Genomic DNA, 110,032 nt, shown 5'->3' with positions numbered 1-110,032 from the left:
CGGGAAGCCGGGTTCGAAGCGGTGCTCCCAGTCCTTGGTGAAACCCAGGTAATCGCAATAGAAGCCGAGTGTGGCCTCGACATCGAACATTCGCAGGATCGGCACCGCCGGGCTGATCCGCACGCTGTCCCCCATAAACGTCCCCCTCGTCGTCCGCGAGCGGCCTCAAAGTGCACGCGACACACCGTGTTTGAGCGTACAGACACGCACGGTCGCGGGAAGCTCGCTGGCGGGACGGCCGGCTACTGCTGCGAGGAAATCTCGACCGAGCTGCCGAGGGCGGCAACCCAACCGGTGACCTGGCGGGCGATGTCCTGATCGGTCAGCCCGAGCGATACCAAAACCTCGCTGCGGGTGGCGTGCTCCTGGAACTCCTGCGGCACACCGACATCGCGGCACGGGACGTCGATCTCGGCGCGGCGCAGCGACGCCGACACCGTAGATCCGATGCCACCGGCGACACCGTTGTCCTCAAGTGTGACAACGAGTTTGTGTGCCCGGGCCAGGTCGGCAATGGCCGCCGGGACCGGCAGCACCCAGCGGGGATCGACAACCGTCACACCGATGCCCTGCTTGCGCAGCCGGTCGGCCACCACGAGCGCCATCCGCGCGAACGCGCCGACCGCGACGAGCAGTACGTCGTCGGAGAGGCCGTCGGCGGGCTCGGTCAGGATGTCGACACCGTGCTGGCGGCGAACCGCCGGGATGTCGTCGCCGACAGCGCCTTTCGGGAACCGGACAGCGGTCGGTCCGTCACTCACGGCCAGCGCCTCACCGAGTTCCTCACGCAGCCGGGCCGCATCGCGCGGTGCGGCGACCCGCATGCCGGGCACGATGCCGAGCATCGACATGTCCCAGACCCCGTTGTGGCTGGCACCGTCGTTGCCGGTGATGCCGGCGCGGTCGAGCACCATGGTGACGGGCAGCTTGTGCAACGCCACGTCCATCATGATCTGGTCGAACGCGCGGTTGAGGAATGTCGAGTAGATGGCGACGACCGGGTGCATACCGCCCATGGCCAGGCCTGCGGCCGACGTCATGGCGTGCTGCTCGGCGATCCCGACGTCGAAGAACCGGTCCGGGAAACGCTGCCGGAACGCCGCCAGACCCGTGGGCCCGGGCATGGCCGCGGTGATCGCGACGATGTCGCGCCGCTTGGCGGCTTGCTTGATGAGCTCCTCGGAGAACACCGACGTCCAGCCGAGCACCGACTCAGCTGTGGAGCGGCCAGTGTGCGGGTCGATGATGCCGGTCGAGTGCATCTGCTCGGCTTCGTCGTTCTCCGCATGCGAATACCCCATGCCCTTGCGGGTGACGACGTGCACGATCACCGGCGCGTTGAACCCGCGGGCGTGCCGCAGCGCGGCCTCGACGGCGTGCTCGTCGTGCCCATCGATGGGCCCGACGTACTTGAGCCCCAGATCGGTGAACAGCGCCTGCGGTGCGATTGCGTCCTTGATGCCGGCCTTGATGCTGTGCACGCACTGGTAACAGAATTCGCCGACCACGGGCACGCCACGCAGGGCGTTCTTGCCCCGCTCGAGCGCCTTTTCGTAGCCGGGCTGCAGGCGCAGGGCGGCGAAGTGATCGGCCAATCCGCCGATGGTCGGTGCGTAGCTGCGGCCGTTGTCGTTGACGACGATGACGATGGGCCGGTTGGCGGCCGCGATGTTGTTGAGCGCCTCCCAGCACATGCCGCCGGTGAGCGCGCCGTCGCCGACGACAGCGACGACGTGCCGGTTGCGGTAGCCGGAGAGTTCGAAGGCCTTGGCCAGCCCGTCGGCGTAGGACAGCGCGGTGCTGGCGTGGCTGGACTCGACCCAGTCGTGTTCGCTCTCGGCGCGCGACGGGTAGCCGGACAGGCCACCCTTCATCCGCAGCGTCTCGAAGTCGGGACACCGGCCGGTCAGCATCTTGTGCACGTAGGCCTGGTGGCCGGTGTCGAAGATGATCGGGTCGTGCGGCGAGTCGAAGACCCGGTGCAGGGCAAGTGTCAGCTCGACGACACCGAGGTTGGGACCGAGATGCCCGCCGGTGGCGGCCACCTTGTGCACCAGGAATTCCCTGATCTCGGCGGCCAGTTCGGTCAGCTGGGGCTGCGACAGGTGCGCCAGATCAGCTGGGCCGCGGACCTGTTCAAGCATTCCGACAGTCTACGCACGCGTACCGGGTAGAGCCGGTCAAGGCTGATAGATGTCCGGCACACCGTCACCGTCGTCGTCGGCGGTCTCACGGTCGTGGATGCGGCGGTACGCGGCGTTGCGGGACAGCAGCACCACCGCCGCCAGCATCCCCGCGATGACCGAACCGGTGAGCACGCCGATCTTGGCGTCGGCGCTGGCGACCGTGCCGGTACCGAACGCCAGCTCACCGATCAGCAGCGAGACCGTGAAGCCGATCCCCGCCAGCAGTGCCACCCCGGCGACGTCGAGCCAGCCCAGTCCCTCGTCGAGCTCTGCGCCGGTGAACCGCGCCAGCAGGAATGTGGTGCTGAACACGCCGATGGCTTTACCGAACACCAGCCCCAGAAGGACGCCGGCGGTCACCGGATGCGTGATCGCGTCGACCAGGCCGGGCCAGCCGCCGACACTCACACCCGCGGCGAAGAACGCGAACACCGGCACGGCCACCCCGGCCGACAGCGGCCGCAGCGCGTGCTCGAACACCTCGGCCGAGGCGTGCTTGCCCAACACCGGCACCCCGAACCCGAGCAACACCCCGGCCACCGTGGCGTGGATACCGCTCGCATGCACCAGGGCCCAGGTCGCCACGGCCAGCGGCAACAGGAGCCACCAGTGCCGGCTGCCGCGCTGCACGGCCACGACGAACAGCCCGCCGGGAACGACGGCGAGCGCCAACGCGGCCGGGTTGAGGTGGTCGGTGTAGAAGCAGGCGATGACGATGATGGCCAGCAGGTCGTCGACCACCGCAAGGGTCAACAGGAACGTCCGCAGCGCGGTCGGCAGATGTGTAGAGATGACCGCAAGCACCGCCAACGCGAAAGCGATGTCCGTCGCGATCGGCACCGCCCAGCCGTCCAGATTCTCGGGGTGCCCCAATGCCAGGTTCAGGCCGACGAAGATGCCGGCGGGCGCCAGCATGCCGCCGACGGCCGCGGCGATGGGTAGCGCGGCACGCGCCGGGTCACGCAGGTCGCCGGCCACGAATTCACGTTTGAGTTCGACGCCGACAACGAAGAAGAAGATCGCCAACAGGCCGTCGGCCGCCCACCCTGACAAGCTGAGCCTCAGATGCCACGACTCGGGGCCGAACGCGAACTCGGACAGCGCGTGATAGCTGTGCGCGGCAGGCGAATTCGCCCACACCAGCGCCGTACCGGCGGCCAGCAACAGCAAGATGCCGCCGACGGTCTCCTTGCGGAGGATCTCGGTGAAACGCTGAGCTTCCGGCCAGCTGCCACGCGTCAGCAGCCGCCGTCGCGTATTGCGATTGTTCATTGGGAATCTCCTGGGCAGCGTCGGACGGCGCCGACCAGGCTTCCCGGCACACCTGGCCGCAAACTTACCGGGTCAGCAGCGCGACGCACTCGACGTGGTGCGTCAGCGGGAACGAGTCGAAGACGCGGAGGTTGGCCACCTGGTAGCCGTGGCCGCGGTACAGACCGATGTCCCGGGCGAAAGACGCTGCCTCACAACCGATGTGGATCACCCGCGGCACGCCTGCGGCGGCCAGCTGATCGATCACCTCGTGTCCGGCGCCGGTGCGCGGCGGGTCCAGCACGGCAACGTCGGCCGCCACCCGCTGCGTGGCCAGTGCCCGGCGCACCGAATCGGTAACCACCTCGACGCAACCCAGATCCCGCAGCGCGGCCCGCGCCGCGCGCGCCGATCCGCGCGAGGTGTCGACCGTCAGCACCCGGCCCGACTCCCCCACCGAGTCAGCCAGCGCCGCGGCGAAAACGCCTGCGCCGCCGTACAAATCCCACGCCGTCTGCCCCTCGGAGAGCTCGGCCCAATCGGCGACCAGCGCGCTGTAGGTGGTGGCGGCGTCGCGATGGGACTGCCAGAACGCGGTCACCGGCACGCGCCATTCCCGGTCGCCGACCCGCTGCACGGCTTCGTACTCGCCCGAGACCACTTCGGTCATGCCGGGTTTGTTCTTCTTGCCACCCCGCGGACCGGACCGCACGACGTGCCGGTGTCCGGCGTCGTCGAGCACCACGTGCAGGTGGGAACCGGGCGGTTGCAACGGCAGATCGTCCAGCATCCCGGGCGGCACCTGAGCGCACGACAGATCGGTCACCAACTCGTCGCTGTGGTAGCGGTGGAATCCGGCGCGGCCATCCGTACCGACCTCCAGACGCACCCGGGTGCGCCACCCCGTCGCGCCGACGGTGCCGACCTCCGCAGCCTCGAGATCACCCGCCTCGTAGCCACCGAGGCGGGCCAGCTGATTGGCCACAACCTCGCCTTTGAGCCGCCGCGCCGCGGCGGGATCGACGAAAGCCAGGTCGCAGCAACCGGACCCCTCGGACCCCGCGATCGGGCACAACGACTCCACCCGGTCGGGCGACGCTTCGAGCACCTCCAGTGCATCGGCGTGCCAGTACGACCCCCGCTCGGACGTCACCTCGGCGCGCACCACCTCACCCGGCAGGGCGTGCCGGACGAAGATCACGCGGCCGTCGTGGCGCGCCACGCAGCTGCCACCGTTGGCCGGCGGGCCGACCGTCAGTGTCACCAGCGAGCGCAGCGACGGGATATGGGCGGTCACTCGATGATGCCCCGTCGGGTGTCGCCGGGGGCCGAGCCCGGGGTCATGGTCACCTTCACCCGCTCCGACGAATTCAGTTGCCACGGAACGGAAGTCACCATGACGTTCGGAATGAACAGCAACCGGCCCTTGAGTCGCAGCGCGCTCTGGTTGTGCAGGATGTGTTCCCACCAGTGGCCCACCACGTACTCCGGGATGAACACCGTCACGACAGTGCGCTTGGACTCGGCCGTGATGCGCTTGACGTAATCGAGGATGGGCCTGGTGATCTCGCGGTACGGCGAGGCGATGACCTTCAACGGGACCGAGACATCGCTGTCTTCCCATTTGTGCACCAGCTCGCGCGTCTCGCCGTCGTCGACGCTGACGGTGATCGCTTCCAGCACATCCGGGCGGGTGGCCCGCGCGTAGGCCAATGCCCGCAGCGTCGGCAGGTGCAGATTCGACACCAGCACGACGGCGTGGTTGCGGCTGGGCAGCACGACGTCGTGGTCCGGCTCTTCCCGCAGTTCCTGGGCGACGGTGTCGTAGTGCTTGTGGATCATCTTCATCAGCACGAAAAGGGTGCTCATCGCCAGGATCGCGATCCAGGCGCCGGCCAGGAACTTCGTCACGATGACCACCAGCAGCACGGTGCCGGTGCACAGGAAGCCGATGGTGTTGACGATCCGCGCGCGCTGCATACGGCGCCGCTCCGAGCCGTCGGTCTCGGTGCGCAGCAACCGGTTCCAGTGCCGCACCATGCCGATCTGGCTGAGCGTGAACGACACGAACACGCCGACGATGTACAGCTGAATCAGCGCCGTGACCTCGGCGTTGAACGCCACCACGAAGGCAACCGCGGCGAATGCGAGAAACAGGATGCCGTTGGAGAACGCCAGCCGGTCACCGCGGGTGTGCAGCTGGCGGGGCAGATAGCGGTCCTGCGCGAGGATCGAGCCCAGCACCGGGAACCCGTTGAACGCGGTGTTGGCGGCGAGCACCAGAATGAGGCCCGTCACTCCGGCGATGGCGTACAGGCCCACCGGGAAGCCTTTGAAGATGGCTTCGGCGAGCTGCGTGACGACGGTCTTCTGGTGGTAATCGCCCGGCGCACCCACCAATTGGTCCACGTTGTCGGCCATCTTCAGACCGATCTTCTCGGCCAGCACGATGATGCCCATGAACAGCGACACCGCGATGGCGCCGAGCAGCAGCAGCGTCGTTGCCGCGTTGCGCGACTTGGGCTTCTGGAAGGCCGGCACCCCGTTGCTGATCGCTTCCACACCAGTCAGGGCGGCACAACCCGACGAGAACGCCCGGGCCAGCAGGAACACCATCGCGAAACCCATCACGTCGCCATGCTCGGACTTCAGAGTGAAGCCGGCCGACTCGGCCCGCAGCGGGTGGCCCAGCACGAAAATCTGGATGAATCCCCAGGCCAACATGATGTACATGCCGATCATGAAGGCGTAGGTGGGAATCGCGAATGCGGTGCCGGACTCCCGGATGCCCCGAAGGTTGAGCGACGCCAGGATCAGGATCGCCAGCACAGAGAACAGCACTTTGTTCTGGGCGATGAACGGCACCGCCGACCCGATGTTGGACATCGCCGACGCCGTCGACACCGCTACCGTCAGCACGTAGTCGACCAACAGGGCACTGGCCACCGTCAGCCCGGCGGTGTGCCCGAGGTTCGTGGTAACCACCTCATAGTCGCCGCCACCGGACGGATAGGCGTGCACGTTCTGCCGATAACTGGCGATGACGATCAGCATGACCCCGGCCACTGCGAGCCCGATCCACGGCGCCATCGAATAGGCGGACAGACCGGCGACCGACAGCACCAGGAAGATTTCCTCCGGCGCGTAGGCCACCGACGACAGCGCATCCGACGCGAACACCGGCAGGGCGATACGTTTGGGCAGCAGCGTGTGGGCGAGCTTGTCGCTTCGGAAGGGTCGGCCGATCACCAACCGTCGCGTAGCGGTCGAAAGCTTTGACACGGAGCCAAGGGTACGGCCCAGGGTCATTGGTTGTAGCGTTCGGACGAGCAGAGGCAAGATATTCGCTTCGAGGCCGGTTCCCGGCCCAGAAAGGATCGGCTGGTGCGAGTAGTCGTGATGGGCTGCGGCCGGGTTGGCGCATCGCTGGCAGACGGATTGGCCCGCATCGGCCACGAAGTCGCCGTGATCGACCGGGACAGGACGGCCTTCCACCGACTGTCGCCCGAATTCCCCGGAGAACGCGTGCTGGGCATGGGTTTTGACCGAGACGTCCTGGAACGGGCGGGAATCGAAGAGGCCGGCGCCTTCGCCGCCGTGTCCTCCGGTGACAACTCGAACATCATCTCCGCCCGGGTGGCACGCGAGACCTTCGGCGTGCAGCGCGTCGTGGCGCGCATCTACGACGCCAAGCGCGCCGCGGTGTACGAGCGGCTGGGCATCCCCACGATCGCGACGGTCCCGTGGACCACCGATCGATTGCTGAATCTGCTGACCCGCGAGACCGAGACCACCAAGTGGCGGGATCCGTCGGGCAACGTCGGCGTCACCGAACTGTCCCTCCACGAGGACTGGGTCGGCTACCGCGTCACCGCCCTGGAAGGCGCGACCGGCGGCCGCGTCGCATTCCTCATCCGGTTCGGCAGCGGCGTGCTGCCGGACGCCAAGACCGTCATCCAGGCCGGCGATCAGGTGTACATGGCCGCGGTGTCGGGCCGCGTCGCCGAGGCCATCGCCATCGCAGCACTGCCGCCCGGCGACGACGTCGAAAGCCACTAGGGAGCGCACATGAAGGTCGCAATCGCGGGCGCCGGCGCCGTCGGCCGCTCCATCGCGCGGGAACTGGTCGATCACCACGAGGTGACGCTGCTGGAGCGCAATCCGGACCACATCGACGTCGACGCCGTGCCGGCGGCGCAGTGGCGTCTCGGCGACGCCTGCGAGCTGTCGCTGCTCGAGTCCGTCAAACTGCACGAATTCGACGTCGTCATCGCCGCCACCGGCGACGACAAAGCCAACGTGGTGGTCAGCCTGCTGGCCAAGACCGAGTTCGCGGTCCCCCGCGTCGTCGCCCGCGTCAACGACCCGCGCAACGAGTGGCTGTTCGACGACAGCTGGGGCGTCGACGTCGCGGTGTCCACGCCGCGCATGCTGGCGTCGCTGGTCGAAGAAGCCGTGTCGGTGGGCGACCTGGTGCGCCTGATGAGTTTCCGCAAGGGCCAGGCCAACCTGGTCGAGATCACGCTGCCCGACGACACGCCGTGGGGCGGCAAGGCGGTCAAGCGGCTGAAGCTGCCGCGCGATGCCACCTTGGTGACCATCCTGCGCGGCCCGCGCGTGATCGTGCCCGAATCCGACGAGCCGCTCGAGGGCGGCGACGAACTGCTGTTCGTCGCCGTTGCCGAGGTCGAGCAGGAGCTGCGCGACCAGGTGCTGAACCCCAGCTAGTCCTCGGTGACGGCCTGCTCCGGATGGTGCTCGGCGTCGCGAAGGGCGTGCTGAGCGGTGCGGATGGCCAGGTAGGACGCCAGCGCCGCCACCGCGGTGAGCGGCCAGCCCATGGCGATCCGGGCCACGCCGAGCAGGCCGGTCTGGTCCTGCCCGTACAGGTGGTTCTGGACCAGGAAGCGCGCCCCGAACACCAGCACCCAGACCGCGGTGGCGATGTCGAACGCCAGCACGGCACGGCGGACGTCACGCCAGCTGCGGTCGTGCCCGGTGACCCAGCTCCAGCCGTACCCGACCAGCGGGCGCCGGATCAGGATCGAGATCGCGAACGCCCCGGCATAGATCATCGACGACCAGATACCAAGCAGGAAATAGCCTTTCGAGGCGCCGATCAGGTAGGCGATCAGCGCGCTGATCCCGACGCCGATGAAGCCCGACACCGCCGGCTGCACCGATTCGCGGCGCGCCAGCCGCCAGACCAGGACCAGGCCGGCCACACCGAGCGCGGCATAGATCGCGGCGGTCAGCCCGAAGAAGCTGGATATGGGGACGAAGACGAGGACCGGCAGGGACGAATAGATGAGGCCGCTGAGGCCGCCCATCTGCTCGAGCAGGACGTGCGCAGTCAGCTTGGCGTCGCTGTCGTCCTGCTGGGCTTCAGCGATGGTTTCAGCGTCGGCCGCGCTGTGCGCTTCGGCCTGCTCGTTGTCCGCGGTCCCCTTGTCGGGGAATGTCACTTCTGAATCTCGTAATGCGGGTTGTAGATCGCTTTGGCCCCGCTGTCCAAGTTGCCCAGCCGGCCGTGGACCCGCAGGGTCCGGCCGGATTCGATACCCGGAATGCGCCGCTGACCCAACCAGACCAACGTGACCGTGTCGGTGCCATCGAACAGCTCGGCCCGTACGCCGCCCGAACAACCTTTGCCGTTGGTCTCGACACATCGCAATGTGCCCACCATCGTCACTTCTTGTCCGCGCGTACAGTCCGCCGCCCGCATGGCACCGGTGCCCAGGGCCTCGTCGTTCAGCTCCTGGACATCACTCTGTTCGAGGTCCTCGGTAAGCCGCCGGGTGAGTCGGCGCAAATAGCCTTCCGCCGTAGCCATGGTCTCTCCTGAGACTTGCTGCGAATCCACCGTGGACCCGCTATCTAACCAACGTCACGCTAGACCTCTTGGTTCCGATTCGCCATTTCGGCGCGGGATATATCTCCGTCATCCCGCTCAGTGGACCGCACACCCGGCCCGACCCCCTTGTGAGCGCCGTTCCGGCCGCCGGGCACCATCGAAGGATGACGGCCAACTTGCCAGGGATGACCGCGGTACTCCTGCCCGGCACGGGATCTGACGACGACTACATCCGCCGGGCCTTCGGCGGCGCCCTGGTCGAAGCCGGTGCCGTGGTGATCGCCCCACGGCCGCTGCCGGGCGACCTGATCGCCGGCTATCTCGAAGCGCTCGACGCCGCCGCACAGCACGGCCCGATCATCGTCGGTGGGGTGTCGCTGGGCGCCGCGGTGGCGACGAACTGGGCGCTCAAGCACCCGGACCAGTGCATTGCCGTGCTGGCCGCCCTGCCCGCCTGGACGGGTGATTCCGACGGCGCACCGGCCGCGCAGGCCGCCCGCTACTCCGCGCGGCAGCTGCGCGAGATCGGGCTGGACGCGGCCGTCGCCGGCATGCGGGCGGGTAGCCCGGCCTGGCTCGCGGACGAACTGACGAGGTCGTGGACAGCGCAGTGGCCGGGGCTGCCGGACGCAATGGAAGAGGCAGCGGCGTACGGCGGGCCGACTCGTGACCAGCTGGCAGAACTACAGGTGCCCATGGGCGTGGCGGGGGCGGTCGACGATGCCGTCCACCCTGTCGCGGTCGCCGCGGAATGGGCCGTGGCGGCCCCCAGGGCCGCGCTGCGGACCGTCACTCTCGATGCAATGGGGGAACAGCCGACCGTGCTGGGCGATGCCTGCGTGGCCGCGCTGCGGGAGGCCGTCAGCCTCCTGTGATGGTGCCCATCTGCTGGGTGCGCAGCTGCTGCATGGCCGAGCCCTGCTCGGTGCGGCGGGCGTCGGGGCCGGGTTCGCCTTCGCCCAATGGCTGTTGCTGCATGTGCTGCTGCAGCTGCTCGAGCGCCTGCTGAGCCTGCTCCATCTGCTGCTGCGCCATCTGGGCGGCGGCCGCGCGCAACTGCTCCAGCAGCGGCTCGGACAATTGCACCGGCAGCGGGCTACGGACCGGCAGCGGGGTGTCACCGCGGCGAACGACGGTGTCCGCCAACGAGGTTCGTGCCTCATCGGCGATGGCGTCGATGGTCTCCTCGGTGCCCACGACGACGCAACGCACCATCCACCGGTAACCGTCAGCGCCGATGAACCGCATCACGACTTGCGGCTGGCCGGGCTGCGGCACGGGCAGGCCCACGACCTCACGGCCCCACGGCCCGTCTTCGATCCGGGCCTGCGCGTTGTCATTGCGCAACGACTCGGCCAGTTCGGCGGCGATCTCACGCCACAACCCACCGGACTTCGGCGCCGCGTACGCGGCCACGGAGAAGCGCCCGTTGGGCGTCATGATCCAGACGGCGTTCGGCACGCCCTGCTCGTTGACCTCGACGTTGAGTTGTGAACCGTCGGGCACCGGGACGAGCACCCCACCTAGGTCCAGGCGGGCCGCCTCAGCGTCGGCCGGGTCGTCGAAGTCCTCGACGTCGAAGGGGCCGTCTTCTTCGGAGTTGAACTCGAATGCCATCACAAACTCGCATGTCCGCCGGAGGAACCGTGGCCGCCCGCGCCACGTGAGGTGTCTGCCAGCCCCGCCTCGTCGAACGACGTGAGCTCGACCAGCTCGGGCAGTTCGACCCGCTGCACCAGCAGCTGCGCGATCCGGTCACCGCGATGCACGGTGATGGGCTCGCTGGGGTCGAGGTTGATGAGCGCCACCTTGATCTCACCGCGGTACCCGGCATCGATGGTGCCGGGCGCGTTGACGATCGAAAGGCCGACGCGGATGGCCAATCCCGAGCGCGGGTGCACCAGGCCGACCATGCCGTGCGGTATCGCGACGGCGATCCCCGTCGGTACCAACTCGCGCTGGCCGGGGGCCAGTTCGAGGTCGATTGCGCTGAACAGATCGACGCCGGCATCGCCGTCGTGAGCCCGGGCCGGCATCGGCAGATCCCGGTCCAACCGAACTACCGCCAGAGAGGTGGACACGACCGCACAGACTACCCTTGGCCGCGTGTCAGACACGCGAGCAGCCACCCAAACCGTCCGCTACCGGGAGCGGTTGACAGTGCCTTTGTGGTGGTGGTTACCGGGTTTCGGGTTGGCGGCCCTGATCGCACTGGAAGTGGTGCAAGGCGTGTCGGGGGTGCCGACGTGGGCGCCGTTCGCCGTGCTGCTGCCGGTCGCCGCGGCGACGCTGGTGTGGATGGGGCGCGTCGAGCTGCGCGTGGTCAGCACCGGGACCGGACCCGACGCCGAAACCGAGCTGTGGGTCGGACCTGCACACATCCCGACGAGCGTCATCTCCCGGTCGGCCGAGGTGCCGCGGTCGGCGAAGTCGGCGGCCCTGGGACGGCAGCTCGACCCGGCCGCGTACGTCGTCCACCGGGCCTGGGTGGGCCCGTTGATCCTCGTGGTCCTCGACGACCCGGACGACCCCACGCCGTACTGGCTGGTGAGCACTCGCCATCCGGACCGCATCCTGGCGGCGCTGCAAGGCCGCTAGAACGCCCCTGAGACGCCGAATGGCCGGTTCCCGCACGCGGTAAGCGTGCGAGACCGGCCATTCGGCTCTGCGTGGATCCCTAGGCGGCGCAGTCGGTGCAGATCATCACGCCGTTCTTCTCGCTGGCGAGACGGCTGCGGTGCTGCACCAGAAAACAGCTCGAGCAGGTGAACTCATCGGCCTGCTTGGGCACCACTCGGACCGAGAGTTCCTCGCCCGACAGGTCAGCGCCCGGCAACTCGAAGTTTTCGGCCGAGTCGGTCTCATCGACGTCGACGACGGCGGATTGTGCCTCGTTGCGCCGTGCTTTCAGCTCCTCCAGAGAGTCCTCGGAAACCTCGTCAGTCTCAGAACGCCGCGGGGCGTCGTAATCGGTAGCCATGGTCATCCCCTCCGTTACCTTGCAGCAGAGCTTTGTACCAGCGTCGAACGCTTCTACCAAATGATTCGTGCCCAGAAAGCGCGCCGATTGTATGTGATTTGCATCACACGCGCTAGGGGTGCTTGGTAATCACGCAGGAAGCGGGGCATCTACAGTGCACATGTGGTCGCTCAAATCACCGAGGGCACGGCCTTCGACAAGCACGGTCGGCCGTTCCGGCGGCGCAACTACGTGCCCGCCGCGGTTCTGTTCGCAGTACTCGCCGTGGCGACACTGGTCGCGTGGCTCGTCGTCGCCAACCAGCCGGCCGAAATCCACCAGGCGATCACCTGCAATCCCCCGCCGGCGCCCAGCGAGCCGAACCAGCCGAAGCTCGGCGAAGAAGTGTCGCAATCGTCGATGGTCAATGTGGTACCCGCCAAGCTCGCCGACACCAAAATCCGCGTGCTCAACGCCAGCGGACAGGGCGGCCAGGCCTCTGAAGTCGCCGGCGAGCTGCGCGACCTCGGATTCAGTCAGCCCGCGGCAAGCAACGACCCGGTGTATGCGAGCACCAGGATGGAATGCCAGGGCCAGATCCGGTTCGGGCCGGCCGGCAAGTCCGCCGCGGCCGCGCTGTGGCTCGTCGCGCCGTGCACCCAGCTGTTCCAGGACCAGCGGCCCGACGACTCCGTCGACCTGGCCATCGGCACCGAATTCAACGAGCTCGCCCACAGCGACGACATCGAGGCCATGCTGGCCAGCCTGAAGCCGGACGCGACCCAGCCGGCCGACACGTCGCTGTTGCCGAAGATCCACAGCGGGACCTGCTAGCGGTAGCCCACCCGCTCCAACTGCCCGGCCAGCGCCGCGAACACGCCGGGTGCCGCGGCGACGACCAGGTCGTCGTCTTCGGCGCCCGGCGCGGGCAGTCGGACCACTGCGCCCGCTTCCTCGGCGATCAGTGCCGCAGCCGCCCAATCCCACACGTGCACACCGGATTCGAAGTACGCGTCGAGCTGTCCGGCGGCGACCATGCACAAGTCCAGGGCACACGAGCCGACCCGGCGGATGTCCCGCACCTCCGCCAAGAGCTCGGCCACCACGCCGGCCTGGCGGCGCCGACGCGCGCGCTCGTAGGCGAACCCGGTCGCCACCAACGCCATCGGGAGTTCGTCGATGGCGTTGCAGCGCAAGACCGTTGACAGCCCGTCCCGGACGACCACGGCGCCGTGACCGCGCGCGGCCGAGAAGACCGCTCCGGTCGCGACGTTGACCACCGCACCGGCGACGGACACGCCGTCGATCTGCACGCCCACGGACACCGCATAGGCACCCAGGCCGTACATGAAGTTCACCGTGCCGTCGATGGGATCGAGCACCCACACCGGCACCCCCGCCGGAGCCTGCGCCGCGCCGCCTTCCTCCTCACCCAGGATCGCGTCGTTCGGCCGCAGTGCCGCCAGGCGCTCCCGCAGCAGCCGCTCTGTTTCGGTGTCGACCACGGTCACCGGATCGGTCGGACTGCTCTTGGTGCGTACCGCGCCGTCGTCCTGCTGGGCACCGGCGAAAACCTCACTGCGCCGCCGGCGGACGAATACGGCGGCCTCGGTCGCCAACTGCTCGGCGAGCGCGCGCAGCGCAGCAGGTGCGGTGCCGCTTTCGGGTTCGCGTGCTGTCATGACACCTATCGCAGCACACGCGGTTAGGGTGTGGTTCGCGCCCTCTAGCCCACCCCCTCCAAGGAGTGCAGATGACCGAGACGCCCATCGCGACGACAGACGGCTCGCAGCATCGAGCGCTGGGCATCGACGTCGGCGGCAGCGGCGTCAAGGGCGGCATCGTCGACCTGGAGACCGGCCAGTTGATCGGCGAGCGCTTCCGGCTCCCCACCCCGCAGCCGGCCACGCCCGAAGCCGTCTCGGAAACCGTCGCCGCGGTGGTCCGCGAGTTCGGCTGGACCGGACCGCTGGGGGTCACCTACCCGGGCGTGGTGACCGACGGCATCGTGCGCACCGCGGCCAACGTCGACAGCAGCTGGATCGGCACCAATGTCCGGGACATGTTCGCCTCGCGGTTGCACGGCCAGGACGTGACCGTGCTCAACGACGCGGACGCCGCCGGACTGGCCGAGCAGAAGTTCGGCGCGGGCCGGGACGTGCACGGGCTGGTCGTGTTGCTGACGTTCGGCACCGGCATCGGTTCGGCGGTGATCTACGACGGCGTGTTGCTGCCCAACACCGAGTTCGGCCACATCGAGGTCGACGGCAAGGAAGCCGAGCACCGCGCCGCGTCGTCGGTCAAGGAGCGCAAGGACTGGTCGTACGAACGGTGGACCGTGGAGGTCACCAAGGTGCTCGTGGCGGTCGAAAACGCCATCTGGCCGGACCTTTTCATCGTCGGCGGTGGCATCAGCAAGAAGGCCGACAAGTGGGTGCCGCTGCTGAAGAACCGCACGCCGGTGGTCGCCGCGACGCTGCAGAACTCGGCCGGCATCGTAGGCGCGGCGATGGCCGCCGACGGCGCTCTGCGGCACCATTAGCGGCCCGCCAACGCACCGAACCCGCCGCTGATACGGCTTCCGGGCACTATGTCGTTACAATGGTCAACGGCGGCCGCCTGAACGGATAGCGGCGAACATCCGATCGAAGATCGACGCCAATATTCGACAGCCGACGCTTTTCGGTGGCGCACGCCCACGCCATCGATGTACGAAAGACCGAAAGGGTGGCCGTGGTAGCGACCAAAGCCAGCGAGACAGCCGACGAGCCGGTGAAGCGCACCACCAAAGCCCCAGCAAAGAAGGCCGCCGCGCCGGCCAAGCGCGCCGCCAAGGCCCCCGCGAAGAAGGCTGCGGCGAAAGCCCCTGCCAAGCGCGGCCCCCGCAAGGCAACTGACTCGACCAAGCCCGAGGACGGCATCGGCACCGACGACGCCTCCGCCGACGTCGACGATCTCGCCGTCGAGCCCGGCGACGATCTGGACGTCGACGACGCCGACCTGGAACTCGACGACGAACTCGAGGCCGACGACGTCAGCGATGACGACGAAGACGACGCCGAAGACGGTGTAGCCGACGGGGATGCCCCCGCGGAAGGCGCCAAGGCCGCCCCCAAGGCCGCCGAAGGCGACGAGTCCGATGACACCGCCGAGCCGTCCGAGAAGGACAAGGCATCCGGCGACTTCGTCTGGGACGAAGAGGAATCCGAGGCGCTGCGTCAGGCCCGCAAGGACGCCGAACTCACCGCATCCGCCGACTCCGTGCGCGCCTACCTCAAGCAGATCGGCAAGGTCGCGCTGCTCAACGCTGAGGAGGAGGTCGAACTCGCCAAGCGCATCGAAGCCGGCCTGTACGCCACTCAGCTGATGTCAGAGCTGATGGAGAAGGGCGAGAAGCTGCCCGCCGCGCAGCGTCGCGACATGCAGTGGATCTGCCGTGACGGCGACCGCGCCAAGAACCACCTGCTGGAAGCCAACCTGCGTCTGGTGGTGTCGCTGGCCAAGCGCTACACCGGTCGTGGCATGGCCTTCCTGGACCTGATCCAGGAGGGCAACCTCGGTCTGATCCGTGCGGTCGAGAAGTTCGACTACACCAAGGGCTACAAGTTCTCGACCTACGCCACCTGGTGGATTCGTCAGGCGATCACGCGTGCCATGGCCGACCAGGCTCGCACGATCCGCATCCCCGTCCACATGGTCGAGGTCATCAACAAGCTCGGCCGCATCCAGCGTGAGCTGCTGCAGGACCTGGGTCGCGAACCCACGCCCGAAGAGCTGGCCAAGGAAATGGACATCACGCCGGAGAAGGTGCTGGAGATCCAGCAGTACGCGCGTGAGCCCATCTCGCTGGACCAGACCATCGGCGACGAGGGCGACAGCCAGCTCGGCGACTTCATCGAGGACAGCGAAGCCGTGGTGGCGGTGGACGCCGTGTCGTTCACGCTGCTGCAGGACCAGCTGCAGTCGGTGCTCGAGACCCTGTCCGAGCGTGAGGCGGGCGTCGTCCGGCTCCGCTTCGGCCTCACCGACGGCCAGCCGCGCACGCTCGACGAGATCGGCCAGGTCTACGGCGTCACGCGTGAGCGCATCCGCCAGATCGAGTCGAAGACCATGAGCAAGCTGCGGCACCCGTCGCGCTCGCAGGTCCTGCGCGACTACCTGGACTAGCCCCCCGGCTCAACGAACTGCCCCGAGACTGCGGTTTCGGGGCAGTTTTCGTATTCAGCGGGTCAGCAGGGCACACACCTGTTGCCGTTCCAGATCCACCCCGCGCCGCACCCGTGGTCGCCGGTTTCGCCGCGACAGTTCATCGGTTGCGCGGCGACTGTCGGCTGTGGACTGAACGTCGTTGGATCAGTTGAGCTTTGCGCCGCCTGTGCGATGGATGTCGAGCCGACGGGCGCGACCAGCAGCGCCGCGGCGGCAAAAGCCAGGACAGTTTTGGTGTGCATGAAAGCCTCCGGCGTCGGGTCACTGGTTGGATTCGAACCGTCAAATTTTACGCTTACGTCAGATTAATGACCAGACGCTGGGCGCGCCCGCTACCCGAAAAATCTGAGGCGGGAAAAGTCCTGCGTGTGAAAAGCTTTCGCGCATGCCAACCTCGGAACACCCATTGGGCCAAGCACTGCTGGACGTTTCGGCCGAATGCTTCACCTCGATGGCCGACATCCTCACGGCCCTCGGTGACGACCTCGCCAACCGGCGGCCCGACCTCCCCGGCGCGAACAGCTGCTACGCAATCGTCAACCACTGCATCGGCGTGGTCGACTACTGGGCCGGCTCTTTCATAGCCGGACAACGAATCCCACGGGACCGCGACAGCGAGTTCACCGCCACGGGGCCGGTCGACGAGCTGCTGGAACGGCTGACGGCCCTGCAGCAGCGCCTCCCCGCCTGGGTCGAGGTGGCGGTCACCGAAGGAATCCGGGACCGCTCGGTGGCCGACGGGGTGCGTGGCGGTACCACCCGCGCCACGGTGCTGGCCACGGCCACCCCGGAGTGGGCACTGCTGCACATCCTGCACGACATCGCACAGCACGTGGGGCACTTGGAGATCACCAGGGACCTGCTGCTCTCCTCCCACCCGCAGAGCTGACACAAACCGACCCCCTGCTCCGAGGAGAAGGGGGTCGATCCGTCCGACCGGGAGCCGTCAGTCGGCGGTTCCAGCGCCGGCGTTGGCATTGGCATTGGCATTGGCAGGCTCGGCTTTGGCCCTCGCCTCGGCTTTCTTCGCCTCAGCGGCAGCCTTCTTGGCGTCAGCCTGCGCCTTGGCTTCGGCCTTCTTGGCCTCCGCCGCAGCCTTCTTCTCATCGGCCTTGGCCTTGGCCGCGGCCTTCTTCGCCTCCGCCGCAGCCTTCTTGTCGTCAGCTTTCGTCGTGGTTTCGTCAGCCCTGACCTGACCATCAGCCTTGGCAGCGTCGGCACCGGCCGTGACCTGACCCTCGACCTTGTTGTCCGAAGCCGGGGCGTCGGCAACCTTGGCCGGCGAGTCACCCGCCCGAGCCGCCGCCGCAGCCTTGAGCGCGACCGGAGCCGGAGTCGGAGCCGGAGCAGAGAACTTCGCCGGCGAGACCGCCGCACCCGAGGTCGGGGCGGTGGTTTGCGTGCCCGCGGCCGGAGCAGACGGCGCCAGCTTCTTCTGCAGGTTGTCGATGGCCGTGGTGACGCCACCGATGACCTGCGCGTTGATGGCGCGGACGAACTTGGCCGTCGAGAACAGCGCGTCGGCCGCCCCGTGGTTGATCGCGGTCAGGATCGTGCCGACGTTTCCGGTCTGGAACGCCGCGGCGACATCCTGCACCACGGCGTTGAGCTGACGGCTCAGCGTGCGGACCTGGGTCAGCACCTGCTCGATCGGCCCCTTCTGCATGCCGGCGATCTTGACGCCGTTCCATTCGACCAGGTTCCAGCCGTCTTCGGGATTGCCCTCGACGACGACGACGCCCGTGTTGCCGAGCGGATGCTGGGTGAACAGCATGATCTTCTGCTCAGCGCTCAGATTCTTGGCGTTCATCATCGTCCAGATCATGATGGTGCCGCCGTGCGAGAACACCGCCGCGTTGCGATCGCCGTTGTTGTAGACCGTCTGCAACGCGCCGTTGACCCGGTCCTCGAACTGATGGCCGTTGAGACCGGTCGTCGGATCGGCCGCGGACGGGATGAACGCGTCAAGGTTGGGGGCGATCGGGTTGAAGCTGATGTTGGGCGGCGGCGTCACCGACAGACCCGCCCAGGCCAGCGGCGCCGTCAGGTAGCCGAAGATGCCGGCGCGCTCCGGAGTGCCTTCGTACTTGCCGGCTTCGATCTCCTGCAGGCCAGGCAACACCTGGATCGGCAGACCCAGGTACTGCGACAGCGGCGTCGCCGTCTGCTGCGTCCGAACCATCGTGGACGCGTAGATGGCGTCGAAGTTACGGTCGCCGAGCTTGGCCGCGATGTCCTTGGCCTGCTGCTGGCCGTCCGGCGTCAGAACCGGGCCCGGCACCTGGGTGTCGATGTTGCCCGAGGTGTTCCCGTACGACTGACCGTGCCGAATGAACGTGATGGTCATGTTCTCGGCCGCCCATGCCGGCAGCGCCGACATGAGCAGAAGGGCACTCGCCGTCAGGGCGACCCCGAGTCCCTTCAGCCTCCGTGCGCGCCGGCGCTTGCCGGTCGCATCTTCAGGATTGGTGTGGTTGATCATGCCCTCTCACCGGTTCGGGGATGTTTACGCGCGAGATCGTGCCAATCCCCCGATCGTGATTCGGACCACGTTCCCAATGAGTGGACAGATTTCTCAAAGTGTCATCCAGTTTCCGTTAACCAGAACCACGAGTGCCGAAATTTGCCGGCAGAACCACGAAAGCGCCGTCGGCACCGGGCTGGTAGGGCACGGTGCGGGTCACCGCGGCGACGGGCAGAGCCCCATACAGATGGGGAAAGAGCATCGAGGCGGGATCCGTCGGCACCCCGGGCTCCCAGCGAACCGGTGACCCCAGTAACTGCGGGTCACACACGAGGAGGACCAGGTCGGAGTGACCGCGGTAGAGGCGGTTGGCCGGCAGGTGGACCTGTTCCGGCGCCGACAGGTGGACGAACCCGACCTCGGCGAGCGACGGCGGCCGAAGCTCGCCATCGAACTGAGCACGGGCCCAATCCGTTTCACTACACAGATGAACAAGGACTGCGGGCTCGGCGATCATGCGGTCAGCCTGCCGCGCCCGCAACTCCAGCGACAGGTGAGACACGACACACCCGTGAACACCTGGGGAACAACGCTGGAATCCAAATCGTCTGACAGAGTAGAGATGTGTAACCGGCAAAGCGCCCAGGCGGCGACGAGCAGAAGGAGGCGCCATGAACGCAACTCTGACGGGCCCGACACTGACACGGGCCGACCGCTGCGACCGGTGCGGTGCCGCCGCCCGCGTTCGCGCTACCCTGCCGTCCGGCATGGAGCTTCTGTTCTGCCAGCACCACGCCAACGAACACGAATCCAAGTTGGTCGAGTTGGCTGCCGTGCTGGAGATCAGCGCCGAGGACTGAGTGACCCGCCGGTCACCTCAAATACAGTCCTGATGGGATCTCTTCGGTAATGCTGGTCTGGTCATGAACGACCAGACGCAGCCGATCAAGCCCACACGTCATCACGTGCTTCGGGTCATCCGGCGCACGTTGGCGAAAAGCTGGGACGACTCGATCTTCTCGGAGTCCGCGCAGGCGGCGTTCTGGTCGGCGCTGTCCCTACCGCCCCTGCTATTGGGCATGTTGGGCAGCTTGGCGTACGTGGCACCGTTGTTCGGTGCCGAGACGCTGCCGATGATCCAGGAACAGCTGATCGGGACGGCGAAGAACTTCTTCTCGCCGAACGTGATCAACGAGATCATCCAGCCGACCGTCCGCGATATCGCGGTGGGCGCCCGCGGCGAGGTGGTGTCCCTAGGGTTCGTCATCTCGCTGTGGGCGGGCTCGTCGGCGATCTCGGCGTTCGTCGACGCCGTCGTCGAGGCCCATGACCAGACGCCGCTGCGCCATCCGGTGCGGCAGCGGTTCTACGCCCTCGGGCTGTATCTGGTGATGCTGCTGTTCGTGATCGCGACCGCTCCGGTGGCGGCCATCGGACCGATGAAGATCGCCCAGCACATTCCCGAAACCTGGGCCAACGCAATGAAGTACGGGTACTGGCCGGCGCTGCTGCTGGGCATCATGCTGGCCGTGACGGTGCTCTACCGGGTGTCGCTGCCCAAACCGCTGCCGACGCATCGGCTGCTGTTCGGGGCAGTACTGGCGACCGTGGTCTTCGTGGTGGCGACGGTGGGGCTGCGGTTCTACCTGACCTGGATCACCGAGACCGGCTATACCTACGGCGCACTGGCGACGCCCATCGCGTTCCTGCTGTTCGCGTTCGCGCTGGGCTTCGCGATCATGCTCGGCGCCGAACTCAATGCCGCGATCCAGGAGGAATGGCCGGCGCCGGACACGCATGCCCGGCGCCTGCGCGAATGGCTCGAGGAGAAAACCGAGACCCTCACCGGCGATCAGCCCGCGGAGCCGGCAGAGCCGCCGGCCTGACGGGCTGCGGCTACTTCTTCATCTGCTCGTAGATGCGCTTGCAGTCGGGGCACACCGGTGAGCCGGGCTTGGGCGACTTGGTCACCGGGAACACCTCGCCGCACAGCGCGACGACATGGGTGCCCATGACAGCGCTCTCGGCGATCTTGTCCTTCTTGACGTAGTGGAAGTGCTTAGGTCGGTCGTCGTCCGTACCGTCGTCGACCTGTTCATCGGAATCGGTGCGTTCGAGGGTGTCGGTCTGCATGGACTCATTGTGGCACTTCGGGCGAACCGGTCGCGGCGGCACGGAGCCGGATGTGGGACAGTAGAGAGATGAAACACGGCCCTGAGCTGAGTTTCGACGACGACGGTCGGCCGGTCCTCATCACTCGCGCAGCACCCGCCTACGAAGAGCAGCACCGAGCCCGCGTGCGCCGCTACCTGACCATCATGTCGTTCCGCATACCGGCGCTGTTGCTGGCCGCCCTGGCCTACAGCATCTGGCACAACGGCCTGATCTCCCTGGCCATCCTCATCGCATCCATCCCACTGCCCTGGATCGCGGTGCTCATCGCCAACGACCGGCCGCCGCGCACCGCAGAGGAGCCGCGCCGCTACGACGCGGGCCGACAGGCACCCATGGTCCCGGGCGCTGAGCGCCCCGCAATCGAGGACGGGCATCAGGTCATCGACGGCGACGTCGAGCCCTGACCGCCACCTGAGTTTCATTCTTTCTCCTTTCTAAGGACATTCTCAGGTCGACCGCGAAAAACCGCAGGTCAGAGGCCATGCACAGAGAAGACTTCGGGAACTTCTCCTGCTGCTTCCGCGTTGAAGCAAGTGACAGTTCGAGCTGAGCACGAGCAGGAGGCCGCAAATGGCAAAAGCCACCACAAGCCGTATCGATTCCGACCTTGACGCCCAGAGTCCCGCCGCGGACCTGGTGCGCGTCTACCTGAACGGCATCGGTAAGACCGCCCTGCTCAATGCCGAGGACGAGGTGGAACTGGCCAAGCGGATCGAGGCGGGCCTGTACGCGGCGCATCTGCTGGAGACCAAGAAGCGACTCGGCGACAACCGCAAGCGCGACCTGGCGGCCGTCGTCCGCGACGGCGAGGCCGCGCGCCGGCATTTGCTCGAAGCCAACCTGCGCCTCGTGGTCTCGCTGGCCAAGCGCTACACCGGCCGTGGCATGCCGCTGCTCGACCTCATCCAGGAAGGCAACCTCGGCCTCATCCGGGCAATGGAGAAGTTCGACTACGCCAAGGGCTTCAAGTTCTCGACGTACGCCACCTGGTGGATTCGTCAGGCGATCACCCGCGGCATGGCCGACCAGAGCCGCACCATCCGGCTGCCCGTCCACCTCGTGGAGCAGGTCAACAAGCTGGCGCGGATCAAGCGCGAAATGCACCAGAGCCTGGGCCGTGAAGCCACCGACGAAGAGCTCGCCGAAGAGTCGGGCATCCCGGTCGAGAAGATCAACGACCTCCTCGAGCACAGCCGCGACCCGGTGAGCCTGGACATGCCGGTCGGCACCGACGAGGAAGCCCCGCTCGGCGACTTCATCGAGGACTCCGAGGCGCTCTCCGCCGAGAACGCCGTGATCTCGGAGCTGCTGCACACGGACATCCGGCACGTGCTGGCCACCTTGGACGAGCGCGAACAGCAGGTGATCCGGCTGCGGTTCGGCCTCGACGACGGTCAGCCCCGCACGCTGGACCAGATCGGCAAGCTGTTCGGCCTGTCGCGTGAGCGGGTCCGGCAGATCGAGCGCGAGGTCATGTCGAAGCTCCGCAACGGCGAGCGTGCCGAACGGTTGCGGGCCTACGCGAGCTGACCGCACACCCATAACTGCACACCCCTGGTGCCCGCCGGCTGCTCCGGCGGGCACCGTTTTCGGTGCCCCATCCGGTCGTTGCCGATCGCTACCCGCACCACGCCGCCGCTGCGCCGTGGTGGATGCCTGCCTGACCCGGCCAAACCGGTAAGCTGGCACGCGGCGGAGGCCTGGAGGATTTGGCATGAACGATCTGATCGATACGACCGAGATGTACCTGCGGACGATCTACGACCTCGAAGAAGAGGGCGTGGTGCCGCTGCGTGCGCGCATTGCCGAACGACTCGAGCAGAGCGGCCCCACCGTCAGCCAGACGGTATCGCGGATGGAGCGCGACGGCCTGCTGCACGTCGCCGGTGATCGCCACCTGGAACTGACCGACAAGGGCCGCTCGCTGGCGGTATCGGTGATGCGCAAGCACCGGCTTGCCGAGCGGCTGCTGGTCGACGTGATCGGCCTGCCGTGGGAAGAAGTGCATGCCGAGGCGTGCCGTTGGGAACACGTGATGAGCGAGGACGTCGAACGCCGCCTGGTCCAGGTACTCGACAACCCGACCACGTCCCCGTTCGGCAACCCGATCCCGGGCCTCGCCGAACTCGGCGTCATGCCGACCGGCGACTCCGACGTCAGCCTCGTCCGGCTCACCGAGCTGCCCACCGGGTTCCCGGTCGCCGTCCGGGTACGCCAGCTGACCGAACACGTCCAGGGCGACGCCGATTTGATCGCGCGGCTCAAAGACGCCGGGGTTGTCCCGAACGCGCGCGTCACGGTGCAGGCCACCGAGCACGGCAGCGTCCTGATCGTCATCCCCGGACACGAACAGGTCGAACTGCCGCATCACATGGCGCATGCGGTCAGGGTCGAAAAGGTCTGACCACAAAGTTCCGCTCGCCCGCCTCGACCCGTCACGCCGACCTGCCGAAGATCTTGCGCGGAGGCATCTGCACGCCGAGGCGCTCCGCCAGCTTGTACCCGGTGAGCGCCAGTTCCCGGATCCGGTCCGGGCGCATGCCGGACTGCAACGCCATATCGAGCATGCCGGCCATCCGGTGCCCGCTGTCGACGTCCAGCGCCGCCTGCAACGCGACCCCGGCGAGCGGGCCGTCACCGCGGGCGTAGGCACTGAAGGCCAGCAACACCAGCGCCTCGACGCGCCACGGCGCGGGCAACATGCGTGTCAGCGTCGCCCACACCGACTCGGCAGACGCGGCGTTCTCCCCTACCGCCAAGGCATACAGCGTGTCCCGCACCCGCGAGTCCGCCACCGCGCAGGCCAGGCGCACCGCGTCGTCATCGGTCAGCGGTGACCCGTCGGGCGAACCGCTTGCGCAGGCCACGGCATGCTCGACGTCGGCGCGCACCTCGGAATCCGGGCGACCCGGGTTATCCACTGGCGCAGCACGTTTTTCGATGGCCGACCGCAGCGCTTCAGCACGCTCAGGATCGGTGACCGCGACGACGTCGACGAGGTCCGCGCGCCGGGCATAGAGGCGCCTGCCGTCGAGCACCGCGGCCATGGTGACAGGTGACGACTCCGGATCCTCGACCACGCCGGCGTTCCCGCAACCGTCGGCGCAGTACCATCGGCCACCGGCTGCCACCCGGTCGACCACGTGGACGGCGAACAGCTCGATGCCGTGATCGGACAACGCCTCGTCGAGTTCGTGGCTCACTTCGCGGTAGAGGTCGGCGCACATCGGGCAGTCGACGCTCGCCTCGTCCACGATTACCGCGACGGCAGCATCCGCATCCGCCGCGGCGGCCATGTCGGAGAGATGTCCGAGTGCGGCGGGCAAGGCGCTGAAGAATCCTTCGGACAGGTCCACCCTCAACACCGCGCCCATCTCGCCGCCGATGACGGTGACGAGCACCAGTGATTTCTCCGGCGCAAAGCCCAGAACAGCGGGAACCGCAGCAATCAGAGCGCCGGGCCGGTTCAGTTGGAAATCGAATGAGCTGAAAGTTGTCATGCTCAGAACGTGGCAGCGCGGTCCGTCAGGAATCCCCGGGCGATGCGGCCGGCGGAGCGCGCTGTGGATGAACTCGGATCTGTGGACAACCGGCCCGCCCGAGGTGTTTCCGCAAAGTTCGCCGATGATCGGGCTGCGTGATCGCGCGCACCGTGCCAACCTGGCTGTCATGGGTTCCATGCAGGAGTTCGACCTCGTTGTCATCGGGTCCGGGCCAGGTGGGCAGAAGGCCGCCATCGCGGCCGCCAAGCTGGGAAAATCTGTCGCGGTCATCGAACGCGGACGCATGCTCGGCGGCGTCTGCGTCAATACCGGGACCATCCCGTCGAAGACGCTGCGTGAGGCGGTCGTCTACCTCACTGGGATGACCCAGCGCGAGCTGTACGGATCCAGCTACCGCGTCAAGGAACGAATCACGCCGGCCGACCTGCTGCGCCGTACCACCCACGTCATCGGCCGGGAACAAGACGTGGTCCGCAACCAGCTGCTGCGCAACGGGGTCGAGCTGTTCGAAGGCCACGGTCGCTTCGCGGATCCGCGCACCCTGGTCATCGAAGACCCCACCCGCGACGAGAACATCAGCATCACGGCGCGCTACATCGTCATCGCGACCGGTACCACGCCGGCTCACCCGCCCGGCGTGACGTTCGACGAAGAGCGCGTCCTGGACTCCGACGGCATTCTGGACCTCAAGAGCCTGCCGCAGTCGATGGTCGTGGTGGGCGCCGGAGTGATCGGCATCGAGTACGCGTCCATGTTCGCCGCGCTCGGGACCAAGGTGACCGTCATCGAGAAACGTCCGACGATGCTGGACTTCTGCGATTCCGAGATCATCGAGTCCCTGAAGTTCCACCTGCGGGATCTCGCGGTGACCTTCCGCTTCGGCGAGGAGGTGACCGCCGTGGACGTCGGCCCCTCCGGCACCCTCACGACGCTGGCCAGTGGCAAGCAGATCCCTGCCGAGACCGTCATGTACTCGGCAGGCCGGCAGGGGCAGACCCAGGACCTCGATGTGGCCCAGGCCGGCCTCGAAATCGACAGCCGCGGGCGGATTTTCGTCGACGACAACTACCAGACGAAGGTCGACCACATCTATGCCGTGGGTGATGTCATCGGCTTCCCCGCGCTTGCCGCGACCTCGATGGACCAGGGCCGACTGGCGGCCTACCACGCCTTCGGCGAACCGTGTAAGGGCATGACCGACCTGCAACCGATCGGCATCTACTCCATTCCCGAGGTGTCGTACGTCGGCGCCACCGAGGTCGACCTCACCGACAGCTCGATCCCCTACGAGGTCGGCGTATCCCGCTATCGGGAGCTGGCCCGTGGGCAGATCGCCGGCGACTCCTACGGCATGCTGAAACTGCTGGTGTCCACCGAGGACCTCACCCTGCTCGGCGTGCACATCTTCGGTTCCAACGCCACCGAACTGGTCCACATCGGCCAGGCCGTCATGGGCTGCGGCGGGACCGTCGAGTACCTGGTCGACGCGGTCTTCAACTACCCGACCTTCTCCGAGGCCTACAAGGTCGCCGCGCTCGACGTGATGAACAAGCTGCGGGCGCTGAACCAGTTCAAGATCTAGCTGCTGCAGCCGTCGTCTGGGGCGCCGCTGGCCTGATCGGCGGGGCCGCCCTCCTGCGCCCGCTGAAACAGCACCTGGACCTGCACGTCGAACGGCGATGAGTACGACAGCTCGTTGCTGCTGCACCCGCCGCCCTGTAGGCCCCCGACCACTCCCCTCACCTCGGCCGCCGACACCCACGGCGAGCCGCTGGTCCCGTCCACCAATCCGGGACAACGCAACGCCGGGAAACCGCGGTCCGGACGTGATGTCGGACCGCTGCAGCTGATCTGGACCCCGCCGTCACCGAGCGGGTATCCCGTCACCGTGATCGGAACGTCCTGGCCCGGCGCCACGCCGAGGACGAAGCCGCCGCCCGTGCGATGCTCCAACGTGTCGGTGGTGGCGGTGCCGCCGTGGCTGACCCGGGCGATCGCGAAGTCCGCGGCAGGGTCCTGCCGTCGCACCCACCGCGGGTCGAGATACACCGCGTCGATGTGCCAGAAGTCCGCCGGGACGCCGCCGCGGTAGCCGGGTGCGAACGTCGCATCGTACGACGCATCCAGGCAGTGCGCGGCCGTGATGATCAGGTTCCCGGCCAGCGAATCGAGCACCGCGCCACTGCAGGTATGCACGGAATCGCTGCCGAGGAACACCGCTCCGACGCGCGGGTCCGGGCGCGGCCCCGGGACCGCAGCCGGACCCGGCGCGACCATCCCCACGTCGCCGGTACGGGGATCGGCCTTGATCAAGGGTGGGGTGCATGCAGTGGCCAGCAGCGCGACGAACGCGCTCACGACCAGTCGGGTGCCCACCATCTGTCCGATCTTGCCCGATACCCACTGTCAGAGCAGCACCTGGTGCACCATGGCGTACTGCGGGGTGGCACGGGGAACAAGGTAAGAATGCGGGACACTTGTAGGAGATGCATCCCACGGCGAGACGTGGGATGAGGCAGTACGGCAAGGAGTGTGAAGGTGAGCGAGCATCACGGGCAGTCGCCCGACGCGAGCGACCAGCGGCCCGGCGACCGTCAGGGCCAGCAGTACCAGCCCGAGCAGAGCGGCATGTACGAGCTGGAGTTCCCCGCGCCCCAGTTGTCGGCCGCCGACGGCCGGGGTCCGGTGATGGTCCATGCCCTCGAAGGCTTTTCCGATGCCGGCCACGCCATCCGCCTGGCCGCCGAGCACCTGAAGAACACGCTCGACACCGAATTGGTCGCCTCGTTCGCCATCGACGAACTGCTGGACTACCGGTCGCGCCGGCCGCTGATGACGTTCACCACCGATCACTTCACCAAGTACGACGATCCCGAGCTGAACCTGTACGCCCTGCACGACACCGCCGGGACGCCGTTCCTGCTGCTCGCCGGCATGGAACCGGACCTGCGCTGGGAGCGCTTCATCACGGCGGTGCGGCTGTTGTCCGAACGGCTCGGCGTCCGCCAGGTCATCGGACTCGGTGCCATCCCGATGGCGGTGCCGCACACCCGGCCCGTCACCATGACCGCGCATGCCGGCAACAAGGAGCTGATCGCGGACCACACACCGTGGGTCGGCGAGGTCCAGGTTCCGGCCAGTGTGTCGAACCTGTTGGAGTACCGGATGATCCAGCACGGCCACGAAGCGCTGGGCTTCACCGTGCACGTGCCGCACTACCTGGCGCAGACCGCCTATCCGCCGGCCGCCGAGGCCCTGCTCGGCGAGGTCTCCCGGATCGCGTCGCTGCAGATTCCGCTGCACGCGCTGTCCGAGGCGGGCGCCGAGGTGTACACGAAGATCAGTGAGCAGGTGGAGGCCAGCTCTGAAGTCGCTCAAGTGGTCACTGCACTGGAACAACAGTACGATTCGTTCGTCGCTGCTCAGGAGAATCGGTCGTTGCTGGCACGTGACGAGGAACTACCCAGCGGCGACGAACTCGGCGCACAGTTCGAACAGTTCCTCGCCGAACAGTCCGGCGACGGTTTCCCCGATTCCCGCCCCGGCGACGACGGCACCGACGGCGACTGACCACGTGGTCGGCCTCGCCGACACGATGGGAAGGAGCTCGGACGATGCCCGACGGAAAGCCCACCCTGCATTCTGTCCGTGACGTGACACCCCGCCTGGAGTACCGGACAATCCACGGTTACCGGCGGGCTTATCGGGTGGCCGGCTCCGGTCCGGCGATCCTGCTGATCCACGGTATCGGCGACAACTCCACGACCTGGGAAACCGTGCAGACACGCCTCGCCCAGCGCTTCACCGTCATTGCCCCCGACCTGCTGGGCCACGGTCAGTCCGACAAGCCGCGCGCCGACTACTCGGTGGCGGCGTACGCCAACGGCATGCGCGACCTGCTCAGCGTGCTGGACATCGAACGGGTGACGGTCGTCGGCCATTCGCTGGGCGGTGGCGTGGCCATGCAGTTCGCCTATCAGTTCCCGCAGTTGATCGAGCGCCTGGTGCTGGTCGGTGCCGGCGGCGTGACGCGCGACGTGAACATCGCATTGCGGCTCGCGGCGCTGCCATTGGGCACCGAAGCGCTGGCGCTGTTGCGAATCCCGTTGGTTTTGCCCGCGCTTCAGCTCGCCGGGCGCCTTGGCGGCGCGCTGCTCGGGTCGACCGGTCTGGGTCACGACCTGCCGAACATGCTGCGGATCCTCAACGACCTGCCCGAACCCAAGGCCTCGTCTGCCTTCGCCCGGACCCTGCGTGCGGTGGTCGACTGGCGCGGCCAGGTGGTCACAATGCTGGACCGATGTTATTTGACCGAAGCCATTCCGGTGCAATTGGTTTGGGGTACCCAGGATGCCGTGATCCCGGCCGCCCACGGAGCACTGGCACATGCGGCGATGCCGGGTTCGCGGCTGGAGTTCTTCGACAACTCGGGACATTTCCCATTTCATGACGACCCCGATCGGTTCGTGAAGCTCATCGAGGAATTCATCGACACGACCGCGCCGTCGGTCTACGACCGTGATGCCCTGCGCGGACTCCTGCAGACCGGCGTCACCGCGAAGTCGATCGACGCCCCGCGCGATACGAAGTTCGCGGTTCTCGACGCCATGGAGACCGACGAACGCAGCGCGACCTAACGGCGGTCAGCCCGGCGACGTCACGCCGCGGTGTGCTCGCAACGCCTCGATTTCGCGTTCGAAGTCCTCGGCGGACGAGAACGAGCGATACACCGAGGCGAATCGCAGATAGGCGACCTCATCGAGATCGCGCAGAGGACCGAGGATCGCCAATCCGACCTCATGGCTCGGCACTTCGGGAGATCCGGTGGCCCGCACCGCATCTTCGACCTTCTGGGCCAATTGGTTCAGGGCGTCGTCGTCGACCTGCCGACCCTGGCACGCGCGCCGTACGCCTTTGATCACCTTGTCCCGACTGAACGGTTCGGTGACGCCGCTTCGTTTGACCACCGCGACCACAGCGGTCTCCACCGTGGTGAACCGGCGGCCGCATTCCGGGCATGACCGGCGACGACGAATCGCCTGCCCTTCGTCAGCTTCGCGCGAATCGACCACGCGCGAGTTCGGATGCCGGCAGAACGGACAGTGCATCACCGCTCCTTCGCCGCACCGACAATCGACCGTTTCGAACGGTCTCGAGCCTACCCGTGCCGCTCGGGCCCGGCCGGGCGCCGTGCCGATCAAGGTGCGCACGGGCTGTCCTCAGCCGACCGGAGCGATCAGCGTCTGCCCGGCGTTCAGGGCCACCGATGGCAGCTTGTTGAGCTCCTTGATGCGGTCGACGACGGCGCTGACGGGTGCGTCGGGCGCCACGCGCCGGGCGACCTGCTGAATCGACTCCCCGGTCTGCACCCGGACCACCGCCAGCTGCGTGGGTACGGATGCGGTCGATGCGGTCGGCTGAACAGCCTCTCCGAATTGCGCAACCAGGCCCAGCCACACCGTGATACCCGCGGCGACGAGAGCCAGCAGCACCGTGGTCAAGGGCGTGACCGGGTTGCGCCGGTGCGAGGCACGGGAGCTCAGCACGCCCGTGCCCCGATGCTGGAACGCCGCACCCGAGGGACGGGAACCGGCCGGCCGCAGCCGGGCCTGGCGGTGACGATTCACGTCTGCACGCCGAGGCACGGTGCGGACGACGACGTCGGTGGGGTACTCGCGGGTGATGACGGTCATGTCGGTTCCTCTCCTGAGTTCGTACATAGGTTCGATCGCTCTTGTGTTCGACTATATCGCCCAAATGTTCGAACGGTAGAACATGTGATCGAACTGTTGCGAACGATACGACGACCCACCGACAAGTTCCGTTCCGCCGATTCGCCCTCGCTTTCGCCACGTCACGTGCGGGACGCGGCCGCGACACGCCGATCGACCCGATCTCGAACACATGTTTGATCAATCGTGTGCACTGGGCTAGATTCGTCCACATGAGCGACAGCACCGATACCCCGGACGGCACCGATCGCACCCCCGAATCCCGGTCGGGTGGCCGGGCCAGCAGCCTCACAGAACGTCAGCGGACCATCCTCGACGTCATCCGCACCTCGGTGACGACGCGCGGCTACCCACCCAGCATCCGCGAGATCGGCGATGCCGTCGGCCTGACCTCCACCTCATCGGTGGCCCACCAGCTGCGCACGCTGGAGAAGAAGGGCTATCTGCGCCGCGATCCGAACCGCCCACGAGCCGTGGACGTCCGGGGCGCGGACGACTCGACCGGCGCCGCCATCACCACCGATGTGGCGGGTTCGGACGCGCTGCCCGAGCCGACTTTCGTGCCGGTGCTCGGCCGGATCGCCGCGGGCGGCCCGATCCTCGCCGAGCAAGCCGTCGAAGACGTCTTCCCGCTCCCCCGCGAGCTCGTGGGTGAGGGCTCGTTGTTCCTGCTGAAGGTGGTCGGCGAATCCATGATCGACGCGGCGATCTGCGACGGCGACTGGGTCGTCGTGCGCCAGCAGAATGTGGCCGACAACGGGGACATCGTCGCGGCGATGATCGACGGTGAAGCCACGGTGAAGACCTTCAAGCGCGCCAAGGGCCAGGTGTGGCTCATGCCGCACAACCCGGCCTTCGACCCGATCCCGGGCAATGACGCGGTCATCCTCGGCAAGGTCGTGACCGTCATCCGCAAGATCTGACGCCTGCCAGACCAATAGGTGAGCCCCGCTGCAGTCGCTCGCAGCGGGGCTCGGCCGTCGGCGCGGTCAGCCTCGGACGAATCCGTTGGTGACCGCGAATTCCTCACTGGCGAACCAGATTTCGACGTCGGCGTCGTCGTATCCGAGCGCACCCGGCACCCAGTACAGACCCGACTTTGTGTTGGCCTTGATGACGTAGCCGGCAGGCGGCTCCGCGCCGGTCGCCACGCGGAACGACATCTGCGCGGTCTCGGGCTCCTCCGCGCCCAGGGCATGGTGCCTGCCACTGGCCGGACCGGCCGTCACGGTGTCCTCTGCCGGCGCGGCGTCCGCGCCCGGCTCGGCCGCCGGTTCGCCCGGTGGTTCGCTCGCCGGGACCTTGGCCGGCGCAGCATCGACGACCTGCTCCTCGGGCGCGTGCACGTCAGCGTCCGGGGCACCGGCATCCGCGGCGGCCGGCGCAGCCCACCCGCGGTCGCCGGAGTCTCGAGGCCGCAGGCCCGCGAACCCTGCCAGCCCGGCCGCGGTCAGGCCCGCCGCCGCGCCCCCGCGGCGCAGAGCCTCGGGAAGTTGCACCGATGCCGTCGGCTCGTCGGCGGGCTCGTGAGCGTCCGGCTCGGACTCAGCGGGCTCAGCCGGCTCGGCAGCGTCCACAGGCTGGGCCTCGGCTTCGGCCTGCGCCGTCGACTCACCCTCCGACTCACCCTCGGGCGCCTCGTCCGCAGGTTGCTCGGCCGTGAAATCGGGGTACACCGTCGGCGCGGTGTCGATGACGTCCGGGTTGCTCTGGAATTCTGGCCCGCCGTGCGGAGCGTCGAAATGCTCGGTCTCGGGCGCGAGTTCGGCGGCGTACTCGGTGTCGCCGCCGTCGTCCGCATACTGCGGGTCGCCGTACTCCCCGTCACCGAACTCGTGGTCGTCGTAGTCGTACGTATCGTGCTCGTCGAAAACATCCTGGTCGGCCCGCCGCCGGCGCCGCAGCAGCGTCGCGATCACGATGCCCGACACCACCAGCAACAGCGGGACGATGGCCAGCAGCCACCACCAGTGGAACTGGTACCACTTGCCGGACTCCTCGGGCTGCGCGTTCACGCCGCCCGGAAGGTCGACACTGGGGACCTGCAGACCGCTCAACTGCGACGCCAGGTCCGCCGGCTCAGTACTGAACTCGTGGCTCGACTTGTTCCACGAGATCGACCCACCCGTGAACTTCTGGCTGGTGACGTCGCCGTTGGCCGTCTGGTCCGCGGTCGGCGCGCCGAGCTTGCCGGTGGCGCCGCCGAGCTTGGCCCATGCGGCGTTCATCGCGCCACGGACGATGAACGCGCCGTGGTCGGGGGTCCAGAAGATGGTCGGATTGTCCGCCGCGGCGAAGGTAGCGACCCGGCTGGTCGGCGAGATGCCGCCGTCGGTCTCGTTGCTTGCCGGGAATCCGAGGTCACCTTGCGGCCCACCGGCCGCGCGGTACTTGGCCAGCACGTCGCCCGTGACGGCATGGGCACCGCTGGCGGCCGAGTAGAAGATGGTGCCGCCGGCAAAGTTCTGCGCGACGCCGTCGCCAACCTTGTACTGGGCACCCTGCTCGTCGCCGAGGGGACCCTGCGGCCCACCGGCCGCCCGGCGTGCCGCGGCGATGGCCGTCGTCGCGTCGCCCGGCACGTCGAGCCCGGTCAGCTGGCCTGCCAGGTCAGCGGGTGTTGTGCTGAACGCCTTGGTCTTGGAGTTCCAGCTCACCTCACCGCCGGTGAAGGGCTGAGAGACGACGTCGCCCTTCCAGGACTCGTCGGCGGTCGGTACGCCGAGAGTGCCCGCCGACCCCCCGAGCTTGTCCCAGGCAGCGTTGATGGCACCGCGCACGACCCACGCGCCGTTGTCCGGCGTCCAGAAGATGACCGGCTTGTCGGCCGCACTGAACGTGCTGTTCCGGCTCTCGGCCGCCTTGCCGGCGCCTTCGTCGATGGTCGGGAAGCCGAGGTCGCTGTCGGCGGCACCGCCGAGAGCCTGATACTTGTCGAGAATCGGGCCGTAGATCAGGTGTGCGCCGGTGTTCTCGGTGAAATAAATCTTTCCGCTCGCGAAGTTCTGCGCATAGCCCGCGCCGACCTGGTAAACGTCACCGTCTTTCGCACCCAACTCACCCGTGTCACCGCCGGCGGCATCCCAGGTGTGGGAGATCGCCGCGGCGGCGGCATCGCTTTCCGGTGTCGCGATCGCCGTCGGAGCCATGAGCAATGCCACCGCGACCGAAAGGGCACCGATACCAGCCCGTCCGCCACGGGTTCGCAGCCCGGTCATCGAATTCCTCCCGCGGTTGGCAAAACTCCGGATACAAATTCCGTCAGACAAACTCTCTTGATTGAGAGGATTCTGTCAACTTTGCTTCAGTTCATGCCCATCGTGCGGGATATCCGGCAGTAACGCTCCAGTGTGTCGCGGTTGGATATGCGAATAAATTCGCGTGGGCAATTAGTTAAACGCCCAATCCGCGGCCGATGATCTCCTTCATGATCTCGGTGGTGCCGCCGTAGATGGTCTGGATCCGCGAGTCCAGGAATGCCCGCGCAATGGGATATTCGCGCATATAGCCGTAGCCGCCGTGCAGCTGCAGGCACCGGTCGACCAGGCGAACCTGCGCCTCTGTCGAATACCATTTGGCCATCGCGGCCTGGTCGATTGTCAGCTTTCGATCGAGATGCAGACGAATGAACTCGTCGACCATGATTCGCACCGCGGTGGCCTCTGTTGCCAGTTCGGCCAACACGAATCGACTGTTCTGGAAGCTGCCGATCGGCTTGCCGAACGCTTTACGCTCCTTCGCGTATTGCAACGTCGATTCCAGAACGGCCTCCATAGCTGCGGCGGCCATCACGGCGATGGAAATGCGCTCTTGGGGCAGGTTCTGCATCAGATAGACGAATCCCATGCCCTCGACCCCGAGCAGGTTCTCGGCCGGGACTCTGACATCGGTGAACGACAATTCCGCGGTGTCCTGCGCGTCGAGACCGATCTTGTCGAGATGACGGCCGCGTTCGAAACCCTCCATGCCGCGCTCGACCACCAGCAGGCTGAAGCCCTGCGCGCCCTTGTCCGGATCGGTCTGCGCGACGACGATCACGAGGTCCGCGTGAATACCGTTGGTGATGAACGTCTTCGAGCCATTGAGGACGTAGTGGTCGCCATCCTTTACCGCGCGGGTCTTGATGCCCTGCAGGTCACTACCGGTGCCCGGCTCGGTCATGGCGATGGCACAGATCAGTTCACCACTGCAGAACCCGGGTAGCCAGCGGCGCTTCTGCTCCTCGTTGGTGAGTTCGAGCAGATACGGCGCGATGACGTCGTTCTGCAGCGTGAAGCCCAGACCACTGTGCCGTCCGGCCGCGGTCTCCTCGCTGACGATGACGTTGTAGCGGAAGTCCGGGTTACCGCCGCCGCCGTACTCCTCCGGCACCGCCATACCCAGAAAGCCCTGCTTACCGGCCTCGCGCCAGACCTCGCGGTCGACGATCTTGGCCTTCTCCCATTCCTCGCGGTAGGGCTCGGCATGCCGGTCCAGGAACGCCCGGTACGACTCCCGGAACAGCTCGTGCTCGGGTTCGAACAACGTGCGGTCGTACTTGATGACACCCATGCGGGACCTCCGGTACTGGATAAGTTTGCAACAACTTATCCCAACCGGGCGGTTGGTTGTGAGGGGGCCCACAGCCGGCGCGTCGCCGGATTGCGATTACCGGGACTGGGCGCGCCCCGACTGAGAACGACCCGACTGCGCACGCCCGGGGGCCTGCTGACCACCCGCACGCCGGCGGCGGCGCTGTGCCTGACCCGCGGTCGCCGTCTTGGCCGGGCGGTTGCCGCCGCGCGGCGCGGGAGCTTCCTTGGGTGCGGGCGCCCGGTACGGCGCGATCTCGCCGACCAGTGCCTGTACCGGCGCCGAGTCGGCGACGACTTCCTGCGGCCGGGCCGTGATGCCCGCCTTGCGCAGCAATTGCTGGGCATCCTTGCGCTGCTCCGGCAGCACCACGGTGACGACGTCGCCGGCGCTGCCGGCGCGGGCGGTGCGTCCCGAACGGTGCAGGTACGCCTTGTGTTCGGCCGGCGGGTCCACGTGGACCACCAGCTCGACCTCATCGACGTGCACACCACGCGCCGCGATGTCGGTGGCGACGAGCACGCGTGCCTCGCCGGCGCTGAACGCCGCGAGGTTGCGGTCGCGGGCCGGCTGCGACAGGTTTCCGTGCAGGTCGACCGACGGCACGCCGGCCTCGGTGAGCTGGCGGGCCAGCTTGCGGGCCTGGTGCTTGGTGCGCATGAACAGGATGCGGCGGCCGGTGCCGGACGCCAACCGGTGCACCAGGGCGTTCTTCTCCGCAGCGCCGGAGACGTGGAACACGTGGTGGGTCATGGCCGGCGGCGGTGCGTCGATCTCATCGACCGAGTGCGTGATCGGGTTGGACAGGAAGCGGCGGACCAGCTTGTCGACGCCGTTGTCCAGGGTCGCGGAGAACAACATGCGCTGCCCGCCGGAGGGGGTCGCCGCCAGGATGCGGGTGACGCCCGGCAGGAAGCCGAGGTCGGCCATGTGGTCGGCCTCGTCGAGCACGGTGACCTGGACGGCGTCCAGGCTGACGAGCTTCTGCTTCATCAGATCCTCGAGGCGGCCCGGGCAGGCGATGACGATGTCGACGCCCCCACGCAGCGCGTCGACCTGGCGGTTCTGCGACACCCCACCGAAGATCGTGGTGACCTTCAGACCGACGGCGGTGGCCAGGGGTCCGACGGTGGCGGCGATCTGGGTGGCCAGCTCACGAGTCGGTGCCAGCACCAGACCCGTGGGGCGCGACGGGCGTCGCGACGAGCCGGCCAGCCGGGCCACCAGAGGAATGGAGAAGGCCAAGGTCTTGCCGCTGCCCGTGCGGCCGCGGCCGAGCACGTCCCGGCCCGCCAGGGTGTCGGGCAGGGTGCTGACCTGGATCGGGAACGGCGCGGCGATACCGCGGCCGGCGAGCGAGGTGACGAGCGCCTCGGGGACGCCGAGCTCAGCGAACGAAGACGATAGTTCTGTAGACATGAAGGGACACAGCCTTTCCGGCACGGTGGGTCGACAATGCCGGCGGCAGTATCGGTCGCCGCGAGAAATGCTGGTGCAGAGGGAACTGACGGCTCTCAGCCGTTCCACGACGTGATCGGCAGACACGTCCTGGCAGGAGTGCACAACCGATGTTGGTTCGAAGCTTAGTGCCCAACCGTGCCCGTCGCTGACCATCACCGCCGATCCGGCCGCCGGATCCACGAAAGACCTTGCCCCGCAAGCAGTATCACGGCGGTGTGATTTCACCCACCGTCACCCGGCGCGGGCAGACCGAAAAATCGACACGCCCGACAAATTTTCGGCAAACACCGGGTACCGGCCGGGTCTCAATGCGACGATGCGAAACCGGTGCCGATTATCGGGGTCGGCGAAGTCGAAAGGGGGGGGAGGCGATGCGCGCGTTCGGACGCACCATTCCCGCAGCCGTGGCCGTGATGCTGACGGTGCTGAGCACCGTTCTGCTCGGTGTGGTGTCGATGGTCACGGCCGCGTTCACGCTGGCCGCGACCGCGCTGATCGTCCCGGGCACCGGCACGCCGAACGCCAACATCGTGGCCGGCTACAAGGAGAACGCGGACAACTACTACATCGCCCCGTTCAACCCGCTGTGCACGCAGGCCAACAACTGCACGCTGACCGGCATCAATTACCCCGCGCAGTTCTGGCCGTTCCCGTTCGCCGGCTGGGGCGGCCTGTCCGGCGCCAAGTGGAACGTCTCGACCGGTGAGGGCATCGCCAACCTCGATACCGCACTGATGGCCGCGCTCCCGACGGCGACGACCGCCAACCCCGTCATCGTCTTCGGTTACTCGCAGGGCGGCAACATCGTGAGCCGGGAGAAATCCACCCTGTCCGGCCTGACCGACGCCCAGAAGGCGGCGTTGTCCTTCGTGATGATCGGCAACACCAACCGGCCCAACGGCGGCCTGTTCGAACGCCTCGCATTCCTGGGCACGGTGCCGATCCTGGACGCCACGTTCGGCCTGCCGGCGCCCACCAACACCGGTATCAAGACCACCGACATCGCGTTCCAGTACGACGGCGTCTCCGACTTCCCGCTGTACCCCATCAACCTGCTCGCCGACCTCAACGCCATCGCCGGTTTCGTGTACACCCACGGCACCTACCTGGCACCGAACGCCAACAGCGATGTCGGCGAGATTCCCGACCTCCAATACACCCCGGCAGAGCTGAACGCAGCCCTCACGGACCCGAAGAACCAGACCGTGTACGGCGACACCACCTACATCACCATCCCGACCAAGACGCTGCCACTGGTCCGGCCGTTCCTGGAGTTCGGCGGCTTCACCCACACCAGCTTCATCGTCCAACCGTTGGTCGACCTGGTCTCCCCCGTACTGCGCGTCCTCATCGACACCGGCTACGACCGCAGCCTGAGTCCGGGCGTCCCGGCGCCGTTCCGGTTGATCCCGCTGATCAACCCGATCACGCTGACGGTCGACCTGATCAACGCCGCAGGCGAGGGCGTCAAGGCCGCGATCAGCGACATCACCGGCGGCAAGGTGCAGCTTCCGATCGCCGCGACCACCCCCGCCCCGGCACCGACGACGGTCGCGGCCCTCACCGGGTCGAGCGCGCCGAAAGCGGTGTCCTCCACCCTGACCGGGGACAGCAAGCTCGCGCCCGTCACGACATCGAAGCTGTCGACGACGCCCGATCCCAAGGGCACCGTCCCGAAGGACAGCCGCACCAAGACCCCGGACGCCACGGCCACTGACACGAAGACGACTGACACCACAACGCCGGACACCAAGACCACCGACACCACAACGCCAGACACCAAGACCACCGGCACCAAGACCACAACCGACCCCAAGCAGGACCCCAAGCCTGGCACCGATCCGACCACCAAGCAGGGCCCGGCGAAGGACGGTCAGACCGGCGGTACCGACAACGCCAAGAAGCCGAAGAAGGACAAGACGCCCAAGACCCCCAAGCCCGTGAAGCCGGCCGCCGAGAAAGCGGACCAGCCGGCCAAGGCTGCCACCTGACTCAGGCGGTGACGAACTCGCCGAGACTGGCGGCCAGCGCCATCGGTACCCAGCCCTTGATCCGGGTGCCGTCGGCGGTGTGTTCGGCCACCTCGACGCGACCCTCGGCGTGCACGCGGGCCACAAGGTCGCCCCTGTCGTAGGGAATGGTCACGTCGACGGCGGCGTCGGTCGGCTCGATCAGTTCACACATACGCATCCGCAACCGGTCCAGCCCCTCACCGGTATGGGCCGAGACGAACACCGCGTCGGGCAGCGCGCGCCGTAGGTGCGCCAGCGCCAGATCACCGGCGGCATCGATCTTGTTGACCACCAACAACTCTCGTGGTGCGGCGACGTCGTACTCGGCCACGACCTCGCCGACGACCTTGCGCACCGCGTTGATCTGCGCCAGCGGGTCGGCATCTGAGCCGTCGACCACATGCACCAGCAGGTCGGCGTCGACGACCTCTTCCAGCGTCGACCGGAACGCCTCGACCAACTGGGTCGGCAGGTGTCGCACGAACCCGACGGTGTCGGTCAGGGTGAACGGCCGGCCGTCGTCCAATTGGCCCCGGCGGGTGGTGGGCTCGAGGGTGGCGAACAGGGCGTTCTGCACCAGTACCCCGGCGCCGGTGAGGGCGTTGAGCAGGCTGGACTTGCCGGCATTGGTGTAGCCGACGATGGCCACCGACGGGGTGTCGCTGGCCCGGCGGCTGTGCCGCTGGGTATCGCGAATCTTCTTCATGTCCTTGATCTCGCGGCGCAACTTCGCCATACGCTCGCGGATCCGTCGCCGGTCGGTCTCGATCTTGGTTTCACCGGGGCCACGGGTACCCACGCCGCCGCCGGCGCCACCGGCGCGACCACCGGCCTGCCGGGACATCGACTCACCCCAGCCACGCAGCCGCGGCAGCATGTACTCCATCTGGGCCAGCGACACCTGGGCCTTGCCCTCACGACTGGTGGCGTGCTGGGCGAAGATGTCGAGAATCAGCGCGGTGCGGTCGATGACCTTGACCTTCACCACTTTTTCCAGCGAGTTCAGCTGCGCGGGGCTCAGTTCACCGTCGCAGATCACGGTGTCGGCGCCGGTCGCGAGCACGATCTCGCGGAGCTCCTGGGCCTTGCCGGAGCCGATGTAGGTCGAGGCGTCGGGCTTGTCGCGGCGCTGGATCAGGCCTTCGAGCACCTCCGAGCCCGCGGTCTCGGCCAGGGCGGCCAACTCGGCCAGGCTGTTGTCGGCGTCGGCCGAGGTGCCGTCGGTCCACACGCCGACCAGCACCACGCGTTCGAGGCGCAGTTGGCGGTATTCGACTTCGGAGATGTCGGCGAGTTCGGTCGACAGACCGGCAACGCGGCGCAGTGCCGCACGATCTTCGAGCGCGAGTTCACCGACGCTGGGTGTTTCGGGATAGCTCATAGGTAGTTATCGATGGTGCCCGCAAAGTCAGCGGGCCGCATCTGAATTTCCTTCGTTCTCATGCCACCACTCGGCGGCCAGTTCACCGTGCGCCAACAGCACCGACGGCCCGCGCAGGAAGCTGGTGTTCTCAGTGATGGTCACATTGACCTCGCCACCTGGAATCACCACCCGCAGGCTGCCGGTGTCCGCGCCGGTGTGGTTCAGTGCTGCCAACGTGGCAGCGACGGTTCCGGTTCCGCAGGAGCGGGTTTCACCCACCCCGCGCTCGTGCACCCGCATCGCCACGACGCCGTTGGCGGGCGCGGTGAGCACCTCGACGTTGACGCCCTCGGGGAACTGGTCGGCGTCGAAAGACACCGGCGCCGCGACATCCAGCGCGGTCAATCCGGCCATGTTCAGCGTCGCGTCGACGCAGGCCAGGTGCGGGTTGCCGACGTCAACCGCCAACCCCTCGAAGGTGCGGCCGGCGATGACGGCCTTACCCGGTCCGAACGACCGCGCCTTGCCCATCTCGACGGTGACCTCGGCGTTGACCGCATCGGCGCCGTGCAGCACCACCGGCCGCGGCCCGGCGAGCGAGCCGACCACGAACTCGTCTCGGGACTCCAACCCGGACGCACGCAGGTAGTGCGCGAAGACGCGGACGCCGTTGCCACACATCTGCGCGACGGAGCCGTCGGCATTGCGGTAGTCCATGTACCAGTCGTCGGCGGCGACCCCGTCGGGAAGTCGGTCGAAGACGCCGGCGTTCTGGGCGGCTCCGGCCTTGGTCACCCGCAGGACACCGTCGGCCCCCAGCCCGCGGCGCCGGTCGCACAGCGCAGCGATGACCGAGGGGGTCAGATTCAGTTCGGCGTCGACATCTGGCAGCACCACGAAGTCGTTCTGGGTGCCGTGCCCTTTCGAAAACCGCACGTCTTCAGGATACGTGGCGCCACCGACGAGCCACGTCACCAGCGTTGCCCTCCGCGTCGCCCGCCAGCCAGGTGATCCGGTGATCGCGCCGGAACCAGGAGCGCTGCCGCCGGACGTAGCGGCGCGTCCCGATGAAAGTCCGCTCCTTCGCCTCGGCCATCGCGGCCTCGTCACCACCGGCCTCCAGCGCGGTGAGCACCTGCGCATAACCGAGGGCCCGGGCCGCCGTCACCCCGTCCCGCAGACCGCGCGCCTGCAGCGTCCGCACCTCGTCGACCAGCCCGGTGGCGAACATCAGATCGGTGCGACGCTGTAGCCGATCGTCGAGAATCTCTGTGTCCCAATCCAATCCGACGATGAGCGTGTCCCAGCGGGGGGCGCCGATCTGTGGCGCCGATGCCGCGAACGGCTGGCCGGTGAGTTCGACGACTTCCAACGCCCGGACGATGCGCCGACCGTCGGTGTTGAGGATCGACGCGGCGGCCTCCGGATCGACCCGCGCCAGCTCGCCGTGCAGGGCCGTCACGCCGACCTCGGCCAGCCGGTCCTCCCAGCGGGCCCGCACCTGAGCGTCGGTCGCCGGGAACGACCACTCGTCGAGCAGCGACTGGATGTACATCATCGAGCCGCCGACGATCACCGGCACGGCTCCGCGCGCGGCGATGGCCTCGATGTCGGCCGCCGCGGCGGCCTGATAGTTCGCGACGGTCGCGATGTCGGTGACCTCGAGGACGTCGAGCTGGTGGTGCACGATGCCGCGCCGCTCGGGCACCGTCAGCTTGGCGGTGCCGATGTCCATGCCGCGGTAGAGCTGCATGGCGTCGGCGTTCACGATCTCGCCGCCCAACTGCTCGGCGAGGTCCAGCGCCAGCGCCGACTTTCCGGTCCCGGTGGGGCCGACGACCGCGATGGGCCTCACTGCGGGATCCAGGTACCGACGAAGTAGCCGACACCGTACGGCGCGCCGCGGTACAGCTCGGTCGCCTTCGGATCCGGCCCGGCCAGCCCCGCCAGTACCTGATAACCGACCCGGCCCAGGACCCCGGACAGCCCGGCGAGAGTGGCGACGTCGCCGGTGGCCAGGGCGTCGTCCCACTGTGCTTGGCGCGCCACCGAATCGGGGTCGAAGCCGCCGGGCGCCGCGGTGGTCAGGGTGTTCGCCCCGTCGGCGACCACCAGCACGCCCACCGGATCGGGCGCGGCGTCCAACTCCTCACGCAGCGTGCGGCCGCGTTCCACCGCCACCTCCGGGGCCAGATCGTCGGCATAGACCCGCACCTCGACCGCGGCTTCGGGGTTGGCCGTGCCTCGCAGCCAACCGGCGATCAACGCGCACAACGGCATTTCCCGGACGGGGCCCGGACCTGCACTCCTGTCGGGCGCGAACATCACGCGGACGTCGGCGCCGTACCCCGCGAAGGTGCCGACCGCCTCAGAAGGCACGTGAGCGTCCTGCGGACCCACACCTACCGCCACCCAGCGCGAGGGCAGGACCTGCGCCGCAGACTGCACTGCGGCCGTCAGATCGGCCAGCTCCGCGGCGGCGCCGGAGGCCAGTTCGGGCACCAGAACAGGGGCCGACGGGACGATGGAGATGGCGCTGAGCACGCGTCTACGCTAACGAGTCCGGCAAACGCCTGCGCACACGGCGCGTCGACCTGTTTGAATAGCGTGCGAGTACCAGATGACGGCGCCGCGTCGCGCGGCAGAAGCGTGGGTCACCCCACGCGCGGGCATGAGGAGCACGAGATGACCACCACCGGACCCGGCAACACCCCGAAACCGACTCCTCGGCCCGGTCCGCCGCGCCCCGGCCCCCGTCCCAGCCCCACCCCGCACCATCCCCCGGCGCCTGTACCCGTGCCGGTTTCCTGCGATCCGCACCGGTTCGGCCGTGTCGACGCCGACGGCACGGTGTGGCTGATCACCGCCGCCGGCGAACGCAAGATCGCATCGTGGCAGGCCGGGGACGCCGAGGCCGCGTATGCCCACTTCGGCCGGCGGTACGACGATCTGAGCACCGAGGTCGCGCTGCTGGAGCACCGGCTCGGCAGCGGTAGCGGCGACGCCCGCAAGATCAAGTCCGCCGCTGCGACGCTGCTGGAATCGCTGCCGGACGCATCGGTGCTCGGCGACGTCGACGCCTTGACCGCCCGGCTGACGACCATCGTCGAGCAGGCCGGCGCCAGCGCGCAGGAGGAGCGGGCCAAGCGCGACGAGCAGCGGGCCGCACAGACCGCCCGCAAGGAGGCCCTGGCCGCCGAGGCCGAGGAGATCGGCGCCAACTCCACGCAGTGGAAGGCCAGCGGCGACCGCTTGCGGGCGATTCTCGACGAGTGGCGCACCATCACCGGCCTGGACCGCAAGGTCGACGACGCGTTGTGGAAGCGCTACTCGGCGGCCCGTGAGGCGTTCAACCGGCGTCGCGGCTCGCACTTCGCCGAGCTGGATCGCGAGCGGGTCGGCGTGCGGCAGGCCAAGGAGGCGCTGTGTGAACGCGCCGAGGCGCTGTCGGGCTCGACCGACTGGGGCGCCACCGCCTCGACGTTCCGCGATCTACTGGCGGAGTGGAAGGCTGCGGGTCGCGCCGCCAAGGACGTCGACGACGCGCTGTGGAAGCGGTTCAAGGCCGCCCAGGACACGTTCTTCAGCGCCCGCAACGCGGTCAACGCCGAGAAGGACGCCGAGTTCAACGCCAATGCCGACGCGAAGGCGGAGCTGCTGGTCGAGGCGGAGAAGATCGACATCAGCGACGTCGACGCGGCACGGGCCGCGTTCCGGGCCATCGGCGACAAGTGGGACGCCATCGGCAAGGCCTCGCGCGACCGCACCGCCGAGCTCGAACGCCGGCTGCGGGCCGTCGAGAAGAAGATCCGCGACGCCGCGCAGAGCGGCTGGACCGACCCGGAGGCGCAGGCCCGGGCCGACCAGTTCCGTGAGCGGGCCGAGCAGTTCGAGCGTCAGGCGGAGAAAGCCGAGGCTGCGGGCAAGGCCAAGGACGCCGAAAAGGCCCGGGCCAGTGCGGCGCAGTGGCGTGAGTGGGCGGACGCCGCATCGGCGGCAATCAAGAAGTAGCGGCGGACGCCGCGATCAAGAAGTAGGCGCGCCGGGCTCGTCGGGGCCGTCGAGCAGCCCACGCTTCTGCTGCTCGGCGATCGACTCGCGGCGCTGTGCCTCGGCGGCCAGCTGCACTGCGGTGCGCGACCACACCACGCGGGCCCAGTGGAACGTCAGCACGATGACGGCCAGCCACGCCAGGTACAGCCCGAAGCTCGGCCCCGGATACGGGTGCACGACGGTGTTGCGCGACCAGATCGCGAGCATGCCGAGGAAGCAGGCCACGGCTGAGCCGGCCAGCGCGATCCAGGCCAGGCTCCACAGGCGGGTCAGCAGCGCCAGCATCGAGAAACCGACACTGAACACCAGGATCAGCCAGACGAACACCCGCGATGGCAGCAGAATCTTCGCGTCGAGGGCGATCTGATCGCCGAGCAACACGTCGAACCCCTTGACGCTGCCGGTGTGCGGCAGCACGAACGACAGCAGGATCAGGAAGACGCAGATCGCAACGACCATGGCGCGGCCGCCGGGATCGATTTCACGGGCGATGCGCTGCTCGGCGGCGTCGATGTCGCCCTTGAACTGCTCGAAGTCGCCGTTCGGCTGTCCGGGCTTGGTGTCGTTCATCGTGAACATCCCTGCTCTACGGGCGTGACGGGAGGCGCGCCGATCTGCGGCATGCCCAGCCCGACGCCGGTGGTGGGTTTGCGGCCCGCGGCATGTGCGTCACCAGCGCGGGTGCGACGGTGCGACGTGATGGGGGCGTCGGCGATCAAGTGGTGCGGGGCGGCGCCCGTGACGGTCGTGGTGACGATGTCGCCCGGCCGGATGTCGGCAGCCCGGTTGTCGCCGAAGCCCGGGGTGAAGTGCACCAGCCGGCCGTCGCGGGCGCGGCCCGACATTCTCTCGGTGGCCGAATCTTTGCGGCCCTCGCCAGTGGCCACCAGCAGCTCGACCTCACGGCCGACCTGGGCCAGGTTCTCCTCCCAGGAGATGCGCTCCTGCAGCTCGATGAGCCGCATATAGCGCTCGGAGACCACCTCTTTGGGGAGCTGGTCGGGCAGCTCGGCGGCCGGGGTGCCGGGCCGCTTGGAGTACTGGAAGGTGAAGGCACTCGAGAAGCGGGCGCGTTCGACGACGTCGAGGGTGGCCTGGAAGTCCTCTTCGGTCTCCCCCGGGAACCCGACGATGATGTCGGTGGTGATGGCCGCGTGCGGGATCGCCGCGCGTACCCGCTCGATGATGCCGAGGTACTTCTCGGCGCGGTACGAGCGGCGCATCGCCTTGAGGATGCGATCGGATCCCGACTGCAGCGGCATGTGCAGCGTCGGGCAGACGTTCGGGGTGGCCGCCATGGCCTCGATGACGTCGTCGGTGAACTCGGCGGGGTGCGGCGAGGTGAAGCGGACCCGCTCCAGACCCTCGATCTCGCCGCAAGCGCGCAGCAGTTTGGCGAACGCGCCGCGGTCGCGCTCGATGTCGGGGCCGTCGGGGCCCTCACGCAGCAGCTCAGCCCAGGCCGCCGGGTCCTCGCGCAAGCGCTCGTCCGCCGCGAAGGAGACGCCGTAGGCGTTGACGTTCTGGCCCAGCAGCGTGATCTCGAGGACGCCCTGGTCCACGAGCGACTTGACTTCGGCCAGGATGTCGCCGGGTCGCCGGTCGACCTCCTTGCCGCGCAGCGACGGCACGATGCAGAACGTGCAGGTGTTGTTGCAGCCTACCGAGATCGAAACCCAAGCGGCATAGGAGGATTCGCGCGTCGCCGGCAGCGCCGACGGGAACTCCTGTAGTGCCTCGACGATCTCGACCTGCGCTTCGCGGTTGTGCCGGGCCCGCTCCAGCAGTACCGGCAGCGAGCCGATGTTGTGCGTACCGAACACGACGTCGACCCACGGCGCCTTGCTCAGCACCGTGTCGCGGTCCTTCTGCGCGAGGCAGCCGCCGACCGCGATCTGCATGTTCGGATCGGCTTCCTTGCGCGGCGCCAGGTGGCTGATGTTGCCGTAGAGCTTGTTGTCGGCGTTCTCCCGGACCGCGCAGGTGTTGAACACCACCACGTCGGCGTCGGCGCCCTCGTCGGCCCGCTGGTATCCGGCGTCTTCCAGGAGGCCGGCCAGCCGTTCGGAGTCGTGGACGTTCATCTGGCACCCGTAGGTGCGGACCTGATAGGTGCGCCCCGTCCCGGAACCCGTAGCAGACTCCGTGACGTCAGCTTCCACGTCCGGAGTCGCTGTCGAAATCACGTGCCAATCGTACGGGCGGCGCGTTTCATACCAAATTTGCCGAAGGCATTCCGGGTTTCTGTGAGAGATCCACGCACCCTGGCTTACCTGGGTAGTGTCTGTGCGCATGGTCACCGGCGAGCCGTCACCTGCCACCCCGATGATCTCGGTCAAGGGGGTCAACAAGCACTTCGGTGCACTGCATGTACTGAAAGACATCAATCTCGAAGTCCCCCGCGGTCAGGTGGTCGTGCTGCTGGGACCGTCAGGTTCGGGCAAGTCGACGCTGTGCCGCACCATCAATCGGCTGGAGACCATCGACTCCGGGTCGATCCACATCGACGGTGAGCTGCTGCCCGAAGAGGGCCGCAAGCTCGCCACGCTGCGGTCCGAGGTGGGCATGGTGTTCCAGTCGTTCAACCTGTTCGCGCACAAGACAATTCTCGAGAACGTCACCCTCGCGCCGATGAAGGTGCGCGGTAAGGGCAGAGAAGAAGCACGGTCAAGGGCGATTGAACTGCTGGAGCGGGTCGGGGTCGCCAACCAGGCCGACAAGTACCCGGCGCAACTGTCGGGCGGTCAGCAGCAGCGCGTCGCGATCGCCCGATCCCTCGCCATGGGTCCGAAGGTCATGCTGTTCGACGAGCCCACCAGCGCGCTGGACCCCGAGATGGTCAACGAGGTGCTGTCGGTGATGACGTCGCTGGCGACCGAGGGCATGACCATGATCGTGGTGACGCACGAGATGGGCTTCGCCCGCCGGGCGTCGAACCGGGTGGTGTTCATGGCCGACGGCACCATCGTCGAGGACGCCGAGCCCGACGAGTTCTTCACCGCGCCGAAGTCCAACCGGGCCCGGGACTTCCTGGGCAAGATCCTGGACCACTGATCGTGAAACGATCGATCGGGCAGAGGTTCGTGAAACCGGCAATCCGGCAGAGGTTCGTGAAACCGGCAATCCGGCAGAGGTTCGTGAAACCGGCAATCGGGCCGCGGTCGGCGGCACGAATTATTCACCGCCTGGCAGTGGTCACCGTGCTGATCGTGGCCCTGCTATCCCTGAGCGCCTGCGGTGCCAGCAGCAAGAAGATCACCATCGGCACCAAGTTCGACCAACCCGGCCTGGCCGCGAAGAAGCCCGACGGCACGCTCGCCGGCTTCGACATCGACGTCGCCACCTACGTCGCCGGACAGCTCGGCTACAAGCCCGACGACATCGAATGGAAAGAAGCTCCGTCGGGTCAGCGCGAGAACCTGATTCAGAATCACCAGGTCGACTTCATCGTCGCCACCTACTCGATCACCGACGCCCGCAAGCAGAAGGTGTCGTTCGGCGGTCCCTATCTCGTCACCGGCCAGAGTCTGCTGGTGCGTGCCGACAACAACGAGATCACCAGTGTCGAGTCGCTGCAGAACCACAAGAAGCTGTGCTCGGTGTCAGGTTCCACACCGGCACAACGCATCAAGGACAAGTACCCGGGCGTGCAGCTGCAGCAGTATGACACCTACTCGGCCTGTCTCGAGGCCGTTAAGACCGGCGCCATCGATGCGCTCAGCACTGACGAGGTGATCCTGGCCGGCTACGCCGCCCAGACCCCCGGCGCGTTCAAACTGGTCGGCAAGCCGTTCTCGGTGGAGAAGTACGGCATCGGATTGCTCAAGGGCGACAAGGAACTTCGCCAGAAGGTCAACGACGCCATCGAGAAAATGCAGAAGAGCGGTGAATGGCAGGCCGCGTTCGACCGCAACCTGGGGCCCGCCGGACTCTCCGCGCCGCCGCCTCCCCCGCTGGACACCGATATCAACGGCAGTGGCGGATCGAAGCGCGTCGATCTGTGGGGCACCTACGGCGGCAAGATACTGGCGGCCTTCTGGACGACGATCCAGTTGACGCTGCTCGCCGCGGCCGGGGCGCTGATCCTGGGCACCGTGCTGGCCTCGATGCGGCTCTCGCCGGTGCCGGTGCTGCGATGGCTGGGCACGGCATACGTCAACGTGGTCCGCAACACCCCGCTGACGCTGATCATCCTGTTCTGCTCCTTCGGCATCGGGAACACCCTGCGGATCACCCTGGTCGATCCACATTCGCCGACAGCCGTGGTGGACAGCAACTTTCGGCTCGCGGCTCTCGGGTTGACGGTCTATACCGCGTCGTTCGTGTGCGAGACGTTGCGCTCGGGCATCAACACCGTGCCGCTGGGCCAGGCCGAAGCCGCGCGCTCGCTGGGACTGAGCTTCGGGCAGAACCTGCGGATGATCTTGCTGCCGCAGGCTTTTCGCGCGGTGATCAATCCGCTGGGTTCCGTGTTGATCGCATTGGTGAAGAACACCACCATCGCCTCGGCCATCGGCGTCGCGGAGGCGGCCCTGCTGATGAAGGAGATGATCGAGAACACCGCGGCACTGCTGGCGGTCGGTTCGATCTTCGCCGCTGGTTTCGTGGTCCTGACATTGCCGTTGGGGCTGTTGTTCGGTTGGTTGGGTAGGCGATACGCGGTGGTGCGGTGATGAGCGCTCGCGCGAAGAGCAGAAGACCCGTGAGCGCTCGCGCGAAGAACGGAGGGCACCGATGAGCGAAGCTTCCGTCCTGTACGACGCCCCGGGACCGCGGGCGCAGCGTCGCAACATGGTTTTCGCCGCCGTCATCGTCGCGGTGATCATCGCGATGGCCGGCTGGGTGCTGTGGCAGTTCGAGTCCAAAGGCCAACTGACCGAAGCGAAGTGGCACCCGTTCCTGACCGCGAACCTGTGGACGACGTACGTGCTGCCGGGTGCGGTCGGCACGTTGACGGCGGCGGCGGTATCGATCGTGCTCGCACTGGTGCTGGGTCTGCTGCTGGGCATGGGCCGGCTGTCCGAAGCGCGCGCGGTGCGTTGGACGTCCTCGGTGTTCGTCGAGTTCTTCCGCGCCGTCCCTGTGCTGATCATGATGTTGTTCGCGTACTTCCTGTTCGCGTTGTACGACGTCTTCCCGTCACGGCAGCTGGCACTCGCCGGCGTCATCACCGGGCTGACGCTGTACAACGGCGCCGTGATCGCGGAGATCGTGCGCGCCGGCGTGTACGCGCTGCCCCGCGGCCAGCGTGAGGCTGCTGTGGCACTGGGCCTGCGGCCCGGTCAGACGCTGCGGCTGATCCTGCTCCCCCAGGCCGTGACGTCGATGCTGCCCGTGCTGGTGTCCCAGATGGTGGTGGTACTCAAGGACACCGCCATCGGCTACCAGATCACCTTCGTCGAGATGGTCCGCCAGGGCACCAACATCGGTTCGGCGTACAGCAATTACATCCCCGCACTGTTGGTGATCGCGGCGCTGATGATCAGCCTCAACTTCGCGCTGTCGGCGCTGGCGACCCGACTCGAGCGCCGGCTGCGGCAGTCGCGACGCGCCCCGGAACCACTGCCGGTGAATACCGGTGTTCAGGACGACACACCAGGCACACCGGCAGTCTGAGGCGCCCCCGGCCAGGCCCGGAGAGCCTGGTCGGCCACCGCGTGCAGTTCGTCACGGTCGGCACCGCTGTTGGCTTGGACCGCCAGGCCCTGACTGATCGCACCGATCCAGCGCGCCAACAATTCCGGGTCCGCCCCGGCTAGTTCGCCCACCCGCTGGGCGGCGCTGAACCGTTCGGCCAGCTCGGCGATTCCGTCTTCGCGAAGCTGGGCCAGCTCGGCATGCAAGTCTGTCGCCTCATCGCCGGCGGCCAGCGCGCCCTGTACGAGCAGGCATCCGCGCGGACCGGCTGTCCCGGACGACGCGTCGACAGCGCCGTGCACCATGGCGTACGCCGTCTCCCATGCGGTGGGCAGGGCGAGCGCACGCTCGGCATATCCGCCGGGCCCAGCTTGGTAGCGCCGCACGGCAGCGCGGAACAGGTCGGCCTTGGACCCGTATTCGGCGTACAGGCTGCGGCGGTTGATGCCGGTCGCAGCCGTGAGGTCACTGATGGACACCCCGTCATAGCCGTGCGCCCAGAACAGTCGCATCGCGACGTCGAGAACACCCTCGGGGTCGAACATGCGGGGTCTGCCGATCGCCATCCACCCTCCTATGTGATGTGGGCCATAGTTTGGAATGAAAGCCCGACCCCGGCGCCTTGTCCTGAGCGTACTTAGTAACCGATCGGTTCGAAAGAATCATTCCACGGCTTGGAGAGCTCATGAGCACCACTTCGGAAGCCCCGCTCGCGGGGCGGCGCGCACTGGTCACCGGCGGTTCCCGCGGCATCGGCGCCGCGACCGTACGCCGACTCGCGGCAGACGGCGCAGCGGTCGCGTTCACCTACCAGTCCTCACCCGACGCCGCGCAGGACCTGGTCGACGAACTGGAGACAACTGGCGCGAAGGTGGCCGCCATCAAGGCCGACAGCGCCGACGCACTGGACGTCGCCGCCGCAGTGGACGAAGCGGTCGAGCGGCTCGGCGGACTGGACATCCTGGTCAACAACGCCGGCGTCGCGCAGGGCGCACCAATCGAGTCGTTCCCGCTGGAGGACTTCGACCGGATGCTGGCCATCAATGTGAAGGCGGTCTTCGCCGCCATTCAGCGCGCCGTGCCGCACCTGGGCGCCGGTGGCCGCATCATCACCATCGGCAGTGTCAACGCCGACCGGGCGCCGATGGCGGGGTTCTCGGTGTACTCGCTGACCAAGGCAGCGGTCGCCGGGCTGACACGAGGTCTGGTGCGCGAGTTGGGTCCGCGCGGCATCACCATCAACACCATTCAGCCGGGCCCGGTCGCCACCGACATGAATCCCGATGACGGTGACCTCTCCAAGGTGGTCGGGCCGCTGATCGCGGTCGGCCACTACGGGCAACCGCGCGACATCGCCAGCGCCGTCGCGTACCTCGCCCATCCCGAGTCCGGGTTCATCACAGGCGTCACCTGGAACATCGACGGCGGATTCGTCATCTGACGCCGTGGGTTGACCAACGCGCCCGCGGGGTACACCCCCGAAGTGAACCCCGCGGGCATGTATCCCGTGTGTCCTAGAGAGGTCCACTCGATCACGGGAGGCGTCATGAGCGTCGAGGTTCGTGCATTGACGGCAATTCCAGCTCCGACCCAAACCGTGGCCGCGCTGTGCACCGCGTGTCTGGTACTCGCCGCAGCACCGGCACCATCAGCTCAGGCCCCCATGCACCGGGTCCCTGTCCTGGCGCCATCCAGCATCTCGCTGACCGCCCAACCGCTGCCCCTGCCGCTGGACCTGCTCAATCAGCAGGTGGTGTTCAACGTCGGGCTGTTCGCCGATTGGATCACCACCGGTGCCGCTCTGTTCCAGCGCCAGACGCAGGTGCCCGGAGCGTTCGTTGCCGACCTGAGCGCCGGCGTACCGCCGCAAACCGCGGTGGCTCGGGCTTTGAGCGCCTTCGCCGACATCGAGTTCGAAGCGGGACGTGATCTGATCGGGTTCGCCCAAGATTTCGCGAACTTCCAGCTGCAGTTCCGCGCCACCACCCTGTCGGCGTTCCCGCCGTTCAACGCAGGACCCGGTCAACAGTTCGTCGTCGCCACCACCGACTTCGGCCTCAATCTGGTGCAGGGCATAGCCAACTTCGCCTCGGCGATGGTCACCGGGGCACAGCAGTTCACCCATGGCTTGCTGGGCACTCCGGTGCCGGTGGCGCCACTGAAGACCGGTGCCGTCGCCGCCACCAGCATCCCCGTCATCACGCCGAAAACACCGCTGGGACACAAACAACCGACCGTCAACACCCTCAGTCCGACGACGACCAATGGCAGCAAGCCCACCGGGCAACACCCGCTGACCGCCGTGATCAACACCGTCACCGGCGCACCGAAAGACCTTGGCATCCAGACACATTCATTCCAGAATCACCAGCCCGACGGCAACACTCCGCAAGGCAAGACCCATCAATCCCCAAGCAAGGGACCGCACCACCGCTAGACCGCGCGGCGCTGACGCTCCTGCGTGAGCTGAGTGTTGACGACGTCGAAGGCCATGCCCTGGCTGTAGCCGCGACGCGCCAACATCGCGACCAGGCGCCGGGTCACCTTCGTCTCGTCGTCGAGGTTTTCCCGCCGCAGCTTGGCGGCGACGAGCTCCTCGGCTCGCACCCGCCACTCGCCCGCGTCGACGCTGTCGAGCGTCTCGGCGATCACGTCGGCGTCGATGCCCTTGGTACGCAGTTCAGAAGCCAAGGCGCGCTTGCCTTTTCCTGCATTGGTACGACGTTCGCGCACCCACTGCTCGGCGAACGCCACGTCGTCGACGAGACCGACCTCGGTGAGCCGGTCCAGCACCCGGGCGCTGATGTCCTCGGGGAAGCCTCGTTTGGTCAGCTGGGCTTCGAGTTCAGCCCGGCTACGCGCCCGGGTGGTGAGCAGACGCAAGCACACGTCCCGCGCCTGCTCTTCCCGCCGCGGCGGCTCTGCCGGCTCCGCCTCAGAAGTCGACCGGGGCGGGAAGGACGTCATCGACCGCACCATCGGTCACCACCGCGCCGATACCGAGCTTCTCTTTGATCTTCTTCTCGATCTCATTGGCGGCGTCGGCGTTCTGCAGCAGGTAGTTACGGGCGTTCTCCTTGCCCTGTCCCAGCTGCTCGCCGTCGTAGGTGAACCACGAACCCGACTTCCGGATGAAGCCGTGCTCGACACCCATGTCGATGAGCGAGCCCTCACGCGAGATGCCGCGGCCGTAGAGGATGTCGAACTCGGCCTGCTTGAACGGCGGCGCCACCTTGTTCTTGACGATCTTGACGCGGGTGCGGTTACCGACCGCGTCGGTGCCGTCCTTGAGCGTCTCGATGCGGCGCACGTCCATACGCACCGAGGCGTAGAACTTCAAAGCCTTACCACCCGTGGTGGTTTCGGGCGAACCGAACATGACGCCGATCTTCTCGCGCAGCTGGTTGATGAAGATGGCGGTGGTGCCGGAGTTGTTCAGCGCACCGGTCATCTTGCGCAGCGCCTGGCTCATCAGACGGGCCTGCAGACCGACGTGGCTGTCACCCATCTCGCCCTCGATCTCGGCGCGCGGCACCAGGGCGGCAACCGAGTCGATGACCAGGATGTCGATGGCGCCGGAGCGCACCAGCATGTCGGCGATCTCCAGGGCCTGCTCACCGGTATCAGGCTGCGAGACCAGCAGTGCGTCGGTGTCCACACCGAGCTTCTTGGCGTACTCGGGGTCCAGCGCGTGCTCGGCGTCGATGAACGCCGCGATCCCGCCGGCGGCTTGCGCGTTGGCCACCGCATGCAGGGCGACCGTGGTCTTACCCGAGGATTCCGGGCCGTAGATCTCGATGACGCGGCCGCGCGGCAGACCGCCGATACCGAGCGCGACATCCAGCGCGATGGACCCGGTCGGGATGACCGAAATCGGTTGGCGGGTCTCTTCTCCCAGCCGCATGACCGAGCCCTTGCCGAAACTCTTGTCGATCTGTGCCAGCGCGAGCTCGAGTGCCTTCTCGCGATCTGGGGCCTGTGCTGCCATGGGTGGTCTCCGTCCTTGTGGGTGTCCGTTGATCGGGTTTCCGATCGGTTGGCCGTGACGCTAGCGGCGGGGTCCGACAAAAACGCGTCGGTCGCGTTTCCAGCCGTTCGAACTGGCACCACAGTAGGACGAACAGATGTTCGATTTCAAGCAGACACGCCGATCAGGACCCAGACGTCGAACGCAGACCCGGGTACGCGAGGCCGGCCTTCACATCGTCGATGCGCCTTCACGGCCAGGGTTACCCCGGGAGGTCACAGCGAACGCTGGCGCCGCAGGCCCAACGTCCTCATCAGGGAAAGCGCGCGCAGGCCGACGGCCGGCGCCATGTCGGTACCCCGGGCTATCACGCCCCGCCAGCGCGGTACGACGCGGAAAATCTGGTGGGAGTCCATCAGCTCGATCGCGGCCCGGGCGACGTCGTCGGCGTTCAACGGCTTGGGGCCCGAGAACAGCAGCGCCGCGCCGGGATCGTGAGTCGTGGCAGTGACCATCTCGGTGTTCACCACGTCCGGGCACAGTGCGCAGGCCCGGATCGGCAGGCCGGCGCTGCGCAGTTCGCCCTGCAGCGAGGTGGTGTAGGACAGCACCGCGGCCTTGCTCGCGGCATACACGGCCAGCCCGGGCACCGGCGTCAGCGCCGAGATCGAGGCGATATTGAGGATGACACCGCCGCGGGCGCCCATGGCATTGACGGCCGCCATGCAGCCCGCCATCATGCCGCGGACATTGACGTCAAGGGTCTGTATGACGTGCTCGGCGGGCTGCTCCCAGCTGTTCCCCGCGTGCAGCACCCCGGCGTTGTTGACCCACACCGCAATTCGCCCCTGCTCGGCGGCAAGCGCGGCAATGCTCTGGTGACCCGTGACGTCGCGCACGTCCTGAGCGAGGCCCCACGCGCCATGCCCGACGGTCTCGGCAGCGCGCTGCGCGGCAGCCCCGTCGACGTCGGTGATCAGCACGCGGTGCCCCTGTGCGGTGAGGGCTTTCGCGATGGCCAGGCCGATTCCGCGCCCAGCTCCGGTGACTACGGCAATGGTGGCGCTCATAGGCCATCCTCCTCGGTGTCGAATTGGCTCAGAGCTTCGCTCAGCCATACGAAGGACGCTATGAGTTCGGCGTGGCGAACACCATGTCGCCGTCCGACAAACAGTGCGGGGTGAGTAGTCGCGAGAGACTAGAGCGCGTTGTTCACCATTGATCGCGCGGGACGTCGAAGTCCGCGCACAGGGCCCGCCAGACGTCGCGGGGTTCGACGCCGGCTTCGATCGCCTGAGCCGGTGTACGGCCACCGAGAACCGCCAGCACGTGGTCCTTCACCAAGGCAGCACCGCGCGCCGCACCGAACTGGTCTTCGATCAGCAGGGTGAATTCGGTCAGTCGCACCGCACCAACCTACTCAGCATCGACGCGCAGCGCCGCCCGGCACACGGCCACCGGGTCGGCGACGCCGGCTCCACTGTTGCCGGCCCGTCGTGCGGCGTCCCGGTAGGGAGGCGCCGACAGGACTCGGCCGACAGTCGCCGTCAACGAGTCCGCGGTCAACGGCCGGATCAGCTCACCACTGCCTTGCCGCACAACCCGATTGGCGATCTCCCACTGGTCGCCACCACCGGGCACCACCACCAGAGGCACCCCGGCCAGCAGCGTCTTGGACACGATGCCGTGGCCGCCTCCGCAGACCATCACGTCGGCCCGCTTCAGCAGCTCGTCCTGGCGGCCGAGTCCGACCGCGGCCCACGGCGGCACCGGCGCCTCGGGGCCCCGCAGCCGGGATACGACGACACGCGCGCCGTCGGGCAGTGTCTGTCCCGGGATCAGCGCCTCCAGGGCCAGATCATCAAGGCCCTGCATCCCGGTCGTGGCCGTCGACGGCGCCACCACGACGACCGGACCCGAACCGGCGGGAATGTCGAGCACCGCGGTGGTCGGCTCGAAGTGCAGCGGCCCGACGACGACGGCCTCGGCCGGCCAGTCCGGGCGTGGCACCTCCAGCTCGGGCAAGGTCGCGATCAACCGCCGCGCGGGCCCGGGATCGGTTGCGGGCAAGCCGATTCCGATGCGCGCCGCCGACCGCTGCCGGTCCCCTTGACGTACCGAACGCGCCGTGAAGAATCGCAGCATCGTGTCCCGCAGCCGGCCCCGCACCCCGACGCCCGGAGCCAGCCCGCTGCCCAACGGCGGCAACCCTTTCGACGGCAGGTACAGCGGGTGCGGCGTGAGCTCGACCCAGGGCAGACCCATCATCTCGGCGGCCATGCCGCCGCAGGCCGTGATGACGTCCGATACCACCAGGTCGGGCGCCAGCTCCCGCAGCGCCGGCGCGTTGAGCACCGCCATCCGCGCGGCCCGCTCGTGAATCTTGGCGCCCGAGTCGAGGTCGTCGTCGCCATCCTCGGGGTCCAGCCCCAGCAGCTCCCGCGCGTCGACACCTGCCTCCGCCGCGGTGTCGAGCCATTGCCGACCGGTCAGCAGCACCGGATGATCGCCGGCCGCCCGGAACCGAAGGCACAGCGCGATAGCCGGAAAGGCATGGCCGGGGTCCGGCCCGGCAACCACGGCGACGCGCATCGGGTCACCTTGTCATACCGGCCCCTGTGCGCCGGCGGGCAGGCGCATTACCGTGACCGTATGACACAGAGCACACCGGCAGTGACTCAGACCAACGCCGAGATCGTCGAAACCTTCCTCTACGCCCTGCAGGCCGAGGACATGGAGACCGCCGACCGCCTGCTCGACGACAACCTCGTCTACGAGAACGTGGGACTGCCAACCATCCGCGGTCGGGCCCGCGCGATGAAGCTGTTCCGGCCCATGAAGAACAGCCCCGTCAGTTTCGAGGTCAAGTTCCACCGCATCGTCGGCGAGGGCACCACGGTGCTCACCGAGCGCACCGACGCACTGGTCATCGGGCCGGTGCGGCTGCAATTCTGGGTCTGCGGGGTGTTCGAGGTGCGCGACGGCAAGATCACGCTGTGGCGGGACTACTTCGACATGTTCGACATGGTCAAGGCCACCGTGCGTGGTCTCATCGGTGCCGCCGTCCCGGCCCTGCGGCCGACCATGTAGCGAGCGGTAAAATTGGCCACCATGGCCAATGAGAATCGCCCGAAGCCCAACGCCTGGCAGTACATCAAGTACAGCTACGGCGGCCGGCTGCCCGACTCGATGCGGGCGTGGGTGACCGAGGACCTCATCGGCAAAGGCGCGACGCTGCGGATTGTCATCCGCATGTTCGTCCCCGCGTTCCTGATCTTGATCCCGATCTGGTTCCTGCCGGAGCTGCTCGGCATCGCCGGGGGCTCGGACCTCGTCATCCGCCTGAGCGCGACGGTGCCCATCCTGATCCCGGTGGTCTACTTCTCCCATGCGCTGAACAAGATCTGGCGGCGGCACATGCTGGTCAAGAACGGCATCGACCCGAAGCTGCTCGACCAATCGCTGCGCCAGAAGAACGCCCACATTCACGCGGCTTATGAAGAGCGGTACGGTCGCCGGTCCGACGACGGCACCGGCTCCACCACCATCTAGCGGGCCGTCAGGCCTGGCGCAGGCGCCCCAGTTCGTCGAAGGCCTGCGCCCAGGCACTCAGCCGGTCGGTCGCGGCAACCAGTTCACCGCGGTACCGCTGCTCGGACATCGCCCGGGCCGAACCCGCACCGCTGTTCGCCGCCGACACCAATTGCGCTGCGGCCGTGACGATGTCGGCGTACTGCCGGACACCGGCGTCGAGCTGCGCGGTGTAGGCCTTGATGGTCGGCGCCAGATGACCACGAGACTGTGGCACCGAGCCGGCCGCACGCTCCATCGCGGCCACTTCCCCGGCGGTACCGGCCAGCGCCGCAGCCGACGCATTCGCCGCGGCGGTCACCTCGGCGACCTCGGCGGCGGGCAGCAATTGACCGCGCTGGATGACGCTCAATAGGGAGTACAGCCCACGTTCGGCCGAGGCCAGCGTCTCCATCGGGCGCCGTGCCGCCGAGCCTCTGGGTGGCAGCAGCCGTGAGGTCCGCACTGGTGGCAGTGGTTCCCCACGCAGCCATCGGTAGCGCAGGAAGCACAGCGTGGCCAGGAACGCGGCGCCGCCGGCGATGGGGCCGGTGATGATCAGCACCCAGAACGGGGTGCTCCAGGCCGCCAGCAGCGCCGTCAACCCGATCCAGAACGCGCTGGCGCCGGCGAACAACCAGCTCAGCCGCAGCGCCCAGCGGCGCTTGCGCAGCAGCCGGGCCCGCGGATCGGCGGCCGCGCCGAGGCGCTGGGCCGCCAGGTCGGACAATTCGGCAGCGGTGTCGATGCCGCGTTGCAGGACTGCCTGCCAGCCCCGGGTCTCCCCGGGACGGCCGGCCGACTGGGCTTTCACCGCTGCCCCCTCACATCTCGAAAGTTACTGCGACAGCGGGTTTTCCGGCGCCGGGTTGGCCGCCGGAGCCGCGGGCGTGGCCGGTGCGGCGGCGCCGCCGGACGGCAGGGAGTTGCCGTGCATCGAAGCGCGGATCTGCTCGAGGCGCGAGTGGCCGGCCATCTGCACGCTGGCCTGCTGGACCTCCATCATGCGGCCCTGCACCGAGTTCTGAGCCAGCTCGGCCGAACCCATGGCGTTGGCGTAGCGGCGCTCGATCTTGTCGCGCACCTCGTCGAGGCTCGGGGTGTTGCCCGGCGCGGCGATCTCGGTCATGGACCGCAGCGAGGCGCTGACCTGCTCCTGCATCTTGGCCTGCTCGAGCTGCGACAGCAGCTTGGTGCGCTCGGCGATCTTCTGCTGCAGCACCATGGCGTTCTGCTCGACGGCCTTCTTGGCCTGGGTCGCGGCCTGCAGCGACTGGTCGTGCAGACCCTTGAGGTCCTCGACGCTCTGCTCGGCGGTCACCAGCTGGGCGGCGAAGGCCTCGGCGGCGTTGTTGTATTCGGTGGCCTTGGCAACGTCACCGGCCGCCGTGGCCTGGTCGGCCAGGGTCAGGGCCTGACGGACGTTGGCCTGCAGCTTCTCGATGTCGGCAAGCTGACGGTTCAGCCGCATCTCCAGCTGACGCTGGTTGCCGATGACCGACGCCGCCTGCTGAGTCAGGGCCTGATGCTGGCGCTGGGCCTCCTCGATCGCCTGCTGAATCTGCACCTTCGGGTCGGCATATTCGTCGACCTTGGAGCTGAACAGCGCCATGAGGTACTTCCAGGCTTTGACAAAGGGATTGGCCATGAGATCGGTCCGCCTTCGTGTCGTTCGTGATTCGGGATCGGTTATCTGCTTGCCGGCCGCATCTGTGCCAGCGCGTCTACAGCCAACCTAGTAGGTGCGGACAGCCGGACGCAGCCCACATGCACTATTGCGGCGCGGCGGGATGCCACGCTCGTCTTGCTGCGGTTCGGGCTGCGCTAACTCAAGCAACGGCCATGGCGAGATGCTGAGGGATGACCACCTTGGTCGCGACGTCGATGTTGGCCACCGTGCGGTCGGCCTCGGCGCGCTCGGTGTGCAGCATCTGCTCGGCAGCGTCGGCCAGTACCTGCGACAGCGGCACGTCCAGGGCACCGCAGATGGCGCCGAGCAGTTCACTCGACGGCTCCTTGCGGCCCCGTTCGACCTCGGACAGGTAGCCCAGGCTCACCCGAGCACCGTCGGACACCTCGCGCAGTGTGCGTCCCTGCCCGGTACGGGCCTGGCGCAGCACGTCGCCGATGACCTCACGCAGCAACATCGCTTCCCGGCGCTTCGCTTGCCCAGATGTCGTCATCGCTTTTCCCCTTCGCCTTCAAGTAACAACAGCCGCGCAGCCCGGCCGGATCACCCGTTCTACACGGTCTTGTAGGCACCAACGCGGCGACGCACCGCTTTGGTTCCCGAGGGCACGAATCAGGGCCGACGGAACGCCGAGACGGCGTACTCGATGCCCGTGAGCACCGTCAGCGCCACCGCAGCCCACATGAAGACCCAGGCTGTGGTCAGCCACGGGGCGGGCCAGGCGTGCAGGGGCAGCACGAACAGACCGATCGCCACCGCCTGCACCAGCGTCTTGAGCTTGCCGCCACGGCTCGCGGGAATGACGCCGCGCCGGATCACCGCGAAGCGCAACAGCGTCACCGCGAGCTCGCGGGCCAGGATCACGACGGTGACCCACCACGGCAGGTCCCCGAGTATCGACAGCCCGATCAGCGCGGCCCCGATCAGGGCCTTGTCCGCGATCGGGTCGGCCAGCTTGCCGAATTCGGTGACCATGTCGAAGCTGCGGGCGATCTCGCCGTCAAAGCGGTCGGTGATGACGGCCGCTGCGAATACGACGAAAGCGGCGATCCGCCAACGGAATTCGTGACCGTCACCAGCGAAGAGCGCCGCCAGGAACACGGGCACCAGCGCGATGCGCAGTCCGGTCAGCAGATTGGCGATGTTCGCCACGCCGGCGCCCGAGGCGCGCGGATCGGTATCTGACTGGCCTGTCACCGACACAGGATATCCGGTCACCTACCGGGCCATACGCAGCCGATACCCTCCACATGTGAGCGACGCACCGAAACCCGGCACCACAGGGCTGGTGGTTCGCCGCGCCCGGACATCCGACGTCCCGGGAATCAAGGCCCTCGTGGACATCTACGCGGGAAAGATCCTGCTGGAGAAAAACCTGGTCACCCTGTATGAGGCGGTCCAGGAGTTCTGGGTGGCCGACCTGGGCGGCGAGATCGTCGGCTGCGGCGCGTTGCACGTGCTGTGGGCCGACCTCGGCGAGGTGCGTACCGTCGCGGCCCATCCGAAGGTGCGCGGCATGGGCGTCGGGCACGCGGTGGTGGCGCAACTGCTCGACGTGGCGCGGGAGCTGGAGCTGCAGCGCGTCTTCGTGCTCACTTTCGAGACCGAGTTCTTCAGCCGGCACGGCTTCAAGGAGATCGAGGGCACGCCCGTCACCGCCGAGGTGTACGAGGAGATGTGCCGCTCGTACGACACCGGCGTGGCCGAGTTCCTGGACCTCTCCTACGTGAAGCCGAACACCCTGGGCAACACCCGGATGATCGTCACGCTGTAGCTAGTCGGCGGTGTCGGTCGAGGCGGCCCGGCGCGCCACGATCCGGTCCCGCATGTCCATGATCGCGGCCCGCCGGCGGGACCGCCCACCACGGCCGAACGACGGTAGCGTCGGGATCACCTCGATCTTGTCCGATACCCCGATCATCAGCTCAGCGATCTCCAGCACCAGCTCGTTCAGCTCGTCGACCTGCTGACCCATCGCCATGAACGCGCTCAGCGACTCCAGGACCACCCGCGCCACCAGCACGATCGCCACGCAGGTGACCGGGCCCGCGAGCAACACCCAGAACACGCCGAGCAGCGGGGCCAGCTCGAACGCCACCACGGCGCCCGCCAGATACAAAACCACCGCACCGGCGATGACAAGCCCGTACAACAGCGGCACCACGTGCTGCGCCGCCGACTTCCGGAATCCGAGGTCGGTGAACGCCGTCAGCGCGGGCCAGCTGCGACCACCGGATTCGGCGTCTGCATCGAGCTCCCCGGTGCGCGAAATGTCAACCACGGCAAAGCCTCCTTAGGAGTCCAGCCTCCCACAGTCGGCGCCGCTCGCCAGCACTCGACGTTGTTATCCGCGCCGTCGGTCAGCACCGATGTGACGGCGGTAACGCCCGTCAGAACCCGGGGTCGTCGCCCGCCGAGCCGACCGCATCCGAGCCGCCCTGGATCAGCATCAGGGTGCCGGCCAGTTCGTCGGGCTTCACCAGGACCTCGCGGGCCTTGGAGCCCTCGGACGGTCCGACGATGCCGCGCGTCTCCATCAGGTCCATCAGACGGCCGGCCTTGGCGAACCCGACCCGCAGCTTGCGCTGCAGCATCGAGGTCGACCCGAACTGGCTCGACACGACCAACTCGACGGCCTGCAAGAAGACGTCCATGTCGTCACCGATGTCGCTGTCGATCTCGCGCTTCTCGACGGTCTTGACCGTGACGCCGTCGATGAACTCCGGCTGGGCCTGCTGCTTGGTGTAGGCGACGACGGCCTGGATCTCTTCGTCGCTGACGAACGCGCCCTGCACACGGATGGGCTTGGGCGCCTCCGACGGCTGGAACAGGCCGTCACCCTTACCGGTGAGCTTCTCGGCGCCGATCTGGTCGAGGATGACGCGCGAGTTGGTCGCGTTGGTCACGCCGAATGCCATGCGGGACGGCACGTTGGCCTTGATCAGACCGGTCACCACCGACACCACCGGCTGCTGGGTGGCCAGCACCAGGTGGATGCCCGCGGCGCGGGCCTTCTGGGTGATGCGGACGATGGCGTCCTCGACGTCGCGCGGCGCCTGCATCATCAGGTCGGCCAGCTCGTCGACGACGCACAGGATGTACGGGTAGGTCTTGTAGACCCGCTCGCTGCCGAGCGGGGCGGTGATTTCGCCCGAACGCACCTTCTTGTTGAAGTCGTCGATGTGCCGGACACCGCTGGCGCTCATGTCCTGGTACCGCTGCTCCATCTCCTCGACCAGCCAGGCCAGCGCGGCGGCAGCCTTCTTCGGGTCGATGATCACGGGCGTGATGAGGTGCGGAATGCCTTGGTATGGCGGGAATTCCACCATCTTCGGGTCAACCAGGATCATCCGGACCTCGTCCGGGGTGGCGCGCTGCAGCAGCGACACCAGCATCGAGTTGATGAAGCTCGATTTACCCGAGCCGGTGGAGCCGGCCACCAGCAGGTGGGGCATCTTGGCCAGGTTGTAGCTGATGAAGTGGCCTTCGACGTCCTTGCCGATGCCGAACACCATGGGGTGGTGATCCTTGCGGGTGCTCGGCGCGTTCAGCACGTCCTTGAGCCGCACCATCTCGCGGTCGCTGTTCGGGACCTCGACACCGACCAGGGACTTGCCGGGGATCGGTGCGAGCAGGCGGATGTGCTCGTTGGCCACCGCGTAGGCGAGGTTGCGCTGCAGCTGGGTGAACCGCTCGACGCGGACGCCGGGCCCGAGCTCGATCTCGTAGCGCGTGACGGTCGGGCCGCGCTGGAAGCCGACGACCGTGGCGTCGACCTTGAACTGCTCCATGACCTCGGAGATCGCGTTCATGATGCGGTCGTTGTCGCGGCCGACCCGCTTCGGCGGGTCGCCATCGGCCAGCAGGTCCAGCGGCGGCAGCGTGTAATCGCCCTCGATGACGCGATCGAGCGTCAGGCTGTCGTCCTTGGCCGGCGCTGTGTCCGCAGCGTTGTCCAGCGCCTTGTCCAGGGCCTTGGCCTTGGTGGGCACGGGGTCCGCGACGTTCTGCGCCTTCCGGCGGCGCGGCTTGGCCGCCGGCTCCGGTGCCGTCGGCGCCTCGTCCGCGGCGGGCTCGACCGGATAGTTGTCCATCGGCGTGCGGCCCAGCGGCCGCGTCATGGCCGCGGTGGTCTGATCGGAACCGGGCCAGGCTTCGGGCTCGTCCCGCGAATAGGTCGGGTCGTCGTAGTAGCCATCGGAAAAATCATCAGAGAAGTCGTCGTCGGCGTAGCCCGCCCGTGCGTCGTACTCGTCGTCGTGCGCGGCGTGCAGGCGACCCGACACCATGTAGCGCAACGTGTCCGGCAGTTCGCGGATGGTCGTGCCGGTGACCAGCAGCAGGCCGAACAGCACGCCCATGATGAGCAGCGGCGTGGCGATCCAGACGGTCAGCCCGTCCGAGAGCGGTCCGCCGATGACGAAGCCCACGAACCCGGCGGCGCCGCGGCGCTCCCCCGGCGCGGCGGGCCCACCGGCCCAGACGTGCCACAGCCCGAGCACCGGCAGTGCGATCATGGCGGCGCCGAGGATCAGCCGCGGCCGCGCGTCGGGGTTCGGGTGGGTGCGCATCAGCGTGATGGCCAACGCCAACAGCACGACCGGCAGCACCACGACCGCGGATCCGATGACCGTGCGCACGCCGTAGTCGATCCACGCACCGACGGGTCGGGCCGCGTCGAACCACGAGCTGGCCGCGATCAGGAAGGCGACGCCGAGCAGTGCCAGCGCGATGCCGTCACGACGGTGCCCGGGCTCGAGTTCCCGCGCGCGGCCGACGCTGCGGGCGGTGGTTCCGGCACCCTTGGCGAGCATCAGCCAGCCGGCGCGGGCACCACGACCCACCGCGGCACCGGCGGTAGCCACCGGAGATGGGTGGGGCGCTGGTTTGCGGGCCGGCTTGCGAGCAGGTGATTTCGGGGTCGGCGGACGTGTCGCCCGCCCCGAGTTTCCACTGCCTGACTTCGATGAACGCGCCCCCGAACCGGCTGCGCCACGATTCGCCGACCCGGCCTTGGCCCGGTTAGCTGAGCTCGTTGCGGTTTTACTCGCCATGGCTGCCAGCCTAGTCGCAGTCACCCCATCTGCACCATCTGCCACACACGTAACGCTTAGGTCACGACCTGAACCGCATATCCGCCGTTCACCGAGCAGTGGGAGCCACGTCACACCCGGTCCAAGCTTCGGGTTAACGTGGACACCTGTCTAGCCCAGCTATCTATCGAGGAGTCCGCTCATGCCGGTCGTTGTCGTCGCCACCATGAAAGCCAAGCCCGAGTCCGTCGATCTGGTGCGCACCGCGTGCATCGAGGCCGTCGACGCCGTCCACGGCGAGCCGGGCTGCGAGCTCTACTCACTGCACGAGGGCGACGGCGGCACTTTCGTCTTCGTCGAGCAGTGGGCCGACGCGGAGGCCATCAAGACCCACAGCACCGCGCCCGCCATCGGGAAGCTGTTCGGCGCCATCGGCGAGCACCTCGACGGCGCGCCCGATATCAAGATGCTCGCCCCCGTGGTCGCCGGCGATCCGGCCAAGGGCCAACTGCGGGGTCAGTGATGAGCGCTCGCGCGAAGAGCCGAGAGGACGTGCGATGGCTGAGCTGACCGGCAAGGTCGCCTTCATCACCGGCGCGGCCCGCGGCCAGGGTCGCGCCCACGCGGTGAAGCTGTCGTCCATGGGTGCCGACATCATCGCGGTCGACCTGTGCGACCAGATCACGTCGGTCCCCTACCCCATGGCCACACCCGACGATCTGGCTGCGACCGTCAAGCTGGTCGAGGAGAACGGGGCCCGGATCGTGGCCGCCCAGGCCGACGTCCGCGACCGCGAGGCCTTGAAGGCCGCGCTGAAGGCCGGTGTCGAGGAATTCGGCGGGCGGCTGGACATCGTCATCGCCAACGCGGGCATCGCACCCATGGCCGGAGAGGACGCCTGGCAGGACGTCATCGACGTCAACCTGACCGGCGTGTACAACACTGTCGAAGTGGCAATGCGGCCCATGGTCAAGGCCGGCAACGGCGGGTCGATCGTGCTGATCAGCTCGGTCGCCGGACTGGTCGGGCTGGCCTCACCGATGGCCGGTTCGGTGGGCTATGCCGCTGCCAAGCACGGCATGGTCGGCCTCATGCGGGTGTACGCGAATCTGCTTGCCTCACAGAACATCCGGGTCAACTCGATCCACCCGGCCGGGGTGGACACCCCGATGATCGACAACGACTTCACCCGCAAGTGGTTGAGCCAGTTGACCGCTGACCCGGAAGCGGCCAAATCCGCGCCGAACATGACCAACGCGTTGCCCGTGCAGGTCCTCGACGCCGAGGACATCGCCAACACGGTGGCGTGGCTGGTGTCGGACGCCGGGCGGTACATCGCCGGGGTGACGCTGCCGGTGGACGCCGGTTTCGTCAACAAACGCTGACGAGGGCTTGCGCGAGGAACAGAATATCGACATGGCTGGTAACCCAGCGGCGCTGACGGCCTTCGGGCCGATGGTCCTCGCCGCGATCGAACAGCATGAGCCGCCAGGGCGTCGTCTCGCCGACGACGACCTGGCGGCTTCTTTTCTGCCACAAGGCCTTCGCGCGCTGGTGGCGGCCACCCGCTGGTCGCCGGTGCGGCGCCGCATGGTCGCCGCGTCAGACCGGTCGGCGCCTGGCATGTGGGCCAACATGGCGTGCCGCAAGCGCTATGCCGACGACAACCTGATGGCGGCGCTGGGCGAGATCGAGGCCGTCGTGGTGCTGGGCGCCGGGCTGGACACCCGGGGCTGCCGGCTGTCGCGCCGCAGCACCGCGCCGGTTTTCGAAGTGGACCAGACTGTGAACATCGAGCGCAAACGCGCCGTCCTGAGTCGGGTTTTCGGCACTCCCCCACCGTCGGTCCACCTGGTCGCCGTCGACTTCGAGCGCGACGACCTGATGACTGCCCTGGCCGGCCAGGGCTACCGTCGCGACGCCCGCACCTTCTTCATCTGGGAAGGCGTCACCCAGTACCTGAGCGCCGAGGCCATCGACAGCACCTTCGAGCAGTTACGATCCGCGCCCGCCGGCAGCCGGCTCGACTTCACGTATGTGCAGCGCGATTTCATCGACGGAGTGGACATCTCCGCCGCGCCGTCGCTGTATCGCCGATTCCGTGAGCGCAGTCAGGTGTGGAAGTTCGGGTTACCTCCCGACGAGGCTGCGCACTTCCTCGACGGGTACGGCTGGCAGCTTCTCGACCAACTGGGCCCGGACCAGGTGCGGGACCGATATGTGGGGCCGACCGGTCGCGGGCTGCCCACATCCGACCTGGAATGGTCGGCCCTGGCGCAGAAGCGTTAGACCTCGAGGACCGTCGGCACGATCATCGGCTGGCGCCGATAGGTCTCGCCGACCCACTTGCCGACGGCACGCCGCACCGCCTGGGCGATGCGCGCGGGATCGGCAACCTGCTCGGAGACCAGGGCTTCCAGAGCCGTCTGCGCCTTCTCGGCACCCGGCTCGAGCGCCTTCGGATCCTCGGAGAACCCACGTGAGTGCAGATGCACGGGCACCACCGGCTTGCCGGTCTCGCGGCTGATCACCACGGTGATAGCAATGAAACCCGAAGTGAGCGTGAGCCTTTCACCCAGTGTCGCGTCGCCGACGTCGCCCAGCACCAGGCCGTCGACGAACACCTTGCCGACCGGTACCGCGCCGGCAATCCGGGCCTGGCCGCCCACCAGGTCGACGCTCACGCCGTTCTCGGCGAGCACGACGTTCTCCTCCGGCACGCCGGTGCTGACGGCGAGTTTGGCATTGGCACGCAGGTGCCGCCAGGTGCCGTGCACCGGCATCACGTTGCGCGGCCGCACCCCGCGGTACAGGAACAGCAGCTCGCCGGCGTAGGCGTGACCGGAAACATGCACGCGTGCTTGCTGATTGGTCACGACGCGGGCGCCGATCTTGGCCAGCGAGTCGATCACGCCGTAGACGGCTTCCTCGTTACCGGGAATCAGCGAGCTGGACAGGATGATCAGGTCGCCGGCGGTCAGGGTGATGCTGCGGTGCTCGCCGCGGGACATCCGCGACAGCGCCGCCATGGGCTCGCCCTGGGTGCCGGTGGTGATCAGCACGACCCGGTCGGCCGGCAGCAGTTCCGCGGCGCCGATGTCGATGACGTCGTCGTCGGCGACGTTGAGGAAGCCGAGTTCCTTGGCGATGCCCATGTTGCGGACCATCGAGCGGCCGACGAAGGACACCTTGCGCCCCAGCGCCACCGCGGCGTCGATGATCTGCTGCACGCGGTCGACGTTCGAGGCGAAGCACGCCACGATGACGCGGCCGTCCGCACCGCGGATCAGGCGGTGCAGGGTGGGGCCGACCTCGCTCTCCGACGGGCCGACTCCTGGAATCTCGGAGTTGGTCGAGTCGCACAGGAGCAGGTCGACACCTTGCTCACCGAGGCGGGACATACCGGGCAGGTCGGTGGGCCGGCCGTCGGGCGGCAACTGGTCGAGCTTGATGTCACCGGTGTGCAGCACCGTGCCCGCACCGGTGTGCACGGCGATGGCCAGGGCGTCGGGAATCGAGTGGTTGACCGCGAAGTACTCGCACTCGAATACACCATGAGTGCTGCGCTGTCCCTCGGCGACGATCTGCATGTTCGGCTTGAGCCGGTGCTCACGGCATTTGGCCGCCAGGAGCGCCAACGTGAAGCGCGAGCCCACCACGGGGATGTCCGGCCGCATCTTCAGCAGATACGGAATGGCGCCGATGTGGTCCTCGTGCGCGTGGGTGATCACCAGCGCCTCGATGTCGGCCAGCCGGTCTTCGATGTGCCGGATGTCCGGCAGGATCAGGTCGACCGCCGGCTCGTCATGCGTCGGGAACAACACGCCGCAGTCGATGACGAGCAGTCGGCCCAGGTGCTCGAAAACGGTCATGTTGCGGCCGATTTCGCCGATACCGCCGAGCGCCGTCACACGAAGACCGCCCGGCTCCAAAGGACCGGGCGGGGCGAAGTCGGGTCTGGTCACGCAAGCACCGACGCTGCGCGCAGGTCCGCGGCGAGTGCCGTCAGCTGATCCGGCGTGGCGGGCACCTGCGGCAAGCGGGGGTTGCCGGCCTCGATGCCCAACAAGCGCAGGCCTTCCTTGCTCATGGTGACGCCGCCCAGTCGGTTCTGCGCCTCGCCGAGCGAGTGCAAGCCCACGTGAATCTTGCGCGCAGTCGCGATGTCGCCGGAATTGAACGCCGACAACAGCGCACGCAACTCTGCGGCCGCGACGTGGCCCCAGACGCTGATGAATCCCGTGGCGCCCATGGCGAGCCACGGCAAGTTGAGGGTGTCGTCGCCCGAGTAGTAGGCCAATCCGGTCTCGGCCATCATCTGCGCACCACCGTTGAGATCGCCCTTGGCGTCCTTGACCGCGACGATGTTCGGGTGCGCGGACAGCGTCCGGATGGTGTCCCATTCGATCGGGACCGCCGAGCGCGGCGGGATGTCGTACAGGATTACCGGCAAGTCGGTGGCATCGGCGACGGCAGTGAAGTGCGCGACGAGGCCGGCCTGCGGCGGCTTCGAGTAGTACGGCGTCACCACGAGCAGACCGTGCGCGCCGGCGGCGGCGCAGGCCTTCGCCAGGTGGATGCTGTGCGCGGTGTCGTAGCTGCCGGCGCCGGCGATGATCCGGGCGCGGTCGCCGACCTCTTCGAGAACCGCCTCGAGCAGGGCGATCTTCTCGTCGTCGGTCGTGGTCGGTGATTCGCCGGTGGTGCCGGAAACGACGAGGCCGTCGCACCCTTTGTCGACCAGATACTTGGCTACCTTCTTCGCACCGGCCAGATCAATCGAGCCGTCCGGGCCGAACGGCGTCACCATGGCAGTCAGCACGGTGCCCACACGTGCGCTGACATCAATTCCGCTGGTGCTCACGGGCAACAAGATTACCCGCTGGTTCTACTCAGATTTGCACCGCCGCCCACTCGCGCCCGCGGGTGGCGGCGGGCGGCGGGATCAGTCGATGAGCATCCCGGCACGCCGCATGGCCGTCGAGATGTTCTCGAAGTCGATGGCCACGTGGGCCCGCGCCAGCGCCTCGGCGTCATCCCCGTGGCCTTCGGCGATGGCGTCGACGAGCGTCGTATGCTCGCCCAGCGCCCGTTGTTCCATTGCCCGCATCGTCACCGGCTCGCCCCAGACGTGAGCGGGCGCGCCGATGCTGACCGACGCTTCCAGTTCGAGCAGCACCTGCTTGAGGACCGCGTTGTGAGCGGCGTCCATGATCGCCAGGTGCAGAGCGCTGTCCGCCTGCTGGGCGGCCAGTCCGCTCTCGGCTTGGCGGTAGTCCTCCAGGCGCTGCCGCAGCACGCCGACATCACCGTCGGTGCGAGATTCGGCGGCGGCGCGGCTCACCGCACCGTGGACCCGGCAGATCGCGTCGCATCGGTCCCGGATCTCGTCGACCCGCATTCTCAGGGTGCGGGCCACCGCTTCCGTGGACGAGTCGGGCCATTGCTGCAGCACGTACGACCCGCCACCACGGCCTCGCCGCGTCTCCACCAGCCCTTGGTCCACCAGCCGCGCGAGCGCTGCGCGCACCGTCATCCGGCCGACACGCAATGACGCGGCCAACTCGCGCTCGGCGGGCAGCCGGGCATGGGGCAGGTATTCGCCGATGGCGATGGCGGTCACCAGCCGGTCGGTGATCTCATCGACCCGAGAGGACGATTCGAGCTCACGGTCCAGTAGGCCGGGGGCGTCCACACCATGGAGATGCGTCATCGCCGGCTCCCTTCCTTTCGCCACACAGAGTATCGGCACGAATTGTTAAATCTCGATTAATGGTCTTGTGACGAGACCATTAATGGAACATGCTGGCTGTCATGCCGACTACCAGCCACCGGGTGCCGTTCCGCGAACACGAGACCTGGGTCCAGATCACCACCCCAGAATCACCGAATCCGGTGGCGCTTCCCCTGTTCGTGCTGCACGGCGGGCCGGGCATGGCGCACAACTACGTGCGCAACATCGCCGAGCTGGCCGACGAGACCGGCCGCACGGTCATCCACTACGACCAGCTCGGCTGCGGCAACAGCACCCACCTGCCCGACGCCCCTGCCGGGTTCTGGACGCCCGAGCTGTTCGTCGAGGAGTTTCACACCGTTCGCGCCGCGCTGGGCATCGACGAGTACCACCTGCTGGGCCAGTCGTGGGGCGGCATGCTGGGCGCGGAGATCGCCGTGCGCCGCCCCTCGGGACTGACATCGCTCGTCATCTGCAACTCCCCCGCATCGATGGAACTCTGGATGGCCGGCTGCGCGGAGCTGCGCACGCAGTTGCCACCGGACGTCAGCGCCGCGCTGACCCGGCACGAGGAAGCGGGCACGGTCACCGATCCGGAGTACGTGGCCGCGACGAACGAGTTCTACGCGCGGCACCTGTGCCGCGTCGTACCCACGCCGCAGGACTTGACCGACACCATCGCACAGATGGAAGCGGAGCCCACCGTCTACCACACCATGAACGGGCCCAACGAATTTCACGTCGTAGGCACGTTGAACGGGTGGACCGTCATCGACCGGCTCGCCGAGATCACCGCGCCGACACTGGTGATCGCCGGCGAGTTCGACGAGGCCACCCCCGACGCCTGGCGGCCATACGTCGAGAACATCCCCGATGCGGTCAGCCAGGTATTCGCCGGCACCAGCCACTGCTCGCACCTGGAGAAGCCCGCAGAATTCCGCGCCGTCGTCGCCGCATTCCTCGCCAACCACGATCTGGCCGCCGACGCCCTGGTCTGAACCCATTCGCTCGACCCGACAGGACATCCATGACACCCACCCGAGTCGCAACCGGTGAAGGCCAGCGCACCGTCGAATCATTCGGCTACAAACAGGAACTCAATCGTTCCGTCTCCACCGTCGACCTCATCGTCTACGGCCTCGTGTTCATGGTGCCGATTGCGCCGTGGACCATCTTCGGCGTCGTGTACAACAGTGCCGGCGGCATGGTGCCACTGGTATATCTCATCGGCTTGGTCGCCATGGTGTTCACGGCGACGGCGTACGCGCAGATGGCCAAGTCTTTCCCACTTGCGGGGTCGGTGTTCTCGTATGTCGGCCGCGGAATCCACCCCGGCGCAGGCTTTTTCGCCGGCTGGGCGATTCTGCTGGACTACCTGCTGATACCGACTCTGCTGTATGTGCTGGCGGCCGAGTCGATGATCGGCTTGTTCCCCGGCACGCCACGGTGGCTGTGGGCACTGGTGTTCGTCCTCGTCAATACCGTGATCAATCTGCTCGGCGTCGACTCGCTGAAGATGGCCAACCGGTTGTTCCTGGTTCTCGAACTCGTGTTTCTCGCGATCTTCGTAGTCATCGCGGTGCGGGCCATCAACGGCGATTCGCTGCCCAATGTGCACTGGAGTACCACGCCGCTCTGGAATCCGGACACCGTCAGCGCACCGCTGATCGCTGCTGCCCTGTCGATCGCCGTGCTGAGTTTCCTTGGCTTCGACGGTATTTCAACGTTGGCGGAGGAATCCACCGGTACGCGGAATCCGGCAGGCAAAGCCATGATCGGCGCGTTGTTCATCGTGGCATTCCTGTTCATCGGCCAGACCTGGTTGGCCAGCCTGCTGGCAGGCGGCCGGGCATCGTTCAGCGACAGCGAAGCGGGCAACGCGTTCTTCACACTGGTCGAAGCGGCGTCCAGCACCGGCTGGATGAACGCGTTCTTCGTCGTCAACGTGCTCGCCGTGGGCTTCGCCAACGCGATGGCCGCGCAGGCGGCAACCAGCCGGCTGCTGTTCTCGATGAGCCGCGACCGCCAACTGCCCGCGTTCCTATCCCGGGTCAGCGCGCGCAAGGTGCCGTTCGCCGCAATTCTGTTGGTCAGTGCGATCAGCGTGGTGCTCGTGCTGTTCTTCGTCGGCCAGATCGCACTCATCTCGTCACTGGTGAACTTCGGCGCGCTGTTCGCCTTCTGCCTGCTGCACGTTTCGGTGGTTTGGTACTACCTGGGCCGAAAGAAGTCGAAGAACTATCTGCTGCACCTGGTGGTGCCGGCACTCGGCTTCGTCATCATCGGCTATGTGCTGTTCAACGCCGATTCCCTGGCCAAGATCGGCGGGATCGTCTGGCTGGGCATCGGCACGGTCGTGTTCGTCGTCAACAAGCTGCGCGGTCGCGCTGTGCCTGAACTCGGCGAACCGTCGCACGAAGGGACCGGTTAACACCCCCGGTTAGAGTCGGAACGTGCTCGGTCATCTCGGCGTCAATGTGCCCGATCTCGCACGCGCGAAGAATTACTACGACGAATTCATGCCACTGGTAGGTTTTGAATCGTTCATCGCTTCCGCCGACGAGTTCGCCTTTCGCCCCGCCGGTGGCAAACCCGGCACCTTCCTGTTTTTCTATCCGACCGCCGACCCGGGCGACTACTCCCGGCACCGCACCGGCCTGCAGCACCTGGCCTTTATGGTCAGGACGCGATCCGCGGTTGAGCGTGTCCACCAGTTCGTGCAGCGGACCGGCGGCGAGGTGCTCCATTCGCCGCAGTCGTTCCCCCAATATCCGCCGCCCTACTTCGCCACGTTCTGGCTGGACCCGTTCGGCATCATGCTGGAAGCGGTGTGCCACCACGACGCGGACTGATTACGTCCGTCTGTGGACACGCACCGAATCAGCTTGGGGCCGTGGCAATTACCACCGATTGAGAATTCCGATATTCAGCCGGATTGCCGCGCGAATAGAACTGAACCGGCGCCGGACTACCGGCAATCGAGACACCGAGGTGCAGTCCTTATTTTCAGTCGATACACTTCCGGCCGAACACCCCCGATAAAGGAGATCATTCGTGGCCGAACGCATTGTCGTCCAGCTTGTTGACGATATCAACGGCACTGAACTCACCGACGACACCGGTGAACGTATTAACTTCTCGGTACGTGGGGTTGATTACCAGATCGATCTTTCCGCTGCGAACGTGGCGAAATTCGAAAAGGCCTTGGCGCCGTACCTGGACGCCGCCACCAGGGTCGGTGGCCGTCGCGCGCGGACCCAGAAGCCCGCAGAACCCAGCAGCCGCGCCGCCAAGAACGGCACGTCCCGCGGTCGCGCGAAGAAGGCCGCCAAGAGCGCGTCATCGAAGGAACAACTCGCCGCAATTCGCGAGTGGGCCCAGGAGAACGGTTACGACGTCGCGGCCCGTGGACGCATCAAGGCCGACATCGTCGAGGCGTACCACGCCGCGAACTAGGTGCTAGCACTGCCGAGCCAGCTCGGCGACTAGATCGCCGCGGTCCCCGACCGTCACGTCGCCGACCCCGAGCCACGTCGCCATCGACGTCAGCTCGGGGACCAGGGCCGCGGCCACCCGGGCGCGGTCTTGGCCGTCCTCGGCGAACGCTCCCACGACGTGCAGTGCGTCGCCCGTACGTTTCAGGTCGACGCGCCCCGCCAGCCGGCCGTCGAGCAGGAAAGGCCAGACGTAGTAGCCGAATTGCCGCTTGGGCGCCGGTGTGTAGATCTCGATCCGGTAGTGGAACCCGAACAGCCGCTCGACTCTCGGCCGGAAGAAGATCAGCGGGTCGAACGGGCACAGCAATGCCGTCCCGCGATCGCGCCGCGGCACCGGCTGCCCGGCGCGCAAGTATGCCGGGGTGCCGTCCACGGTGACGGGCTCCAATTCGCCTGCGGCGACCAGTGCCGCCAGTGCCGGTTTCACCTGACGGGCGCCCAGCCGGAAATAGTCCCGGATGTCGGCCTCGGTACCCACGCCCAGCGCGCCGGCCGCCTTGAGAACCAACTGCCGGACCGCTTCGTCGTCGGAGACGTCCCGGGCCAGCACTTCCGGTGGCAGCACCCGTTCGACCAGGTCATAGTGCCGGGCGAAACCGACGCGGGTGGCCGTGGTGAGCACGCCCGACGACCACAGCGCTTCCGCCACCCACTTGGTGTCACTGCGTCCCCACCACGGACCCTTGGCGCCACGGGGTTCGGCTTCCAGGTGAGCCTCGATCTGGCCCGCGGTCGACGGCCCGAGTTCGGCGACGGCGGCGACGATCTTCTCGGCCAGCTCACCGTTTCGCTTGACGATTTCGGTGCCCCAGCGGCCGTGGGTGTATTCACGCATGCGCCAGCGCAGCAGCGGCCAGTCCTCGACCGGCAACAATGCCGCCTCGTGCGCCCAATATTCGATGAATTGCCGCGGCGACCGCGCACTGTGGCTCCAGGCCAGCGCGTCGAGCGCGTCCCGGTCGTACGGCCCGAGCCGGCTGAACACCGGCGCATAGTGCGCCCGCACCGAGACCGATACCGAATCCAATTGCAGCACTTGTATTCTGGACATCAAACGTTTCAGGTGCGCCCGGGTTACCGGACCGGCCGGCTTGGGTTCGTGAAAGCCCTGGGCGGCGACGGCGATGCGACGGGCCTGGACCGTGGTGAGTACTGCCACCGTCACATCGTGGCGCAGCCCACCGACAAACTCGCGCATGGATCTGCAAGGTTGTCGGCGGAACCGCCTACCATTCCTGCGGCACACCCTGTATTGGGGCTTCGGTCGTCCCCGACCGGCCCTGACGGAAAGGACCAGCAGTGAGCTACAACGCTGCGGACATCACCGAGCTCGACGACGTCCAGCACACCCGCCTGCGACCGGCGGTCAACCTGGGCCTTGACGTGCTCAACACCGCCCTGCGCGAGCTGGTTGACAACGCGGTCGAAGAAGTCGCCGACCCCAGCCACGGCGGCTCCACCGTCACCATCACCCTGCATGCCGACGGCTCGGTCAGCGTCGCCGACGACGGACGCGGTCTGCCCATCGACTCCGACCCGCTGACCGGCAAGAACGGCATCGTCAAGACCCTCGGCACGGCGCGGGCCGGCGGCAAGTTCTCGGCCCACACCGACGCCACCAGCACCGGCGCCGGTCTCAACGGCATCGGCGCCGCGGCCGCGGTGTTCATCTCCGCGCGCACCGACGTCACCGTGCGCCGCGCCGGCAAGACCTACCTGCAGAGCTTCGGCCACGGCTACCCCGGCACGTTCGAGGGTAAGGATTTCGATCCCAACGCCGAGTTCACCCGCGCCGACAACCAGAAACTGCGCGGCACGGGCAACCGCAAGCCCGACGCCCACGGCACCACAGTGCGCATCCTGTTCGACCCGGCCGTCGTGCCGGACGCCAGCGTGGACATCGCCGAGGTGCTGCTGCGCGCCCACGCCGCCGCCCGGATGTGCCCCGGCGTGCACCTGACCGTCGTCGACGAGGGCTGGCCCGGCGAGGACGTCCCGGCCGCCCTGCTGAAGCCGTTCAACGGCCCGTGGGGCACCGAAGCGCTGCTCAACCTCATGTGCACTTCTGCCGGCACTCCCCTGCCCCCGGTGCGCGCCGTGGTGGAGGGCCGCGGCGAATACACCACCGGGCGCGGCCCCACCCCGTTCCGCTGGTCGCTGACCGCCGGCCCGGCCGAGCCGGCCACGGTGGCCGCGTTCTGCAACACCGTGCGCACGCCCGGTGGCGGATCGCACCTGACCGCCGCGATCAAGGGCCTGTCGGAAGCGCTGGCCGATCGCGCGTCCCGGATCCGGGACCTGGGCCTGGCCAAGGGTGAGGACGGCCCCGAACCCCAGGACTTCGCCGCGGTCACCGCACTGGCGGTCGATACCCGAGCCCCGGACGTCGGCTGGGACTCCCAGGCCAAGACCGCGGTCTCGTCGCGCTCGCTGAATGTCGCGATGGCACCCGATGTGGCACGCAGCGTCAACGTCTGGGCCGCGAGCCCGGCCAACGCCGATACGGTGTCGCTGTGGACCAAGCTGGCGCTGGAGTCGGCGCGGGCGCGTCGCAGCGCCGAGGGCGCCAAGGCGCGGTCGCGGGCCGCGTCGAAAGCCAAGGGGCTGGGCACCAACCTGTCGCTGCCGCCGAAGCTGCTGCCCAGCCGGGAAACAGGCCGCGGGTCGGGCGCCGAACTGTTCCTGTGTGAGGGCGACTCCGCACTGGGCACCATCAAGGCGGCACGGGACGCCACCTTCCAGGCGGCTTTCCCGCTGAAAGGTAAGCCGCCCAACGTCTACGGGTTCACCGTGAACAAGGCCCGGGTCAAGGACGAGTTCGATTCCATCGAGCGCATCCTGGGTTGCGGCGTGCGCGACAACTGCGACCCGGAGCAGTGCCGCTACGACCGGATCCTGTTCGCGTCCGACGCCGACCCCGACGGCGGCAACATCAACTCGAGTCTCATCTCGATGTTCCTGGACTTCTACCGGCCGCTCGTCGCGGCCGGCATGGTCTACGTGACGCTGCCCCCGCTGTTCGTGGTCAAGGACGGCCAGGAGCGGATCTACTGCCAGGACGAATTCGAGCGTGATACCGCGGTCGCCGAATTGAAGGCCCGGTCCAAACGCCGAGTGGAGGTCCAGCGCAACAAGGGCCTCGGTGAGATGGACGCCGACGACTTCTGGAACACCGTCCTGGATCCGCAGCGGCGCACCGTGATTCGCGTACACCTCGATGACGGCGAGAAGAAGTTGCACCACACCCTGTTCGGCGGGCCGCCCGAGGGCCGACGCACGTGGATGGCCGAGGTGGCCGCCGTCGTCGACACACTTGCGCTGGACCTGGACTAGAAAGAGTCAACCGTGACCTCGACCCTGGACGTTCCTGAACAGAATCCGGATCTGGTCCTCGACCAGAGCGCCGACGACTACTGGAACCACTACCAGCTGACGTTTGCGCTCTACAGCGTCAGCGACCGTGCCATCCCGTCGGCGTTCGACGGTCTCAAGCCCGGCCAGCGCCGGCTGCTGTACCAGATGCACGACTCGAAACTGCTGCCCGGCAACAAGCCGCAGAAGTCCTCGAAGGTCTGCTCGGCCGTCACCGGCAACCTGCACCCGCACGGCGGCGCGTCGATGTACGGCGCCGCGGCGCTGCTGGCCGCCGAGTTCCAGCGCGTGAAAGTCATTGACGGACAAGGTGCTTTCCCGCGCATCCAGGGCGACATCCCCGCCGCCGACCGGTACACCGAGATGCGGCTGTCCGCGGCCGGGGCGGCACTGACCGCCGAACTCGACGACCACGCCGTCCCGATGGTGCCCACCTTCGACGGGGAATGGATCGAGCCCACGATGCTGCCGGCCCAGTGGCCGGTACTGCTCTGCAACGGCGCCGTCGGCATCGCCGAAGGCTGGGCCACCAAGGTGCCCGCGCACAACCCGCGCGAGGTCATGGCGGCCTGCCGCGCGCTGCTGAAGACCCCAAACATGACCGACGACCGGCTCGCCAAGCTGATTCCCGGCCCCGACTGGGGCTGCGGTTCGACGGTGGTCGGCACGGCGGGATTGCGCGAGTACCTCACCACCGGCCGGGGCGCGCTCACGGTGCGCGGCACGCTGTCGGTCGACGGCAAGAACGTCGTGATCACCGAACTACCGCCCGGTGTCGCGAGCAACACGGTGCAGGACCGGATCCGGGCCCTGGTCGAGTCGGGCGAGCTGGCCGGTGTCGCCGACATGTCGGACCTGACGGACCGCCGCAACGGGCTGCGGATCGTCGTCACCGCCAAACGCGGCCACGCCGCCGAGACCATTCGCGACCAGCTGCTCGCGTTGACCCCGCTGGAGTCCACGTTCGCCGCCAGCCTCGTCGCATTGGACGAGGACCGCGTCCCGCGCTGGTGGACGGTGCGGGAGCTCATCGGAGCATTCCTGCACCTGCGCGATTCGGTGGTGCTGCACCGCAGCCAGTACCGGCTGGAGAAGGTCACCGCCCGTAGGCATCTGGTGGCCGGGTTGATGAAGATCCACCTGGACATCGATGCGGCCGTCGCGGTCATCCGCGGCTCGGACACCGTGGACGACGCCCGGCGGGGGCTGCAGGAGCGGTTCGACATCGACGAAGAGCAGGCCAACTATGTTCTGGCACTGCAGCTTCGGCGGCTGACGAAACTCGACGTCATCGAGCTGCAGGCCGAGGCGGACAAGCTGGATGCCGAATTCGCCGAGCTGACCGAGCTCGTGTCGAACCCGGACGCGCGGCGGGTGGTGATCGACAACGAACTCAAGGAGACGGCGAAGCTGTTCGCCGGGCCCGAATTCGACCGTCGCACAGTGCTCGACTCCGAGGGCACCCCGACGGCATCGAGCTCCGACGAGGACGGCCCCCGCGAACGAAAAGTCAACGCCAACTGGCGCCTTGACGATCGCGGCGTGTTCTCCGACACCCACGGCGACCTGCTCACCTCGGGGCTGGGCTGGGCGGTGTGGACCGATGGGCGCGTCAAGTTCACCAATGGCAACGGCCTGCCCTTCAAGACGCGTGACATCCCGGTGGCGCCGGACATCACCGGGCTGCTGCGCTCCGGCGTGCTGACCCCCGGCTATCACCTGGCGCTGGTGACGCGGCGCGGCAAGATTCTGCGCATCGACCCGGCCGCGGTGAATCCGCAGGGCGCGGCCGGCAACGGCGTCGCGGGCGTGAAGCTGGTGGCGGGTGACCCAGAAGACGCTGTGATCGCGGCCTTACCGATTTCGTGCGAGAACGGCGAAGCGATCCTGTCCACCTCCGAAAAGGGCTGGAAGGTAACCGAAGTCGCCGACATCCCGGTCAAGGGCCGCGGCGGCGCCGGGGTCGCGTTCCACCCGTTCGTGGGCGGCGAGGGCATCCTGCTGTCGGCGTCGGTGTCCCCCACCGGATTCGTCCGCAACGGACGGGCGGTGCGCGCCGAGAAGCGCGCGAAGTCGTCGGTGAAGGGCACGGGGTTGGACGTGTCGCCGGCCGGCCAGTAACCCGCGGGGTGCGACTGGCCGGGGCCCGCGGCCCGACCGCAGTGGACCTCGTGGCGCCTCACCGAACTCGGGTCAGCTGATCGATACCAGTTCGTGGGTCGAGTCGATGGGCAGATCGCCATCAGTGGCGGCCGTGACCGCGACGCGGTTCAGGTTGATGGCGCCGTTGTGATTGTCCAGGAAGGCGATATCGGCGGCATCGCGGCCTGTCGCGATGCGGACCAGGGATTGTCTGGGAGCCAGTCCTGTCGCGTCTACGACGCGCCACTGTCCGTCGACCAGCGCCTCTGCGACGGTGTGGAAGTCCATCGGCACACAACCTGGCGCGTATACGGCGACCAGGCGGGCCGGGACCTTCACGGCGCGCAGCAGCGCGACAACCAGATGAGCGTAGTCCCGACACACTCCTCTTCCGGCGAGCATGGTGTCGACGGCGCCGTCGATGGGATCGCTGGAGCCGGGAACGTAGTTCAGCCGATATCCAACCCAGTAGCAGATTTTGTCCAACAGAGTTGCGGCGTCTGAGTGCTGGCCGAATTCGGCGGCGGCGAAGCCGTAGAGCCTGTCCGCTTCGGCGTATCGGCTGGGCCGCAGGTACAGCGTCCTGTCGTATTCAGTCACCGAAGCCGGGTCACAGTGCCCGTCAATCGTCGCCGAGTACTGGACGTGCAGATTGCCCGGGGCCGACTCGAAGGTGTGAATGCGGGTTCCGTGTGCTCCACAGACCTCTCGAGGCTCTATTGAGTTGCCGTTCAACACAAATGACAGCGCCTCCGTGACTGTGGCGCCGGGGTTTTGAGCGACCGCGATCTGAAACTCCAACGTGGTCGGTTCCAGCACATCGACGTTGAGCTCAGAGCTCACCAGTCGCTTCATGTCACAGATGATGCCAGCGCGTCAGACTTCTCGCCCGACGACGTCCCTATTGCCGCGACGCCGGGTAGCGGGCGCTGGACGTCTCGTGCCGGCCGGCTACAGCTGACGCCGGTAGCTGCAGAACCGGTACTTCAACCCGGTCTTGCTGGTCTGCCACTGCCCTGACGTCACCGTCCACGAGTCGTCGAGCGCCGGCGCGAACGCGTCGCCGTCCGGCACGTCGACGTCGATCTCGGTGACCTCGCACCGCGTCGCCGACGGCATTGCCAGCGCGTACAGCTGTGCGCCGCCGATGACCCAGCCGTCGACTTCGGTGGGCAACGACGTCACGACCTCGGCGCCCTCGGCCGCATAGTCGGCGTCGCGGCTGACCACGACGTTGCGGCGCCCGGGCAGCGGCCGGAACCGAGCGGGTAGCGATTCCCAGGTGAGCCGGCCCATCACGACCGCGGAGCCGAGGGTCAGCTCTTTGAAGTGCGCCATGTCCTCGGGCAGCTGCCAGGGGATGTCATTGCCACGGCCGATGACGCCGCCGTTGCCCTGGGCCCAGATCAGCTTCACGGCATCAGCCGAACGTGAAGTTGTTCGCGAAATTCAGCCGAAAACACGCCATCTTCTTCACGTTCGGGGTCAGACGGCAACGGGAGCCTTGATGGCCGGGTGCGGATCGTAGTTGACGATCGCGATGTCCTCGTACCGGTAGTCGAATATCGAATCCCGCGGCGCTAGAACAAGTTCCGGGTACGGCCGGGCCTCGCGCGAGAGCTGCAGCTGCACCTGCTCGACGTGGTTGTCGTAGATGTGGCAGTCGCCGCCGGTCCAGACGAACTCGCCGACCTCGAGGCCCGCCTGCGCGGCCATCATGTGCGTGAGCAGCGCGTACGAGGCGATGTTGAACGGCACACCGAGGAACAGGTCGGCGCTGCGCTGGTACAGCTGGCAACTCAGCTTGCCGTCAGCGACGTAGAACTGGAACAGCGCGTGGCACGGCGGCAGGGCCATCTGGGCGATCTCGCCGACGTTCCACGCCGAGACGATGTTGCGCCGGCTGTCCGGGTTGGTCTTCAGCATCTCGAGCGCCGCGCTGATCTGGTCGATGTGCTCGCCGGACGGTGTCGGCCAGGACCGCCACTGGACGCCGTACACAGGTCCCAGTTCGCCTGTCTCCGAGGCCCATTCGTCCCAGATCGTGACGCCGTGTTCCTGCAGCCACCGCACGTTCGAGTCGCCGCGCAGGAACCACAGCAGCTCGTAGATCACCGACTTGGTGTGCACCTTCTTGGTGGTCAGCAGCGGGAACCCGGCGGCCAGGTCATAACGCAACTGGTGACCGAACAGGCTGCGGGTGCCGGTACCGGTGCGATCAGATTTCGGCGTGCCCTGCTCGAGCACGAGGCGCAGCAGGTCTTCATAGGGAGTCGGCACAGCCACGCCCTCAGCTTACGTTCCGGGGCAAGGAGTAGAACGGAAGCCATGCCCGTGACCAAGGACACCATCACCACCGCCGACGGCAGTTGCGCCGTCACCGTCGCAACGCCGGAGGGCACCGGGCCGTGGCCCGCGGTGGTCATGTATCCCGACGCGGGCGGCCCGCGGCAGACCTTCGATGACATGGCAGCGCGCCTGGCCGGTCTGGGCTACGTAGTGCTGGTGCCGGACATCTACTACCGCGAAGCCGGGTGGGCGCCGTTCGACATGGCCACCGCGTTCGCCGACGAGAGCGAACGCGGGCGGCTATTCGGCATGATGCGCAAGGTCACCCAAGACATCATGGCGGCCGACGCGGCGGCCTTCTTCGACTATCTGGCGGCGCGGCCCGACGTCACGGGAGACAAGTTCGGGACCACCGGCTACTGCATGGGCGGCCGCACCTCGTTCGTCATCGCCGGCAAGCTGCCCGACCGGGTTGCCGCGGTCCTGTCCTTCCACGGCGGCGGGCTGGTCAGCGACACCGACGACAGCCCACACCTGCGCGCCGACCGGATCAGCGCCGTCGTCTACGTCGCCGCCGCCGAGAACGACGGGTCCTTCACCGCCGAGCAGGGCGAGATTCTGGACCGCGCGCTGACCGACGCCGGCGTCGAGCACACTGTCGAGTTCTATCCCGCCGCGCACGGCTTCGCGGTGCCCGACAACGTCGGCGCGTACGACGTGGCCGCGGCGCAGCGACACTGGGAAGCGATGGAACGCGTGTTCGGCACGGCGCTGAAGTAACCCCGGGGCTGGCCCGACTCCCGCTGTGCGGGACGATTGACATGTGTATGACCAGCCCAGCACTTACGAACCCGACGCCAACGAGCACGGATCCCGACTGGACCCGGTACTCGCGCGCAGCTGGCTATTGGTCAACGGAGTGCAGTTCGACCGCTTCTCGCCGGCCACCCGGTCCAACGCCGACATCGTCATCATCGACATCGAGGACGCCGTAGCGCCCAAGGACAAGGACTCGGCGCGGGACAACGCGGCCCGCTGGCTCGGCGACGGCAACACCGACTGGGTGCGCGTCAACGGCTTCGGCACACCGTGGTGGGCCGACGACCTGGAGATGCTGTCGAAGACCTCGGTGGGCGGCATCATGCTGGCGATGGTCGAGTCCGTCGACCACGTCACCGAGACCGCCAAGCGGCTGCCCAACGTGCCGATCGTCGCGTTGGTCGAGACGGCCCGCGGACTCGAGCGCATCACCGAGATCGCGTCGGCCAAGGGCACGTTCCGGCTGGCGTTCGGTATCGGCGACTTCCGGCGTGACACCGGCTTCGGCGACAACCCGGCGACGCTGGCCTACGCCCGCTCGCGGTTCACCATCGCCGCCAAGGCCGCACACCTGCCCGGCGCCATCGACGGCCCCACCATCGGGTCCAGCTCGCGCAAACTCAGCGAGGCCACCGCGGTGTCCATCGAGTTCGGCATGACCGGCAAGATCTGCCTGACCCCCGAGCAGTGTGGGACAGTCAACGAGGGGCTGTCCCCGTCACTGGACGAAATCGCTTGGGCCCAAGAGTTTTTCGCGGAGTTTCAGCGCGACGGTGGCGAAATCCGCAACGGCTCGGACCTGCCACGCATCGCCCGCGCCAACAAGATCCTGGATCTGGCGAAGGCGTACGGCATCCACCCGTCGATGTTCGGCGACGATCCCGACCACGTATCGGCGCCGTCGGACACCTACCACTACTGAGCGGCGTCGCCGGCCTTCTTGTTGCGGCGCATGGCCGGCGCCAGCGCCCGGATGATGCCGCGCAGCGCGTACCAGCCCGACAATGCGGCGAAGACGATCAGCGCGATGAACATCGGCAGCCAGCCGGTGCGGGAATGCCTGACGTTCCACCAGATGATGGCGAAGAGCACGGCCAGAATGAAGACGAGGATGTCGCGCAGGCGGCCTTCCCGATTGAAGGCGTAGTCGGTCGCCATCGATTTGAGTTGGCGGCTGCGATCGATGCCTGCGACGAGTTCATCGATCCGCATGTCGATCACGCGCTGCAACTCGGCCCGCCGTTCGGTCTGCTCGGCGGGGATGCGGTCCAGCAGGTCCATGTCGGCCTTGATCGCAGCCCGCACGTCTGGCGGTTTGATCTGGCCTGCTGCGACGCCGAGCAGCGCACCTCCGGCCAGTGGCGCGGCTCCCAGCGCCAGGTCCGCGATTCCCATGGTCGGCTCCTCAGCTGTCGACGCAAACGTCAATCACCCTAGCCGACGGTTCGCACTCCGTTTCTTTGTACGAGGGCGAGCTGCTGTACCGATCGACCTCGGTGCGTCGGTTCTCCTGCGGCACTTGAGATCTGGAGCTATCAACAAACATGACCAGCCCACCGAACGCATCACTGAGCATTTCCGGCCCGCGATAGCGGCAAATTTCTGTCAATTTACTGCTAATTAACTGCTAAGTTAGTAGTGTCCCGGTCTGTGATTCTTTCTCGCACCGCTTGCTTGCTCGTCGCCGCTTCATTCGCCACGGTCACGCTGGCCGGTTGCGGAGGACCGAACTCTTCGGCGCCGTCAACTGTCACCGCTTCCCCAAGCACAGTGACCGTCGCTCCCAGCACCGTGACGGTTGCTGGACCCACCCCGGCAGCTTCGGTTGCGCCTGCCGCTACGGTCCCCGCGGCGAGCGGGATCACCATTCCCGACATCGCTGTTGGCACAAACGCCGCGATCGCGAAGAGCAAACTCGAAGCTCTTGGACTAACGAACGTCGAGCTCAGCTCTGCCAACCCCAATTACTCGAATGTGTTCCTGCCGAAAAACTGGACTGTAGTTTCCATCGAGCCCACCCCGGGCTCGCAGGTACAGGCATCCGACCCAGTCATCGTGAAGGTGACAAAGCCATGAGTCGTGCACCCGAGTGGCGGCTCCCCGCCGCTCCCTCGAGCACAGTGAAAATCGTTGTGGGGGTTGATCCTGCGACCACCTACACGCGGCTGGTAACCGAGGGTGACGCCGTGGCCCGGTCCACCGGCCTGCTGGCGGCACTCGAAACGGGCCGAGCCAGGCTGACCGGCGTACCTGCCTGACTTCGAGGCCCAAGCGGTCACCTGGGGGGCCGGGCAACACCAGCCCGACCGAGTAGCGGCGGCGGTGGTGGCCTACGACGTGCTGGCGCATTCCATCGGCCAGCGCATGACCGTTGTGAGTCCGTTCGACGCGGCCCGCCGACGCCGCGAGGGCACTGCTCGGCCCGTCCCGGCATGGACGACGCGATGAGTCGGCGGTGGCTCCCTGTGACGGCCCCGACGCTGTGCCGCCCCGCGCGGTGGTCGACTGGCACTACAGGGCCGGGCGATGCTGCGCGCTGAGATGACCATGGCGGGCGAGACCACCGGCTGCGACTGCGGGAGCTGCGGCTGCCCGCCGCCACTGAACGACCCGGAGGCCCCGGCCGCACTGCGGCACGTGAGCAATGCCGACGCAGTGGCCTTCGTCCGGGTCCTGGTGACCCTGGTCAGCTACTACGGCTGTGACGAGTGCGGGGCCTGGTTGCCGACGTTCACCGAATCGACCGCGTAGATCGTCAGCGTAGACACCCGCTCAACGAACGTCTGATGTTAGTAGTCTCGGCACATGAGCCATCGCTCCCGTAGGGAGGGGTCACCGTCCGTTCCCCGTGATTCCGCGCAACTGCGTGAGGCACTCGCCCGGCGCTATCGCCTACTCTCTAAGGCTGCGGCAGCCTACGACGACGGCGACGACGACCAAATCATTGTTCTTGCAGCGCTTTTGCGCGGTCTCCTGACTGACCGGCAAATCGACCATGTCGCATCTCTGGACTCGCTGATGTTCACCGATTCCGCTGATCGACTGCCTGATGATGCCGACCACGGCTACGGCTACGGCCTAACACGAATCAAGATTTACAAGGGCTTGACGACCGGCGGTCGGATCATTGCTCCACTGGGAGGTGCGTATCGCAATCGACCGCCCTCCACTACGCCCTTCAAAAAATGGTGGTCAGAGGACCACGTCCTGTTCCCAACGAACCGCGAATTTCGAACACGCGAATACGTGGTCTACGAGATGGCGAATACAGACGCTATCCACGTCGACCCGGAACTTGACGAAGACTACGACGCGCTTACTCGCGACAACCATGGCTTCCAGATCAACGATATTGAGGTGACTGGCAATCTCGCCAGCGCCGCAGTGCGCCAGATCGTATGGGAGACGCAACATACGCTGAACCGCGCAGTTCCAGACTTGTGCCCATCAGGTTTTCCAGACGTTCCCGAGGAACTCGATGGGCACACGCTCATCCGCGTTTCGGCGACCCGGAAAACCGACCACGACGCTTGACCGAAAGCGCGCGTAGGGCCACCCGCAGCAGTTCGTCCATGGCTTACGGGCGTGACGGCTGCGGGGGCCTGTGCACCGAATTTCAGCGAAGCGTAGGCGGAGCAGTTCTGTCTACGGCTGCCCACTAACCATCGGCTCGATGATGTCATTCAGGAGGAAGTCCTCGCACAGCCACATCCGCTTGCTTAGATCCATATTCTTCATGGGCGCTGAGGCATTGGACACCCACTCAGTGACATCGAGCGCGTTCTCGGTCGCGTCGGTGATGATCATGTGCTGACGGACGGCCAGCTCGTTGAAATCGGCCGGAGCCTCTATCTCAAGGAGCGGCATTGGGGCGGATTCGTCAATCGGCACCCGCCCCGTCATTGGCTCGGGAAAGTAGTGCTTGACCAACGTGAGCGGAGGTTTCAGCCCGATGCGCGCCTTCACGATGTGCGGAGCCAGGGTGTGCCCGTAGCGGTGTCGGTCGATACGCGCCAACTCTTCGATCCACCACAGCACGTTCGACTTGTGGTCGGGCTGCGCGTTGAACGGCTGGACGGTGCGCAGGTCGGCAAAGGTCGAGTCGGACATGGCGATCAACCCTTGCCGGTGCCCTTGGCTGTCGTACTTGGCGGGATCGGTCTTGATCGGAAAGTAGATGCTGCGTTCGTTAGGCGGCGGGTTCTGGCCACTATCGCGGACCGCGACGTAGTAAGCCGTTCCGTCGAGCGCTGCACGTAGGAGATACAGCCATTCGCCGAACAGGGCGCTGATCCGAACCGGCATCGGCTCGATGGTGTTGATAACGAAGGTCCAGCGGGTGTCGGACTCGGCGTCGGCCACTAAAGCGAATCGGCGTGGTTGCCGTTCCATGTATTCGTGCCACAGCTCCCCGATGGACTGGCGTACTTCCGTGGCGCGGTGCACACGGTCGCGGAGGACTTCAATGTCGGGAGCGTTGGGGGCCATGCTGTGAATGCTAGAAGCCCTCTCCCGCAACGGGTGACGACCGGATGGGCATGTCGGGTGAACGGTCAGGGGCGTTGGCGCGGCTCACAGATGGCCTGGTATCGACAGATGGGTCAAGGTCGGTGCGGGAAGTGGCGACGGCAGCGCACCACCGTCGTCTGGGTGGTGATAGACGTACTCGCTGGCCGAGTGCACCGTTGTGTCGTTGATCAGCCTCGCCATTTTGGTCGACCCCGGTTCGATCGCGTCCGCTTCGCCACCGCGAAGACGCTGGATCGATATGTTTGCCTCGGCAAACGGCATCGCGTCGCCCATAATCAGGCCGAGCTTGCGGGTCAGCGGGAACGTGATCAGCTGCGCCGTCAGGAATCCCACGCCTTCCCAGGGCTCAGTCCCTTGGTGGCGTATGAGCCCCACCGGGGAATCCGACGTAACCAGGGCGCGGCGGTCGAAGTGGACGAGTGTCCACGGTCTGCCCACGATATAGGGGAGCAACTTGTCAGCTGAGTCGACGATCGCTGCGATGTGCTGGATCGGTGCCAGCATGATTGGCGGCCCCTCGGGCCGAGTGACTTGCTGCCACAGTTCTTCGGCTTCGTCTTCATCCAATCCGACGCCGTACCTACGCTCGGCCCACTGTTGGATATTCTCACGCCCGCTGAACGTGACCTCCAACCGCGTCATCTGCGCAGCCATGTATTCCAGCGTTCGGCGGTGATCTGGGCCGCGAACATACTGCACCGCGAGAAAGGTGCTCAGCGTCAGTCGCTGCTCGTTGGATAGCGGCCAGTCGCCCTCGACAATGGCGCGCAGAACGCCCGCCGCGCCACCCTCCAATTTCGACAGTGCCCGCTCGAAGGCATCCGCTCCGTCGGGGTGGCCATCGATGGAATAAAAGCGGTTCGTGGCGGCGGTCTTGCCGATCTTCTGAGTGTAGCTCCTATCCCCCGGCAACTTCACCGTGGTGATGCGCTCAGCGTCGTCCGCAAAGCCCCGCAGGTAAAACCTCGGCACCGTGTGATGCAGCTTCGCCTCTGCCATACAGGTCAAGCCCCCATCAACGTCGCGGCGACCGTTGCGCCCAGGTTCCAGCACGCCTCCAGGTCGGCCTTGCTCGGCTTGCCCGACACCACAACGTAATTCGTGGCCTTGGTCCACCCAAGCCCGGTCGTGATGCCGTCCACGGCCCGCTCCGCGCCCTCGGTGCCCTCATTGCCGTGGACCCATAGGCCGAACGGCCTGCCCCGCGTTGCATCCAGGCATGGGTAATACAGCTGATCGAAGGCGTGTTTCACCGCGCCACTGAGATAGCCGAGATTCGCCGGGCTGCCGATCAGGTAACCGTCAGCCTCCAGCGCATCAGTCGGCGAGCACGTCAACGCTGGACGCCGCACCACCTCGACGCCTTCGATCTCCGGATCGGTCGCCCCCGACAACACCGCCTCAAACATCGCCTGGCAGAACGGCGACGGCGTGTGGTGAATGATCAGCAGGCGGCGCGACACGGGTCGGTCCTATTAGCCGGGTAATTGACAAAATATTGCTTGAGCGCGCCCGACATGTAGCCCAGATTCGCCGGGGAACCCAGCACGTAACCGTCGGCCTCCAGCACGTCGGCGGCCGAGAGCGTCAGCGCCGGGCGCCGCACGACGTCCACGCCCTCGATCTCGGGATCGGTGGCCCCGGCGAGCACCGCCTCGAACATCTCCTGACAGTGCGGAGATGGAGTGTGGTGCACGACAAGCAGTTTCACCGTGACGCTTGCTCCAGTTGGACGGCTTTACGGATGGTCTCCCGGGCCCTGCTGCGGTCACCCGCATAGTCGTATGCCCGGGCCAGGCGGTACCAAACCCGCCAATCGTCGGGCGTGGCCTCAACCTCGCGGCGTACCGAGTCGAACAGTGCGTCGGCGGCATCGCGTTCGATGCGGCCGGACGGGCGCTTGGGGAGGTCACTGACGTCGAGTTCGACGCCCTCGTCGTGGGCCAGCCGAGCGAGCCGCTGGTGTGCGAAACCGGCCCGCAGGGTGGCGACCATGGCCCACAGGCCGATCAACGGCAGCACGAAGATGCCGATGCCGAGTCCGATCGCTGCGGGCTCCCCGGACCGCATGAGGATGACGCCGGAGCGCCCGAGCATCACGAAGTAGACCACCAGCGCCACGCACAGGAATGCGACGACCAGCTGGATGCGGAACACCTGCGAGCTCGGTTTGGTCCCCACCGGCCCGTCACAGCCCCATCAGGTTCTCGATGCCGATGGTCAGTCCGGGGTACTTGGCAACCTCACGGACGCCGAGCAGCACGCCCGGCACGAACGACGTGCGGTCGATGCTGTCGTGCCGGATGGTGAGCGTCTCACCCTGGGTGCCGAACAGCACCTCCTGGTGCGCCACCAGACCGCGCAGTCGCACGGAGTGGACGGGGATGCCGTCGACATCCGCGCCGCGCGCACCCTCCAAGCCGGTGGTGGTGGCATCAGGGTTGGGCGGCAAGCCTTTTCGCGCCTCGGCGATCAGCTGCGCGGTGCGGGTCGCGGTGCCCGACGGGGCGTCGGCCTTCTGCGGGTGGTGCAGTTCGACGACCTCGGCCGACTCGAAGAACGGCGCGGCCAGCTTGGCGAAGTGCATGGACAGCACCGCGCCGATGGCGAAGTTCGGCGCGATCAGCACGGCGACGCCGGGCTTGGCGGCCACCCAGTCACGGACCTGCGCGAGGCGCTCCTCGGTGAAGCCCGTGGTCCCGACGACGGCGTGAATGCCGTTGTCGATGAGGAACTTCAGGTTGCCCATCACGACGTCGGGATGGGTGAAGTCGACGACCACCTGGGTGTCGCTGTCGGTGAACAGACTCAACTCGTCACCTGCGTCGACGCCGACCGTGAACGTCAGGTCGTCGGCGGCCTCCACACCGTCGACGATGGTCGCACCGACTTTGCCCTTGGCACCCAGAACTCCGACTCGCATGAGGTCAACCCTAACTGTCCGGGGGCGAGCGCAGCGACGGGGAACAGCCCGTCCTACCATCAGCCCTATGCGCGGCGCCAAGATCCTCATCACCGGAGTCACCGGACAAGTGGCCACCCCGATCGCCACAGCCCTGGCCGTCGACAACGAGGTGTGGGGCGTCGCCCGGTTCAACAACGCGCAGGGCCGCCAGCAGCTCGAGCACGCCGGTGTCCGCTGCGAGACGGTCAACCTGGCCGATGGCAACTTCAGCGCGCTGCCAACGGATTTCGACTACGTGGTCAACATGGCGGTGGCCAAGAGCGGCCAGTGGGACGCCGACCTCGCCGCCAATGCGGAGTCGGTGGGCCTACTCATGGCGCACTGCCGTGCGGCGAAGGGCTTCCTGCATACGTCGTCGGCCGCGGTGTACGACCCGCCGGATGACGAGCCACGCGCCGAATCGACGGTGCTGGGCGACAACCACAAGCACCTCTTCCCCACCTACTCGATCTCCAAGATCGCAGGCGAGACGGTGGTGCGCACCATGTCGCGTGCGCTGGATCTGCCGGCCACCATCGCCAGGTTCAACGTGCCCTACGGCGACAACGGCGGCTGGCAGTTCTATCACATGGAGATGATCCTGGCGGGTATCCCGATCCCGGTACCGCCGGGTGGTCCGGCGCGGTACAACCCGATCCACGAAGACGACATCCTGTCGACCCTGCCCAAGCTGCTGGGCGTGGCGTCGGTGCCCGCCACCACCGTGAACTGGTGCGGCGATCAGACCGTCAGCCTGCAGGAATGGTGCATATACATCGGCGAGCTGGTCGGCCGCGAGCCGGTGTTCACCGAGGACCCGAATGCCCTGAGCGGGGGCCCGTCGGACACCACGCGCATGCACGAACTGATCGGTGGCACGTCGGTCGACTGGCGCGACGGCATGCGCCGACTGGTGGCCAAGTTCCACCCGGAGCTGGTCGCCAGCTAGCTTGTCGCCGCCGCCAGCGCGGACGCCAGCGCGACGAGGTGCTCCATTCCCGAGTCGAATTCGGTGTCGAACGGTGGCATCAGCACCACGTGGTCCGCACCCGCCACGAGATGCTCGCGGACCTTGGCGGCAATCTGCTCCGCCCCGCCGAAGCCGACGACGGCGTCGACCAACCGGTCGCTGAGCTCATCCCCCAGCCCGAGCCCGGCCAAGCTGGCGGTGTACGAGGTTCGACCCAGGTTCGTCTCGACCACCGCCCGTGCCGCCTTCCGCGCCTGGTCGCTGTCGTCGCCGAGAACAACCGACAGTCCTACGACCAGCATTTTGTCCGCGCCCAGCACCTGCCGGGCGCGGGCCGTGAACTGCGGAGGGAGCCCGGCGCACATCGCGCCGTCTGCGACCTGCCCGGCCAGGGCGAGCATCTTCGGGCCGATCGCGCCGACAATCCGGGGATAGCCCGCGTGCGCAGCGGGCGGCCACGTCTGGTCGTCCATGTGGTCGAGATAGTCACGCATCGTCTGCAATGGAGGCCCGAAGTCGCGGCCCACGGTCGCGGCCTGTTGGGGATACCCGACGCCCACGCCCAGCATCAACCGGTCCGGGTAAGCCTGGGCCAGCATGGCCGCGCCGGCGTGCAGCGTCTGCGGGGCCCGGGCCCAGATGTTGGCGATGCCGGCGCCGACAGCCGCTCGCGGTGCCGCTGCCAGCATCAGGGCAAGGTGCACCAACACATCCCGCCCACCGATCACCTCGTTACTCCACACCGCTTGAAACCCGGCGTCATCCAACCTCGCCACGGCCTCTCGTTGGACCGCGACCGGCACCGCGTCAGTGAAGCCGAGCGGTGGATAGGTACCGACGCTGCCGAACGCGCGGCGCACCGCGTCAAGGTCGAAGGGGGTCATTCCGTCCGCCCGGTCAGCTCGCGCGAGGCGCGAAGTAGTGGCCGGCCTTGAGGTCCTCGAGCAGGGTCGGCTGCACGGGATCCCAGCCGAGCATGGCCCGTGTCCGTTCACTGGATGTCGGGTTGTCGAGCGCGACGAAGCCTGCGAGGAAGCCGAACTGCGCCGCAGCGTGGTCGGACGAAATCTCCTGCACCGGCACACCCAACCCATCGCCGATGGCCTGTGCGATATCGCGGAAGGCGATCCCCTGTTCAGCCGCCCCGTGCAACACCGAGCCTGCCGGTGCCGATTCCACCGCCAGCCGATAGAGCCGCGCGGCGTCGACGGTGTGTACCGCCGGCCATCGATTCGAGCCGTCGCCCAGATACCCGGATCGTCCTGCCGCGCGGGCGAATTCGATGAGACTGGGGATGAAGCCGTGGTGATCGGTGTCCCCGTGCACCGTCGGAGCGAGCCTGATCACCGATGACCGCACGCCTCGTTCGGCCAGCGCGAGCGTGGCCAGTTCGGATGCGCCCCGCGGCGCCGACCTGTCCACGTCAGCGTCCTCGGTACCGAGCCGGCCCGGCTCGCCGAAGGCGAGCATGAGGGTGCCCGAGGTGTTCACGAACGGCTTGCCAGTGCCCGTCAGGGCCTCCCCCATGGCTTCGACCGCGCGCAGGTCGGCCTGGAGCGAGTCGGCGTAGTTGGAGAAGTCGTGCTTGAAAGCCAGGTGGATGACGCCGTCAGAGGCGGCGGCCGCGGCAGCGAGCCCGGCGGGGTCGTCGAGAGTGCCGTGGTGCACCTGCGCGCCGGCCGCGGTGAGGGCACTCGCCGAGGCGTCCGATCTGGCCAGTCCGGTGACCTGATGGCCTGCTTGTAGCAGCTCGCGGACGACGACGGACCCGATGTGCCCGCTGGCGCCGGTGACGAATATGCGCATGGTTTCAGCTCCTCAAGTGATGTCAGTCCATGACATCACCGAACGTACACCCAATGTCAGTCACTGTCATCAGTCGTGGTGACAGTGACTGACATCGCCTACAATCCGCCCGTGGGCCGTTGGGAACCGAACGCGCAGGGCCGCCTTGAGCAGGCGGCCCTGGAGCTGTACCTGCAGCAGGGCTTCGACGAGACGACGGTGGCCGAGATCGCCGCCCGAGCAGGCCTGACAGAGCGCACCTTCTTCCGGCACTTCACGGATAAACGGGAAGTGCTGTTTCGGGGACGCGAACTCGCCGAGGCGCTGGAGGCTGCCATCGACGATGCTCCCGCGGCCGCCGCACCCCTCGATGCCGTCGCAGCGGCGCTGGAATCAGTGTCCGGCTTCTTCGCCGAACGTCGCCCGCATGCACGCCAGCGCCAGGCCGTGATCAGCGCCAACGCCAGCCTGCAAGAACGCGAACTCATCAAGCTCGCATCACTGGCAACGACCATTCGGGACGCGCTGCGCCGCCGCGGCGTCGCCGACCCCGCGGCCAGCCTGGTCGCCGAGGCCGGCATCGCGGTGTTCAAGGTGGCGTTCGAACACTGGCTCACCGATCCGGCCGACCGTAGCCTCGCCGAGCACATCCGCGAGGCACTCGCCGAACTCAAGGCCGCGACCCAATCCTGAGCCGCGGCAACCGGTTACAGCGGCGAGGCGCCGCGCAGGTGCTCGAAGATCAACGACGTCTGGGTGCCGGCCACATCGGCGTCGGCGTTGAGATGCTCCACCACGAACGCGCGCAGGTGCGCGGTGTCGCGCGCAGCGACGTGCAGGATGAAGTCGTCGGCGCCGGCCAGGAAATACACGTCCATCACCTGCGGCAGTCGCCGCATATGGGCGATGAAGTCGCGGATGCGCGCGCGGGCGCCCGATTGCAGGCTCACCGAGATCATCGCCTGCAGCCCCAACCCGATGGCCGCCGGATCGATGTCGGCGTGGAATCCGCGGATCACCCCGAGTTCCTGCAACCGCCGCACGCGGCCGTGACAGGTCGACGCGGCGATCCCGACGAGCTCCGCCAGCGCACTGTTGGGCATGCGTGCGTCGGCGTGCAGAGCGGTGACGATGCGGCGATCGACGTCGTCGAGTTCGACCGGCTGAACATCCTTCGGCTGGGAAGTTTCTTGAGCCCTCGCCTTCGAAGATTGTTCAGATACTAGCGCCATATTGAGAATTATAATCACAGATATTGCAGGTAGGTCGACGTTTATTCACACTTAGGGCATCACCTGATCCACCCAGAGGAGAACCCCAGATGCACGTCGGTATCCCGACCGAAATCAAGAACAACGAGTACCGGGTGGCCATCACCCCGGCCGGCGTCGCCGAACTGGTCAAGCACGGCCACGAGGTGCTGATCCAGGCGGGCGCCGGCGAGGGTTCTGCGATCGCAGACAACGACTTCAAGGCCGCCGGCGCACAAATTCTCACCACCGCGGACCAGGTGTGGGCCGAGTCCGATCTGCTGCTCAAGGTCAAAGAGCCCATTGCGGCCGAGTACCACCGCATGCGCAAGGGTCAGACCCTGTTCACCTACCTGCACCTAGCCGCCTCACGCGAATGCACCGACGCACTGCTCGCGTCGGGCACCACCGCGATCGCGTACGAGACCGTCCAGACCGCCGACGGCCGCCTGCCCTTGCTCGCCCCGATGAGCGAGGTCGCAGGCCGGCTGTCGGCCCAGGTCGGCGCCTACCACCTGATGCGCAGCCACGGCGGCCGCGGCGTCCTGATGGGTGGCGTGCCGGGTGTCGCACCCGCCAACGTCGTCGTCATCGGCGGTGGCACGGCGGGCTTGCACGCCGCACAGATCGCCAGCGGCATGGGCGCGCAGGTCACCGTCTTCGACGTCAACCTGGACACCCTGCGCCGGATCGACGCCGAATGGGGCGGCCGGATCCACACCCGGTACTCCTCGAGCCTGGACCTGGAAGACGCCGTCAAGCAGGCCGATCTGGTGATCGGTGCGGTGCTGGTCCCCGGCGCCAAGGCGCCCAAGCTCGTCACCAATTCGACCGTGGCGCAGATGAAGTCAGGATCAGTGTTGGTCGACATCGCGATCGACCAGGGCGGCTGCTTCGAGGACTCGAAACCCACCACACACGACGACCCGACCTTCGCCGTGCACGACTCGGTCTTCTACTGCGTGGCCAACATGCCGGGAGCGGTGCCGCGCACGTCGACCTACGCACTGACCAACGCGACCCTGCCGTACGTACTCAAGCTCGCCGACCAGGGCTGGCAGGCGGCCTGCCGGGGCGACGCCGCACTGGCCAAGGGCCTGTCGACGCACGACGGCGAGTTGCTGTGCGGCCAGGTCGCCGCGGACCTCGACCTGCCGCTGGGCCACATTGAATTCTGAGCGTTCTGACTCGTCATTCTTGGCACCCATCGCCCGGTCAGCGCAGTGCCGCGCTGGCCGGGCGATGACCTTTCCCGCGATGTGTGCACGCAAGGGTGCGCTGGGCATCCCTTTCCGTGCACAAATCGCTCTTTTGACACCTGTCAAGTATTGTCATCGCCATGCTCTTGCAGGAATTGCTGCCCACGCCGCCGACCACGACCGCCGCAGCCCTCGAGATCTTCGACGCCGCACCCGCCGTTGAACCCGACTTCATGATCGGCACCTGGCATGGCGCCGAAGTACCCACCGGCCACCCCATGGACGGCCTGCTAGAAGCCAGCGGATGGTGGGGCAAGCAATTCGTTGACAGCGAGACGGTGCACCCACTGCTGTTCCCCGACGTTTCTGGTCAGTCGCTGTGGCCGCTCAACCCGGTACTGGCATTCTCCGGTGTCGGCCTCGCCGCCAAAATCCCGCTGCTGCACCGGCTTCGCGTGGCCAAGCCGATTGCCGCCCTGCGTCCGCTGCTGCAGGCCCGGTCCGCCAAGGCCCGGCTGCGCACCACCCGCTACCGCGGTGTCGACACCGCCACAATGGTTTACGACCAACTGCCGATCATGGACGTCTTCCGCAAGCTCAGCGACGATGCCGTCCTGGGCGCCATGGACCTCCGCGGCCAGACTCAGCCGTACTTCTTCGTGCTGCGCCGCGACAACTCGCTGCGGCTCAGCCGCTGAGATTTGTGCACGCAAATCCGCGCCGAACGCGGATTTGCGTGCACAACTCGCTAGCCGATGGAGCGCAGCTGCTTCGGCAGTGAGCGCTTTGACCGGTGCGGGCCCAGCACCGCTGCACCGAAGGGCCGCGTCAGCAGTTCGCGCGCAACGGCATTGACCTCTTCGAGGGTCACCGCGTCGATCGACGCGAGGGTTTCCGAAATCGACTTGTGGTTGCCGTAGTTCAACTCGGCGCGCCCGATGCGGTGCATCCGGGAACCGGAATCCTCCAGCCCCAGCACCAGCCCGCCGCGCATCGAACCCTTCGCAATACGCAGCTCGTCGGCGGTGATGCCTTCGCGCGCAACGTCTTCCAGCACCTCGGTGGTCACCCGCGCCACCTCGTCGAAGCGATCCGGCAAGCACGCCGAGTACACCGACAGCGCACCGGCGTCGGAGAAGGTGTCGATCGTGGAGTACACCGAATAGGCCAGTCCGCGGTTCTCCCGAATCTGTTGGAACAACCGGGAACTCAGCCCGCCGCCAAGCGCCGTGTTGAGCACCGACAGCGCCCACCGGTGCTCCCAGTTGCGCCCAGGGGTGCGTACACCCAGGTACATGTGAGCTTGCTCGGAGTCACGCTTGACGAACTGCAGCGTCGGGGTCCCCGGCACCCGGCCGGCCCCCTTACGCGGCGGCACGGGCTTGCGGCCACGCACCAGATGCGGACGAAAGTGCTTGCGCACCAACGACACAACCTCGTCGTGGTCGATGTTCCCGGCGACCGCGACCACCATCCGGTCGGGGGTGTACCGGCGGACGTGGAACGAGTGCAGTTGGTTCCGGGTCATCGACATGATCGATTCGACGCTGCCGATCACCGGACGGCCCACGGGGTGCGCGCCGAACATGGAGCCGAGGAAGACGTCGGCGAGGGTGTCCTCGGGATCGTCGTCACGCATCGCGATCTCTTCGAGCACCACGTCACGTTCCAGCTCGACATCTGCTGCGGCACAACGACCGTTGAGCACGACGTCCGAAACCAAGTCGATGGCCAGCCCGAGATCGCTGTCGAGCACGTGGGCGTAGTAGCAGGTGTGCTCGCGCGCGGTGAAGGCGTTCAGCTCACCGCCTACGGCGTCCATCGACTGGGCGATCTCGACAGCGGTGCGCGTCGGGGTCGACTTGAACAGCAGGTGTTCCAGGAAGTGTGCCGCACCGGCCACACTGGGGCCTTCGTCGCGTGAACCGACGTTGACCCATACACCGACCGACGCCGAATGCACGTGCGGCAGGTGTTCGGTGACGACCCGGAGCCCGCCGGGGAGAGTCGTCTTGCGCACAGCGGCCGGGGCCATGAGCGCTGTCTCGGGAGAGACAGCAGAGCCCCGGCCGTCGCGCAGATTCTGACTAGGAGGTTGCAGGCGCGGCATCTGCCGGTGCGGTCTCCGTTTCGGCAACAGCGGATTCACCGGACGGCGCCGCTGCGTTCTCGTCGTCCACCAGGACCAGGGAAATCTTCTGCCCCTTGCCACGGTTGTCCGCGGAAATGTCCGCGATCTCCACGCGCAGCTTGTCGCCGACGTTCACGACGTCCTCGACCTTCGCGACGCGCTTGCCCTTGCCGAGCTTGGAGATGTGCACCAGACCGTCACGGCCCGGCAGCAGCGAGACGAACGCACCAAAGTCCGTCGTCTTCACCACGGTGCCGAGGAACCGCTCACCGATCTTCGGCAGCTGCGGGTTGGCGATGGCGTTGATCTTGTCGATCGCCGCCTGCGCCGCCTCGCCGTTCGAGGCGCCGACGAACACGGTGCCGTCATCCTCGATGGAGATGCTCGCACCGGTCTCCTCGGTGATCTGGTTGATCACCTTGCCCTTGGGCCCGATCACCTCACCGATCTTGTCGATCGGCACCTTGATGGTGGTGATGCGCGGCGCGTACGGGCTCATCTCATCGGGCTCGTCGATGGCCTCGGCCATGACGTCGAGGATGGTCAGACGCGCGTCCTTGGCCTGGGCCAGGGCACCGGCCAGCACCTTGGACGGGATGCCGTCCAGCTTGGTGTCCAGCTGCAGCGCGGTGACGAACTCCTTGGTACCGGCGACCTTGAAGTCCATGTCGCCGAAGGCGTCTTCAGCGCCCAGGATGTCGGTCAGCGCGACGTAACGGGTCTCGCCGTCGACCTCGTCGGACACCAGACCCATTGCGATACCGGCGACCGGGGCCTTCAGCGGCACACCGGCGTTCAGCAACGACAGGGTGGAGGCACAGACCGAACCCATCGAGGTGGAACCGTTGGAGCCCAACGCTTCCGAGACCTGACGGATGGCATACGGGAACTCCTCGACGCTCGGCAGCACCGGCATCAGGGCCCGCTCCGCCAGCGCACCGTGGCCGATTTCGCGGCGCTTCGGCGAACCCACGCGGCCCGTTTCACCGGTCGAGTACGGCGGGAAGTTGTAGTGGTGCATGTAGCGCTTGCTGGTCTCCGGACCGAGCGAGTCGATCTGCTGAGCCATCTTGACCATGTCCAGCGTGGTGACACCCATGATCTGGGTCTCGCCGCGCTCGAACAGCGCACTGCCGTGCGCCCGCGGGATCACGGCGACCTCGGCCGACAGGGCGCGAATGTCGGTGATGCCACGGCCGTCGATGCGGAAGTGGTCGGTCAGGATGCGCTGGCGCACCAGCTTCTTGGTCAGCGAGCGGAACGCCGCGCCGATTTCCTTCTCGCGGCCGGCGTAGGTTTCGGCCAACCGGCTGAGCACCTCGACCTTGATCTCGTCGGTGCGCTCTTCGCGCTCCTGCTTGCCGGCGATGGTCAGCGCCTGCGACAGCGCGTCGGTGGCCACCGCGGCGACGGCCTGGAAGGCGTCGTCGGCGTAGTCCGGGAACACCGGGTAGTCGGCGGTCTCCTTACCAGCGGCGTCGTAAAGCTCCTGCTGTGCCTTGCACAGTGTGGCGATGAACGGCTTCGCGGCCTCCAGGCCCTCGGCCACCACGGCCTCGGTGGGAGCACCCGCGCCACCGGCGACCAGGTCGATGACATTGTCGGTGGCCTCGGCCTCGACCATCATGATGGCGACGTCGCTGTCGACCACACGGCCGGCGACGACCATGTCGAACACAGCGTTTTCCAGCTGCTCGACGGTCGGGAAGGCGACCCACTGGCCGTCGATCAGGGCGACGCGGACACCACCCACCGGGCCGGAGAACGGCAGACCCGAGATCTGGGTCGACGCCGATGCGGCGTTGATCGCCAGCACGTCGTACAGATCCTTGGGATCGAGGCTCAGGATGGTGACGACGACCTGGATCTCGTTGCGCAGGCCGGAGACGAACGACGGGCGCAGCGGCCGGTCGATCAGACGGCAGGTCAGGATCGCGTCCGTGGAGGGGCGGCCCTCGCGGCGGAAGAACGAGCCGGGGATGCGGCCCGCGGCGTACATGCGCTCTTCGACGTCGATGGTCAACGGGAAGAAGTCGAAGTGTTCCTTCGGGCTCTTGCTGGCCGTGGTGGCCGACAGGAGCATGGTCTCGTCGTCCAGGTAGGCGACGACGGAGCCGGCGGCCTGGCGTGCGAGGCGGCCGGTCTCGAAGCGGATGGTCCGGGTGCCGTAGCTCCCGTTGTCGATGACGGCGGTTGCTTCGAACACGCCCTCTTCAATTTCAACTGCAGACATGGATGTCGCAATTACCTCTCTCGGCCCGCCCTATGCGGGTTCCGTATTTTCTGGTTCCTCTTTGTTACAGCTGTCGCATCGTCACACGCGAGCATCCAGAAAACCCGAAAACCATCCCGCTAGTTGCTGACGGCCGTCGATCGAAGCGGCCGGGGTCGTACCCCGGCAGCCACTACCGAAGACCGCCCCACGAGGTTCAGGCGGATGCTGCAGTGTCGTTCCGACGTCTTGAGCGTCAGGCCCAAAACAGTTTCATATTACTACCCGCACCAATGCCCATCGCCAGGCCTGCCGGAGCAGACCTGGCGGTGGTTGTGGATCAGTGGTGCGTCAGCGACGCAGACCCAGACGCTCGATCAGCGAGCGGTACCGCGCGACGTCGACCTGAGCGACGTACTTGAGCAGCCGGCGACGACGGCCGACGAGCAGCAGCAGGCCACGACGGCTGTGGTGGTCGTGCTTGTGCTGCTTGAGGTGCTCGGTCAGGTCCGAGATGCGCTTGGTCAGCAGGGCGACCTGAGCCTCCGGCGAACCGGTGTCGGTCTCATGCAGGCCGTACTGACCCAGGATCTCTTTTTTCTGCTCGACAGTGAGTGCCACGAAACAACTCCATCAATTCGGTCCGCGAAGAACAACGAGGGCGCGGCCGCCGCGAACTGCAGCACGCGCGTCGGGCAGTTTATCAGGAAGCTACTACGGAACCAGAATCGTGCGAGCCCGCTGCGTATCGCGATCCATGGCCACGATGAGGTCATCGATCGAGTTGAATCTCTCCTGGCCGCGGATGCGCGAGACGAAATCGACTGCGACGTGCTGCCCGTAGAGGTCTGCCTCGGTGTCGAGCACGAAAGCCTCGACGGTGCGGGTGCGACCGGAGAACGTCGGATTGGTGCCGACGGATACCGCGGCCTGGTAGCGCTCCCCCGGCGTCACGGTACCGACGGAAGGGCCATGCCCCAGCACGGTGAACCAGGCGGCGTAGACGCCGTCGGCCGGGATGGCCGAGTGCATCGGCGGGGCGACGTTCGCGGTCGGGAAGCCCAGCCCGCGGCCACGGCCGTCGCCGCGGACGACGACACCCTCCACGCGGTGCGGCCGGCCCAGGGCCTCGGTCGCGGCGACCATGTCACCGGCGTCCACGCAGGACCGGATGTAGGTGGAGGAGAACGTGACGGTCTCGGCCTGATGATGTTCGGCCACCAGCGAGATGCCCTCGACGGCGAACCCGAAGCGCTCCCCGGCCTTGCGCAGCAGCGGCACGTTGCCGCCGGCCTTCTTGCCGAACGTGAAGTTCTCACCGACCACGACCTCGAGGACGTGCAGGCGCTCGACGAGCAGCTCGTGCACGTAGCGATCAGGGGTCAGCTTCATGAAGTCGGTGGTGAACGGCATCACCAGGAAGACGTCTACGCCCAGTTCCTCGACCAGTTCGGCCCGGCGCGTCAGCGTCGTCAGCTGGGCCGGATGACTGCCCGGGAGTACCACTTCCATCGGATGCGGATCGAATGTCATCAACACGGTGGGTACCCCGCGGGACCGACCCGCCTTCACCGCGTGGCTGATCAACTCAGCATGTCCACGGTGTACGCCATCGAATACCCCGATGGTGAGCACACATCGGCCCCAGTCCGTGGGGATCTCGTCCTGCCCACGCCAGCGTTGCACGACCGCAAGCCTACGGCGCGGCCGCGCGGCAGGCACCGTGAGATCCCCGGATCAGGTGACCATTGCCTAAACTTTGTGCTGTGAGTCCTGCAGACGACGCTGGCAACCCGCCGGATCTATCCCCGGTCGCCCAGGACTACCTCAAAGTCATCTGGACCGCCCAGGAGTGGTCACGCGAGAAAGTCAGCACGAAAATGCTGGCCGAACGCATCGGTGTATCGGCCTCGACGGCCTCCGAATCGATCCGCAAGCTTGCCGATCAGGGTCTGGTGCACCACGAGAAGTACGGCGCGGTGACGCTGACCGACACCGGGCGCAGCGCGGCGCTGGCCATGGTCCGCCGCCACCGGTTGATGGAGACGTTCCTGGTGCGCGAGCTCGGCTACGGCTGGGACGAGGTGCACGACGAAGCCGAAATCCTGGAGCACGCGGTCTCGGATCGCATGCTGGACCGCATCGACGCCAAGCTTGGCTTCCCGACCCGGGACCCGCACGGCGACCCGATTCCCGCGGCCGACGGTCAGGTGCCGACTCCCCCCGCCCGGCAACTGTCCGCCTGCTCGGACGGTGACGCCGGCACGGTGGCCCGCATCTCCGATCACGACCCCGAGATGCTGCGGTACTTCGACAGCGTCGGGATCACGCTCGATTCACATCTGCGGGTGGTGGCCCGGCGCGACTTCGCCGGAATGATCTCGGTGGCCGTCACGGCTGCCGACGCCGTGAACGACGACACGACAACCGTCGACCTGGGCAACCCTGCGGCCCAAGCCATCTGGGTCGTCGCTTAGCCGATCAGCGAGTGGTCACCAGTCCGGCCAGCAGCAAGTCGAACATCCGCCCGCACTGTTCAGCCGACGCACTGGCGAGGATGATGCCGAGAAGTCCGGTGACGACATCGTCGGCCGGCACATCCGCGCGCAGGCTGCCGTCGGCGGCGCCGGCGGTGAGCAGTGCGCCTACCGCGCCGACGACCCCGGCGCGGGTGTCTCCCGCCGTCACCGCACCCGAATCGAAGATCGCTTTCAGCGATTCGGCCATGCCCCGCTTGGCGGCCACGAACATCGCATAACGGTCCATCCACAGCCGCAGCGCCTCGACCGGCGGATGGGTACGCAACAGCTCCTGGGCCGTCGCGGCCACCTCCGCCAATTCGGCGCGGTACACCGCCTCGACCAGCACTTCACGGCTCGGGAAATGCCGGTACAACGTCCCGATACCGACGCCGGCATCACGCGCTATCCGCTCGAGTGACACCGGACCGCCGGCTGTGCCGAATGCCAGGGCCGCCACTTCCAGAATCCGTTCCCGGTTGCGGCGGGCATCAGCGCGCACAGCGTCAGCCATAGCGGAGGGTCCTCCGTTTCTGCTAGGTTGAACCAACCGGAGGTGCCTCCGATTCACTTGAGTATCCCAGACCATCAGATCTCAGGAGCGACGATGACCGATACGACACATCCCGGCGGCCTCGGTGCTATCGGTGGCCTACCGGTAGCGCGGATCGGATACGGGGCCATGCAACTGCAGGACGCCGACTCGCCTGACGACGCGGTTGCGGTCCTGCGCCACGCGGTCGACCTCGGCATCAATCACCTCGACACCGCGTCGTTCTACGGCGGCGGAACGGTGAATGCCTTGATCCGACGAGCGCTCCGGCCGTACCGCGACGACCTGGTCATCGTGAGCAAGGTCGGTGCCGTGCACGTCCCGGATGGACCGTTGCCACTGGCGGCCGCCCAGAAGCCCGCGGAATTGCGCGCAGCAGTCGAGACGGACCTGAATCAGCTTGGCCTGGAACAGATTCCGGTGGTCAACTTGCGACGATTGGATCTGGGCCCCGGACTGCGCGCCGAGCGTGATCAGATCGTCGACATCGACGACCAGCTGGCCGAGATGATCGCGCTGCGCGACGAGGGCAAAATCGGCGCAATCGGCCTGAGCGGGGTGCCGGTCGAGACGGTTCGTCACGCACTGCCAGCAGGTATCACCTGCGTTCAGAACGCCTACAGCGTGCTGGACCGATCGCAAGAGGACACCCTGAGGCTGTGTGCCGAAGAGAGCGTCGCCTGGGTTCCGTTCTTCCCACTGGGATCGGCGTTCCCGGGCTTCCCCAGTGTCGCCGATGATCCCTCGGTGCGAACGGTGGCAGAGCGAATCGGCGCCACGCCGGCCCAGGTCGGCCTGGCCTGGTTGCTGGCGCACGCCCCGAACACCCTGCTGATCGCTGGTACCCGATCGATCGCCCATCTGGAGGACAACGCCGCCGCCGGGTCGATTCAGCTCGACACCGAGGCCCTCAGCCTGCTGGACGCGGCGGGTGCCACGACGGCCCGGCCACACGGCGCAGAACCGTTTCTGGCCGCCGGCGACTGACCTTCAGAGCGTCGCGGGCCGGAGCACCACAACCGATCGGGTGCGTTTGGGTCCGTCCTCCAGCAGGGCGATCACCTGCCCGTCGGCAGCCGTCGCCGCGTAGGTCCCATCGATGCCGGCCGGCTCGAGGGCCCGCCCGTGCCGGGTGTCCTCGGTCTCGGCGTCGGTCAGGTCGCGTCGCGGGAAGCCCAGCAGGCAGGCCGCGTCCAGCGAGTAGCTCAGCTCCGCGGCGTCCGTCAGCTGCTCCAGGGTGCGGGCCTCGTCCAAGCCGTAGCGACCGACCTTGGTGCGCCGCAATGCCGTCAGGTGCCCGCCCACGCCGAGAGCCGAACCGACGTCACGCGCCAGCGCTCTGATGTATGTACCCGACGAGCAGTCCACGGTGACGTCGACATCGACGAAGTCGTCAACGTGCCGCACCGCGTCAACGGAGAACCGCTCGATCCGCACCCGCCGGGCCGCCAGTTCCGGCGCCTTGCCTTCGCGCACCAATTTGTAGGCCCGCTCGCCGTCGACCTTGATGGCGCTGACCGCGGACGGCACTTGGTCGATCTCGCCACGCAACGTCGCCACCGCGGCCTCGATCTCTTCGGCGGTGACATGAGCCGCCGAAACAGTCTGCAGCACTTCACCTTCAGCGTCCTCGGTGGACGTGGTCTGCCCGAGCCGGATCGTCGCGCGGTACGTCTTGTCGGTGGCCGTCAGCAGACCCAGGATCTTGGTGGCCCGCTCGATCCCGACCACGAGCACGCCGGTGGCCATGGGGTCCAATGTGCCGGCATGCCCGACCTTGCGGGTACCGAACAGTCGACGACACCGGCCGACGACGTCGTGGCTCGTCATCCCGGCGGGCTTGTCGACGATCACCAAGCCAGGCGGCGGCGCCGGCCGCGAAGCCGTCTTCACAGCGAGATCGCCGTCAGGACCAGGCCGTTGGATACCGTGAACCGCCCCGGCAGTTCGGTCAGCGGCGGCCCGAACTCGGCTGCCGGGTCGATGAGAATCCGCGACAGGAATGTGCCCGAGCTGCCCGTCGAATCCAGCTCGAAAGTGATGTGTGCATCCTCGAATCCGAGCCAGCGGTGCGTCAGCGGGAACCAGGCCTTGTACGTCGCCTCCTTGGCGCAGAACAGGATTCGGTCCCAGTGCAGGTCGCCTTCCAACATCCCGATGGCGCTCTGCTCGGCGGGTAACGCGATGGCGCCGAGCACCCCTTTGGGCAGGACCCCGTGGGGTTCGGCGTCGATACCGACCGAGCGCACCTGCGTGGCCCGGGCCACCACCGCGCCGCGGAAACCCTCGCAGTGCGTCAGGCTGCCGACGATGCCGTCGGGCCAGCACGGTTCGCCCTTGTCGCCCTTGAGGATCGGAACCGGGCCGACGTCGAGCTTGCCCAATGCCTCACGGGCACAATGCCGGACCGTGATGAACTCGTTGCGGCGCTTGGCCACCGACCGGGCGATCAGCGGCTCTTCCTCCGGCAGCGGCACGAGATGGCCCGGGTCGGAATACGTCTCTGCAGTGGCCACCACGTCGGGCAGCACCTGCGTCAAAAGAGAATCGCTCACTGGGCCACTCGGTTCTTCGCGCAAGCGCTCATCACAATCGCCTCGAATTGATCCGGTCCTGCATCTTCTGCGCGTGCTCCCGCATCTCCTGGGTGATCTCGAAGTGACCACCGAAGTCGTTGAGGTAGCCCGGCGGGTACTGGGGGTCCGGCAGGATTTGGCGCATCCACCGATAAGGCTTGCGGCGCCGCCACTCTCGCGGGTAACCGACGGAGACTTCCTCGAACCGCACCCCGTCGTACCAAGTGGTGCGCGGGATGTGCAGGTGGCCGTACACCGAGCAGATGGCGTTGTAGCGGGTGTGCCAGTCCTTGGTCGCCGTGGTGCCGCACCATAGCGAGAACTCCGGGTAGAACATGGCATCGCAGGGTTCACGCACCAATGGGAAGTGGTTGACCAGGACCGTCGACTCCATCCAGTCCAGGTCGTCGAGCTTCTTGCGGGTGATGTTCAGCCGGTCGCGGCACCACGCGTCGCGCGTCGCGTATGGCTCGCTCGACAGCAGGAACTCGTCGGTGCCGACCACATTGCGCTCCTTGGCCAACGCCAGCCCCTCGGCCTTGGTCGCGGTACCCGCAGGCAGGAAGGTGTAGTCGTACAGCAGGAACATCGGCACGATCGTCGCCGCGCCGCCCGGACCGGTCCAGACCGGGAACGGATGCTCGGGCGTGACGATGCCCATCTGGTCGCACATGTCGACCAGGTAGTCGTAGCGGGCCTTCCCGAAGATCTGCACCGGGTCCTTGTTGGTGGTCCACAGTTCGTGGTTACCCGGCACCCAGATGACCTTGGCGAAGCGCTTACGCAGCAGGTCCAGGGACCACCGGATGTCGTCGGTGCGCTCGGCGACGTCGCCGGCGACGATCAGCCAGTCGTCCGGCGAGGCAGGGTGCAGCGACTCGGTGACCGGCTTGTTTCCGGTGTGCCCGATGTGCAGGTCACTGATGGCCCAAAGGGTCGGCTGGGTCGACACAAAAATTCAGCGTACTTGGGCGGCAGCAACCACCGCTGTCCTGCCAACCGTCCCGCGCACCGGGAGAAACTAGAACAGGTTCTCCCTTCCCGTCCGGTGTGACGCAGGCGACTTGTAGACTCCCCGCAGTATTGCTCGGATCTAAGGGGTGTCATGGCAGCGATGGCCGGGAAACTGCGTCTGTTGTCGGCGGTGTGTGCGCTCGTGACAGCAGGCGTGGTGGTCACACAGACCAACCCAGTGACACCAACCGGCGGCAACGTCGAGTTGCGTTCCACTTCTGCCCCCATGGCCCCGATCAGCAGCACCATCAAGTCGCCGATCATCTCCACCACGAATCCCAGCCCGTTCGATCCGTGCGACCAGATCCCGCTCGACGCCATCAATGGCATGGGCCTGGGCTTCACCCCGCCCGACCATGAAGACGGCCTGCGCTGCCACTACGACGCCGGCAATTACCAGATGGCTATCGAGCCCATCGTCTGGCGCACCTACGAGCAGACGTTGCCGGCCGACGCCGTCGAGCTGACCATCGCCGGACACCGCGCCGCCCAGTACTGGATCATGAAGCCGACCGACTGGAATGACCGGTGGTGGGTGACCTGCATGATCACTTTCAAAACCAGCTACGGCCTGATCAACCAGTCGCTCTTCTACTCGCCGATCGAGTCGCCCGAGCGCCCGGACTGCCTGCAGACCAACCTGCAGCGCGCCAATCAGCTGGTGCCGTTCTACAAGTTCTGATTGCGGGTCGCCCACGAGCTCGCGGTCGGCGCTCGGCGGTACGGATCGGTACCCTCCGAATGGTGAGCTCCCGAATCGCCCATCTCGGCTCCCGGTTGCTGAGCCGCGTCCTCGACGTCCCGCCTCCGACGACCGACTACACCGTCAGCCGCGTCACCACCCCGATGCGTGACGGAGTCGAACTCGTCGGTAGTCACTACGCCCCCACCGGAACCGCCAAGGGCACCCTGCTGGTGCGGTGCCCCTACGGTCGCGGCTTCCCGTTCGGCCCGGTGTTCGGCGCGGCCTACGCCCGGCGCGGCTATCACGTGCTGGTGCAGAGCGTGCGCGGCACGTTCGGCTCCGGTGGCGAATTCGAACCGATGGTCAACGAGGTCGCCGATGCCGTGGACACCGCGGCCTGGCTGCGGGATCAGCCGTGGTTCACCGGGTCGTTCGCCACGATGGGGTTGTCGTACCTCGGCTTCACCCAGTGGGCGCTGCTCAGCGATCCCCCGCCCGAACTGAAGGCCGCGATCATCAGCGTCGGCCCCCACGACTTCGCCGAATCAACTTGGGGCACAGGCGCATTCACGCTCGATAACTTCCTGAGCTGGAGTGACATGATGGCGCACCAGGAAGAAGCCCCGCTCGCCGTCATTTTTCGGCGGTTCCGGGCACCGCGCCTGGTCGCCCGCACCCATATGCAGGCACCGGCCGGGGCCGCCGCACGCCGGCTGCTGGGTTCCGGCGCGACCTGGTACGAATCGTGGCTGAGCCACCCCGATGGCGCCGACCCGTTCTGGGAGAAGATGGTGTTCACCGACACGCTGGACAAGGTCGACGTGCCGGTGCTGCTGATCGGCGGCTGGCAGGACCTCTTCCTGGAGCAGACGCTGACGCAGTTTCAGCGTCTGAAGTCACGCGGCGTGCCCACCGCGGTCACCATCGGGTCGTGGACCCACACCCAGGTGATGGCCCGCGGCGGGGCCACGGTGCTGCGCGAATCGCTGGCCTGGCTCGACAGGCATCTGGCCGAGCGCGCGGAGGCTCCCGAGCGAGCTGCCGTCCGGGTCGAGGTCACCGGGCAGGGCTGGCTGACCATGCCCGACTGGCCACCGGTTGCCACCGACCTCGAGCTGTACCTGCAACCTGCGCACCGGCTCGGGACCACCGCGCCCGCCGATACCGCACCACCGTCGCGGTTCACCTTCGATCCGGCGGCGCCGACGCCCACGCTCGGCGGCCGGCTGCTGTCGTCAGCGGCGGGCTACCAAGAAGACTCCGCACTGAGCCGGCGGCCCGACGTCGTCGACTTCACCGGTGAACCTCTCGCCGCGGACCTGTACCTCATCGGCACCCCGGTGATCGACCTCGCGCTGTCCTGCGACAACCCCAACCGGGACATCTTCGTCCGGCTCAGCGAGGTCGATGCAAAGGGCAGGTCCCGCAACGTCAGCGACGGATTCCGCAGGCTCACAACGCCTTCGGACCAACCCGAAACCCTGCGGCTCGAGCTCGACGCCGTTGCGCACCGGATCCCGGCGGGGTCGCGGCTGCGGGTGATCGTCGCGGGCGGCTGCCATCCCCGCTATGACCGCAATCTCGGCACCGGCGAGCCCGTCGTCTCCGGCGAGCGCATGGCGCCGGCCACGCACACGATCCATCACGGTGCGGGCGGGGTGTCCCGGCTGCTGCTGCCGACCGTGGCGCTGTCAGCCGACTGAGTCGCGCACCCGCTGAGCAATGGCGGCGAGCGACGCGTCGTCGTACACCGGCGGTCCCCACTCAGGCGTGACGGGCAGATTCACCCAGCTGCGGCAGCCTGCGTAGTCCGGGGTACGCGGCAGCCGCACCGGGGCGGCAAGCGGTTTCGCCTGTACCACCAGCACCGTCAGCCGGTGCCGGGGCCGAAAGTCCAACCGGTCGTTCTGCACCGACGCGCCGGTCCAGATGTGCAGATCAGCGATGGCCTCCAGCTGGTCCGGACGCTCGACCGCCACGGCGGCAGCGATTTTCGCGCCGCCACGCAGTACCACCTCGGTTTCGGTGCTGTCCCCCGCGGCCCGCTCCAGCAGATCGCTGAACTCGGGCCGGACGCGCTCGGCATGGCTGTGTTCGACCGTCGGGAAGAAGACGAACTCCGGCGCCGATATCGCAAACCGCTTCTCACCGATGCCGCCCTTGCGCAGCAGTACCGTCTGCCGCCCGTCGAGCAGCGCCTGCACCGCCGCGCCCCACTCCTTGAGCGCGGGCGAATTCACTTGGCGGCCAACCTCGCCTGCACCTCGGGCCGCCGCAACGGCGGCACGGTCTTGGGTGGCTGCCGCCGGGCCGGCAGCTGGTTCAGCAGACTCTCGGTGACGGCCGTGACCTCGGCCACGGCCGCCTCGAAGGCGTCGACGTTGGCGGCGGTGGGACGGGTGATCCCGCTGACCTTGCGGATGTACTGACGTGCGGCGGCCTCGATCTCCTCGGCCGTGGCAGCCGGCTCCAGGCCACGCAGTTCGGTGATGTTGCGGCACATGGCCTCCACGATAGGCCCGCCCGGGCCGCAAGTTACGGTGTCGGTGGGTGACCGCAAAGCAAGGAGCCAACGTGACCGACGTTCTACTGATCGACACCACCGACCGGGTACGCACCCTGACGCTGAACCGGCCGAAGTCCCGGAACGCGCTGTCCTACGAACTTCGCGATGCCTTCTACGGTGCGCTGCGCCAGGCCGAGGCCGACCCAGATGTCGACGTGGTGATCCTGACCGGTGCCGATCCGGTGTTCTGTGCCGGCCTGGACCTCAAGGAGCTCGGGGAAGGCGCTGTTCTGCCGGACATCTCACCGAAGTGGCCGAACATGACCAAGCCGGTGATCGGTGCGATCAACGGCGCTGCCGTCACCGGTGGTCTGGAGCTGGCGCTGTACTGCGACATCCTGATCGCCTCGGAGAACGCCAAGTTCGCCGACACCCACGCACGGGTCGGACTGCTGCCGACCTGGGGTCTGAGTGTGCGACTGCCGCAGAAGGCCGGTGTCGGACTGGCCCGCCGGATGAGCATGACCGGCGACTACCTCTCGGCGGCCGAAGCGCTGCGGGCCGGGCTGGTCACCGAGGTCGTGCCGCATGACGAGCTGCTACCGACCGCGCGGCGCGTCGCGGCCTCGATCGTCGGCAACAACCAGAACGCCGTTCGCGCGCTGCTGGATTCGTATCACAAGATCGACGGTTCGCAGACCGACGCCGGCCTGTGGATCGAAGCCTCGTCGGCGCGGGACTGGAACAGCGCCGTCGGCAACGACATCGCCGCCAACCGCAACGCCGTCATGCAGCGCGGCCGCAGCCAGGTCTGATCACCACCGTCGCCTGCCATCTCCCGTCGCCCGCCATCTCCCGCGAGCGTGCGTGTCTGTCCCCGACACGCCGCTGCCGAGGTGTCAGAGCGTCCCGCTCGCCAGCCGTGAGCGGGACGTTCCGGCACGGAACCCGCGGCGTGTCGTGTGTAAAACACGCACGCTCGCGCGAAGTGGGCAGAGCGGTCAGAGCGGTCAGAGCCAGCGGCCGGACAGTGCTCGCCAGCCGACAAATATCAGCCGCAGCACCAGGAACGTGCTCAACCCGGACCAGATGCCGGCGAGGCCCCAGCCGAACGCCAGCGACAGCCAGATGAGCGGCAGGAAGCCGACCAGCCCGCTGATCAGTGTGGCATTGCGCATGAACTTCGCGTCGCCGGCGCCCAGCAGCACCCCGTCGAGCGCGAAAACGATTCCGGCGATGGGTAATTGGGCCACCATGAACCACCACGGGATGCCGATTTGAGCCCGCACCGCGTGGTCGTCGGTGAACACCGCCGGCAGCACGCCGGCGCCCAGGGCGAACACGGCGGCCAGCACCGTTGCCGCGGCAGCCGAGTACACCGTGACCCGTCGCGCCACAGCCTTAGCGTGCCCCGGCTCCCCTGCCCCGAGGGCAGCACCGACCAGTGACTGCGCTGCGATGGCCAATGAATCCAGCACCAGCGCAAGGAAATTCCACAGCTGTAGGACCACCTGATGGGCGGCGACGGCGGCCGCGCCGAACCGCGCTGCAACCGCACCGGCAGACAGGAAGCACACCTGGAACGCCAGGGACCGCAGCACCAGATCGCGGCCC

Annotated in this window: 117 protein-coding genes and 2 pseudogenes (2 of these 119 running past the window's edge); 52 read left to right on the top strand and 67 right to left on the bottom strand. The window is 67.3% G+C overall.

Going from position 1 to position 110,032, the window contains the following annotated elements:
• From AC3WTE_RS02510 to AC3WTE_RS02490, 5 genes are all read right to left on the bottom strand, one after another.
• Positions 1–135, bottom strand: partial view of a glyoxalase superfamily protein gene (locus AC3WTE_RS02510; RefSeq protein ID WP_492435349.1) — the 5' end (the start) only. The gene continues 240 nt to the left of window position 1, outside the view; only the first 135 of its 375 coding nucleotides appear in the window; it begins with the start codon at positions 133–135; its stop codon lies off the left edge, out of view.
• A 107-nt stretch (positions 136–242) separates the two neighbouring features.
• A complete protein-coding gene (dxs, locus tag AC3WTE_RS02505) occupies positions 243–2,144 on the bottom strand; it encodes a 1-deoxy-D-xylulose-5-phosphate synthase (protein ID WP_492435348.1) in 1,902 nt (633 codons plus the stop codon).
• A 36-nt stretch (positions 2,145–2,180) separates the two neighbouring features.
• Positions 2,181–3,458, bottom strand: a complete 1,278-nt coding sequence (gene nhaA, locus AC3WTE_RS02500; protein ID WP_492435347.1) for a Na+/H+ antiporter NhaA — start codon at positions 3,456–3,458, stop codon at positions 2,181–2,183.
• Positions 3,459–3,522: 64 nt separating this feature from the next.
• Positions 3,523–4,734: a class I SAM-dependent RNA methyltransferase gene (locus AC3WTE_RS02495; protein ID WP_492435345.1), complete on the bottom strand. Its 1,212-nt coding sequence runs from the start codon at positions 4,732–4,734 to the stop codon at positions 3,523–3,525.
• Positions 4,731–6,719: an APC family permease gene (locus AC3WTE_RS02490; protein ID WP_492435343.1), complete on the bottom strand. Its 1,989-nt coding sequence runs from the start codon at positions 6,717–6,719 to the stop codon at positions 4,731–4,733. The genes AC3WTE_RS02495 and AC3WTE_RS02490 overlap by 4 nt, the downstream gene beginning before the upstream one ends.
• Before the next feature lie 102 nt (positions 6,720–6,821).
• Between AC3WTE_RS02490 and AC3WTE_RS02485 the strand changes: the two genes are divergently transcribed.
• Positions 6,822–7,496 carry a potassium channel family protein gene (locus tag AC3WTE_RS02485; protein WP_459369775.1) on the top strand — a complete coding sequence of 225 codons (675 nt, stop codon included), beginning with the start codon at positions 6,822–6,824 and terminating at the stop codon, positions 7,494–7,496.
• A 9-nt stretch (positions 7,497–7,505) separates the two neighbouring features.
• Entirely contained in the window at positions 7,506–8,165 is a 660-nt protein-coding gene (locus AC3WTE_RS02480) for a potassium channel family protein (protein WP_492435341.1), read from the top strand.
• On the opposite strand, the gene AC3WTE_RS02475 is transcribed toward AC3WTE_RS02480, so the two are convergent.
• Both AC3WTE_RS02475 and AC3WTE_RS02470 read right to left on the bottom strand, forming a co-directional pair.
• A complete protein-coding gene (locus AC3WTE_RS02475) occupies positions 8,162–8,767 on the bottom strand; it encodes a DUF3159 domain-containing protein (RefSeq protein ID WP_492435498.1) in 606 nt (201 codons plus the stop codon). The two genes, AC3WTE_RS02480 and AC3WTE_RS02475, sit on opposite strands and share 4 nt — an antisense overlap.
• Before the next feature lie 131 nt (positions 8,768–8,898).
• Complete coding sequence (locus tag AC3WTE_RS02470) at positions 8,899–9,270, bottom strand: OB-fold nucleic acid binding domain-containing protein (RefSeq protein ID WP_492435339.1); 372 nt, start codon at positions 9,268–9,270, stop codon at positions 8,899–8,901.
• Positions 9,271–9,455: 185 nt separating this feature from the next.
• On the opposite strand from AC3WTE_RS02470, the gene AC3WTE_RS02465 reads away from it, so the two are divergent.
• Positions 9,456–10,166: an alpha/beta hydrolase gene (locus AC3WTE_RS02465; protein ID WP_492435338.1), complete on the top strand. Its 711-nt coding sequence runs from the start codon at positions 9,456–9,458 to the stop codon at positions 10,164–10,166.
• Here the strand turns inward: AC3WTE_RS02465 and AC3WTE_RS02460 are convergent.
• The gene (locus AC3WTE_RS02460; RefSeq protein WP_492435336.1) at positions 10,153–10,908 is read right to left on the bottom strand and encodes a DUF3710 domain-containing protein; all 756 of its coding nucleotides are present in this window, start codon (positions 10,906–10,908) and stop codon (positions 10,153–10,155) included. The genes AC3WTE_RS02465 and AC3WTE_RS02460 overlap by 14 nt on opposite strands.
• Positions 10,908–11,372, bottom strand: a complete 465-nt coding sequence (gene dut / locus AC3WTE_RS02455) for a dUTP diphosphatase (protein WP_459369772.1) — start codon at positions 11,370–11,372, stop codon at positions 10,908–10,910. The genes AC3WTE_RS02460 and dut overlap by 1 nt, the downstream gene beginning before the upstream one ends.
• 25 nt (positions 11,373–11,397) lie before the next feature.
• Here dut and AC3WTE_RS02450 point away from each other — a divergent pair, with 25 nt between their 5' ends.
• Positions 11,398–11,889, top strand: a complete 492-nt coding sequence (locus AC3WTE_RS02450) for a DUF3093 domain-containing protein (RefSeq protein ID WP_492435335.1) — start codon at positions 11,398–11,400, stop codon at positions 11,887–11,889.
• A gap of 79 nt (positions 11,890–11,968) precedes the next feature.
• Here the strand turns inward: AC3WTE_RS02450 and AC3WTE_RS02445 are convergent, their stop codons facing one another.
• On the bottom strand, positions 11,969–12,271 hold the full coding sequence (locus tag AC3WTE_RS02445) for a DUF4193 domain-containing protein (RefSeq protein ID WP_029105318.1): 303 nt from the start codon (positions 12,269–12,271) through the stop codon (positions 11,969–11,971).
• A 162-nt stretch (positions 12,272–12,433) separates the two neighbouring features.
• Here AC3WTE_RS02445 and cei point away from each other — a divergent pair, with 162 nt between their 5' ends.
• Positions 12,434–13,084, top strand: coding sequence for an envelope integrity protein Cei (gene cei, locus AC3WTE_RS02440; protein WP_459369770.1), 651 nt, complete (start codon positions 12,434–12,436; stop codon positions 13,082–13,084).
• Here the strand turns inward: cei and AC3WTE_RS02435 are convergent.
• Entirely contained in the window at positions 13,081–13,932 is an 852-nt protein-coding gene (locus AC3WTE_RS02435) for an inositol monophosphatase family protein (protein WP_492435333.1), read from the bottom strand. The two genes, cei and AC3WTE_RS02435, sit on opposite strands and share 4 nt — an antisense overlap.
• 71 nt (positions 13,933–14,003) lie before the next feature.
• On the opposite strand from AC3WTE_RS02435, the gene ppgK reads away from it, so the two are divergent.
• From ppgK to AC3WTE_RS02420, 3 genes are all read left to right on the top strand, one after another.
• Positions 14,004–14,792 (top strand): polyphosphate--glucose phosphotransferase, encoded by a 789-nt coding sequence (gene ppgK / locus AC3WTE_RS02430; protein WP_492435332.1) that lies wholly within the window; start codon positions 14,004–14,006, stop codon positions 14,790–14,792.
• A gap of 185 nt (positions 14,793–14,977) precedes the next feature.
• A complete protein-coding gene (locus AC3WTE_RS02425; protein WP_492435331.1) occupies positions 14,978–16,417 on the top strand; it encodes an RNA polymerase sigma factor in 1,440 nt (479 codons plus the stop codon).
• A 427-nt stretch (positions 16,418–16,844) separates the two neighbouring features.
• Positions 16,845–17,348 (top strand): DinB family protein, encoded by a 504-nt coding sequence (locus AC3WTE_RS02420; protein ID WP_492435329.1) that lies wholly within the window; start codon positions 16,845–16,847, stop codon positions 17,346–17,348.
• Positions 17,349–17,405: 57 nt separating this feature from the next.
• Here the strand turns inward: AC3WTE_RS02420 and AC3WTE_RS02415 are convergent, their stop codons facing one another.
• Both AC3WTE_RS02415 and AC3WTE_RS02410 read right to left on the bottom strand, forming a co-directional pair.
• The gene (locus tag AC3WTE_RS02415) at positions 17,406–18,941 is read right to left on the bottom strand and encodes a histidine phosphatase family protein (RefSeq protein WP_492435327.1); all 1,536 of its coding nucleotides are present in this window, start codon (positions 18,939–18,941) and stop codon (positions 17,406–17,408) included.
• Between the two features lie 115 nt (positions 18,942–19,056).
• Positions 19,057–19,440, bottom strand: coding sequence for a DUF952 domain-containing protein (locus AC3WTE_RS02410; protein WP_492435496.1), 384 nt, complete (start codon positions 19,438–19,440; stop codon positions 19,057–19,059).
• Positions 19,441–19,594: 154 nt separating this feature from the next.
• On the opposite strand from AC3WTE_RS02410, the gene AC3WTE_RS02405 reads away from it, so the two are divergent.
• Both AC3WTE_RS02405 and AC3WTE_RS02400 read left to right on the top strand, forming a co-directional pair.
• Positions 19,595–19,783: a DUF7455 domain-containing protein gene (locus AC3WTE_RS02405; RefSeq protein ID WP_459369765.1), complete on the top strand. Its 189-nt coding sequence runs from the start codon at positions 19,595–19,597 to the stop codon at positions 19,781–19,783.
• Positions 19,784–19,846: 63 nt separating this feature from the next.
• Positions 19,847–20,809 carry a YihY/virulence factor BrkB family protein gene (locus tag AC3WTE_RS02400; protein WP_492435325.1) on the top strand — a complete coding sequence of 321 codons (963 nt, stop codon included), beginning with the start codon at positions 19,847–19,849 and terminating at the stop codon, positions 20,807–20,809.
• Between the two features lie 10 nt (positions 20,810–20,819).
• Here the strand turns inward: AC3WTE_RS02400 and AC3WTE_RS02395 are convergent, their stop codons facing one another.
• Positions 20,820–21,056 (bottom strand): DUF3039 domain-containing protein, encoded by a 237-nt coding sequence (locus tag AC3WTE_RS02395; protein WP_029105322.1) that lies wholly within the window; start codon positions 21,054–21,056, stop codon positions 20,820–20,822.
• A 68-nt stretch (positions 21,057–21,124) separates the two neighbouring features.
• On the opposite strand from AC3WTE_RS02395, the gene AC3WTE_RS02390 reads away from it, so the two are divergent.
• The 3 genes from AC3WTE_RS02390 (at position 21,125) to AC3WTE_RS02380 (ending at position 23,502) form a co-directional block, all read left to right on the top strand.
• On the top strand, positions 21,125–21,502 hold the full coding sequence (locus AC3WTE_RS02390; RefSeq protein ID WP_492435323.1) for a DUF3099 domain-containing protein: 378 nt from the start codon (positions 21,125–21,127) through the stop codon (positions 21,500–21,502).
• A 166-nt stretch (positions 21,503–21,668) separates the two neighbouring features.
• Positions 21,669–22,628: a sigma-70 family RNA polymerase sigma factor gene (locus AC3WTE_RS02385; protein ID WP_459369762.1), complete on the top strand. Its 960-nt coding sequence runs from the start codon at positions 21,669–21,671 to the stop codon at positions 22,626–22,628.
• Between the two features lie 184 nt (positions 22,629–22,812).
• On the top strand, positions 22,813–23,502 hold the full coding sequence (locus tag AC3WTE_RS02380) for an iron-dependent transcriptional repressor DtxR (RefSeq protein WP_459369761.1): 690 nt from the start codon (positions 22,813–22,815) through the stop codon (positions 23,500–23,502).
• 31 nt (positions 23,503–23,533) lie between these two features.
• On the opposite strand, the gene AC3WTE_RS02375 is transcribed toward AC3WTE_RS02380, so the two are convergent.
• Entirely contained in the window at positions 23,534–24,598 is a 1,065-nt protein-coding gene (locus AC3WTE_RS02375) for a DUF4192 domain-containing protein (RefSeq protein ID WP_492435320.1), read from the bottom strand.
• Between the two features lie 178 nt (positions 24,599–24,776).
• On the opposite strand from AC3WTE_RS02375, the gene sthA reads away from it, so the two are divergent.
• Complete coding sequence (sthA, locus tag AC3WTE_RS02370; protein ID WP_492435494.1) at positions 24,777–26,183, top strand: Si-specific NAD(P)(+) transhydrogenase; 1,407 nt, start codon at positions 24,777–24,779, stop codon at positions 26,181–26,183.
• On the opposite strand, the gene AC3WTE_RS02365 is transcribed toward sthA, so the two are convergent.
• On the bottom strand, positions 26,180–26,980 hold the full coding sequence (locus AC3WTE_RS02365; protein WP_492435318.1) for a trypsin-like serine peptidase: 801 nt from the start codon (positions 26,978–26,980) through the stop codon (positions 26,180–26,182). The two genes, sthA and AC3WTE_RS02365, sit on opposite strands and share 4 nt — an antisense overlap.
• Before the next feature lie 249 nt (positions 26,981–27,229).
• Here AC3WTE_RS02365 and AC3WTE_RS02360 point away from each other — a divergent pair, with 249 nt between their 5' ends.
• Positions 27,230–28,171 (top strand): proteasome assembly chaperone family protein, encoded by a 942-nt coding sequence (locus tag AC3WTE_RS02360; protein WP_492435492.1) that lies wholly within the window; start codon positions 27,230–27,232, stop codon positions 28,169–28,171.
• A 44-nt stretch (positions 28,172–28,215) separates the two neighbouring features.
• On the top strand, positions 28,216–29,238 hold the full coding sequence (locus tag AC3WTE_RS02355) for an alpha/beta fold hydrolase (RefSeq protein WP_492435316.1): 1,023 nt from the start codon (positions 28,216–28,218) through the stop codon (positions 29,236–29,238).
• Between the two features lie 6 nt (positions 29,239–29,244).
• Here the strand turns inward: AC3WTE_RS02355 and nrdR are convergent, their stop codons facing one another.
• Entirely contained in the window at positions 29,245–29,709 is a 465-nt protein-coding gene (nrdR, locus tag AC3WTE_RS02350) for a transcriptional regulator NrdR (RefSeq protein WP_043393836.1), read from the bottom strand.
• A 111-nt stretch (positions 29,710–29,820) separates the two neighbouring features.
• Positions 29,821–30,294 (bottom strand): LysM peptidoglycan-binding domain-containing protein, encoded by a 474-nt coding sequence (locus AC3WTE_RS02345; protein ID WP_492435314.1) that lies wholly within the window; start codon positions 30,292–30,294, stop codon positions 29,821–29,823.
• A gap of 251 nt (positions 30,295–30,545) precedes the next feature.
• Here AC3WTE_RS02345 and lexA point away from each other — a divergent pair, with 251 nt between their 5' ends.
• Positions 30,546–31,256 carry a transcriptional repressor LexA gene (gene lexA, locus AC3WTE_RS02340; RefSeq protein ID WP_492435312.1) on the top strand — a complete coding sequence of 237 codons (711 nt, stop codon included), beginning with the start codon at positions 30,546–30,548 and terminating at the stop codon, positions 31,254–31,256.
• 66 nt (positions 31,257–31,322) lie between these two features.
• Here the strand turns inward: lexA and AC3WTE_RS02335 are convergent, their stop codons facing one another.
• The 3 genes from AC3WTE_RS02335 to AC3WTE_RS02325 form a co-directional block, all read right to left on the bottom strand.
• Positions 31,323–33,551, bottom strand: a complete 2,229-nt coding sequence (locus AC3WTE_RS02335) for an LGFP repeat-containing protein (RefSeq protein WP_492435310.1) — start codon at positions 33,549–33,551, stop codon at positions 31,323–31,325.
• Between the two features lie 175 nt (positions 33,552–33,726).
• Positions 33,727–34,884 (bottom strand): acyl-CoA dehydrogenase family protein, encoded by a 1,158-nt coding sequence (locus AC3WTE_RS02330; RefSeq protein ID WP_492435308.1) that lies wholly within the window; start codon positions 34,882–34,884, stop codon positions 33,727–33,729.
• A gap of 96 nt (positions 34,885–34,980) precedes the next feature.
• Entirely contained in the window at positions 34,981–36,324 is a 1,344-nt protein-coding gene (locus AC3WTE_RS02325) for a DEAD/DEAH box helicase (RefSeq protein ID WP_492435307.1), read from the bottom strand.
• Positions 36,325–36,737: 413 nt separating this feature from the next.
• Between AC3WTE_RS02325 and AC3WTE_RS02320 the strand changes: the two genes are divergently transcribed.
• Positions 36,738–38,357, top strand: coding sequence for a PE-PPE domain-containing protein (locus tag AC3WTE_RS02320; protein ID WP_492435305.1), 1,620 nt, complete (start codon positions 36,738–36,740; stop codon positions 38,355–38,357).
• A 1-nt stretch (position 38,358) separates the two neighbouring features.
• On the opposite strand, the gene hflX is transcribed toward AC3WTE_RS02320, so the two are convergent.
• Genes hflX through AC3WTE_RS02300 form a run of 4 tightly spaced genes read right to left on the bottom strand, consistent with a single transcriptional unit; the run spans position 38,359 to position 42,285 of the window.
• Positions 38,359–39,759 (bottom strand): GTPase HflX, encoded by a 1,401-nt coding sequence (gene hflX, locus AC3WTE_RS02315; protein ID WP_492435303.1) that lies wholly within the window; start codon positions 39,757–39,759, stop codon positions 38,359–38,361.
• A 27-nt stretch (positions 39,760–39,786) separates the two neighbouring features.
• Entirely contained in the window at positions 39,787–40,677 is an 891-nt protein-coding gene (dapF, locus tag AC3WTE_RS02310) for a diaminopimelate epimerase (RefSeq protein WP_492435302.1), read from the bottom strand.
• 4 nt (positions 40,678–40,681) lie between these two features.
• Entirely contained in the window at positions 40,682–41,596 is a 915-nt protein-coding gene (gene miaA, locus AC3WTE_RS02305) for a tRNA (adenosine(37)-N6)-dimethylallyltransferase MiaA (protein WP_492435300.1), read from the bottom strand.
• Positions 41,593–42,285 carry a class III extradiol ring-cleavage dioxygenase family protein gene (locus AC3WTE_RS02300; protein ID WP_492435298.1) on the bottom strand — a complete coding sequence of 231 codons (693 nt, stop codon included), beginning with the start codon at positions 42,283–42,285 and terminating at the stop codon, positions 41,593–41,595. The genes miaA and AC3WTE_RS02300 overlap by 4 nt, the downstream gene beginning before the upstream one ends.
• Positions 42,286–42,426: 141 nt before the next feature.
• Here AC3WTE_RS02300 and AC3WTE_RS02295 point away from each other — a divergent pair, with 141 nt between their 5' ends.
• Positions 42,427–43,752 (top strand): DUF349 domain-containing protein, encoded by a 1,326-nt coding sequence (locus AC3WTE_RS02295; protein WP_492435296.1) that lies wholly within the window; start codon positions 42,427–42,429, stop codon positions 43,750–43,752.
• Between the two features lie 15 nt (positions 43,753–43,767).
• On the opposite strand, the gene AC3WTE_RS02290 is transcribed toward AC3WTE_RS02295, so the two are convergent.
• Together AC3WTE_RS02290 and AC3WTE_RS02285 are read right to left on the bottom strand one after the other, a co-directional pair.
• Positions 43,768–44,373 carry an Rv2732c family membrane protein gene (locus tag AC3WTE_RS02290; RefSeq protein WP_492435294.1) on the bottom strand — a complete coding sequence of 202 codons (606 nt, stop codon included), beginning with the start codon at positions 44,371–44,373 and terminating at the stop codon, positions 43,768–43,770.
• Positions 44,361–45,956 (bottom strand): MiaB/RimO family radical SAM methylthiotransferase, encoded by a 1,596-nt coding sequence (locus tag AC3WTE_RS02285; RefSeq protein WP_492435490.1) that lies wholly within the window; start codon positions 45,954–45,956, stop codon positions 44,361–44,363. The genes AC3WTE_RS02290 and AC3WTE_RS02285 overlap by 13 nt, the downstream gene beginning before the upstream one ends.
• 163 nt (positions 45,957–46,119) lie before the next feature.
• Between AC3WTE_RS02285 and AC3WTE_RS02280 the strand changes: the two genes are divergently transcribed.
• From AC3WTE_RS02280 to AC3WTE_RS02265, 4 genes and pseudogenes are all read left to right on the top strand, one after another.
• On the top strand, positions 46,120–46,848 hold the full coding sequence (locus tag AC3WTE_RS02280) for an amino acid ABC transporter ATP-binding protein (protein ID WP_492435488.1): 729 nt from the start codon (positions 46,120–46,122) through the stop codon (positions 46,846–46,848).
• Positions 46,849–46,994: 146 nt separating this feature from the next.
• A pseudogene (locus AC3WTE_RS02275) lies at positions 46,995–47,753 on the top strand (glutamate ABC transporter substrate-binding protein); the annotation flags it as partial.
• A 39-nt stretch (positions 47,754–47,792) separates the two neighbouring features.
• Positions 47,793–48,467: an amino acid ABC transporter permease gene (locus AC3WTE_RS02270; RefSeq protein ID WP_492435486.1), complete on the top strand. Its 675-nt coding sequence runs from the start codon at positions 47,793–47,795 to the stop codon at positions 48,465–48,467.
• Between the two features lie 61 nt (positions 48,468–48,528).
• Positions 48,529–49,410 (top strand): amino acid ABC transporter permease, encoded by an 882-nt coding sequence (locus tag AC3WTE_RS02265; RefSeq protein WP_492435292.1) that lies wholly within the window; start codon positions 48,529–48,531, stop codon positions 49,408–49,410.
• Here AC3WTE_RS02265 and AC3WTE_RS02260 read toward each other — a convergent pair.
• Entirely contained in the window at positions 49,377–49,997 is a 621-nt protein-coding gene (locus AC3WTE_RS02260) for a TetR/AcrR family transcriptional regulator (RefSeq protein WP_492435291.1), read from the bottom strand. The two genes, AC3WTE_RS02265 and AC3WTE_RS02260, sit on opposite strands and share 34 nt — an antisense overlap.
• Positions 49,998–50,116: 119 nt before the next feature.
• Between AC3WTE_RS02260 and AC3WTE_RS02255 the strand changes: the two genes are divergently transcribed.
• Together AC3WTE_RS02255 and AC3WTE_RS02250 are read left to right on the top strand one after the other, a co-directional pair.
• Positions 50,117–50,872, top strand: coding sequence for a 3-oxoacyl-ACP reductase family protein (locus AC3WTE_RS02255; protein WP_492435290.1), 756 nt, complete (start codon positions 50,117–50,119; stop codon positions 50,870–50,872).
• Positions 50,873–50,977: 105 nt separating this feature from the next.
• Complete coding sequence (locus AC3WTE_RS02250; protein WP_492435289.1) at positions 50,978–51,868, top strand: hypothetical protein; 891 nt, start codon at positions 50,978–50,980, stop codon at positions 51,866–51,868.
• Here AC3WTE_RS02250 and recX read toward each other — a convergent pair.
• The 5 genes from recX to AC3WTE_RS02225 all read right to left on the bottom strand — a co-directional run bounded on the left by recX (position 51,865) and on the right by AC3WTE_RS02225 (position 55,990).
• On the bottom strand, positions 51,865–52,398 hold the full coding sequence (gene recX, locus AC3WTE_RS02245; RefSeq protein WP_492435288.1) for a recombination regulator RecX: 534 nt from the start codon (positions 52,396–52,398) through the stop codon (positions 51,865–51,867). The two genes, AC3WTE_RS02250 and recX, sit on opposite strands and share 4 nt — an antisense overlap.
• Positions 52,367–53,419: a recombinase RecA gene (gene recA, locus AC3WTE_RS02240; protein ID WP_492435286.1), complete on the bottom strand. Its 1,053-nt coding sequence runs from the start codon at positions 53,417–53,419 to the stop codon at positions 52,367–52,369. Before recA ends, recX begins: the two co-directional genes overlap by 32 nt.
• Before the next feature lie 254 nt (positions 53,420–53,673).
• Positions 53,674–54,468 (bottom strand): SDR family NAD(P)-dependent oxidoreductase, encoded by a 795-nt coding sequence (locus tag AC3WTE_RS02235; RefSeq protein WP_492435284.1) that lies wholly within the window; start codon positions 54,466–54,468, stop codon positions 53,674–53,676.
• 142 nt (positions 54,469–54,610) lie between these two features.
• Entirely contained in the window at positions 54,611–54,805 is a 195-nt protein-coding gene (locus tag AC3WTE_RS02230) for a DUF3046 domain-containing protein (protein WP_459369739.1), read from the bottom strand.
• Positions 54,806–54,814: 9 nt separating this feature from the next.
• Positions 54,815–55,990, bottom strand: coding sequence for a glycosyltransferase (locus AC3WTE_RS02225; protein ID WP_492435281.1), 1,176 nt, complete (start codon positions 55,988–55,990; stop codon positions 54,815–54,817).
• 60 nt (positions 55,991–56,050) lie between these two features.
• Between AC3WTE_RS02225 and AC3WTE_RS02220 the strand changes: the two genes are divergently transcribed.
• Both AC3WTE_RS02220 and AC3WTE_RS02215 read left to right on the top strand, forming a co-directional pair.
• Positions 56,051–56,488 (top strand): limonene-1,2-epoxide hydrolase family protein, encoded by a 438-nt coding sequence (locus AC3WTE_RS02220; protein ID WP_492435279.1) that lies wholly within the window; start codon positions 56,051–56,053, stop codon positions 56,486–56,488.
• A 21-nt stretch (positions 56,489–56,509) separates the two neighbouring features.
• On the top strand, positions 56,510–56,950 hold the full coding sequence (locus AC3WTE_RS02215; RefSeq protein WP_492435277.1) for a DUF5313 domain-containing protein: 441 nt from the start codon (positions 56,510–56,512) through the stop codon (positions 56,948–56,950).
• A gap of 7 nt (positions 56,951–56,957) precedes the next feature.
• Here the strand turns inward: AC3WTE_RS02215 and pspM are convergent, their stop codons facing one another.
• From pspM to pgsA, 4 genes are all read right to left on the bottom strand, one after another.
• Positions 56,958–57,782, bottom strand: a complete 825-nt coding sequence (gene pspM / locus AC3WTE_RS02210; RefSeq protein WP_492435275.1) for a phage shock envelope stress response protein PspM — start codon at positions 57,780–57,782, stop codon at positions 56,958–56,960.
• Between the two features lie 24 nt (positions 57,783–57,806).
• Positions 57,807–58,616 (bottom strand): phage shock protein PspA, encoded by an 810-nt coding sequence (pspA, locus tag AC3WTE_RS02205; RefSeq protein WP_492435273.1) that lies wholly within the window; start codon positions 58,614–58,616, stop codon positions 57,807–57,809.
• A 181-nt stretch (positions 58,617–58,797) separates the two neighbouring features.
• Positions 58,798–59,151, bottom strand: coding sequence for a transcriptional regulator ClgR (gene clgR, locus AC3WTE_RS02200; RefSeq protein ID WP_459369734.1), 354 nt, complete (start codon positions 59,149–59,151; stop codon positions 58,798–58,800).
• 119 nt (positions 59,152–59,270) lie between these two features.
• Complete coding sequence (gene pgsA, locus AC3WTE_RS02195; protein ID WP_492435270.1) at positions 59,271–59,855, bottom strand: CDP-diacylglycerol--glycerol-3-phosphate 3-phosphatidyltransferase; 585 nt, start codon at positions 59,853–59,855, stop codon at positions 59,271–59,273.
• A 55-nt stretch (positions 59,856–59,910) separates the two neighbouring features.
• Here pgsA and AC3WTE_RS02190 point away from each other — a divergent pair, with 55 nt between their 5' ends.
• Positions 59,911–60,432 carry an amino-acid N-acetyltransferase gene (locus tag AC3WTE_RS02190; protein WP_492435268.1) on the top strand — a complete coding sequence of 174 codons (522 nt, stop codon included), beginning with the start codon at positions 59,911–59,913 and terminating at the stop codon, positions 60,430–60,432.
• Here the strand turns inward: AC3WTE_RS02190 and AC3WTE_RS02185 are convergent, their stop codons facing one another.
• Both AC3WTE_RS02185 and AC3WTE_RS02180 read right to left on the bottom strand, forming a co-directional pair.
• The gene (locus tag AC3WTE_RS02185) at positions 60,433–60,939 is read right to left on the bottom strand and encodes a DUF4282 domain-containing protein (RefSeq protein ID WP_492435266.1); all 507 of its coding nucleotides are present in this window, start codon (positions 60,937–60,939) and stop codon (positions 60,433–60,435) included. It lies immediately after the preceding gene.
• Positions 60,940–61,048: 109 nt separating this feature from the next.
• Entirely contained in the window at positions 61,049–63,712 is a 2,664-nt protein-coding gene (locus AC3WTE_RS02180; protein ID WP_492435264.1) for an FtsK/SpoIIIE family DNA translocase, read from the bottom strand.
• Between the two features lie 181 nt (positions 63,713–63,893).
• Between AC3WTE_RS02180 and AC3WTE_RS02175 the strand changes: the two genes are divergently transcribed.
• Genes AC3WTE_RS02175 through AC3WTE_RS02165 form a run of 3 tightly spaced genes read left to right on the top strand, consistent with a single transcriptional unit; the run spans position 63,894 to position 65,980 of the window.
• Positions 63,894–64,214, top strand: coding sequence for a putative quinol monooxygenase (locus AC3WTE_RS02175; RefSeq protein ID WP_492435262.1), 321 nt, complete (start codon positions 63,894–63,896; stop codon positions 64,212–64,214).
• Positions 64,215–64,248: 34 nt separating this feature from the next.
• Positions 64,249–65,076, top strand: a complete 828-nt coding sequence (locus AC3WTE_RS02170; RefSeq protein WP_492435260.1) for a mycofactocin-coupled SDR family oxidoreductase — start codon at positions 64,249–64,251, stop codon at positions 65,074–65,076.
• 31 nt (positions 65,077–65,107) lie between these two features.
• On the top strand, positions 65,108–65,980 hold the full coding sequence (locus AC3WTE_RS02165) for an SAM-dependent methyltransferase (protein WP_492435258.1): 873 nt from the start codon (positions 65,108–65,110) through the stop codon (positions 65,978–65,980).
• On the opposite strand, the gene AC3WTE_RS02160 is transcribed toward AC3WTE_RS02165, so the two are convergent.
• The 3 genes from AC3WTE_RS02160 to AC3WTE_RS02150 all read right to left on the bottom strand — a co-directional run bounded on the left by AC3WTE_RS02160 (position 65,977) and on the right by AC3WTE_RS02150 (position 69,404).
• The gene (locus AC3WTE_RS02160; protein WP_492435256.1) at positions 65,977–67,656 is read right to left on the bottom strand and encodes a ribonuclease J; all 1,680 of its coding nucleotides are present in this window, start codon (positions 67,654–67,656) and stop codon (positions 65,977–65,979) included. The two genes, AC3WTE_RS02165 and AC3WTE_RS02160, sit on opposite strands and share 4 nt — an antisense overlap.
• Complete coding sequence (gene dapA, locus AC3WTE_RS02155) at positions 67,653–68,555, bottom strand: 4-hydroxy-tetrahydrodipicolinate synthase (protein ID WP_492435254.1); 903 nt, start codon at positions 68,553–68,555, stop codon at positions 67,653–67,655. The genes AC3WTE_RS02160 and dapA overlap by 4 nt, the downstream gene beginning before the upstream one ends.
• An 81-nt stretch (positions 68,556–68,636) precedes the next feature.
• Positions 68,637–69,404 (bottom strand): FadR/GntR family transcriptional regulator, encoded by a 768-nt coding sequence (locus tag AC3WTE_RS02150; RefSeq protein ID WP_492435252.1) that lies wholly within the window; start codon positions 69,402–69,404, stop codon positions 68,637–68,639.
• Positions 69,405–69,505: 101 nt separating this feature from the next.
• Between AC3WTE_RS02150 and AC3WTE_RS02145 the strand changes: the two genes are divergently transcribed.
• The 4 genes from AC3WTE_RS02145 (at position 69,506) to AC3WTE_RS02130 (ending at position 72,881) form a co-directional block, all read left to right on the top strand.
• Positions 69,506–70,423 (top strand): proline iminopeptidase-family hydrolase, encoded by a 918-nt coding sequence (locus AC3WTE_RS02145; protein WP_492435250.1) that lies wholly within the window; start codon positions 69,506–69,508, stop codon positions 70,421–70,423.
• A 29-nt stretch (positions 70,424–70,452) separates the two neighbouring features.
• The gene (locus AC3WTE_RS02140; RefSeq protein WP_492435248.1) at positions 70,453–71,856 is read left to right on the top strand and encodes an APC family permease; all 1,404 of its coding nucleotides are present in this window, start codon (positions 70,453–70,455) and stop codon (positions 71,854–71,856) included.
• Positions 71,857–71,878: 22 nt separating this feature from the next.
• A complete protein-coding gene (locus AC3WTE_RS02135) occupies positions 71,879–72,277 on the top strand; it encodes a VOC family protein (protein WP_492435246.1) in 399 nt (132 codons plus the stop codon).
• A gap of 202 nt (positions 72,278–72,479) precedes the next feature.
• Complete coding sequence (locus AC3WTE_RS02130; protein ID WP_492435244.1) at positions 72,480–72,881, top strand: histone-like nucleoid-structuring protein Lsr2; 402 nt, start codon at positions 72,480–72,482, stop codon at positions 72,879–72,881.
• Positions 72,882–72,884: 3 nt separating this feature from the next.
• Here AC3WTE_RS02130 and AC3WTE_RS02125 read toward each other — a convergent pair whose 3' ends face one another.
• On the bottom strand, positions 72,885–74,120 hold the full coding sequence (locus tag AC3WTE_RS02125) for a winged helix-turn-helix domain-containing protein (RefSeq protein ID WP_492435243.1): 1,236 nt from the start codon (positions 74,118–74,120) through the stop codon (positions 72,885–72,887).
• A gap of 101 nt (positions 74,121–74,221) precedes the next feature.
• On the opposite strand from AC3WTE_RS02125, the gene AC3WTE_RS02120 reads away from it, so the two are divergent.
• Positions 74,222–76,255 carry a toprim domain-containing protein gene (locus tag AC3WTE_RS02120; RefSeq protein ID WP_492435241.1) on the top strand — a complete coding sequence of 678 codons (2,034 nt, stop codon included), beginning with the start codon at positions 74,222–74,224 and terminating at the stop codon, positions 76,253–76,255.
• A gap of 12 nt (positions 76,256–76,267) precedes the next feature.
• On the top strand, positions 76,268–78,415 hold the full coding sequence (locus tag AC3WTE_RS02115; RefSeq protein WP_492435239.1) for a DNA gyrase subunit A: 2,148 nt from the start codon (positions 76,268–76,270) through the stop codon (positions 78,413–78,415).
• A 72-nt stretch (positions 78,416–78,487) separates the two neighbouring features.
• Here AC3WTE_RS02115 and AC3WTE_RS02110 read toward each other — a convergent pair whose 3' ends face one another.
• From AC3WTE_RS02110 to AC3WTE_RS02100, 3 genes are all read right to left on the bottom strand, one after another.
• Positions 78,488–79,291, bottom strand: a complete 804-nt coding sequence (locus AC3WTE_RS02110) for a transglutaminase-like domain-containing protein (RefSeq protein ID WP_492435237.1) — start codon at positions 79,289–79,291, stop codon at positions 78,488–78,490.
• A gap of 96 nt (positions 79,292–79,387) precedes the next feature.
• Positions 79,388–79,852, bottom strand: coding sequence for a dihydrofolate reductase (locus AC3WTE_RS02105; RefSeq protein ID WP_492435235.1), 465 nt, complete (start codon positions 79,850–79,852; stop codon positions 79,388–79,390).
• A gap of 69 nt (positions 79,853–79,921) precedes the next feature.
• Positions 79,922–80,722, bottom strand: coding sequence for a thymidylate synthase (locus AC3WTE_RS02100; RefSeq protein WP_492435233.1), 801 nt, complete (start codon positions 80,720–80,722; stop codon positions 79,922–79,924).
• A 42-nt stretch (positions 80,723–80,764) separates the two neighbouring features.
• Between AC3WTE_RS02100 and AC3WTE_RS02095 the strand changes: the two genes are divergently transcribed.
• Together AC3WTE_RS02095 and AC3WTE_RS02090 are read left to right on the top strand one after the other, a co-directional pair.
• Entirely contained in the window at positions 80,765–81,505 is a 741-nt protein-coding gene (locus AC3WTE_RS02095; RefSeq protein WP_492435231.1) for a dienelactone hydrolase family protein, read from the top strand.
• Between the two features lie 43 nt (positions 81,506–81,548).
• The gene (locus AC3WTE_RS02090) at positions 81,549–82,466 is read left to right on the top strand and encodes an HpcH/HpaI aldolase/citrate lyase family protein (protein WP_459369713.1); all 918 of its coding nucleotides are present in this window, start codon (positions 81,549–81,551) and stop codon (positions 82,464–82,466) included.
• On the opposite strand, the gene AC3WTE_RS02085 is transcribed toward AC3WTE_RS02090, so the two are convergent.
• Positions 82,460–82,939 carry a hypothetical protein gene (locus AC3WTE_RS02085; protein ID WP_492435229.1) on the bottom strand — a complete coding sequence of 160 codons (480 nt, stop codon included), beginning with the start codon at positions 82,937–82,939 and terminating at the stop codon, positions 82,460–82,462. The genes AC3WTE_RS02090 and AC3WTE_RS02085 overlap by 7 nt on opposite strands.
• A gap of 255 nt (positions 82,940–83,194) precedes the next feature.
• Here AC3WTE_RS02085 and AC3WTE_RS02080 point away from each other — a divergent pair, with 255 nt between their 5' ends.
• From AC3WTE_RS02080 to AC3WTE_RS02065, 4 genes are all read left to right on the top strand, one after another.
• Positions 83,195–83,620: a PASTA domain-containing protein gene (locus AC3WTE_RS02080; RefSeq protein ID WP_492435227.1), complete on the top strand. Its 426-nt coding sequence runs from the start codon at positions 83,195–83,197 to the stop codon at positions 83,618–83,620.
• Positions 83,617–83,802, top strand: coding sequence for a hypothetical protein (locus AC3WTE_RS02075; RefSeq protein WP_492435225.1), 186 nt, complete (start codon positions 83,617–83,619; stop codon positions 83,800–83,802). Before AC3WTE_RS02080 ends, AC3WTE_RS02075 begins: the two co-directional genes overlap by 4 nt.
• 268 nt (positions 83,803–84,070) lie before the next feature.
• A complete protein-coding gene (locus AC3WTE_RS02070; protein ID WP_492435223.1) occupies positions 84,071–84,295 on the top strand; it encodes a hypothetical protein in 225 nt (74 codons plus the stop codon).
• A gap of 54 nt (positions 84,296–84,349) precedes the next feature.
• Entirely contained in the window at positions 84,350–85,078 is a 729-nt protein-coding gene (locus AC3WTE_RS02065; protein ID WP_492435221.1) for a hypothetical protein, read from the top strand.
• A 111-nt stretch (positions 85,079–85,189) separates the two neighbouring features.
• Here AC3WTE_RS02065 and AC3WTE_RS02060 read toward each other — a convergent pair whose 3' ends face one another.
• From AC3WTE_RS02060 to dapB, 6 genes and pseudogenes are all read right to left on the bottom strand, one after another.
• Positions 85,190–85,906, bottom strand: a complete 717-nt coding sequence (locus AC3WTE_RS02060; protein WP_492435219.1) for a hypothetical protein — start codon at positions 85,904–85,906, stop codon at positions 85,190–85,192.
• A gap of 210 nt (positions 85,907–86,116) precedes the next feature.
• The gene (locus AC3WTE_RS02055) at positions 86,117–87,073 is read right to left on the bottom strand and encodes a DUF4238 domain-containing protein (RefSeq protein WP_492435217.1); all 957 of its coding nucleotides are present in this window, start codon (positions 87,071–87,073) and stop codon (positions 86,117–86,119) included.
• Between the two features lie 5 nt (positions 87,074–87,078).
• A complete protein-coding gene (locus tag AC3WTE_RS02050) occupies positions 87,079–87,483 on the bottom strand; it encodes a flavodoxin family protein (protein ID WP_492435484.1) in 405 nt (134 codons plus the stop codon).
• Positions 87,484–87,566: 83 nt separating this feature from the next.
• Positions 87,567–87,737 (bottom strand): annotated as a pseudogene (locus AC3WTE_RS02045) (flavodoxin family protein); the annotation flags it as partial.
• A 44-nt stretch (positions 87,738–87,781) separates the two neighbouring features.
• On the bottom strand, positions 87,782–88,255 hold the full coding sequence (locus AC3WTE_RS02040; RefSeq protein WP_492435215.1) for a tetratricopeptide repeat protein: 474 nt from the start codon (positions 88,253–88,255) through the stop codon (positions 87,782–87,784).
• 7 nt (positions 88,256–88,262) lie between these two features.
• Positions 88,263–88,997 (bottom strand): 4-hydroxy-tetrahydrodipicolinate reductase, encoded by a 735-nt coding sequence (gene dapB, locus AC3WTE_RS02035; protein ID WP_492435213.1) that lies wholly within the window; start codon positions 88,995–88,997, stop codon positions 88,263–88,265.
• Between the two features lie 67 nt (positions 88,998–89,064).
• Between dapB and AC3WTE_RS02030 the strand changes: the two genes are divergently transcribed.
• On the top strand, positions 89,065–89,967 hold the full coding sequence (locus AC3WTE_RS02030; protein WP_492435211.1) for an NAD-dependent epimerase/dehydratase family protein: 903 nt from the start codon (positions 89,065–89,067) through the stop codon (positions 89,965–89,967).
• Here the strand turns inward: AC3WTE_RS02030 and AC3WTE_RS02025 are convergent.
• Both AC3WTE_RS02025 and AC3WTE_RS02020 read right to left on the bottom strand, forming a co-directional pair.
• Complete coding sequence (locus AC3WTE_RS02025) at positions 89,964–90,872, bottom strand: LLM class flavin-dependent oxidoreductase (RefSeq protein WP_492435209.1); 909 nt, start codon at positions 90,870–90,872, stop codon at positions 89,964–89,966. The two genes, AC3WTE_RS02030 and AC3WTE_RS02025, sit on opposite strands and share 4 nt — an antisense overlap.
• A 13-nt stretch (positions 90,873–90,885) precedes the next feature.
• Positions 90,886–91,794, bottom strand: coding sequence for an SDR family oxidoreductase (locus AC3WTE_RS02020; RefSeq protein ID WP_492435207.1), 909 nt, complete (start codon positions 91,792–91,794; stop codon positions 90,886–90,888).
• Between the two features lie 111 nt (positions 91,795–91,905).
• On the opposite strand from AC3WTE_RS02020, the gene AC3WTE_RS02015 reads away from it, so the two are divergent.
• Positions 91,906–92,466 (top strand): TetR family transcriptional regulator, encoded by a 561-nt coding sequence (locus AC3WTE_RS02015; protein WP_492435205.1) that lies wholly within the window; start codon positions 91,906–91,908, stop codon positions 92,464–92,466.
• 14 nt (positions 92,467–92,480) lie between these two features.
• Here AC3WTE_RS02015 and aldR read toward each other — a convergent pair whose 3' ends face one another.
• Positions 92,481–93,005 (bottom strand): HTH-type transcriptional regulator AldR, encoded by a 525-nt coding sequence (aldR, locus tag AC3WTE_RS02010; protein ID WP_492435203.1) that lies wholly within the window; start codon positions 93,003–93,005, stop codon positions 92,481–92,483.
• Between the two features lie 89 nt (positions 93,006–93,094).
• On the opposite strand from aldR, the gene ald reads away from it, so the two are divergent.
• Both ald and AC3WTE_RS02000 read left to right on the top strand, forming a co-directional pair.
• Positions 93,095–94,201: an alanine dehydrogenase gene (ald, locus tag AC3WTE_RS02005; RefSeq protein WP_492435201.1), complete on the top strand. Its 1,107-nt coding sequence runs from the start codon at positions 93,095–93,097 to the stop codon at positions 94,199–94,201.
• Positions 94,202–94,362: 161 nt separating this feature from the next.
• Positions 94,363–94,920 (top strand): DUF4334 domain-containing protein, encoded by a 558-nt coding sequence (locus tag AC3WTE_RS02000; RefSeq protein WP_492435199.1) that lies wholly within the window; start codon positions 94,363–94,365, stop codon positions 94,918–94,920.
• A 50-nt stretch (positions 94,921–94,970) separates the two neighbouring features.
• On the opposite strand, the gene AC3WTE_RS01995 is transcribed toward AC3WTE_RS02000, so the two are convergent.
• From AC3WTE_RS01995 to AC3WTE_RS01980, 4 genes are all read right to left on the bottom strand, one after another.
• Complete coding sequence (locus tag AC3WTE_RS01995; RefSeq protein WP_492435197.1) at positions 94,971–96,257, bottom strand: M16 family metallopeptidase; 1,287 nt, start codon at positions 96,255–96,257, stop codon at positions 94,971–94,973.
• A gap of 52 nt (positions 96,258–96,309) precedes the next feature.
• Positions 96,310–98,586 carry a polyribonucleotide nucleotidyltransferase gene (locus tag AC3WTE_RS01990; protein WP_492435195.1) on the bottom strand — a complete coding sequence of 759 codons (2,277 nt, stop codon included), beginning with the start codon at positions 98,584–98,586 and terminating at the stop codon, positions 96,310–96,312.
• Positions 98,587–98,916: 330 nt separating this feature from the next.
• Positions 98,917–99,186: a 30S ribosomal protein S15 gene (gene rpsO / locus AC3WTE_RS01985; RefSeq protein WP_459369701.1), complete on the bottom strand. Its 270-nt coding sequence runs from the start codon at positions 99,184–99,186 to the stop codon at positions 98,917–98,919.
• A gap of 93 nt (positions 99,187–99,279) precedes the next feature.
• A complete protein-coding gene (locus tag AC3WTE_RS01980; RefSeq protein WP_492435193.1) occupies positions 99,280–100,251 on the bottom strand; it encodes a bifunctional riboflavin kinase/FAD synthetase in 972 nt (323 codons plus the stop codon).
• 80 nt (positions 100,252–100,331) lie between these two features.
• On the opposite strand from AC3WTE_RS01980, the gene mntR reads away from it, so the two are divergent.
• Entirely contained in the window at positions 100,332–101,042 is a 711-nt protein-coding gene (gene mntR, locus AC3WTE_RS01975; RefSeq protein ID WP_492435191.1) for a manganese-binding transcriptional regulator MntR, read from the top strand.
• Between the two features lie 4 nt (positions 101,043–101,046).
• Here the strand turns inward: mntR and AC3WTE_RS01970 are convergent, their stop codons facing one another.
• Positions 101,047–101,598 carry a TetR/AcrR family transcriptional regulator gene (locus tag AC3WTE_RS01970; protein WP_492435189.1) on the bottom strand — a complete coding sequence of 184 codons (552 nt, stop codon included), beginning with the start codon at positions 101,596–101,598 and terminating at the stop codon, positions 101,047–101,049.
• A 93-nt stretch (positions 101,599–101,691) separates the two neighbouring features.
• On the opposite strand from AC3WTE_RS01970, the gene AC3WTE_RS01965 reads away from it, so the two are divergent.
• Positions 101,692–102,624: an aldo/keto reductase gene (locus AC3WTE_RS01965; RefSeq protein ID WP_492435187.1), complete on the top strand. Its 933-nt coding sequence runs from the start codon at positions 101,692–101,694 to the stop codon at positions 102,622–102,624.
• A gap of 3 nt (positions 102,625–102,627) precedes the next feature.
• On the opposite strand, the gene truB is transcribed toward AC3WTE_RS01965, so the two are convergent.
• The 3 genes from truB to pptH are packed head-to-tail and all read right to left on the bottom strand — an operon-like array spanning position 102,628 to position 105,171.
• A complete protein-coding gene (gene truB, locus AC3WTE_RS01960) occupies positions 102,628–103,530 on the bottom strand; it encodes a tRNA pseudouridine(55) synthase TruB (protein WP_492435185.1) in 903 nt (300 codons plus the stop codon).
• Positions 103,527–104,192 carry a 4'-phosphopantetheinyl transferase PptT gene (gene pptT, locus AC3WTE_RS01955; protein ID WP_492435183.1) on the bottom strand — a complete coding sequence of 222 codons (666 nt, stop codon included), beginning with the start codon at positions 104,190–104,192 and terminating at the stop codon, positions 103,527–103,529. Before pptT ends, truB begins: the two co-directional genes overlap by 4 nt.
• Before the next feature lie 31 nt (positions 104,193–104,223).
• Positions 104,224–105,171, bottom strand: coding sequence for an ACP phosphodiesterase PptH (gene pptH, locus AC3WTE_RS01950; protein ID WP_492435482.1), 948 nt, complete (start codon positions 105,169–105,171; stop codon positions 104,224–104,226).
• A 156-nt stretch (positions 105,172–105,327) separates the two neighbouring features.
• On the opposite strand from pptH, the gene AC3WTE_RS01945 reads away from it, so the two are divergent.
• Together AC3WTE_RS01945 and AC3WTE_RS01940 are read left to right on the top strand one after the other, a co-directional pair.
• A complete protein-coding gene (locus AC3WTE_RS01945; protein WP_492435480.1) occupies positions 105,328–105,909 on the top strand; it encodes a DUF3558 domain-containing protein in 582 nt (193 codons plus the stop codon).
• Positions 105,910–105,968: 59 nt separating this feature from the next.
• Positions 105,969–107,615: a CocE/NonD family hydrolase gene (locus AC3WTE_RS01940; RefSeq protein ID WP_492435181.1), complete on the top strand. Its 1,647-nt coding sequence runs from the start codon at positions 105,969–105,971 to the stop codon at positions 107,613–107,615.
• Here the strand turns inward: AC3WTE_RS01940 and AC3WTE_RS01935 are convergent.
• Together AC3WTE_RS01935 and AC3WTE_RS01930 are read right to left on the bottom strand one after the other, a co-directional pair.
• The gene (locus AC3WTE_RS01935) at positions 107,604–108,152 is read right to left on the bottom strand and encodes a DUF1802 family protein (protein ID WP_492435179.1); all 549 of its coding nucleotides are present in this window, start codon (positions 108,150–108,152) and stop codon (positions 107,604–107,606) included. The genes AC3WTE_RS01940 and AC3WTE_RS01935 overlap by 12 nt on opposite strands.
• Positions 108,149–108,415 (bottom strand): DUF2277 domain-containing protein, encoded by a 267-nt coding sequence (locus tag AC3WTE_RS01930; RefSeq protein ID WP_492435177.1) that lies wholly within the window; start codon positions 108,413–108,415, stop codon positions 108,149–108,151. The genes AC3WTE_RS01935 and AC3WTE_RS01930 overlap by 4 nt, the downstream gene beginning before the upstream one ends.
• A 71-nt stretch (positions 108,416–108,486) precedes the next feature.
• On the opposite strand from AC3WTE_RS01930, the gene AC3WTE_RS01925 reads away from it, so the two are divergent.
• On the top strand, positions 108,487–109,233 hold the full coding sequence (locus tag AC3WTE_RS01925) for an enoyl-CoA hydratase (protein WP_492435175.1): 747 nt from the start codon (positions 108,487–108,489) through the stop codon (positions 109,231–109,233).
• Between the two features lie 195 nt (positions 109,234–109,428).
• On the opposite strand, the gene AC3WTE_RS01920 is transcribed toward AC3WTE_RS01925, so the two are convergent.
• On the bottom strand, positions 109,429–110,032 hold the 3' portion of the coding sequence (locus tag AC3WTE_RS01920; protein ID WP_492435173.1) for an MATE family efflux transporter. 695 nt of this gene lie beyond the right edge of the window; 604 of the gene's 1,299 nt are visible here — the last part of the coding sequence; the start codon falls outside the window, past its right edge; its stop codon occupies positions 109,429–109,431.

The organism is Mycobacterium sp. FW102-FHT13B02 (assembly GCF_058790275.1).
The sequence above is the reverse complement of the archived record's forward strand: the minus strand, read 5'-3'. Positions and strand labels throughout refer to the sequence as shown.

Excerpts from the sequence above, each read along its gene's own strand:
- dxs (WP_492435348.1), bottom strand. The coding sequence starts at position 2,144 with ATGCTTGAACAGGTCCGCGGCCCAGCTGATCTGGCGCACCTGTCGCAG.
- nhaA (WP_492435347.1), bottom strand. The coding sequence starts at position 3,458 with ATGAACAATCGCAATACGCGACGGCGGCTGCTGACGCGTGGCAGCTGG.
- AC3WTE_RS02480 (WP_492435341.1), top strand. The coding sequence starts at position 7,506 with ATGAAGGTCGCAATCGCGGGCGCCGGCGCCGTCGGCCGCTCCATCGCG.
- AC3WTE_RS02475 (WP_492435498.1), bottom strand. The coding sequence starts at position 8,767 with ATGGGCGGCCTCAGCGGCCTCATCTATTCGTCCCTGCCGGTCCTCGTC.
- AC3WTE_RS02470 (WP_492435339.1), bottom strand. The coding sequence starts at position 9,270 with ATGGCTACGGCGGAAGGCTATTTGCGCCGACTCACCCGGCGGCTTACC.
- AC3WTE_RS02465 (WP_492435338.1), top strand. The coding sequence starts at position 9,456 with ATGACGGCCAACTTGCCAGGGATGACCGCGGTACTCCTGCCCGGCACG.
- AC3WTE_RS02460 (WP_492435336.1), bottom strand. The coding sequence starts at position 10,908 with ATGGCATTCGAGTTCAACTCCGAAGAAGACGGCCCCTTCGACGTCGAG.
- AC3WTE_RS02445 (WP_029105318.1), bottom strand. The coding sequence starts at position 12,271 with ATGGCTACCGATTACGACGCCCCGCGGCGTTCTGAGACTGACGAGGTT.
- AC3WTE_RS02435 (WP_492435333.1), bottom strand. The coding sequence starts at position 13,932 with ATGACAGCACGCGAACCCGAAAGCGGCACCGCACCTGCTGCGCTGCGC.
- ppgK (WP_492435332.1), top strand. The coding sequence starts at position 14,004 with ATGACCGAGACGCCCATCGCGACGACAGACGGCTCGCAGCATCGAGCG.
- AC3WTE_RS02420 (WP_492435329.1), top strand. The coding sequence starts at position 16,845 with ATGCCAACCTCGGAACACCCATTGGGCCAAGCACTGCTGGACGTTTCG.
- AC3WTE_RS02415 (WP_492435327.1), bottom strand. The coding sequence starts at position 18,941 with ATGATCAACCACACCAATCCTGAAGATGCGACCGGCAAGCGCCGGCGC.
- AC3WTE_RS02410 (WP_492435496.1), bottom strand. The coding sequence starts at position 19,440 with ATGATCGCCGAGCCCGCAGTCCTTGTTCATCTGTGTAGTGAAACGGAT.
- AC3WTE_RS02405 (WP_459369765.1), top strand. The coding sequence starts at position 19,595 with ATGAACGCAACTCTGACGGGCCCGACACTGACACGGGCCGACCGCTGC.
- AC3WTE_RS02400 (WP_492435325.1), top strand. The coding sequence starts at position 19,847 with ATGAACGACCAGACGCAGCCGATCAAGCCCACACGTCATCACGTGCTT.
- AC3WTE_RS02395 (WP_029105322.1), bottom strand. The coding sequence starts at position 21,056 with ATGCAGACCGACACCCTCGAACGCACCGATTCCGATGAACAGGTCGAC.
- AC3WTE_RS02390 (WP_492435323.1), top strand. The coding sequence starts at position 21,125 with ATGAAACACGGCCCTGAGCTGAGTTTCGACGACGACGGTCGGCCGGTC.
- AC3WTE_RS02385 (WP_459369762.1), top strand. The coding sequence starts at position 21,669 with ATGGCAAAAGCCACCACAAGCCGTATCGATTCCGACCTTGACGCCCAG.
- AC3WTE_RS02380 (WP_459369761.1), top strand. The coding sequence starts at position 22,813 with ATGAACGATCTGATCGATACGACCGAGATGTACCTGCGGACGATCTAC.
- AC3WTE_RS02375 (WP_492435320.1), bottom strand. The coding sequence starts at position 24,598 with ATGACAACTTTCAGCTCATTCGATTTCCAACTGAACCGGCCCGGCGCT.
- sthA (WP_492435494.1), top strand. The coding sequence starts at position 24,777 with ATGCAGGAGTTCGACCTCGTTGTCATCGGGTCCGGGCCAGGTGGGCAG.
- AC3WTE_RS02365 (WP_492435318.1), bottom strand. The coding sequence starts at position 26,980 with ATGGTGGGCACCCGACTGGTCGTGAGCGCGTTCGTCGCGCTGCTGGCC.
- AC3WTE_RS02360 (WP_492435492.1), top strand. The coding sequence starts at position 27,230 with ATGTACGAGCTGGAGTTCCCCGCGCCCCAGTTGTCGGCCGCCGACGGC.
- AC3WTE_RS02355 (WP_492435316.1), top strand. The coding sequence starts at position 28,216 with ATGCCCGACGGAAAGCCCACCCTGCATTCTGTCCGTGACGTGACACCC.
- nrdR (WP_043393836.1), bottom strand. The coding sequence starts at position 29,709 with ATGCACTGTCCGTTCTGCCGGCATCCGAACTCGCGCGTGGTCGATTCG.
- AC3WTE_RS02345 (WP_492435314.1), bottom strand. The coding sequence starts at position 30,294 with ATGACCGTCATCACCCGCGAGTACCCCACCGACGTCGTCGTCCGCACC.
- lexA (WP_492435312.1), top strand. The coding sequence starts at position 30,546 with ATGAGCGACAGCACCGATACCCCGGACGGCACCGATCGCACCCCCGAA.
- AC3WTE_RS02335 (WP_492435310.1), bottom strand. The coding sequence starts at position 33,551 with ATGACCGGGCTGCGAACCCGTGGCGGACGGGCTGGTATCGGTGCCCTT.
- AC3WTE_RS02330 (WP_492435308.1), bottom strand. The coding sequence starts at position 34,884 with ATGGGTGTCATCAAGTACGACCGCACGTTGTTCGAACCCGAGCACGAG.
- AC3WTE_RS02325 (WP_492435307.1), bottom strand. The coding sequence starts at position 36,324 with ATGTCTACAGAACTATCGTCTTCGTTCGCTGAGCTCGGCGTCCCCGAG.
- AC3WTE_RS02320 (WP_492435305.1), top strand. The coding sequence starts at position 36,738 with ATGCGCGCGTTCGGACGCACCATTCCCGCAGCCGTGGCCGTGATGCTG.
- hflX (WP_492435303.1), bottom strand. The coding sequence starts at position 39,759 with ATGAGCTATCCCGAAACACCCAGCGTCGGTGAACTCGCGCTCGAAGAT.
- AC3WTE_RS02295 (WP_492435296.1), top strand. The coding sequence starts at position 42,427 with ATGACCACCACCGGACCCGGCAACACCCCGAAACCGACTCCTCGGCCC.
- AC3WTE_RS02290 (WP_492435294.1), bottom strand. The coding sequence starts at position 44,373 with ATGTTCACGATGAACGACACCAAGCCCGGACAGCCGAACGGCGACTTC.
- AC3WTE_RS02280 (WP_492435488.1), top strand. The coding sequence starts at position 46,120 with ATGATCTCGGTCAAGGGGGTCAACAAGCACTTCGGTGCACTGCATGTA.
- AC3WTE_RS02265 (WP_492435292.1), top strand. The coding sequence starts at position 48,529 with ATGAGCGAAGCTTCCGTCCTGTACGACGCCCCGGGACCGCGGGCGCAG.
- AC3WTE_RS02260 (WP_492435291.1), bottom strand. The coding sequence starts at position 49,997 with ATGGCGATCGGCAGACCCCGCATGTTCGACCCCGAGGGTGTTCTCGAC.
- AC3WTE_RS02255 (WP_492435290.1), top strand. The coding sequence starts at position 50,117 with ATGAGCACCACTTCGGAAGCCCCGCTCGCGGGGCGGCGCGCACTGGTC.
- AC3WTE_RS02250 (WP_492435289.1), top strand. The coding sequence starts at position 50,978 with ATGAGCGTCGAGGTTCGTGCATTGACGGCAATTCCAGCTCCGACCCAA.
- recX (WP_492435288.1), bottom strand. The coding sequence starts at position 52,398 with ATGACGTCCTTCCCGCCCCGGTCGACTTCTGAGGCGGAGCCGGCAGAG.
- recA (WP_492435286.1), bottom strand. The coding sequence starts at position 53,419 with ATGGCAGCACAGGCCCCAGATCGCGAGAAGGCACTCGAGCTCGCGCTG.
- AC3WTE_RS02235 (WP_492435284.1), bottom strand. The coding sequence starts at position 54,468 with ATGAGCGCCACCATTGCCGTAGTCACCGGAGCTGGGCGCGGAATCGGC.
- AC3WTE_RS02225 (WP_492435281.1), bottom strand. The coding sequence starts at position 55,990 with ATGCGCGTCGCCGTGGTTGCCGGGCCGGACCCCGGCCATGCCTTTCCG.
- AC3WTE_RS02220 (WP_492435279.1), top strand. The coding sequence starts at position 56,051 with ATGACACAGAGCACACCGGCAGTGACTCAGACCAACGCCGAGATCGTC.
- AC3WTE_RS02215 (WP_492435277.1), top strand. The coding sequence starts at position 56,510 with ATGGCCAATGAGAATCGCCCGAAGCCCAACGCCTGGCAGTACATCAAG.
- pspA (WP_492435273.1), bottom strand. The coding sequence starts at position 58,616 with ATGGCCAATCCCTTTGTCAAAGCCTGGAAGTACCTCATGGCGCTGTTC.
- clgR (WP_459369734.1), bottom strand. The coding sequence starts at position 59,151 with ATGACGACATCTGGGCAAGCGAAGCGCCGGGAAGCGATGTTGCTGCGT.
- AC3WTE_RS02180 (WP_492435264.1), bottom strand. The coding sequence starts at position 63,712 with ATGGCGAGTAAAACCGCAACGAGCTCAGCTAACCGGGCCAAGGCCGGG.
- AC3WTE_RS02175 (WP_492435262.1), top strand. The coding sequence starts at position 63,894 with ATGCCGGTCGTTGTCGTCGCCACCATGAAAGCCAAGCCCGAGTCCGTC.
- AC3WTE_RS02170 (WP_492435260.1), top strand. The coding sequence starts at position 64,249 with ATGGCTGAGCTGACCGGCAAGGTCGCCTTCATCACCGGCGCGGCCCGC.
- AC3WTE_RS02165 (WP_492435258.1), top strand. The coding sequence starts at position 65,108 with ATGGCTGGTAACCCAGCGGCGCTGACGGCCTTCGGGCCGATGGTCCTC.
- AC3WTE_RS02150 (WP_492435252.1), bottom strand. The coding sequence starts at position 69,404 with ATGACGCATCTCCATGGTGTGGACGCCCCCGGCCTACTGGACCGTGAG.
- AC3WTE_RS02145 (WP_492435250.1), top strand. The coding sequence starts at position 69,506 with ATGCCGACTACCAGCCACCGGGTGCCGTTCCGCGAACACGAGACCTGG.
- AC3WTE_RS02140 (WP_492435248.1), top strand. The coding sequence starts at position 70,453 with ATGACACCCACCCGAGTCGCAACCGGTGAAGGCCAGCGCACCGTCGAA.
- AC3WTE_RS02125 (WP_492435243.1), bottom strand. The coding sequence starts at position 74,120 with ATGCGCGAGTTTGTCGGTGGGCTGCGCCACGATGTGACGGTGGCAGTA.
- AC3WTE_RS02110 (WP_492435237.1), bottom strand. The coding sequence starts at position 79,291 with ATGAAGCGACTGGTGAGCTCTGAGCTCAACGTCGATGTGCTGGAACCG.
- AC3WTE_RS02095 (WP_492435231.1), top strand. The coding sequence starts at position 80,765 with ATGCCCGTGACCAAGGACACCATCACCACCGCCGACGGCAGTTGCGCC.
- AC3WTE_RS02085 (WP_492435229.1), bottom strand. The coding sequence starts at position 82,939 with ATGGGAATCGCGGACCTGGCGCTGGGAGCCGCGCCACTGGCCGGAGGT.
- AC3WTE_RS02075 (WP_492435225.1), top strand. The coding sequence starts at position 83,617 with ATGAGTCGTGCACCCGAGTGGCGGCTCCCCGCCGCTCCCTCGAGCACA.
- AC3WTE_RS02070 (WP_492435223.1), top strand. The coding sequence starts at position 84,071 with ATGCTGCGCGCTGAGATGACCATGGCGGGCGAGACCACCGGCTGCGAC.
- AC3WTE_RS02065 (WP_492435221.1), top strand. The coding sequence starts at position 84,350 with ATGAGCCATCGCTCCCGTAGGGAGGGGTCACCGTCCGTTCCCCGTGAT.
- AC3WTE_RS02055 (WP_492435217.1), bottom strand. The coding sequence starts at position 87,073 with ATGGCAGAGGCGAAGCTGCATCACACGGTGCCGAGGTTTTACCTGCGG.
- AC3WTE_RS02050 (WP_492435484.1), bottom strand. The coding sequence starts at position 87,483 with ATGTTTGAGGCGGTGTTGTCGGGGGCGACCGATCCGGAGATCGAAGGC.
- dapB (WP_492435213.1), bottom strand. The coding sequence starts at position 88,997 with ATGCGAGTCGGAGTTCTGGGTGCCAAGGGCAAAGTCGGTGCGACCATC.
- AC3WTE_RS02030 (WP_492435211.1), top strand. The coding sequence starts at position 89,065 with ATGCGCGGCGCCAAGATCCTCATCACCGGAGTCACCGGACAAGTGGCC.
- AC3WTE_RS02025 (WP_492435209.1), bottom strand. The coding sequence starts at position 90,872 with ATGACCCCCTTCGACCTTGACGCGGTGCGCCGCGCGTTCGGCAGCGTC.
- AC3WTE_RS02020 (WP_492435207.1), bottom strand. The coding sequence starts at position 91,794 with ATGCGCATATTCGTCACCGGCGCCAGCGGGCACATCGGGTCCGTCGTC.
- aldR (WP_492435203.1), bottom strand. The coding sequence starts at position 93,005 with ATGGCGCTAGTATCTGAACAATCTTCGAAGGCGAGGGCTCAAGAAACT.
- ald (WP_492435201.1), top strand. The coding sequence starts at position 93,095 with ATGCACGTCGGTATCCCGACCGAAATCAAGAACAACGAGTACCGGGTG.
- AC3WTE_RS02000 (WP_492435199.1), top strand. The coding sequence starts at position 94,363 with ATGCTCTTGCAGGAATTGCTGCCCACGCCGCCGACCACGACCGCCGCA.
- AC3WTE_RS01995 (WP_492435197.1), bottom strand. The coding sequence starts at position 96,257 with ATGGCCCCGGCCGCTGTGCGCAAGACGACTCTCCCCGGCGGGCTCCGG.
- AC3WTE_RS01990 (WP_492435195.1), bottom strand. The coding sequence starts at position 98,586 with ATGTCTGCAGTTGAAATTGAAGAGGGCGTGTTCGAAGCAACCGCCGTC.
- AC3WTE_RS01970 (WP_492435189.1), bottom strand. The coding sequence starts at position 101,598 with ATGGCTGACGCTGTGCGCGCTGATGCCCGCCGCAACCGGGAACGGATT.
- AC3WTE_RS01965 (WP_492435187.1), top strand. The coding sequence starts at position 101,692 with ATGACCGATACGACACATCCCGGCGGCCTCGGTGCTATCGGTGGCCTA.
- AC3WTE_RS01945 (WP_492435480.1), top strand. The coding sequence starts at position 105,328 with ATGGCCGGGAAACTGCGTCTGTTGTCGGCGGTGTGTGCGCTCGTGACA.
- AC3WTE_RS01940 (WP_492435181.1), top strand. The coding sequence starts at position 105,969 with ATGGTGAGCTCCCGAATCGCCCATCTCGGCTCCCGGTTGCTGAGCCGC.
- AC3WTE_RS01930 (WP_492435177.1), bottom strand. The coding sequence starts at position 108,415 with ATGTGCCGCAACATCACCGAACTGCGTGGCCTGGAGCCGGCTGCCACG.